The sequence below is a fragment of the Pseudomonas sp. Larv2_ips genome, assembly GCF_963879675.1.
Classification (GTDB): domain Bacteria; phylum Pseudomonadota; class Gammaproteobacteria; order Pseudomonadales; family Pseudomonadaceae; genus Aquipseudomonas.
The window spans coordinates 240,734-356,076 of sequence record NZ_CAWOAW010000027.1; the positions used below are offsets into that span (position 1 = coordinate 240,734).

A 115,343-nucleotide genomic window follows, 5' to 3' on the forward strand; every position below is an offset into this window, starting at 1 on the left:
GATTGGGTTGGCGGGAGGACTGAACCTCTATCAATACAGCCCAAATCCCGTCGGCTGGATCGATCCTTGGGGTTGGAGTTGCGTTCAGTTCAAACGCTGGAAACGCGGCCAAGCCATAGACAAACCGTTGCCTAACGGCAAAGCTCCGGCTTGGGATGTGGTAAGAAATCGGTATTGGAAAAACCGCTATGAAGCTTCAAAAACATCTGGCGAATTCAGTCCGTCTAACATGAGCCGTATGAAGCGTGGTTCGGCACCCCTGGACGCCAACGGCAACTCAATGGAATTGCATCACCACAACCCTCAAAGAAACGGTGGTAGGGATGTGAACAATCCTCGAAACCTGCGTGAGGTCACTCGCGAGCAGCACGCAGCACTGGATGAATTCAGACAGTTAGGAAGCAAGTAATGACCGCTATAGACATCATTAAAAAATTCGTCGAAGGCTCTATTTCACCCAAGGAATTCGAAGCAAAAGTCTACGCAGATGCAACTGTCGAAGCGTTGCTGAAAGATGAGAAAAACTTGCCAGCGTACGTCAGTGAACCTGATCTCTATACCTATGCAATCAGTCAGGACTTTCGAAATTTTGAGTGCATTTACAATGTTCAAACGCTTCTGTCAGGTGTTCTGAGCAAGCATGGCATTACTCACACGGTGGAAAAAAAGTACGAAAATCTATTTAACCTGACGCTAAAAGTTCAACCAAAGTGGCTGTCCCTATCATCCGACTATCTATCGAACCTAATCGAAGAGCAAAAAAATCTGAGTCCGAAAGATTTGCAGTCGTGGTTGAAGGAAAAAATAAAAACTGATTTTCGGTGTTTGAAAACACAGCCAAAATGGCTTCAAAGCCCCGAATGGCCAATAGAAAGCGGAAAGCCGATGGTTTTCGTGGGGCAGCTCGACATTAGCGAATTGAGCCACGACAGCGCACAGGCTTACCTTTTTTTTGATGAAGATAAAAAGACCTTCCATACCATCACCCAAGCTTGCTGATGAGCAGTTAAGTGGGAAACATTTAAATTTACAATCAAATAAATCCCTACCCTTTGGCAATTCCCAAGCCCTGCGCTTCGCCTACGAAGTCCACGGTCAGTTGCTCGCCGAGCGAGTGCCGGCGGCAAGCTGCAACATCACTACGACGAACTCGAAAACCTGATCCAGACCCAACTGCCGGACGGGCGCTGGCTCAAGCGCCTGTACTACGGCAGCGGCCACCTGCACCAGATCAACCTCGACGGCCAGGTGATCAGCGATTTCGAACGCGACCGCAGCGGCCGCCTGCGCTCACGCCAACGCCGCCTTAACAGCCAGCCATCGCTGATGCCTGCGGCGACGCAAAAGCAGTTCGAATACGACCCCGCCGACAACCTGCTCGATGGCCCGCAGGCCGGTGCCGGGTTGGTGGTGCATAACAAGCTGCTGACGTATCAGGACAAGCGTTACCGCTACGATGCGTTTGGGCGGACGATCGAGAAGCGCAGTGCGAAGCGGGGGTGTGCAGCGGTTTGCGTATGACGCGGAAAGTCGGTTGATTGAGGTGCGTAATGACGATGGCAGCGTGGTCAGGATGGCGTATGACCCGCTGGGGCGGCGGGTTGAGAAAACTGAGCACGGCAGTGATGGGTATCCGTTGGGAGAAACCCGGTTCATGTGGGATGGGCTACGTTTATTGCAGGAGCAAAAACACAGCCAGACCAGCCTGTACGTCTATGAAGATGAAGGCTACCAACCCCTGGCCAACGTCGACGGTGCCGGGCCGTTGCAGAAGATTCGTTACTACCACAACGACCTGAACGGGTTGCCGGAGCAACTGACCGAAGCTGACGGACACAGCGTCTGGCAAGCGACTTATCGGGTGTGGGGCAACACGCTGGAAGAGGCGCGCGAACCTTATTACATCGAGGAACAAAATCTACGGTTTCAGGGACAGTATCTGGACCGGGAGACGGGGCTGCATTTCAATACGTTCAGGTTTTATGATCCGGATGTGGGGCGGTTTACGACGCCGGATCCCATCGGGCTAGCCGGGGGTCATAACTTCTATCAATATGGGCCGAACCCGGTCTCATGGATCGACCCTTGGGGATGGGTCAGCTCAAATCCCGGGGTCTATGACGTATCGTACGAAGCCCACATCAACAAAGAAATCTGGCGCTCAAAGGACTCTGTACATTTCGCCGAATCCAACAGACAACTGCATTACGCGATGAAGAACGATCCCGCATTGCAAGCAAGTGTCGAAGCAAAACACCCAGGCATCTCAAAATGGGTTGCGCCGAAGAAAAATGGCAAGTTCAGAACAACAGCAATGAAGGGCTCGACCTGGCATCACCACCCTGTAGTAGGTGGCAATTTGCAGCTGGTCAGTCACGAAGACCACAAAAACCGTCACGGCGACTACCACCCGAAAGGCCGTAACGGAAAACGAGTAGGCGGCAGAAAAACCTGGGGTGGCGGGTCATCTTGTAGAAAATGAGGAGTTACTGATGAAAAAGATGCAAGGCGTCACCAACCTGTTCAGCACCGTCAACTCCCATACCGATAACGACTGGGTCTATACCAACCTGGATAAATGGGAAGAAGAACCAGAGAAAGCAATTTTCTACCTCATTTCCGAGGACGAAATTGACGATCTCGAGGAAGACGATAAAACAGTCGAGAATTCTGCCGGCGAGCTTATCCCCAAGTCCTTGGAAAAAGAAAACGTCGAAACCTGGCTGGATGTGCAAACGCTTCAAGCCATATTCGAAGTTATTCAAAAGAAGGTTAAGGCGCCAGATAGTGATATTTTGATCCGAGCAATCAATCACTATCGGGAATACGACGACTTCATGGAAGCCTGATTCCTATCCAAAAAATGGGCACCCGACCCAGTCGGCGTGCCCATTTTTGTTACCAACCCGCCTCCCTTCAGACGGTCCCGCGATTACGGGTTGACGCTGTCTTTGAGCGACTTGCCCGGCTTGAACGCAACGGTGTTGCTCGCCTTGATCTTCACCGGCTCACCGGTTTGCGGGTTTTTGCCGGTGCGGGCGCCGCGGTGGCGTTGCAGGAAGGTGCCGAATCCAACCAGTGTGACGCTGTCCTTGCGGTGCAGGGCGCCGGTGATTTCTTCGAGAACGGCGTTGAGTACGCGGTTGGCCTGTTCTTTGGTGAGATCCGCTTTTTCAGCGATGGCGGCTGCGAGTTCTGGTTTACGCATAAGTGAAGCCTCTTTGACGGTTTTTTGTTGTTATGTCCGTGCTGCTCTCTTGTGGAGCAGCGCCCAAGGCGCCGCAGGCTCTACTCTGCGGCAGACGGGAGTGAGGATGGCATGCCCTCGCACGCTCCGCCAGTCTCGTGGCGACCTTTATAGAGGTAAGAACGTGCTGATTCCGACAGAACGACCGGTATTTACGCCAGTAACGGCGGAAGTTCTTTGTTCAAGGCCAGTTTTTCCATCACGGCGCTGCCGGTCAGCGCGTAGCCGAGCAGGCGGCCGCTGGCGTCGCGGCACAAGGCCTTGATGTCGGCGCCCTGCCCTTCGACGCTCCACACGCCTTCGGTGCCGCGTGGCGGTGGCGAAACCACCAGTGGGCAGATCGGGGTTTTCACGGTGATCGGCATCGGCCCGTAGCTCACGGCCGTGGCGTTGCCGGCCAGGGTCTGGGCCAGGGCGCGGGCGCAGCTCATCAGCGGCATCACATAGAGCAGGTTCAGGCCATCGACCTCGGCGCAGTCGCCCAACGCGTAGATGTTGGCGTGGGAAGTCTTGAGGTGGCGGTCGACCATGATTCCACGGTTGATTTGCAGGCCGGCGGCGGCGGCCAGGTCCACCCGTGGGCGCAGGCCGATGGCCGAAACCACCAGGTCGCAGTGAATCACTTCACCGTCGGACAGGTGCGCTTCCAGGCCATCAGCCGTGCGCTGCAGGCGGTTGAGCACAGGGCCCAGGTGGAAACGCGCGCCAAGGCCTTCCAGCCCGGCCTGCACGGCAGCGGCTGCCGCCGGGTGCAGCAGGGTCGGCATGACCTGCTCGCACGGCGCCACCAGGTCGATTTCGTAGCCGCCAAGGATCAGGTCGTTGGCGAACTCACAGCCGATCAGCCCGGCGCCGAGCAGCAGCACCCGGCGTTTGCCGGCGGCGGCGGCACGAAAGCGTGCGTAATCTTCGAGGTCGTTGATGGGGAAAATCAGCTCAGCCGCGTCGCCTTCGACCGGGACACGCACGGTTTCTGCGCCCCAGGCCAGGATCAGGTCGCGGTAGATCACCGCTTCCTCGCCGATCCACAGGCGTTTGTGGCCCGGGTCGATGCCGCTAATGCGGGTGTGGGTGCGCACTTCGGCCTTGAGTTGCTCGGCCATGGCGCCCGGTTCGGCCATGCTCAGGCCGTCGGCTTCCTTGTTCTTGCCAAAGCCGGTGGAGAGCATGGGCTTGGAGTAGGAGCGCCCGTCATCTGCGGTGATCAGCAGCAACGGGGTCTCGCTGTCGAGCTTGCGAAACTCCCGGGCCACGTTGTAACCGGCCAATCCTGTGCCGATGATCACGACAGGTGCGTTCATTCCTTTCTCCTTGAAGTACATTTCAAAAATCGATGATTAACCGATTTCGATCATTTCGAAATCCATTTTGCCCACGCCGCAGTCCGGGCACAGCCAGTCTTCCGGAACGTCCTGCCACAGGGTGCCCGGCGCGATACCGTCATCCGGCCAGCCATCTTTTTCGTCATAGATCAGGCCGCAGACTACACATTGCCACTTCTTCATTACTTGCTTCCTCAGGGTCCAGGCATCTTGGCCGACGGTCGATAGACCAACGTTGCCGTGCGGCTCAGGGCGTTTTGTACTGATCGGAGCCGGCAGATGCAAGCATGTTCGGCGCAAACGGCCGGTTCAGCCCGGCAAAAGCTCAGGATGCCATGGTAAGCTCGCCGCCTCTTTTGCTGCCAATACTGACTCACCGTGCCGCACTCAATCGCCCGTCCCGATGCTTGCCAATGGCTGACCCAGAGCCTCCTGAGCCCACTGCCCGCGCCCTTGACCCTTGACTGGCTGTTCGACGAAGGCTCGCTGACGCGCCGGCTGACGGGGCTGTCCGACGATGGCTTCAGCGTGACGCCGCTGTTCGAAGGTTGGCAACCGCTGCGCGACGATGAATGCGCGGCGCTGAACCTGGCCCCGGCCACTGTCGGTTGGGTGCGCGAGGTGTATCTGCGCGGCCATGGTCAGCCGTGGGTGTTCGCGCGCAGCGTGGCGGCGCGCAGTGCCTTGCAAGGCGACGGGCTGCACATGGACGAACTGGGCAGCCGTTCGCTGGGCGAGTTGCTGTTTTGCGACCACGCCTTCACCCGCCAGGCCATCGAGGTCTGCCACTACCCACGGCAATGGCTGCCGACTGCGGATCAGGCCGACGGGTTGTGGGGACGCCGCTCGCGCTTTGATCGCGGGTCGCTGAGCGTGCTGGTGGCGGAAATTTTCCTGCCGGGCTTCTGGCAGGCGTTGCATGACCGTGCGGAGAACTGCTGATGTATCAACGTCTGCTCAAGTCCCTGAACCACCTGAACCCCAGGGCCTGGGATTTCATTCAGTTGACCCGCATGGACAAGCCCATCGGCATTTACCTGCTGTTGTGGCCGACGCTGTGGGCGCTGTGGATTGCCGGCAAGGGCTCGCCGTCCCTGCTCAATATCGTGATTTTCGTGCTCGGCGTGGTGCTGACCCGCGCCGGTGGCTGTGTGATCAATGACTGGGCCGATCGCAAGGTCGACGGCCACGTGAAACGCACCGAACAACGCCCACTGGTGAGCGGCAAGATCAGTTCCAAAGAAGCGCTGGTGTTTTTTGCGGTGCTGATGGGCATCAGCTTCCTGCTGGTGTTGCTGACCAACGCCACCACCATCCTGCTGTCACTCGGCGGCCTGGCGTTGGCGGCGAGCTACCCGTTCATGAAGCGCTACACCTATTACCCGCAAGTGGTACTGGGCGCGGCATTTTCGTGGGGCATGCCGATGGCGTTCACCGCTGAGACCGGTCACCTGCCTGCCACGGCGTGGCTGCTGTACATCGCCAACCTGTTGTGGACGGTGGGCTATGACACGTATTACGCGATGACCGACCGCGACGACGACTTGAAGATCGGCGTGAAATCCACTGCCATTCTGTTCGGCGATGCCGACCGCGTGATCATCCTCATGTTGCAAGGTTTGTCGCTGGTCTGCCTGGTGCTGGCGGGTATGCGGTTCGAGTTGGGCGGCTGGTTCCACCTGGGGTTGCTGGCGGCGGCAGGCTGCTTTGCCTGGGAGTTCTGGTACACCCGCGACAAGGACCGGCTGAAATGCTTCAAGGCGTTTTTGCACAACCACTGGGCCGGGTTGGCAATTTTTGTCGGGATCGTGGCGGATTACGCGTTTCGTTGACCCTGTGGCGAGCCGGCTTGTTGTGGCGAGCGGACTTGCCCCGCGTCGGGCCGCGTAGCGGCCCCTCGCAGGGCCACTGTGTTTTGTCACAGAGACCGAGGCGTCAGGTTTCAGGGCTGCTTCGCAGCCCAACGCGGGGCAAGCCCGCTCGCCACGACAAGCCCTCAGCCCACGACAAGCCCGTTGCTTTGACCGGCCTGCTCGCCACAACCAGCTCGCTGGCCGTCAGGTGGTCAGGGCTTGGCGACCTTCCAGGCACCGTCCATTTTGCCGTCACCGGTCATGTCACCGGCCTTCTTGTCCATCACGAAGGTGTAAAGCGGCTTGCCGCTGTAGGCCCATTGGCTTTTTTGATCATCACGGGTGATGACGGTCCACTTGCCCATCGGCTTGTCGGTGGAGTCGGCCATCAACGGCGGCCAGTTGGTGGCGCACTTGTCGTTGCACATGGACTTGTCACCCGAGTCCTTGGCAAAGGTGTAGAGCGTCATGCCCTTGTGGTCCACCAGCATGCCGTCTTTGGTCATCGCCGGCTCCGCCGCAAACGCCAGTGTCGGCAGCGTCAACGCGGCCGTTACCAGCAGGGCTTTCCAGGAAAAAGTACTGTGAGTCATCGGAACCTTCCTTTTGTGGTTGTCAGGATTCGGACCCAAAGGGTAGTCCAGAGTGCCGAGAATTGCCCAAGCGACTAAATTACTGTCACACGACTGCAATAATTCCGTTATCTAATGCGGCGCAAGACAGTTAAATGACAAGAGGATTTAGGCATGGTTGGCAGGAGCATTCTGATCGTTGACGACGAAGCGCCCATTCGCGAGATGATCGCCGTTGCGTTGGAAATGGCCGGCTATGACTGCCTGGAGGCGGAGAACTCCCAGCAGGCCCATGCCATTATCGTCGACCGCAAGCCGGACCTGATCCTGCTGGACTGGATGCTGCCCGGCACTTCCGGCATCGAGCTGGCACGCCGCCTCAAGCGTGACGAGCTGACCGGGGACATCCCGATCATCATGCTCACGGCCAAAGGCGAAGAGGACAACAAGATTCAGGGCCTGGAAGTTGGCGCCGATGACTACATCACCAAGCCATTTTCCCCACGCGAGCTGGTTGCCCGCCTGAAGGCCGTGCTGCGCCGTGCTGGCCCGACCGATGGCGAAGCGCCGATCGAAGTCGACGGCCTGATCCTGGACCCGATCAGCCACCGCGTGACCATCGATGGCAAGCCAGCCGAGATGGGCCCGACCGAATACCGTCTGCTGCAATTTTTCATGACCCACCAGGAACGCGCCTACACCCGTGGCCAACTGTTGGACCAGGTGTGGGGCGGCAATGTGTATGTGGAAGAGCGCACCGTCGACGTGCACATCCGCCGCCTGCGCAAAGCCTTGGGCGACGCCTACGAGAATCTGGTACAAACCGTGCGCGGCACCGGCTATCGGTTTTCAACCAAAGGTTGAAAGCAGCTAAAAGCAGTTAGCTACAAGCGGAGTTGAAGCCCATCCGCTCTGACTTGAAGCTTGCAGCCTGAAAATTTTCACTGTCCGAAGGACCGATTGTGAACCAGAACTGGCATGGCACCCTGATCCGCCACATGCTGTTATTGATCACCGGCTGCCTGGTGGTCGGCCTGGTCAGCGGCCAATACGGCTGGAGCCTGGCCGTCGGCATCGGTCTGTACCTGGGCTGGACCCTCAAACAGCTGCTGCGCCTGCATGAATGGCTGCGCCAGCACAAACCCGACGAAGCACCGCCTGACGGCTACGGCCTGTGGGGCGAGGTGTTCGACAGCATCTACCACTTGCAACGTCGTGACCAACGGGTTCGCGGGCGCCTGCAGGCGGTGATCGACCGGGTGCAGGAGTCCACCGCCGCGCTCAAGGACGCGGTGATCATGCTCGACAGCGACGGCAACCTGGAATGGTGGAACCGCGCCGCCGAAACCCTGCTGGGCCTCAAGACGCCCCAGGACAGCGGCCAGCCGGTGACCAACCTGGTGCGCCACCCGCGCTTCAAGGAATACTTCGAGCAGGACAATTACGAAGAAGCCCTGGAAATCCCCTCGCCCACCAATGACCGCGTGCGCATCCAGCTGTACCTGACGCGCTACGGCAACAACGAGCACCTGATGCTGGTGCGCGACGTGACTCGCATCCACCAGCTGGAACAGATGCGCAAAGACTTCGTCGCCAACGTCTCCCACGAACTGCGCACGCCGTTGACGGTGATCTGCGGCTACCTGGAGACGCTGCTGGACAACGTCGACGAGATCAACCCGCGCTGGAGCCGCGCCCTGCAGCAAATGCAGCAACAGGGCTCGCGCATGCAGACCCTGCTCAACGACCTGCTGTTGCTGGCCAAGCTTGAGGCCACCGATTACCCGTCGGACAACCATCCCGTCGCCGTGCAGAGCCTGTTGCAGACCATCAAGAATGACGCCCAGGCGCTATCCGGCGAGCGCGGGCAGCAGATCAGCCTGGACGCCGACCCGCTGGTGCTGCTCAAAGGCAGCGAGGGCGAGTTGCGCAGCGCGTTTTCCAACCTGGTGTTCAACGCCGTGAAGTACACCCAGGACAAGGGCAATATCCGCATTCGCTGGTGGGCCGATGAACACGGCGCACACCTGAGCGTGCAGGACTCCGGCATCGGCATCGACGCCAAACACTTGCCGCGCCTGACCGAGCGTTTCTACCGCGTCGACTCCAGCCGCAACTCCAACACCGGCGGCACCGGGCTGGGCCTGGCCATCGTCAAGCATGTGCTGTTGCGCCATCGCGCACGGCTGGAAATCAGCAGTGTGCTGGGGCATGGCAGCACGTTTACCTGCCACTTTCCGCCGACGCAGGTGACGCGTTCGCGGGTGATCGGCGCAGATGAATAATCCGAAAGCGACGCTGGGTTAAGTGTGGGAGCTGGCATGCCTGCGATGACGGTGGGTCAGCTAAAAATACGCCAACTGACAGTCTGCTATCGCAGGCAAGCCAGCTCCCACACTGGACTTGCATCGTTTCCAGGAACGCATTCCTTGCCCCGCCCGGCAGCGGGCACTAGGCAAGCGCCCCGTCAGCCGCTACATTGGCCGACTTGCGCCTGCCTTTCAGGCCCTTCTGTCACTCCTTATTGAACACACGGAACCTGCAAAACCCCATCATGGACCCTTCCCCTGGTATCACCCTCGCCACACTCTTCGCCGACTTCGGCATGATTCTTTTTGCACTGATCCTGGTACTGCTCAACGGTTTCTTCGTTGCGGCGGAATTCGCCATGGTCAAACTGCGCGCCACCCGGGTCGAGGCCATCGCCCACAAGAACGGCTGGCGCGGGCAGATCCTGCGCACCGTGCACAGCCAGCTCGACGCCTACCTGTCGGCCTGCCAGCTGGGTATCACCCTTGCCTCCCTGGGCCTGGGCTGGGTCGGTGAGCCAGCTTTTGCGCATATCCTCGAGCCGTTGCTGGGCGCGGTGGGCGTAGAGTCGCCGGAAGTGATCAAGGGCGTGTCGTTCTTTGCCGCCTTCTTTGTGATCTCCTACCTGCACATCGTGGTGGGTGAATTGGCGCCTAAATCCTGGGCCATCCGCAAACCCGAGTTGCTGTCGCTGTGGACCGCAGTGCCGTTGTACCTGTTCTATTGGGCGATGTACCCGGCGATTTACCTGCTCAACGCCAGCGCAAACGCCATCTTGCGTATTGCCGGCCAAGGCGAGCCTGGCCCGCACCATGAGCACCATTACAGCCGTGAAGAACTCAAGCTGATCCTGCACTCCAGCCGTGGCCAGGACCCGAGCGACCAAGGCATGCGTGTACTCGCCTCCGCCGTGGAAATGGGCGAACTGGAAGTGGTGGACTGGGCCAACTCTCGCGAAGACCTGGTCACCCTCGACTTCAACGCCCCGCTCAAGGAAATCCTCGCGCTGTTCCGCCGCCACAAGTTCAGCCGCTACCCGGTGTATGACGCGGTGCGCAACGAGTTTGTCGGCCTGCTGCACATCAAGGACTTGCTGCTGGAACTGGCGGCTCTGGACCACATCCCCGAGTCGTTCAACCTGGCCGAGCTGACCCGCCCGCTGGAGCGCGTATCGCGCCATATGCCGTTGTCGCAGTTGCTGGAGCAGTTCCGCAAAGGCGGCGCGCACTTTGCTCTGGTAGAGGAAGCCGACGGCAAGATCATCGGCTACCTGACCATGGAAGACGTGCTGGAAGTGCTGGTCGGCGATATCCAGGACGAACACCGCAAGGCCGAACGCGGCATTCTCGCCTACCAACCGGGCAAACTGCTGGTGCGTGGCGACACGCCGCTGTTCAAGGTGGAACGCCTGCTGGGCGTCGACCTGGACCACATCGAAGCCGAAACCCTCGCCGGGCTGATCTACGACACCCTCAAACGCGTGCCGGAAGAGGAAGAAGTGCTGGAGGTTGAAGGCTTGCGAATCATCATCAAGAAGATGAAAGGGCCGAAGATCGTGCTGGCCAAGGTGCTGTTGCTGGATTGATCTGCAAAGGTGATGGCCGTGCACCTTCGGCCAAACAATGAAAATCAACCTGTGGGAGCGGGCTTGCTCGCGAAAGCGCTGGTTCAGTCGATGCATTCAATGACTGAGAGTCCGCATTCGCGAGCAAGCCCGCTCCCACCTTTAGTGTGTGATGTTTATCGACAGCGTCTGCGCTGTCATCACGCACCCGGCACAAAGTGCTTCTGCGCCGTGCCGCGTGCGATCAGGCGGGAGATGTAGTCGAGTTTCTGCGCGTCCTGGTCGATAAACCGGAAGGTCAGCTGCAGCCAGTCGCTGTCGGGCTTGGGCTCGTAGGCGACGACGGCGTGCAGGTAGCCGTTGAGGCGGGCCACTTCGGCGTTGTCGCCTTGCTCAAGGTCGAGCACCGCGCTTTCCAGTACCTGCGGCAGGACTTCACCACGGCGCACCACCAGCAGCGCTTCCTTGATGCTCAGCGCTTTGATCACGCATTGCTGGGTGCCGCTGGACAGGCGCAGCTGGCCTTGGCCACGGCCGCCGGCCGGCGATGCCGCTGGCGTTTGCACCGGCGGGCTGTTGAGCAGGCCTTTGCTTGGCGCAGCCACCGGCGCCGGTTTCACGGCTTCAGGCTTGCCGCCGGTCAAGGCGCTCAGGGAGTCGTTGCCAAAAGCCGAATTCATTTTGGTCGGCGCACTGGCGATCAGCGCGTCGAGGCGACCGATCTTGTGCAGGGCCTGCTTGACCTTGTTCAGCAATTGCTCGTTGGTGAACGGCTTGCTGACGTAGCCGGAGACGCCGGCCTGAATGGCCTGCACCACGTTTTCCTTGTCGCCACGGCTGGTCACCATCACGAACGGCATGGCTTTGAGATGGGCCTGCTCGCGGCACCAGGTCAGCAACTCCAGGCCTGACATCTCGGGCATTTCCCAGTCGCACAGCACCAGGTCGAAGGTCTCGCGCATCAGGATGGATTGCGCCTTTTTGCCGTTCACCGCATCTTCGATCTTGATCCCCGGAAAGTAGTTGCGCAGGCACTTCTTCACCAGGTCGCGGATAAACGAGGCATCGTCCACCACCAATACACTGACTTTACTCATCGACCCTTCATCCTATAAAAACTTCGGCACGCAAAACGCCTGACTGATGGCATTTTGCCAAAACTCGCGGGTCACAGAAGGACTTTATTGTTCCTGCCGCGCAAAAAATTCAGATGCCGCAAACGAAAACGCCCGACCAAAGGCCGGGCGTTAATTTCTCGGGCAACCTTACTTATCGTCAGATTCGCCCGGAACATTAGGGATTTGATCGGCTGTGCCTTCAACTTCGGCTTTCATGCGCTTGAGGCCCATGTGCCGCACGTCGGTACCGCGTACCAGGTAAATCACCAGTTCCGAGATATTGCGCGCGTGGTCGCCGATACGCTCCAGCGAACGCAGCACCCAGATGATGTTCAAGACCCGCGAGATAGAGCGCGGGTCTTCCATCATGTAGGTGGCCAGCTCGCGCAGTGCGGTCTTGTATTCGCGGTCGATGGTCTTGTCGTACTGCGCTACCGACAATGCCAGCTCGGCGTCGAAGCGGGCAAAAGCGTCGAGGGCATCGCGCACCATGTTGCGCACCTGGTCGCCGATGTGGCGCACTTCCACGTAACCGCGCGGCGCTTCGCCTTCTTCGCACAACTGGATGGCGCGACGGGCGATCTTGGTGGCTTCGTCACCGATGCGCTCCAGGTCGATCACCGACTTGGAGATGCTGATGATCAAACGCAGGTCAGACGCCGCCGGCTGGCGCCGCGCCAGAATGCGCAGGCATTCTTCGTCGATGTTGCGTTCCATCTGGTTGATCTGGTCATCGATTTCACGCACTTGCTGGGCCAGGCCCGAGTCGGCCTCGATCAGCGCGGTGACGGCGTCGTTGACTTGCTTCTCCACCAGCCCGCCCATCGCCAGGAGGTGGCTGCGCACCTCCTCAAGCTCGGCGTTGAACTGCGCGGAGATGTGATGGGTAAGGCCTTCTTTGCTAATCATGGGTTTGCTCCGCAAAAGCTGTAAGCCGCAGGCTACAAGCTGCAAGCTGATGTGTGTCGTTGATCAAACTGCTTTTACTTGCCGCTTGAAACGTGCGGCGTGCAGCTGGGGCTAGCCATAGCGACCGGTGATGTAGTCTTCGGTCTGCTTCTTCGCCGGGTTGGTGAACAGGGTATCGGTGTCGCCAAATTCCACCAGCTTGCCCATGTACATGAACGCGGTGTAGTCGGAAACCCGCGCCGCCTGTTGCATGTTGTGGGTCACGATGACGATGGTGAACTTGGATTTCAGTTCGTAGATCAGCTCTTCGACTTTCAATGTGGAGATCGGGTCGAGTGCCGAGCAGGGTTCGTCGAGCAGCAGCACTTCCGGCTCCACGGCGATGGTGCGGGCGATTACCAGACGTTGCTGCTGGCCGCCGGACAAACCGAGGGCCGACTCGTGCAGGCGGTCCTTGACCTCATCCCACAGTGCCGCGCCTTTAAGCGCCCATTCAACGGCCTCGTCGAGGATGCGTTTTTTGTTGATGCCCTGAATGCGCAGGCCGTAGACCACGTTTTCGTAGATGGTCTTGGGAAACGGGTTGGGCTTCTGGAACACCATGCCCACCCGGCGGCGCAGCTCGGCCACGTCCTCGCCCTTGCGGTAGATGTTGGTGCCGTAGAGGTTGATCGCGCCTTCTACACGGCAACCGTCGACCAGGTCGTTCATGCGGTTGAAGGTGCGCAGCAACGTCGACTTGCCGCAGCCGGACGGGCCGATGAAGGCGGTCACGCGCTGCTTGGGGATGTTCATGCTGACGTCGAACAGCGCCTGCTTCTCACCGTAGTACAGGCTCAGGCCCGGCACTTCGATGGCCACGGTTTCCTGGGCCAGGCTCAGGCTCTGCTTGTCGCGACCCAGGGCCGACATGTTAATGCCGTGGGTGTGGGTTTCGTGTTGCATGGGATGCTCCCTGTGCTACCAATTCGTTTCGTTGAACCGATGGCCCCATGATTGGGCCTGGCGGTTTATCTCAAATCTGTGTCCGGCGCGGTTCAGTGTGGGAGCGGGCTTGCTCGCGAATGAGGTCTGTCAGCCAGCCCAAGTGTTTCTGATACACCGCATTCGCGAGCAAGCCCGCTCCCACATTTAGTACGCGTTCACTTCAATTAGCTGTCCAGCGCCTTGTATTTTTCGCGCAGGTGGTTACGGATCCACACCGCCGACAAGTTGAGCGTGGCGATCACCAGCACCAGCAGCAAGGCGGTGGCGTAGACCAACGGCCGCGCAGCTTCGACGTTGGGGCTCTGGAAGCCGACGTCATAGATATGGAAGCCCAGGTGCATGATCTTCTGGTCCAGGTGCAGGTACGGGTAGTTGCCGTCCACCGGCAGCGACGGCGCCAGTTTCACCACACCCACCAGCATCAGCGGCGCCACTTCACCGGCGGCGCGGGCCACGGCGAGAATCATGCCGGTCATCATCGCCGGGCTGGCCATCGGCAGCACGATCTTCCACAGCGTTTCTGCCTTGGTCGCGCCCAGTGCCAACGAACCCTCGCGCACGGTGCGGGGAATCCGCGCCAGGCCTTCTTCGGTGGCCACGATCACTACCGGCACCGCCAGCAGCGCCAGGGTCAGCGAGGCCCACAACAGGCCCGGCGTACCGAACGTGGGTGCCGGCAGGGCCTCGGCAAAGAACAGACGGTCAACCGAGCCACCCAGCACATACACGAAGAAGCCCAGGCCGAACACGCCGTAGACGATGGCCGGTACGCCCGCCAGGTTGTTCACCGCAATGCGGATAATCCGCGTCAGGGTGTTCTGCTTGGCATATTCACGCAGGTACACCGCCGCCAGCACGCCGAACGGCGTCACGATCATCGCCATGATCAGGGTCATCATCACGGTGCCGAAAATCGCCGGGAAGATCCCGCCTTCGGTGTTGGCTTCCCGTGGGTCATCGCTGAGGAATTCCCAGACCTTGCTGAAGTAGAAGCCGATTTTGGTCATCGTGCCCATGGCGTTCGGCTGGTAGGCGTGCACCACTTTACCGATGCCGATTTCCACTTCTTTGCCGTTAGCGTCGCGCGCCGTCAGGCTGTCGCGGTTGAACTGCGTGTGCAGGTCCGCCAGGCGCGCTTCGATGTCCTTGTAGCGGTTGTTCAGTTCTGCGCGGTCCGAGTCCATATCAGCTTGGGCGGTAGCGTCGAGCTTGCCTTCAAGCTCCAGCTTGCGACCGTGCAGGCGGATACGCTCCAGCCCGGCATTGATCGCGCCGATGTCGGTTTTTTCCAGACTCTTGAGTTGCGCCGCCAGCTTGTTCACGCGGTCAACGCGGGCCTGCAGCTCCGGCCACGCGGCCTCGCCTTCGGCGATGACCTTGCCGTCCTGTTTGACGTTGACCAGGGTGCCGTAGAAGTTGCCCCATTCACGGCGTTCGATGGCCATCAGGTTGGCCGGCTTGGTCTGGTCCTTGAGCCACTCGCCGACGATCCAGGTGAAGTCGTTGCCGTTCAGGTCGCGGTTGCCGACCTTGATCAGCTCGCGGGTCATGAATTCCGGGCCTTGGTCGGGCACCGGCAGACCAGCACTTTTCAGGCGCTCGCGTGGCACTTCTTCTTTCTGCACCACTTCGCCGATGACGATATGGTTTTCCTGGCCCGGCACGTTGTAGTTGGCCTGGATCAGGTCAGCCGGCCAGAAGTGGCCCAAGCCACGCACGGCAATCACGGCCAGCAAACCAATGGTCATGATGACCGCGATGGACACCGCGCCACCGCTGATCCAGACGCCGGGGGCGCCGCTCTTGAACCATCCATTCAGGGAGTTCTGTTTCACAGACTTCTACCTTTCTTAAAGCGACGAGTATTTCTTGCGCAGACGCTGACGAATCAGCTCGGCGAGGGTGTTCATGATGAAGGTGAACAACAGCAGCACCAGCGCCGAGAGGAACAGCACGCGGTAGTGGCTGCCGCCGACTTCCGACTCGGGCATTTCCACCGCGACGTTAGCCGCCAGGGTGCGCAGGCCTTCGAACAGGTTCATCTCCATCACCGGCGTGTTACCGGTGGCCATCAACACGATCATGGTTTCACCGACCGCACGGCCCATGCCGATCATCAGCGCCGAGAAGATACCCGGGCTGGCGGTCAGGATGACGACGCGGGTCATGGTCTGCCATGGCGTGGCGCCCAGGGCCAGGGAGCCCAGGGTCAGGCCGCGCGGCACGCTGAACACGGCGTCTTCGGCGATGGAGTAGATGTTCGGGATCACCGCGAAACCCATGGCCAGGCCGACCACCAGAGCGTTGCGCTGGTCGTAGGTGATGCCCAGGTCGTGAGAGATCCACATGCGCATGTCGCCGCCGAAGAACCAGGTTTCCAGGTACGGGCTCATGTACAGCGAGAGCCAGCCCACAAACAGGATCACCGGGATCAGGATCGCGCTTTCCCAGCCATCCGGAACGCGCAGGCGGATCGACTCAGGCAAGCGGCTGAACACGAAGCCGGCGACCAGGATGCCAATCGGCAACAACATCAGCAGGCTGAAAATCCCCGGCAGGTGCCCTTCGACATACGGCGCCAGGAACAGGCCGGCAAAGAAGCCGAGGATCACCGTCGGCATCGCTTCCATCAGTTCGATCACCGGCTTGACCTTGCGGCGCAGGCTCGGGGCCATGAAGTAGGCGGTGTAGATCGCCGCAGCAACGGCCAGCGGTGCAGCCAGCAGCATGGCGTAGAACGCGGCCTTCAAGGTACCGAAGGTCAGCGGCGCCAGGCTCATCTTGGGTTCGAAATCAGTGTTGGCGGCGGTCGATTGCCAGACGTATTTAGGCTCGTCGTAGTTTTCGTACCAGACCTTGCTCCACAACGCGCTCCAGGACACTTCCGGGTGCGGGTTGTCCAGCAGCAGCGGTTGCAGCTTGCCGCCCGCTTCGACGATGACGCGGTTGGCGCGTGGCGACAGGCCGAACACGCCTTGGCCATCGACCACCGGGTCGACCAGCAGCGTGCGGTGCGCGGTGCTGTGGAACACGCCGAACTTGCCGGACGCGTCGAGGGCGGTGAAGCCTTTGCGACGTTCTTCAGCGGTGATTTCCACGATGGGCGCGGTGCCCATCTGGAAGGTACGGATCTGCTTCAGGCGTTGCTCGCCGTCCGGGTCACGGGCCATGAACCACTGGGCCAGGCCGCCTTTGGAGTTACCCACGATCAGCGAGATACCGCCCACCAGCTGAGTGCTGGCGGTGATCTCGGCATTACCGTCTTCAAGCAGTTTGTAGCGACCGTTGAGGCTCTTGTCGCGCAGGCTGAAGACGTCGGCAAGGGCACGACCGTTGATCACGTACAGCCACTGCTGGCGTGGGTCGATGAAGATCGCCTTTACCGGCTCGGTCATTTGCGGCAGCTCGATACGCTTCTGCTCGCTGGTGACTTCGCCAGTCATCATGTTTTCTTCGCGGCTCAGGCTCAGCACGTTCAAGTAGGAACCTGCGGAACCGGCAACGACCAGCGAGGAATCGGTGGCATTAAGTGCGACGTGCTCCAGCGGGCGACCCTGCTCGTCGAGCACGATCGGCGTTTCGCCGTAAGGGTATTCAATCGCCGGGGTGATGGTTTTCTTGCCATCCGGGTAAGACACCTTATAGGTGTGGCGGAACACCAGGGACTGGCCATTCGACAAACCCAGGATCACCAGCGGGCTGCCCGGCTGGTCTTCACCAATGGACGCAACACTGGCACCGGCGGGCAGCGATAAATCAACACGCTTGAGCTCGGCGCCGGTGTCCACATCAAAGAACAGCGCCTGGCCCTTGTCGGAAACCCGCATGGCGACCTGGTTCTGCTCTTCGAGGGAGATCATCAACGGCTTGCCGGCGTCCTGCATCCAGGCGGGCGTCAGCGCATCTTCCTTGGTCAGCGAGGCGCCCTGGAACAGTGGCGCGACGACGTAGGCAAGAAAGAAGAAAATCAGGGTGATGGCGCCGAGGACGGCGAGGCCGCCGATCAACACGTACCAACGGGTCAGGCGATCTTTGAGCGCGCGAATGCGGCGCTTGCGTTGCAGCTCAGGCGTATTGAAATCAATGCGCTTGGGGGGAGAAGTCGTCGTCATGGTGGAATTGGCCAGATCATTCATGCGCACACCCTAGCGATCCTGTATGACAGAAAGATGACAATGCAGTGACGCAAGAAATCCGCCGCGGAGCAGAGCTGGCAGCGGACTAAAAAATTAGGGGTGTAGACGGTTAATGTGGGAGCGGGCTTGCCCGCGATGGCATCAATACGGTTTCAACGCTACACCGTGTCGCCAGCATCGCGGGCAAGCCCGCTCCACAAAAAAGCATGCATCTACACCAGGTATCGCAGGCTTAGTTGCCTTCTTTCAAACCCAGGTCAGCCAGGGCTTTGGCGGCCACTTTGGCTGGCAGCGGGATGTAGCCGTCTTTGACGACAACTTCCTGGCCCTGTTTGGACAGAACCAGCTTCACGAACTCAGCTTCCAGCGGCGCCAGAGGCTTGTTCGGGGCTTTGTTGACGTACACGTAGAGGAAGCGCGACAGCGGGTATTTGCCGTTCAGGGCGTTTTCTTCGCTGTCTTCGATGAAGTCAGTGCTGCCTTTCTTGGCCAGGGCCACGGTCTTCACGCTGGCGGTTTTGTAACCGATGCCCGAGTAACCGATGCCGTTCAGCGAGGAGCTGATCGACTGCACAACCGACGCCGAACCTGGTTGTTCGTTCACGTTTGGCTTGTAGTCGCCTTTGCACAGGGCTTCTTCTTTGAAGTAGCCGTAGGTGCCGGATACCGAGTTACGACCGAACAGTTGCACCGGCTTGTTGGCCAGGTCGCCGGTCACACCCAGGTCGCCCCAGGTTTTAACGTCAGCTTTGGCGCCGCACAGACGCGTCGAGGAGAAGATCGCGTCGACTTGTTCCATGGTCAGGTGCTGGATCGGGTTGTCCTTGTGCACGAACACGGCCAGGGCATCCACAGCCACCGGGATAGCGGTTGGCTTGTAGCCGTACTTCTGCTCGAAGGCCGCCAGTTCGGTGTCCTTCATCTTGCGGCTCATCGGGCCCAGGTTGGAGGTGCCTTCAGTCAGCGCAGGAGGAGCAGTGGCGGAGCCGGCAGCCTGAATCTGGATGTTGACGTTCGGGTATTCCTTTTTATAGGACTCAGCCCACAGGGTCATCAGGTTAGCCAGGGTGTCGGAACCAACGCTGGACAGGTTGCCCGATACACCGGTGGTCTTGGCGTAAGCCGGAATTGCCGGGTCAACACCAGCGGCTACCGCGTTAGCGGTCGCAACGCCAGCAGCGACAAAAGTCATTGCCGCCATCAAACGTTTCAGTTTCATGCCTTGCTCCTAGCAGATAGGGATAGTTGGATCGGGGCCAAGTATCGGTAGGCCGTGTGAACACTCTATGTCCGCAATGTGACAATTAGATGAAAGGCCAGCATTTGTGAAAAACCTGACAGGAAGGGGAGAGATCAGTAAATCCGGGACTTGCGAGGAGGTTGAAGCGCATGAAGCGGTGTTTCAGAAATACTCTGTAATCGTTGGCCAACCATAAACCCTGTGGCGAGCGAGTGCCCTCGCCACAGCGTCATCACAAGGTTTTAGCGCCCGCGCTTCCACAGATAGCCACCCACCAGCATCCCCATTACGCACAGCACGGCGACATAGTAGGCGGGGCCCATCGGGCTTTCCTTCATCAGCAGCGACACCGCCAGCGGCGTCAAACCACCAAACACGGCGTAGGCGACGTTGTAGGAGAACGACAACCCGCTGAAACGCACCACTGGCGGGAAGGCTTTCACCATCACGTAAGGCACCACGCCGATCACCCCGACAACCAGGCCGGTCAGGGTGTACAGCGGGAAGAGCCAGTTCGGGTGATCGATCAGGCTGTGGTACAGCGTCCACGATGTTGCCAACAACAACAGGCAACCGATGACCAGCACACGGCCAGCGCCAAAACGATCAGCCAGGGCGCCGGAAGCGATACAGCCCAGGCTCAGGGTCACGATGGCCAGGCTGTTGGCTTGCAGTGCGATGGTCGGGCTGAAGTGGTAGACGGTTTGCAGCACGGTCGGGGTCATCAGGATGACCACGACAACACCGGCCGACAGCAACCAAGTCAACAGCATCGACAGCACGATGGCGCCACGGTGGTCGCGCAACACCGCGCGCAATGGCAGCTCGGCGGCCAAGGTTTTGCGTTGCTGCATCTCGGCGAAGATCGGCGTCTCATGCAGCCAGCGGCGCAGGTACACCGAGAGCAGGCCAAACACGCCGCCCAGCAGGAACGGGATACGCCAGGCGTAGTCGGACACTTGTTCCGGGCTGTAGAGCGAGTTGATTGCGGTGGCCACCAGCGACCCCAACAGGATGCCGGCGGTGAGGCCGCTGGTCAGGGTGCCGCAGGCATAGCCGATGTGGCGCGGCGGTACGTGTTCAGAGACGAACACCCAGGCGCCCGGTACTTCGCCGCCGATGGCCGCGCCCTGGATGACGCGCATCAACAGCAGCAGAAGCGGCGCCCACAGGCCGATCTGCGCGTAGGTCGGCAGCAGGCCCATGATCAAGGTCGGCACGGCCATCATGAAGATGCTCAAGGTGAACATCTTCTTGCGGCCCAACAGGTCACCGAAGTGCGCCATGATGATGCCGCCCAACGGACGAGCCAGGTAGCCGGCGGCGAAGATGCCGAAGGTCTGCATCATGCGCAGCCATTCCGGCATATCAAGGGGGAAGAACAGTTTTCCGACCACGGTGGCGAAAAACACGAAAATGATGAAGTCGTAAAATTCCAGCGCCCCGCCCAAGGCAGACAGCGACAGGGTTTTGTAGTCGTTGCGGGTCAGCGGGCGCGACGGTTGCGCGCTGCTTGCGGGCACGGAGGACATGGCGAGGCTTCTCTTATAGTAATGACGGCAAGCCCGGGACTTGCGGCGGGTCTGGCAAGATAGCAAATCGTTTGAAAAAGCACAGCGTCCACCGAATAACACTTCGCAGGCGCGCGTTATTCCCCGTTTCTTCCCTTTATTAGCCATCAGAAGCACAGTTGCAGGAAAAAGCCGCGTTACAGCCGGGATTTGCCGACCAAATGAGCGCTGGGAGGTCGTCGCGGCGCCAGCGTCTCGATATACTCGGCCCGTGCAAGCGCCAAACCCGCTGTCTTGAGGGGCTGCTGTGCCAAAACGTCGTTGGGTGCCATCCAGCCGATTTGGCAGAGTTTCCCTTTAGTACGCCTTACGAGAAACGCATCGAGCGGTGTATGTTGGTGCTGAAACGTTTTTCCAGAGACGGCTATCCACTTGAAATACCCATGAAGCGTCACGGGTCAGAGGCACCCTCGGCATGATCGAACTCGAACAAGAAGATCCTATCCCGCAAGGCGATCTCGCCCTGCAAATCACCGCACTCCCGCGTGAAACCAACGGTTTTGGCGACATCTTCGGCGGCTGGCTGGTCGCGCAGATGGACCTGGCCGGCACCGCCATGGCCAGCAAAGTGGCCGGCGGACGTGTCGCCACAGTGGCGATCGATCGCATGGCGTTCCTGGTGCCGGTGGCGGTCGGCGCGCAATTGTCCTTCTATACCCAGGCTCTGGAAATCGGCCGCAGCTCGATCCAGATGATGGTCGAGGTGTGGAGCGACGACCCGCTGTCCAGCGAATGGCGCAAGGTGACCGAGGCGGTATTTGTGTTTGTCGCCATCGACGGCAGCGGCCGTACCCGCTCGGTGCCATCGCGCGCGCGTTAAACATCGCCGGGTTTTGACGGTCAATTGCCCCATTGCCTGCCATGAGAGAGCACTGCTATGCCTACGCCCCACGTTGAAACCGTGAAAATCGACGAGCTGGACTGCTGGCGCGTCCGCCACAACGGCGCCGAAGTGATGGTGGCCCAACAGGGCGCGCACATCTTCAGTTACCAGCGCCAGGGCGAGCAGCCAGTGATCTGGCCGAACCCTGAGGCGGTGTTTAAACAGGGCAAAGGCATTCGTACCGGCGTGCCGGTGTGCTGGCCGTGGTTTGGCGTATTCGACCGTAACCCGCAAAGCGTGAAGGCGATGCGCCAAAGTGACCAACCCGCGGGGGCCCATGGTTTTGTGCGCACAGCACTGTGGGAATTGGCCGCGACCGAACTCGAAGGCGATGCATTGCGCGTCGATCTGGTATTGCCGGTGCCCGCGGGCGGCTTCCCCGGCTGGCCGCATCAGGTCGACCTGAAGCTGAGCCTGCTGCTGGACGAGCAACTGCATATCCGCCTGACCAGCCACAACCGTGGCACCGACACCGTGACCCTCAGCCAGGCGCTGCACACCTATTTCGCCGTGAGCGACGTGCGCAATGTGCAGGTTGAAGGCCTGGACGGGCTGGGCTATATCGACACCGCCGACGGCTGGAGCCACAAACAGCAATCCGGCCTGCTGCACTTCACCGCCGAGACCGACCGCATCTACCTGGATACTCCGGCGCAGTTGAGCATTGTCGATAAAGACTGGCAGCGTCGTCTCCAGCTCACCAGCCAAGGCTCGAACTCGACCGTGATCTGGAACCCATGGACCGAACGCGCCAAGGCGTTCGACGACATGGCCGATGATGGCTGGCAGGGCATGCTGTGCATCGAGACGGCGAATGTGCTGGATGATGTGGTGGCATTGGCGCCCGGTGAAAGCCATACGCTTGGCGTAAGCATCACCCCTCTCGCCGTGTAAACCCAATCAAAAATGTGGGAGCGGGCTTGCTCGCGAATACGGTGTGTCAGCCACATATGCGCTGACTGACACCCTGCATTCGCGAGCAAGCCCGCTCCCACATTGGGTTCTGCGGCAAATTAAAGATCGGACTCTTTGACCGCCCGCACCTTGCCCGCGTCCAGCGCGTACGCCGCATCCGCCAAATCGTTATTGACCTTCTCCACCTTCAACGTGCCGGTAACCCACAGCGGCGTGTAGATGTCATCCAGCTTCAACCCCTTGGGATAGCGCACCAGCACCAACTGGTTGGGCGGCGGCGGCGGCACGTGGATGCAAGCGCCTGGGTACGGCACCAGGAAGAACAGCGTGCTGCGGCCCTTGGCGTCGGTTTCCAGCGGCACCGGGTAACCGCCGATGCGGATATTCTTGCCATTCATGGCGGTCACGGTCTTGGTCGAATACATCACCGCCGGCAAGCCCTTGCTTTGCTTGAGGCCACCTTTGTCGGTGAACGTGCCTTGGGCTTCGGGGGAGTTGTGGTCGATCTCGGGCATGGCTTCGAGGGCTTTCTGGTCCGACAGCGGCATCAGGTCAAGCCAGTCGGTTTCCGGCAGTTCGCCGGCGTGCGCCAGGCCAGAGCCCAGCAAGAGGAGAGTCAACAGAAGACGGCGCATGGTGAGGCTCGGCAAGTACAGGTGGCGAGCATTCTAGCCCTCTGCGCCTGCGCAGCGCAGAGGGCTTTGTCGCTTAATTACTTTTTACGCAGCAGGCCGTAGATCACCAGCAGCACGATGGCGCCGATCAGCGCACCGATAAAGCCTGCGCCTTGACCTGCCTGGTAGATGCCCAGGGCCTGACCACCGTAGGTGGCGACCAGAGAACCTGCGATACCCAGCAGGATGGTCATGATCCAGCCCATGCTGTCGTCGCCAGGCTTGAGGAAACGCGCCAGCAGGCCGACGATCAAGCCGATAAAGATGGTTCCGATGATACCCATGGCATTTCCCTCTGATTGAATGTGAGTCATGCCAAAGCCTAGTCAGGCTTTGCCATCCTGCAATCAGAGAGACGGCGGTGACCAATGGTTCCCGCCGATCCTCGGGTTATTGCTCGGCGATCAGCGCTTCGACCTTGAGGATCTGGGCTTGCAGCGTCGCACGGTCTTTGCAGCGCAGGTTGGCGTGGCCGACCTTGCGTCCGGCCTTGAAGGCCTTGCCGTAGTGATGCAGATGGCAATCATCGATCGCGATCACGCGCTCAACCGGCGGCACAACGCCGATGAAGTTGAGCATGGCGCTTTCGCCGACCTTGGCCGTGGAGCCCAACGGCAAGCCCGCCACCGCGCGCAGGTGGTTTTCGAACTGGCTGCACTCGGCGCCTTCGGTGGTCCAGTGCCCGGAGTTGTGCACACGCGGCGCGATTTCGTTGGCCTTGAGGCCACCGTCGACTTCAAAGAACTCGAACGCCATCACACCGACGTAATCCAGCTGCTTGAGCACACGGCTGGAATAGTCTTCGGCCAGGGCCTGCAGCGGGTGATCGGTGCTGGCCACGGACAGCTTGAGGATGCCGCTGTCGTGGGTGTTGTGCACCAACGGGTAGAAGCGGGTTTCGCCATCGCGGGCACGCACGGCGATCAGCGAGACTTCACCGGTGAAAGGCACGAAGCCTTCCAGCAGGCAGGCGACGCTGCCCAGCTCGGCAAAGGTGCCGACCACATCGGCGGCGGTGCGCAGCACTTTCTGGCCCTTGCCATCATAACCCAGTGTGCGGGTTTTCAGCACGGCCGGCAGGCCGATGGAGGCGACTGCAGCGTCCAGGTCGGCCTGGGACTGGATGTCGGCGAAGGCCGGCGTCGGAATGCCCAGGTCCTTGAACATGCTCTTTTCGAACCAGCGATCACGCGCGATGCGCAAGGCTTCGGCGCTCGGGTAAACCGGTACGAACTGCGACAGGAAGGCCACGGTTTCGGCTGGGACGCTTTCGAATTCGAAGGTCACCAGGTCGACTTCATCGGCCAATTGGCGCAGGTGATCCGCGTCGCTGTAGTCAGCCCGCAGGTGTTCACCGAGGGCCGCCGCGCAGGCGTCCGGCGCCGGGTCCAGGAAAGCGAAGTTCATCCCCAGCGGTGTTCCCGCCAGGGCCAGCATGCGACCCAATTGGCCGCCACCGATTACACCGATTTTCATCAATCAATAACCTCAGGCAATGCGTGGGTCTGGATTGTCCAGCACGCTGTCTGTCTGCTCAGCACGGAATTTTTTCAGCACCGCGTGGAACTGCGGGTGCTTGGCGCCCAGGATGCTGGCAGACAGCAAAGCGGCGTTGATCGCGCCGGCCTTGCCGATCGCCAGGGTGGCCACCGGGATACCGGCCGGCATCTGCACGATGGACAACAGCGAATCCACGCCCGAGAGCATCGACGACTGCACCGGCACGCCAAGCACTGGCAGGTGGGTCTTGGCCGCACACATGCCTGGCAGGTGCGCCGCACCGCCGGCACCGGCGATGATCACCTCGATGCCACGGGATTCTGCTTCATCGGCATACTGGAACAGCAAATCCGGCGTGCGGTGGGCAGAGACCACTTTCACTTCATACGGAATGCCGAGTTTTTCCAGCATATCGGCGGTGTGGCTAAGGGTGGACCAATCGGACTTGGAGCCCATGATCACGCCAACCAATGCACTCATCGTCGTGCCTCTTCTCTCTGGGCGCCCGCAGGCGCGTCAAAAAACAACAAGCCACGCGGGAAATCCGGCGTGGCTTGTTGTACGAAATTTGGCCGGTTGGACCGGCCGAAGGCCGCGCAGTATACCGTAATAATCCAGATAAACAGCCCCTGGAATGACCATCTGTCCAGTGGCGCAAACCAGCGGTTTTATTGACTTTCAGGTCAGCGAAAACACTGCCGATAAACCATGGAAACTGGATCAATGTGGGAGCTGGCTTGCCTGCGATAGCATCACCTGAATATGCCTGATGTACCGAGGCGTCTGCATCGCAGCGGTGCGGCGATCCGACAAGCCAGCTCCCACACTAACCGCGTTCAACTGGAGGGGACTGCGCCGCCCCGCCTTCCAACTTGCGCCACAACAACCGTACGTTGGCCTTGCGCACCAACGCGCAGCGATACAGGCGAATCTCCAACGGCACATGCCATTGCGGCCCGCCGCACACCACCAGTTCGCCCCGCGCCAATTCGGCACGCACACTCAGTTGCGGCACCCAGGCAATGCCCAGCCCCTCCAGCGCCATGCTTTTGAGGCTATCGGCCATGGCGGTTTCGTAGATGGTGGTAAAGCGCAGGGAGCGCTGGCGCAGCAGCAGGTTTACCGAGCGCCCCAGAAACGCTCCGGCGCTGTAAGCCAGTAACGGCACACTGCCCTCGCCTTCCAGGTCGAACAGCGGCTTGCCGTCGGCATCGGCGGCACACACCGGGAGCATTTCGGTGTTGCCCAGGTGCAGCGACGGGAAGATTTCCGGGTCCATCTGCATGGCCGCGTCCGGGTCGTAGAACGCCAGCATCAAATCGCAGCCGCCTTCGCGCAGTGCATGCACCGCGTCGCCCACGTTGGTGGCAACCAGCCGCGTGGCGATGTTCAGGCCTTCATTGCGCAGTTGCGCGATCCAGCGCGGGAAGAAGCCCAGCGCCAGGGAATGCGCTGCCGCCACTTGCATGACCTCGCCCTGCCCGCCTTCCAGGTGATGCAAATGGCGCAGCACTTCGCCGAGCTGCTCGACCACCGTGCGCGCGGTCACCAGAAACAACTGCCCCGCCGCCGTCAGTTCGACTGGCGTGCGCGAGCGGTTGACCAGGGTCAGGCCCAGCGCGGCTTCAAGGCTGCGAATACGCCGGCTGAATGCCGGCTGGGTGACAAAGCGCCGCTCCGCCGCCTGGGAAAAGCTGCGGGTCGCCGCCAAGGCGCTGAAGTCTTCCAGCCATTTGCTCTCAAGGTTCATCACTTCCTCCCACGGGTACGCACCATTTTGGCACACACGCCCGCCATGATAACCGGGTCACACCTACATTATGCCGTTTGTGCATAGGCCAGTGTTTAACAGCATTGGCCCAAAAACTCCCACAAGCCTAGCATTCGCAGCGTTCCGGCCAGTTCCGGGTCCATATCGAGATGATTTCCGTCATGTCCTCCGCTGCATCATTCCGCACAGAAAAAGACCTGCTTGGCGTACTCGAAGTACCGGCTCAAGCGTATTACGGCATCCAGACCCTGCGAGCGGTGAACAACTTCCGCCTCTCGGGCGTTCCGATTTCGCATTACCCGAAATTGGTGGTCGGCCTGGCAATGGTCAAGCAAGCGGCTGCTGACGCCAACCGCGAGTTGGGCCAGCTCAGCGAAGCCAAGCACGCTGCCATCAGCGAAGCCTGTGCCCGTCTGATCCGCGGCGATTTCCACGAAGAGTTCGTGGTGGACATGATTCAAGGCGGCGCCGGCACTTCAACCAACATGAATGCCAACGAAGTCATCGCCAACATCGCGTTGGAGGCCATGGGCCACAACAAGGGCGAATATCAGTACCTGCACCCTAACAACGATGTGAACATGGCGCAGTCGACCAACGACGCCTACCCGACCGCGATCCGTTTGGGTCTGCTGCTGGGCCATGACGCGCTGCTGGCCAGCCTCGACAGCCTGATCCAGGCGTTCGCCGCCAAAGGCGTCGAGTTCAGCCACGTGCTGAAAATGGGCCGCACTCAATTGCAAGACGCCGTGCCGATGACCCTCGGCCAGGAATTCCGTGCCTTCGCCACCACCCTCGGTGAAGACTTGGCCCGCCTGAAAACCCTGGCGCCAGAACTGCTCACCGAAGTGAACCTGGGCGGCACCGCCATCGGCACCGGCATCAACGCCGACCCGCGTTACCAGGCCCTGGCCGTACAACGCTTGGCGCTGATCAGCGGCCAGCCGCTGGTACCGGCCGCCGACTTGATCGAAGCCACCTCCGACATGGGCGCGTTCGTGCTGTTCTCCGGCATGCTCAAGCGTACCGCGGTGAAGCTGTCGAAGATCTGCAACGACCTGCGCCTGCTGTCCAGCGGCCCACGCACCGGCATCAACGAGATCAACTTGCCGGCACGCCAGCCAGGCAGCTCGATCATGCCCGGCAAGGTCAACCCGGTTATCCCGGAAGCCGTGAACCAAGTGGCGTTCCAGGTAATCGGCAACGATTTGGCCCTGACCATGGCAGCCGAAGGCGGCCAACTGCAGCTGAACGTGATGGAGCCGCTGATCGCCTTCAAGATCTTCGACTCGATCCGCCTGCTGCAACGCGCCATGGACATGCTGCGCGAGCACTGCATCGTCGGCATCACCGCCAACGAAGCCCGTTGCCGCGAGCTGGTGGAGCACTCCATCGGCCTGGTGACCGCGCTGAACCCGTACATCGGCTATGAAAACGCCACCCGCATTGCGCGTATCGCCCTTGAAAGCGGCCGCGGCGTGCTGGAACTGGTGCGCGAAGAAGGCTTGCTCGACGACGCCATGCTCGACGACATCCTGCGCCCCGAAAACATGATTGCCCCACGTCTGGTCCCACTGAAGGCCTGACGTTTGTTGCACCGCTCACCAGGTTGAGGGACTAGACACCTCTCACCTTTTGAGGGCCTGAAGGCTCGTTCTTCAGGCCCTTTTTTTTGCCTCAAGGTTGCGAAATGACGCCCATAAAAAATCCAATATCGCCCTGCAAACCCTCCTTGCCTGCAACAGCTTGGCTGAAACCTTTAATCGCCCCGTGCAGACGGATCACGCTCTCCTAGGTATAGTGCCGCCCCTCTTCGCGTCAGAGATCGTCGGTAACGAGGTCCTGGACAGCGCGAAACCGCATGAATAACAACACCCGCAAAAGGATTGGGGTCGAAGCGTCGTGCACTGCCTGGTGCCGAGCGATGCGTCGCACCGTCCTGCGTTTTTGCCATTAGAAAAATCAGCGAGGAACACTCCATGCTCGAAGTCATCAACGACTTCCTCTCAGGGAAAGTACTGATCGTGCTCATTGTCGGGCTCGGCGGCTATTTCACGATTCGCTCGCGTTTCGTTCAGTTGCGCCACTTTTTCCACATGTTCTCGGTGTTCAAAGACAGCCTGAAGAGCAGCTCCGGCCAGCTCAGCTCGTTCCAGGCGCTGATGCTCAGCCTGGCCGGCCGTGTGGGTGCCGGTAACATCGCAGGCGTCGGTATCGCCGTGACGCTGGGTGGCCCCGGTGCCGTGTTCTGGATGTGGGTCACCGCGCTGGTGGGCATGTCTTCGAGCTTTATCGAGTGCTCCCTCGGCCAGCTGTACAAACGCACCGACGCTGAAGGCACCTACCGTGGCGGCCCGGCGTACTACATTCAGCACGGCCTGCAGAAGCGCTGGCTGGGTATGGTCATGGCGTTCCTGTTGCTGGTGACCTTCGGTTTCGCCTTCAACGGCCTGCAAGCCCACGCTGTGACCCACTCGCTGAACAACGCGTTCGGCCTGGACACCACCTACACCGGCCTCGCGCTGGCGGTATTGCTGGGCCTGGTGTTCATCGGCGGGATCAAGCGTATCGCCTCGATCGCCGACCTGCTGGTGCCAGTCAAGACCCTGGTCTACATCGCCGTGACCCTATATGTGATCGTGCTGCAATTCGACCACGTGCCGGCCATGCTCGCGACCATCGTCAAGAGCGCCTTCGGCCTCGACCAGGCTTTCGGTGGCCTGGTGGGCAGCGCGATCATCATGGGTGTGAAGCGCGGCGTGTTCGCCAACGAAGCCGGTTTGGGCAGTGCGCCTAACGTGGCGGCAGTGGCCTCGGTAGAACACCCGATCGCCCAAGGTGTGGTGCAGGCGTTCAGCGTGTTCCTGGACACCTTCGTAATCTGCACCTGCACCGCGTTGCTGATCCTGCTCTCCGGTTTCTACACCCCAGGCTTTGAAGGCGACGGCATTGCCCTGACCCAGAACTCCCTGGCGGCGGTCGTCGGCGACTGGGGCCGGATGTTCATCTCGGTGGCCCTGGCGTTGTTCGTGTTCACCTCGATCATGTACAACTACTACCTCGGCGAGAGCAACCTGCGCTTCATCGTGGGCGACAACCGCAAGGTGCTGATGGGCTACCGCGCGCTGGTGCTGGTGTTGATTTTCTGGGGTTCCATCGAGAACCTGAGCACCGTGTTCGCCTTCGCCGACATCACCATGACCCTGCTGGCGTTCGTCAACCTGTTCGCCCTGGCGTTCCTGTTCAAGATCGCCATGCGCATCCTGAACGACTACGACGGCCAGCGCGCGGCGGGCATCAAGACCCCGGTGTTCGACTCCAGCCAGTTCCCTGACCTGGACCTGGACCGCAAGGCCTGGCCTGCGAACCCGGTGAAGCCTGAGCCTGGCGCTCAAGCCTCGGCTGAACTGAACGCTCAAGCGCAACGCTGAGCGTCACAAGCCTAGATAGATGACACGCCGCCCGGCCTTGGGCATGCTCTGGGCCCGGCGGCGTTTTTCGTTCAGGAGAAGTCTCGATGTCCACAGCTAACACCATCATGGTGCTCTACACCGGCGGCACCATCGGCATGCAAGCCAGCGCCAACGGCCTGGCCCCGGCATCCGGTTTCGAAGCGCGCATGCGCGAACAGCTTGCCACCTTGCCACTGCCTGCCTGGCGCTTCCGGGAAATGGCGCCCCTGATCGACAGCGCCAACATGACCCCGGCCTACTGGCAGCGCCTGCGCGTCGCGGTGATTGAAGCCGTGGACGAGGGCTGCGACGCAGTACTGATCCTGCACGGCACCGACACCCTGGCTTACAGCGCGGCGGCCATGAGCTTCCAGTTGCTCGGCCTGCCGGCGCCGGTTGTGTTCACCGGTTCGATGCTGCCCGCCGGCGTGCCCGACAGCGATGCCTGGGAGAACGTCAGTGGCGCCATGCGCGCGTTGGGCGAAGGCCTGTCGCCGGGCGTTCAGCTGTATTTCCATGGCGCGCTGATGGCGCCGACGCGTTGCGCAAAGGTCCGCAGCTTCGGTCGCCATCCCTTCGCCGCGCTGCAGCGTAACGGTGGCGTCGCCAGGGCCCAGGCCATTCCCGCCGCCCTGGATTATCGCCAACCCAAGGCCCTGGCCAACGTCGGTGTGTTGCCGCTGGTGCCGGGCATCGCCGCGGGCCAACTGGACGCGCTGATCGACAGCGGCATTCAGGCACTGGTGCTGGAATGCTTCGGCAGCGGCACCGGGCCGAGCGATAACCCGGCGTTCCTCGCCAGCCTTGAGCGGGCGCAGGCGCTGGACGTGGTCGTGGTGGCAATCACCCAATGCCATGAAGGCGGCGTGGAGCTGGATGTGTACGAAGCCGGCAGCCGTTTGCGCGGCGTGGGCGTCCTGTCTGGCGGTGGCATGACCCGCGAGGCGGTGTTCGGCAAATTGCAGGCCCTGCTTGGTGCCGGGCTTGCGACCAGCGAAATCCGCCGCCTGGTGGAACTGGACCTGTGCGGCGAACTGAGCTGACCGGCATGTAACTTGCTCCCCTTCCAGCCATCCCCTGGCTGGAAGTTCCCATGCTGCACTCCCACCTCACCACCCTCAATGCGGTTTCGTTGGTGCTCAACACCTTCAAGGCCGAAGGTTTGCCGTTTGAGGCGCTGCTGGCCGGCAGTGGTATCTGCGCGGCGGACCTGAGCCGCTCCGACACGCGCATCACCACCAATCAGGAGATGCGCGTGTGTGCCAATGCCGTGGCCTTGCGCCAGGATGTCGGCCTGGAGCTGGGTCGCCAAATGCATGTTTCGGCCTACGGCATGCTCGGTTACGCCCTGCTCACCAGTGCCACCTTCGGTGACGCTTTGCGCCTGGCCCTGCGTTATCCGGCGCTGTTGGGAACACTTTTCGAGCTGAGCCTTGAAGAGGACGGCGATCGCATCTGGTTCACCGCCAGCGACTACCGCGAAAACCCTGCGCTGGAAATGTTCAACGTCGAACTGTGCCTGGCCTCGCTCAAGGTGATCTGCGATGACCTGCTCGGCCAGCCCTTGCCGCTGCTCGCCGCGCGCTTTGAACATGACGCCCCGGACTACCGCCCGCGCTACACCGAGCGCTTCCCTTGCCCGTTGCAGTTTCAGGCCACCGCCAATGCCTTTGCCTTCGACAAGCACTGGCTCGACCGGCCGCTGCCGCTGGCCGATGCGATTACCCACCAGGCCATGGCCGAGCGCTGCCGCAAACAGAACCTGGAGTTCACCGGGCGCCAGGCCTGGCTGGGCAGGATTCGCCAGCTGCTCACCGCCCAACTCAACGCAGCACCTGGCCTGGAAGGCCTGGCCGAGCAGATGAACTGTTCGGCGCGCACCCTGCGTCGGCATCTGCACGACCTGGGCTGCAGCTATCAGGAACTGCTGGACGAGCTGCGCTTTGAGCGCGCCAAGCAGCTGTTGGCTGAAAACCAATGGCCGATCTATCGGATTGCCGAGGCGTTGGGCTTCAGCGAAACCGCGAGTTTCAGGCATGCGTTTGTTCGCTGGAGCGGCGTGGCGCCGAGCCAATTTCGACCATGACGCCCCATTGAGGGGCGAATTTCGGACAGACAATTTGGCCATATTCATCCCCTTTTGGCCGCTCCTGCCATTCTCATAAACCGCGTCCGCCGCAAGACTGCATCCACCGATACAGCCTGCGGAGAACAACAAATGCTGACGATCTACTCGGACGATCACCACCTGCACCACGGCCGTTGCGAACTGATGGACGGGCAACTGATGCCCTGCTTTGAGATGCCCTCGCGTGCCGACCACGTGCTGCAACGGGTCAAGGACCGTGAACTGGGGCCGGTCAACGCGCCACAGGACTTTGGGCTGGCACCGCTGCAACGCATTCACAGCCGTGACTACCTGGATTTTTTCAAAGGTGCCTGGGAGCGCTGGACCGAGTTTGGCCAGGACGGCGACCTGCTGCCCTACACCTGGCCCGCCCGCACCTTGCGCCGCGTGTTGCCCACCAGCCTGCACGGGCAGCTCGGTTACTACAGCTTCGACGGCGGCGCACCGATTACCGCCGGCACCTGGCAAGCGGCCTACAGCGCGGCGCAAGTCGCCCTCACCGCCCAGGCCGCCATCCAACAGGGCGCCCACAGCGCCTTCGCCCTGTGCCGCCCGCCGGGGCATCACGCCGCCAGCGATTTGATGGGCGGCTATTGCTACCTCAATAACGCCGCCATCGCGGCCCAGGCCTTTTTGGATCAGGGCCACAAAAAAGTCGCGATTCTCGATGTGGATTACCACCACGGCAACGGCACCCAGTCGATTTTCTATGAACGCAGCGATGTGCTGTTCACCTCGATCCACGGCCACCCGGAAGCGGAATTTCCGTTTTTCCTGGGTTATGCCGATGAGCTGGGCGACGACGCGGGTCAAGGTTTCAACTTCAACTATCCGCTGCCCGCCGGCTCCGGCTGGAACACCTGGAGCGCCGCGCTGGAGCAGGCCTGCCAGGAAATTACACGCTACGGCGCCGACATCATCGTCGTGTCCCTGGGTGTGGACACCTTCAAGGACGACCCGATCTCGCAGTTCAAGCTCGACAGCCCGGACTACCTGGCCATGGGCGCGCGTATCGCCCGGCTGGGCAAGCCCACGCTGTTTGTGATGGAAGGCGGCTATGCGGTGGAAGAAATCGGCATCAACGCCGTCAACGTTCTCGAAGGTTTTGAAGGGGCAGCCCAATGAACATGCTCAAGTCACTCGTGCTCTGCGCCGCCGTTATCAGCGGCGCGGCGCATGCCGAAGAGAAAACCCTGCGGGTCTACAACTGGTTCGACTACATCACGCCCAAAGCGCTGGATGACTTCAAGGCACAGCACTCCGACATCAAGCTGGTGTACGACATTTTCGACACCAACGAGGCGTTGGAAGCCAAGCTGCTTACCGGCAACTCCGGCTATGACGTGGTGGTGCCGTCCAACGTGTTCCTGGCCAAACAGATCGAAGCCGGCGTATTCCAGCCGCTGGACCGCAGCCAGCTGCCGAACTGGAACCACCTCGATCCCAAGCTGATGAAGCTGATCGAAGCCAATGACCCAGGCAATAAATTCGCCGTGCCCTACATGTACGGCACCATCCTCATCGGCTTCAACCCGGCCAAGGTCAAGGCCGCGCTGGGTGACAACGCGCCGGTGGACAGCTGGGACCTGATCTTCAAGGAAGAAAACATCAGCAAGCTCAAGCAGTGCGGCGTCGCGCTGCTGGACTCGCCTTCGGAGATTCTGCCGCTGGCCCTGCAACACCTGGGCCTTGACCCCAACAGCAGCAACCCCAAGGACTATGAAAAAGCCGAGGCGCTGCTGATGAAAATCCGCCCCTACATCACGTACTTTCACTCCTCCAAGTACATGGCCGATATCGCCAACGGTGACATCTGTGTGGCCGTTGGATATTCCGGCAGCTTTTCCCAGGCCGCCAACCGCGCCAAAGAGGCGAAGAACGGTGTGACCGTGGACATGCGCCTGCCCAAGGAAGGTGCGCCGATCTGGTTCGACATGCTCGCCATCCCCAAAGGCGCCAAGAACCCGCAGGACGCCTACACCTTTATCAACTACCTGCTGCAACCGCAGGTGATCGCGCCGATCAGCGATTTTGTCGGCTACCCCAACCCCAACAAAGACGCGACCGAGCAGGTGGACCCGTCGATTCGCAACAACCCCAACCTGTACCCGACCGAAGCGGCCATGGCCACGCTCTACACCTTGAAACCGCTGGGGCGCGACGCCGAGCGCGCTCGCACGCGGGCCTGGACCAAGATCAAGTCGGGCACCTGACACCCCACCGCCAACGGACAGTCAGTGACCACAGGACTGACTGTCCGCCACCCAGCTGCTCGCAAGAGAACCTGCCGCCTGCGCAGCACCGCACGCCTGCCCGCCTGGTTGCCGGGCACATCGACCACAGGCCACGCCCACACCCCGCCGCCGCTAATTAAGTAATGCCCGAACCCTCCTCATCGCGCCTAACGTGAGCGCGATCGTCGCCGCGAGATCAGCCAGGAGCCGCTACAGCCAGGGATCTGCGCGCTGAGGCCCAGGGGCGACCTCGCGTATTTCTCAAGGCCAAGGAGTGCCCATGAAAGACCTCGTTCCAACCGAAAACAGCGGATTAGTAGCGCAGCTGGCTACCGGCCCGTCCCTGCGTGAAGTGGCTTGCACCACCTTGCGTGCGGCGCTGCGCGAGCTGTATCCGGAATTGGATATCAACCCGGACCTGGCCATCGTCAACGCCCCGCAATGGCTCGAACTGGGCGGCGACATCATCCCCGCCAAGCCGGCGACGGACACCCTCACCGGCGCCCTGACACGCAGTGCAATTTCCCGCGTGGCCGTGACTTACCTTGATAGCGAACACTACCTGGCGTACCCCTCAGGCAATGGTCCTGACGTGCACCTGCCCGTCAGGATCGACGCAATAGGCCGACTGATCAATGAGCTCGCGCCGCTGCTGTTCGTGGCCTTCCAGGAGCAACAGATAGATTTCTGGAACCAGAGTGCAGGCACCAGCGGCCCACGCTGGCGGATATTTGCCCAGTCGCTGCGTGAGGTGTGGAACGTGCAAGAGGTTCATGGCTGGGACGCCGACGACTGCGCCGTGGCGCGGGCGGTGTTTCACTATCCCGAGTTCATCGAGCGCCAGCCCCACGACCCGTATGCGACACGCGCCTACCTGGTGGACATCGATGCGCAGGACAGCAGCGGCACCCAGCACATCAGCGTCATGGCGATGGCCGTGCTGATCGCGCGTCACGGTGAACAGACCCTCATCCTCAGCTACTCGATCGATACCGGCTATGCAAAATTTGCCAGCCTGGAGGCCTTCGGCCAGACACTGTTGCCCTATATAGCCGACTTGCCCGGCAAAACCCTGAACTGGCGCTTGCTGGAGCCGGACGGCAACTTTTTCGAACACCAGGCCTTCAGCCTGATCGGCTTGCAAATCGAAGCCATGGGCGATCTCGACCTTGCCGATGGGGCCCCCAAATCGCTGCTGCCCACCCGCACGGTCGGCGTGCAAGGGGTCGAGCTGGCGCTTCTCGATCAGTCGCGTATTGGCAGCGCGCGACGGGCGTTGCCGACGTGGCTGCTGCAGGCCTCGGAAACCGACCAGTCAGCCTACGGGCGCTACATGATGGACCTGGCCGCGCTGAGCCTTCAAAGCAAAGGCAAGACCTTCATGGACGAGTTGCCGACCCTCACCGACTTCACCCGCACGGCCTTGCGCACGGCGCTGATCAAGGATCATCCACAGGCCTCCCGGCTGGACCTCGACCGCGTGACGATAACCATCACCAGCCAAGTCGTGTGGGGGACCGTCGCGCTGCCTGGCCAGACGCAAACCCTGACCTTGAGCCTGGTCGAGCTGGCCTTGCAAAACCTCGTCGCCCTGCCGCTGGGCAACAAGACGGTGAATTACCAGGACGCCAGCCCGACACCCGCGTGGATGACCGCAGACTACCTGGAGCAACTGATCACCCAGGCAGACATTGGCAAGCACTACCCCGAGCGGGTCAGCACGCTGCTGCTGGACAATCCCGAGCAAGCGTTGCGGCGCCAAGAGTTGTACGCCGGACAATTGCGCCTGCAACTGCCCTTGCTGGCGTTGCAGTACAAGATTCGCGGCCTGTTCAACGTTGACGAACAGGGTTATCGCTACGCGCACGCGGTCATGGCCAGCAACGCGCAACACCGCCGCGTGGACGGCATCACCGTGGTGATCCGGCCGCTGGCACTGCGCCCCAAGTGGCGCGCGAGCGGGACCACCGACAGCGTCGATAATATGTTTCTCATTGGGCCACAGGACCCTGCGAATGGTCCTTGTCTGTTGTATCGACCACTGGCCAACGAACCCTTGATGCAGTTTCCCTCACAGGCCAACCTGCTTTACGCCATCAAGCAGGACACACCATTACGCCAGTCGGTACTGGCCTGGTTGCCCGACGCTGTGCGCCCGGATTATGCCCAGTTTGTCTTCCCCGGCAGCCTGCCTTCGCCCTGGGTCCTGCCGACGCTGCTCAGCGAGCCGGTGAGTTCGATGGTAATGAGCGGCCCGATTGAATTCGGCACCCAGGCGCTGGGCGCGGACAGCCTGGCGGTGCTGTACACCGCCAACGCCCGCGCCCTGGTGACACTGGCCGACCGTCAATCGGTGTCCAATGCCGAGGCTCGCTGGGAAAGCTTCAAGCATGCCGGCTGGATCGTTCTGAATGCGGCCCTGCCGTTCATGGGCCGCACAGCGGGCGCCGCAGCCTGGATCTGGCAGCTCATGGATGACCTGCAGCAGGTTATCGAGGCCCGAGAAAGCGGCGATCAAACGGCGGGCGTGAGTGCTGCCGTGGACCTTTTTCTGACCCTGGGCATGGCCCTGGCGCTGCACATCAGTCTGCAGCACGCGCCGGCGCGTGCGCCTGAAAAAAGCCCGCCGCCGGCACCGCCGTTACCGGCCAAACCGTCGATCATCCAGCACCCCACGCTCGACACCGCCCATCTGCCGACTGAGCATGAAATCAACCTTCACACCCGCGGCGCCCTCACGCGTAGCCGCAACAGCCTGGACGCGACACTGGACAGTTTCAGCCTGGCCAAACCCGAAGGGCTGGGCGAAATAATCACCCAGCCCGGCCCCCATCTGCACCTCTACCCCAAGGGCCAGGCGTGGTACGTCCCGGTGGCGCAGCGCTGGTTCGAAGTGGCGCTGGATGAAAACGACACCGTGATGATCATCGACCCCAAGGCCCCAAACCGCGAAGGCCCGGCCTTGATCGGCAACCGCCTCGGCCAGTGGTTTGTCGACACCCGGTTGCGCCTGCGCGGCGGCGGAATGCGCAGCCGGCGACAGAAAGGCCAGCGCCTGAGGCCGCCGAAAATTCGCGAACTGCGTGAGCAACTGGCGGCGTTCGACACGCAGGTCGATCGACGACGCCAGGACATGATGGGGTTGCAGCAGGCCATCGATCACGCGCCACCGGCCGATCGCGCAAACGCCCGCACCACCTACCTGACGCACGTCAGCAGGCGCCTGGAAGAATTGGACGTACCGATCGCCCAGCTCAAATCGCTGAACATCCTCGATACCGTGCCGACGTATCAGGAAGCCATGCTGGGCTATCTGCAAGACCAGATGGTCCTGGCGCGAAGTGCCACCGCCGAACAGATGATCCGCTTTCGAGACGGGCTGCACACCGTTTCTGAATACCTGGACAAAGAGGACTTGCCCGACACCCCGATGGCCCTGGAAGACTGCCGTGCCGTCGACGCGTCGACCCAGGCCATGGTCGAGCGCATCGGTTACCTGCAATCACGTTTCAAGGAGGCCCGCACCCTGGGGGTCAAAGGCGCAGAACTGGTGCTGCGCCACGAACAGGTGCTGCCCAAGATAACCCTGGATGATCTCAAGGCCTTCCGCATCACCCTGTCGCGCTTCCTTTGCGTGAATGAAGCCGCCTCGGCCAGCAAAGACACCGCCCGCTCGGCGATCGCGCAGATGGTCGACCGGGCCGACCTGGCGGTGCAGAGCCTGTGCGAGGCTTTGCAGCCAGACAATCTGGCCACGCTGGATGAACAGATCGAAGTCCTCGACAGCCTGGTAGACCAGTTCACTGGCCTGGATCAAAGCCTGGCGGATTTGCCGGCCGATTTTCCACTGGACGTACACCGCCCCGCCCTGCAGACCTTGCAGCAGCTCACCGATGAATTCGCCCAACGGGCGATCAAGCAAATGACCACGCTGCTGCGCGAGCGCAAGGCCCTGGAGTCGGCGATTGCCGGCCCTTCGACGCCTGTGCCCAGACCGCAGAAAAAGGTGATCAAGACCCGCTTCCAGGGCATCGTGGTCGGCGAAGAACGCCCGCTACAAGCGGGAGAACCGACCCCGTTGGTGGAGGTCAAGCAAGCACTGACCGGCAAGGTGATTGCCCTGTTTCATAAAAAGGACGGGGTATGGGTTGAGCGTGAGCGTGCGGTGGCGCGGCCCACTGCGCGGGCACAGTCGCGAAACGTGGCCGCCAGCATCGCCAGTGCCCAGGCGCTGCTCGACGATGTCGAACAGTTCATCACGCGCACCCAGCGCCTGGCCGGCGAGGCAAGACGCCTGCCCGTGGAAATCGAAGAGCGTTTTCACCGCCGCGCCGCGCAGCTGGCGCAGTCCGGCGAGGATATTGAGGAGGCATTGACCGCCAGCAACGTGACCGAAAGCGGCTCACCGTCGGCCGCCTTGATCAACCGCAGCCTTGATGCCGCGATCAAACGCCTCTACACCGAGGGCCTGCGCACCCGGCTCGACATGCTCAAGCAGCGCCCACCGACCGCGGCCCATGTCGAACTGCTGTACCGCGAACACGAGATCATCATCAAACCGCTGCCAGGCCCACGCAGCAAGCTTTCCGGGCGCCACAAGGGCTATTTGAAGGAGTACGAAATCCTCGACGCCAAGCACTCGAATGCGCTGTGGTACGCCCACTTTCACTACAAGGACCTGGCAAGCCCCGAGGAGGCTTACACCGCCGCGCACCTCAAGACCCAATCGCAGCGGCGCCTGGGCGGCAAGTATGAAGCGCTGGCCAAGGCCGATGACCGCGACAACATCGCGGTGTACCGCAGTGAGATCGGGCCGTTGCTGGCGCGGTCACTGTTCTTCAAGACGGCCGCCTTGCCGGTGCCCCGGCGCTGAAGGTGGCGGCTGACAACCCCAGGCGCGGTACAACCGTCCAAGCGCCTGCGCGATGCTCGCCGGCGGCACGGCGGCAAACCCCAAGACCAGCCCGGCGCGCTGGTCGGGAGGTGTGCTGGAGTTCGGCAGCCAATAGGCGCTCAAGCCATTGACCTCGACCCCCACGGCGTGGGCCTGTGCCACCAGTTGCTGTTCGCGGGCGAGGCTGTCCACTCGCACCGTGAGGTGCAAGCCTGCCGCGACAGTGGGCAGGCTGCTCACGCCCTGCAGCTGACCGGGCCAGCCGCTCAACAGCGCGTCACGGCGGCTCAGCGCGGCGCGTCGCATACGCCGGATATGCCGCTGAAAGTGCCCCGCCGCCATAAACTCCGCCATCACCGCCTGGGTACTGACCTCCGAGTGGCGCATGTCGACCGCACGGCGCCGCGCAAACGCATCCACCAGGGCCGGCGGCAACACCAGGTAACCCAGACGCAACGCGGGAAACGCCACTTTGCCGAATGTGCCCACATACAGCACCCGCCCCTTGCGATCCAGCGCGGCCAAGGGCGACAAGGGTGCGCCGCTGTAACGGTACTCGCCGTCGTAGTCATCCTCGATGATCCAACCGCCCGTGCGCTCGGCCCAGGCCAGCAGTTCAAGGCGGCGGGCCAGGCTCATGACCACGCCCAACGGGTACTGGTGGGAGGGGGTGACATACGCCACGCGACAATCGCTCAGGGTATTGAGCACCTGGCAGTCAATGCCCTCGCCGTCCACGGGTACGCCGTGCAGGTGCCCACCGGCCAGGGCAAACGCGTGACCGGCGGCGCGGTAGCCCGGATTTTCTACCGCCACGCCATCGCCCGGCTCTACCAGCAACTGTGCACAAAGGCTGATCGCCTGCTGCGCGCCGCAGGTGATCACAATTTGCTCAGCCGCACATTGCATGCCCCTTGAACTGCGCAAATAAGCGGCAATCAGACCGCGCAGGCGCGCGTCACCCGCCGGGTCGCCGTAGCACAGCTGCTCCAGGTCGGGTTTGCGCCAAAAAGCCCCATTCAGCTTGGCCCAGACCTCAAACGGGAACAGGTCAAAGGCAGGCACACCCACGCGAAATGCCCGTGGCGGCCCCGACGGAGGCTGAGACAGATGGTTGGCTTTTACCCGCGCCAGGCTGGTGCTGTGGATAACTTCATGGTCCAGATCTTCCGGCAAATCCGACCATTTTGTGGATAAGGCTGGGGATAAGCCTGTTGAAAACCCTGTGGATACTTTTGTGGATAATTTTTTCGCTGTCGGCAACTGGGCAACGTAGGTGCCGTCGCCAACACGGCTCTCGATAAACCCCTCTGCATACAGCTGGTCATAGGCGCGCACCACACTGTTGCGGGAAATCGACAACGCCGCCGCCAGGTCACGTGTGGGAGGCAACCGCGTTCCGCTGACCAGTCGCCCGTCCAACACGCGCTGGCGCAGGGCGTCATACAGCTGGCGCGTCAAACCCAGGCGGCGATCCAGCTCGATCCCAGCGGGGTTGAAAGACAGCGGCGGTGTGATGGGCGACATATTGGACCTATGAAATTGGTGCCAGTTGGCTCTTACAACAGACCAATAGCCTGCCTAGGATGCAGGCATTCGCCAAGGAATATTTCCATGTACACACCCCGCGCCTTTGCCCTCGACGATTTGCCCGAACTGCAGCAACTGATCCAGCACACTCGCCTGGCGCAGCTGGTGACCTTTGGCGAGCAGGGCCTGCAGGCCAGTCACCTGCCGCTGCTGCTCAACCCCGATCAAGGCCCGAACGGTACGCTTTACGGGCACATGGCCAAGGCCAACCCCCAGTGGCGCGACCTGCAAAATGGCAGTGAAGCCCTGGTGATCTTTGCCGGCGCCGACGCCTACATCAGCCCGGCGTTTTACCCGGCCAAGGCCGAGCACGGCAAAGTGGTGCCCACCTGGAATTACATCGCCGTGCATGCGTACGGCAAGGCCGAGGTATTTACCGATGCCGAGCGCTTGCTGGCGGTGGTCACGGCGCTGACCGATCGCCACGAAGGCAACCGCGCCCAGCCCTGGAGCGTCAGCGATGCCCCCGCCGACTACATTGACGGCATGCTCAAGGCCATCGTCGGCTTCGCCCTGCCCATCGAGCGCCTGATCGGCAAACGCAAACTCAGCCAGAACCGCAGCCAGGCCGATATCAACGGCGTGCGCGAGGGCTTGGCCGCCAGCATTGATGTGCGCGATCAGACGCTCGCGCGCTTTATCCCTCAAGGAGGCACAGAATGAGCCAGATCGATATCCGCCCCGTCACCGCAGCCGACCATGCCGCCTGGCTGCCACTGTGGCAGGCGTACTTGAAGTTTTACGAAACCCAATTGCCCGACGCCGTCAGCCAAAGCACCTGGCAGCGCCTGATCGATGCCAGTGAGCCGACCCATTCCGCCCTGGCCTGGCAGGACGGCAAGGCGGTGGGCATGGTCAACTTCATCTACCACCGCTCCAACTGGAGCATCGAAAATTCCTGCTACCTGCAGGACCTGCTGGTGGAGCCGGCCCAACGTGGCAGCGGCGTGGGTCGCAAGCTGATCGAGTTTGTCTACGCCACCGCCAAGGCCGACGGTTGCTGCAAGGTCCATTGGTTGACCCACGAGAGCAATGCCACCGCGATTCAACTCTACGAACGTATTGCCGAACGTCCTGGCTTTATCCAATTTCGCAAAGGTCTTTAAGGAAATCCGCATGCCTATCTCACCCGCCGACTGGAAAGGCGTTCCCGCGCCCACCGTTCAAGTGCTCGAAGGGCGTTTCATCCGCCTGGAAAAACTCGACCCCGCGCGTCATGGCGATGGCCTGTTCCAGGCCCTTGAAGGCCCTGGCGCCGATCCTAAGCTCTGGGACTATTTGCCTTATGGCCCCTTCCCCGAGCGCGCCGCGTTTGATGCCTGGCTCAACAACCATGCCCAGCACAGCGACCCGTACTTCTTCAGCGTGATCGACCGCCAGAGCGGCGAGGTACAGGGCATCCTCAGCCTGATGTCCATCGTCCCGGCCCAGGGCCGCATCGAGATCGGCCACGTGACCTTCGGCGCGCCGATGCAACGCTCGCCCAAAAGCACCGAAGCGGTGTACCTGCTGGCCAATCACGCTTTTGAGCAGGGCTACCGTCGCCTGGAATGGAAGTGCAACAACGCCAATGCCCGTTCCAAATACGCGGCGCAGCGCTTGGGCTTCAGCTTTGAAGGCGTGTTCCGCCAGCACATGGTGGTCAAGGGGCAGAACCGCGATACGGCGTGGTATTCGATCCTGGATTCGGAATGGCCAACCCTTGGAGCAGGGTTTGAAGCGTGGCTGTCCGAGGCAAACCAGCAGGGTTCTGGCCAACTGAAAACACTGGCCGAGTGCCGGGCCTGATTCTGAGCCACAACACACAACCAATGTGGGCGCGGGCGTGCTCGCGAAGACGGTAGACCAGTCAACACCTGCAATACCTGACACACCGCTTTCGCCAGCAAGCCCGCGCCACAGGTGATCTGCAGCGGGCCCACTGCTGTCATCTCCCCGACACATTCCTGCAATCACCCTTCGCTATACAGGTCGACTCGTTTCCATAACAAGGTCGTCCGCCATGCCCCCGTCGCCCCACCGCCTCGCACTCGCCATCACGTTATTGGCCAGCAGCCTCGCTGAAGCGGCGCCTGCGCCGACCAAAACCGTGCTGATCGACACGCCCACCACCGCGGGGCAAACCCTGACCGGCAACGATTCGTTGACCACCACGGCGCCGGGCAGCATCACCACCTCCGGCGTGGCCGTCACGCTCAAGGATGGCACCAGCGGGGCGGGCGTGGTGATCACCAACGCGGGCAAGCTGGCCTCAACCGGAGGGCGCGCAATCGACAGTTCGGGCACGCTCACCGGGGCGCGTAACTACAGCGTCTACAACCTCGCGGGCGGTGTGATCCAGGGCGCCAATGACGCGCTGCGCATCAACAGCAACTTTGCCGGCGGCCGTTTGTTGATCGACAACAGCGGCACCCTTCGCTCGGCCACCGGCCAAGCGCTGGACCTGGATGCGATCCGCAGCGCCAACGTGACGACCACGATCATCAACCGCGCCGGTGGGTTGATTCGTGGCGATGCCAGTGACGGCATGAAGACCGGCGCCAACGCGAACATTACCAACTATGGCGAGATCTCCACCGGCGACACGTTCTCGCGCGATGACAAATTCGACGGCGTCGATATCGATTCCGCCACCGGTGTGACGGTGACCAACTACGGCCTGATTTCTGGCGGTCGCCATGGCATCACCACCGACCTGGGTGCTTCGCTGACCAACTACGGCACGGTGATTGGCCGCAACGGCTCGGGCTTTGGCTCCGACGGCGATGGCACGGTGATCAACCACGGCACCATCACCGGCGCCTTCTCCGGGTTGCAGCCGGACGGCGACGGCGATGGCGTGGACATCGACAAAATCGCGCATATCGAAAACTACGGCATCATCCAGGGCATCGGTGCCGGCGGTGTCGACAAAAATGGTTTTGCCAACGGCAGCGAAGGCATCGCCCTGGGCGGCGGCTATGTGTACAACGCCAAGGGTGCGCTGGTCAGCGGCGCCAACAACGCGATCCTGGTGGACGACGGTAGCGACGGCCCGGGCGTTGCCGCGACCACCCTGGAAAACCACGGCGTCATTCAGGGACTGAATGGCTTTGGCGTGAAGTTTGTCGGCAACTTTGCCGACACCGTGATCAACGGCGGCACCATCAGCGGCAGCAATGGCCTGGCTGTGGATCTGGGCGGCGGTGATGACACGCTGGTGTTGCTCAGTGGCAGCCGCTTTCTCGGCCTGGTGGATGGCGGCGCCGGTTATGACCGGCTGAGCCTGGATGATGCTGCAGGCGGCAGTTTCGGCAACAGCCGCAATTTTGAATGGCTGGCCGTGAAGCAAGGCACCTGGACCCTCACCGGCAGCGGCGATTTCAGCGACGGCGGCGAGATTTTCAGCGGTGCCAAACTGATCAACCAGGGCGGCATCGCCGGTAACGTGACAGTCGATGCCGGCGGCATCTACGCCGGAGGCGGCTCGGTGGGCAGCCTGGTGGTCAACGGCACGCTGCAAACCAATACGGCGCTGGGCACCGCCACCATCGCCCGCGACCTGACCATGGGCAGCGGCTCGACCCTGGCCTATGGCGTGAATGCCGATGGCAGCAGCGCGCCGATCAAGGTCGGCGGCACGGCCAACCTCAATGGCGCGACCCTGGCAATCAACCCTGCCAGCGGCACGTATCCATGGCAGAGCCATTACACCGTGCTGCAAGCCGGCAGTATCAAGGGGCAATTCGGTACCGTCACCAGCGACTATGCATTCCTCACGCCGAGCCTGGATTACAGCCCAACCCAAGTCGGCCTGACGTACGCCCGTAACGACATTGCTTTCAATCAGTTCGCCACTACCGGCAACGGCGCCAGTGCGGCCAACAGCCTGGCAGGCCTGGGCACCCACAATCCGCTGTATAACGCCCTGCTCTCCACCACCACCGCCACCGCAGGCGCAGCCATCGAGCAATTGGCCGGCAGCAGCACTGCCAACCTCACTGGCGCCACCCTCGGCGCCAGCGCCCAGGTAGGCAACAGCATGCTTGCGGCAATGCATCAATTGGGCGGCGGCGCGGGCTTGATGGTCGGGCTTGATCAGCGCGACACCCCAGTGCTCGCCGCCAGCGGCGTACCCAACGATGCGCGCAACCTCAATGACCCGAACGCGCGTGGCCGCCTGTGGCTGCAGGGCATCGGCAGCTACGGCAAGCTTGATGGCGAGCACGGCAGCAACGGCCTGACCCAACGCACCAAAGGCACAGTGCTGGGGGCCGATTGGGCCCTCGACAGCGACTGGCGCGTGGGTTTGCTGGGCGGTTATTCGAAGACCGACCTGGACACCACCGGCGTGGACGGCAGCGTCGACAGCTGGCACGCCGGCGTCTACGCCATGCGCCAGAGTGGGCCTCTGGCCTTGCGCCTGGGCGCGGCTTACAGCGGGCACCAGGGCGACAGCAAACGCACGGTGGCCTTCAACGGTTTCAACGACCGCCCCAAAGGCGACTATGACGCCAACAGCCAGCAGGCCTTTGCCGAACTCGGTTACGCCATGGGCAGCGGCCACCTGAGTGCCGAGCCATTCGCCAACCTCGGCTACCAGCGCTACCAGCGTGACAGCTACACCGAAAAAGGCGGCGCCGCCGCACTGCATGTCGACGGTCAGACCCAGGACAATTTCAGCAGCACATTCGGTTTGCGCCTGGCGCACCTGAGCCAACTGGACAACGGCATCAGCCTCACGCCCCGTGTCAGCGCCGGCTGGAAGCACACTTACGGCGATGTCGACAGCAGCACGCGCCAGGCTTTCCTGGCCGGCGGCACAGCGTTCAATGTCGAAGGCAGCGCCCTGGACCGCAACAGCCTGCTACTCGAGGCCGGGCTGGACGTAGGCTTGTCGGCGCACCATAGCCTGGGCCTGGGCTACACCGGCGAGATCGGCAGCAACAGCTGCAATCACGCGTTGGTCGGCCAATGGCAGATGAGTTTTTAATCGCTCAGCACTAAAGACAACTCCCGCGAATCAGGGGTCGGTAGCCTGACAGTTATCGCCCCGTCATCTCGCTAAATTTCCGGCCTCTTATTCCATGAGGCTGGATTTACATGTCACTTGCACAAAAACAGTTCGCTATAGCCCTTACCCTCATGCTGGTGGTCACAGCTGCTCCGTTTGCACAGGCGCAGAGGAACATGGAGCACGACAGCGACTGGCTTAACGAGATCCCTCTGGGCGATCAGCCCGCCGTGGACGACCGCGCGCCTCCCGCGCCTGCCGATGAGTTTTACCTCGTCGAGCATGCCACCACCCATAACGGCAAACAGGCGGCAATCATGCTTGATTACGCTATTGATCAACTGTTGGAGTCCGGCGCGTTGAGCAAGCGCGAACAGGACGCACTCGAGCACCTGGGCAGTTACCTGGGCAGCCTGGCGCCAGGCAACGTCGGCGCGGTGCTTGAGCAATTGGCGGGCAGCCAGCATGCCAATCTGGGCACCGCCACCCAAGACAGCCTGAAACAGCTGAACGCCAACCTGCTGTCGGCGATCCGCGAACTGAGCGGCCAGACACGCGAAGACGCTCGGGTGTGGTTCAACGGCCTGGGCAACAGCGGCAAGCTCGACGACCACCGCGGCAGCGCCGGTTTGCAACAGCGCACACAAGGCCTGATGGTCGGCGCCGACTGGTCGGTGGACACCGCCTGGCGCTTGGGCGTAATGGGGGCCAAGTCAGGCAGCAACCTGAACGCCAAACGTTTCAAGGCCGAACTGGAAAGCTGGCACCTGGGCGCCTACGCCTTGCGCCAGGACGGCCCGCTGGCACTGCGCCTGGGGGCGATTTACAGCCACCACGATGGGCGAAATAAACGCAGCGTCGACGTCGACTTCCTCAACTTGCGCGACCAACTCAGGGGCAAGTACAGCGCTCAAAGCCAGAACGCATTCGCCGAGTTGGGCTATCAACTGGGCGGTGCCGCAATCAGCATCGAGCCCTTTGCCGGCCTCGGTTGGCAGCGCTATCACCGCGACAGCTTCACCGAAAAAGGTGGCGTGACAGCCCTTAACGTCGGCGAACAAACCCAGCAGAACCTGAACAGCACCTTCGGCCTGCGCCTGTCGAGCCTGTATGCCCTGGGCAATCAGATGATCCTCAACCCCCACTTGAGTACACACTGGCAGCACCTCTATGGCGACGTCAGCAGTACGCTTCGCCAATCTTCGGCATGGGATAAACGCGATGATTTCGACAGCGGCTTCACCCTCAAAGGCACCGCCCTGGACCGCAACAGCCTGGGCCTGCGCGCCGGTCTCGACCTTGCACTGTCGCCCCAACACACGCTGGGCCTGACCTACACCGCTGACGTTGGCAGCAACAGTCGCCATCAGGGGTTGATGGGCCAATGGGCCATGGGCTTTTGACCCACGCTTTATTTCAGGCGAAAAAAAAGGGGGGCACCTGCCCCCCCGAGGATTAAGCGGTTGTCTTGAAGGCTGTGACTCAGCCTTCGATTTCAATCAGGATTTCGCCAGGGTTGACCCGGTCGCCCTTGGCCACATGAACGGCGGAAACTTTGCCGGCAATCGCGGCCTGCACTTCGGTTTCCATCTTCATGGCTTCGGTAATCAGCACGGCCTGGCCGGCTTTGACCACGTCGCCTTCCTTGACCAGTACGTCGACGATATTGCCCGGCATCGCCGTGCTGACATGGCCCGGCTCGGTCGCGTGCTTGCGCTTGCTGCCGCCGCTGCTGACGAACTCGTTGAGCGGTTCGAACACCACTTCTTCAGGCATGCCGTCGATGGACAGGTAGAAGTGGCGCTTGCCTTCGGCCTTGACGCCGACACCGGTGATGTCGACGCGGTAGCTTTCGCCGTGCACATCGATCACGAACTCGGTCGGCACGCCTTCGCCACCGGCACGCGCTACGCCGCCGGCCTCAGGAATCGGCAACAACACTTCCGGGCTCAAGGTGCCGGCGTCACGCTCCTCGAGGAACTTGCGCCCGATGTCCGGGAACATCGCGTAGGTCAGCACGTCTTCTTCGGACTTGGCCAACGCGCCGATTTCGCCGCGCAGCTTGGTCATTTCCGGCTTGAGCAGGTCGGCCGGGCGGTGGTCGATCACTTCTTCGCTGCCGATGGCCTGGCGGCGCAGTTTTTCATTCACCGTGCCCGGCGCTTTGCCGTAGCCGCCTTGCAGGTAGAGCTTCACTTCATTGGTGATGGTCTTGTAACGCTCGCCGGCCAGCACGTTGAAGAACGCCTGGGTGCCGACGATCTGCGAGGTCGGAGTCACCAGCGGCGGGAAACCGAGGTCTTCACGCACACGCGGGATTTCGGCCAGCACTTCGCTCATGCGGTTGAGCGCGCCCTGCTCTTTCAACTGGTTGGCCAGGTTGGAAATCATCCCGCCCGGCACCTGGTTGACTTGTACGCGGGTGTCGACGGCGGTGAATTCGCTTTCGAACTGGTGGTATTTCTTACGCACGGCGTAGAAATACAGGCCGATTTCCTGCAGCAGTTCCAGGTCGAGGCCGGTGTCGAATTCACTGCCTTTGAGGGCGGCAACCATCGACTCGGTGCCTGGGTGGCTGGTGCCCCAGGCGAAGCTGGAAATGGCGGTGTCGATGTGATCGGCACCGTTTTCGATGGCCTTGAGTTGGCACATCGCGGCCAAACCCGCCGTGTCGTGAGAGTGGATAAAGATCGGCAGGCTCTGCTCGGCCTTGAGTGCCTTGACCAGCTCGCCCGTGGCGTACGGCGTCAGCAGGCCGGCCATGTCTTTGATGGCGACCGAGTCGCAGCCCATGGCTTCCATTTGCTTGGCCTGGGCCACAAACGCGTCGATGGTGTGCACCGGGCTGGTGGTGTAGGCGATGGTGCCCTGGGCATGCTTGCCGGCGGCTTTCACCGCTTCGATGGCCACACGCAGGTTACGCACGTCGTTCATGGCGTCGAAGATGCGGAACACGTCGATGCCATTCACGGCAGCCTTGGCGACGAAGGCTCTGACCACGTCGTCGCTGTAGTGGCGGTAGCCCAACAGGTTCTGGCCGCGCAGCAGCATTTGCAGGCGCGTGTTGGGCAACGCAGCGCGCAGTTTGCGCAGGCGCTCCCACGGGTCTTCTTTGAGGAAACGTACACAGGCGTCGAAGGTCGCGCCGCCCCAGACTTCCAGCGACCAGTAGCCGACTTTGTCGAGCTTGTCGCAGATCGGCAGCATGTCGTCGGTGCGCATGCGGGTCGCCAGCAACGATTGGTGGGCGTCGCGCAGGATGGTGTCGGTGACAAAGATTTTCTTGGACATTGTTGTATTCCTCACAGGCCTGCGTGGGCGGCAATGGCGGCGGCGATGGCCAGGGCCAGCTCTTCGGGTTTGCGCTTGATCGAGTAGTTGGTCAGCTCAGTGTGGCTTTCCACGAAACTGGTGTTGAACTGGCCGCTGCGGAATTCCGGGTTGCGCAGGATTTCCTGGTAGTAGGCGGCGGTGGTCTTCACGCCTTGCAGGCGCATGTCGTCCAGGGCACGCAGGCCACGGTCCATGGCTTCTTCCCAGGTCAACGCCCACACCACCAGCTTCAGGCACATGGAGTCGTAAAACGGAGGGATGGTGTAGCCGGTGTAGATCGCCGTGTCGGTACGCACGCCGGGACCGCCGGGCGCGTAGTAACGGGTGATCTTGCCGAAGCTGGGCAGGAAGTTGTTCTTCGGGTCTTCGGCGTTGATACGAAACTGCAACGCGAAACCACGGTGCTGGATGTCTTCCTGTTTCACCGACAGCGGCAGGCCCGAGGCGATGCGGATCTGCTCACGCACGATGTCGATGCCGGTGATTTCTTCGGTGATGGTGTGTTCCACCTGCACCCGGGTGTTCATCTCCATGAAGTACACCTCGCCCTCGGCGAGCAGAAACTCCACGGTGCCGGCGTTCTCGTAACCCACGGCCTTGGCGGCACGCACCGACAGGTCGCCGATGTAGGCGCGCTGTTCCGGGGTGAGCTGCGGGCTTGGAGCAATTTCGATGAGCTTCTGGTTGCGGCGCTGAATCGAGCAATCACGCTCGAACAGGTGCACCACGTTGCCAAAGCTGTCACCGAGGATTTGCGCTTCGATGTGCTTGGGATTGACGATGCATTTTTCCAGGAACACTTCCGCCGAACCGAAGGCCTTGGTGGCTTCGGAAATTACGCGAGGGAAGGCTTGTTCGAGTTCTTCGCGGCTGTTGCAGCGGCGGATACCACGACCGCCACCACCGGAGGTGGCTTTTAGCATCACCGGGTAACCAATGCGGTCGCCTTCGGTGAGGGCTTCGGCGATGTCGGCGACGTTGCCTTCGGTGCCGGGCGTCACCGGCACACCGGCCTTGATCATGCTGCGGCGCGCTTCGGTCTTGTCGCCCATGCGGCGAATCACTTCGGCCGACGGGCCGATGAATTTGATCCCGCGTTCGGCGCAGATGTCTGCCAGCTCGGCGTTTTCCGACAGGAAACCGTAGCCGGGGTGCAGCGCATCACAGCCGGTTTCCACGGCCAGGTTCACCAGCTTGCGCGGGTTCAGGTAGCCAGCCAGAGGCTCGGCACCAATGCTGTGGGCTTCGTCGGCACGTTTGACGTGCAACGCGTGGCGGTCGGCGTCCGAGTAAACCGCGACCGAGCGAATGCCCATCTCGGCGCAGGCACGCACGATTCGTACGGCAATCTCACCACGGTTGGCGATCAGGATCTTTTTTATCACTTGGAAATTCCCTTGAGCCGTTTGCTGCGTCTTCGACCGGTTGGATCCGAGTCGGCGCGTGACCAAATGTTTCATGACAGTCGCGAGACACACACTAGGCGCAACGGAGGATTAACAAAAATCAATAATTATTGGGTTGTGTATAAGTAAACACTTATAGTTGGCCGGACGGCCTGGGGCGAGAGGATTGAAATAATGCGTAAGTCATTGATGCGTATGACATTACGTCAGTTGAAGATTTTCAACGAAGTCTGTGATTTGCGCTCCTACAGCCGTGCCGCCGAGGAAATGTCCCTCACACAACCAGCCGTAAGCCTACAAATTCGTCAGCTGGAAGAGCTGATCGGCCAGCCGCTGTTTGATTACGTCGGCAAAAAGCTCTACATGACCGAGGCCGCCGAAGCCTTGCAACGCGCCAGCCGGGATATTTTCGGGCGCCTGGAAAACCTCGATATGCAGCTGTCGGACATGCAGGGCTCGCTGCAGGGCCAGTTGAAGCTGGCGATCGAATCGAGTGCCAAGTACTTCGTGCCACACCTGTTTGCCGCCTTCAAGCGCCAGCACCCGGAGGTGCAATTGCACCTGACAGTCGTCAATCGTGCCCAGGTGATTCGAAGGCTTTCAGACAACCGTGATGACCTGGTGATCATGTCCATGGTGCCCCAAGACATGGGCCTGGAATTCCTGCCGTTTTTGAACAACCCGATTGTCGCCGTGGCGCCGCCCGACCATCCCTTGAGCCTTCAAGGCGCGCTGCGTTTGCAGGACCTGGAACCGTACACGCTGCTGGTGCGCGAGCCGGGCTCCGGCACGCGACTGGCCTGCGAAGAGTACTTCAAGGAGAAACGCGTGCACTTCACCCAGACGGTGGAAGTGGCTTCGGCCGAGGCGCAGCGTGAGTGCGTGAACGCAGGGTTGGGCGTGGCGTTGCTGACGCGCCACGCGGTCAACCTGGAGCTGGCCACCGGCGGGCTCAAGGAGCTGCCGGTGGAAGAACTGCCGCTGTACCGCAGTTGGTGCCTGGTGCAGGCCAAGGCCAAGCGCCTGTCACCGGTGGCCCATGCGTTCCTGGGCTTTATCCGCAGCGAACGGGTGCAGATCAGCGCGTTGGCTGAGCGCTTCGCTGGGCAGCCGCGGGTGCCTGCCAGTGGAGTTCCGGGTAGTCCGTGATGCTCTGGAGCAATTGGCGCTCTTCGCAACGGTCTTCGATTGCGCGACGAAACGCCATGCGGCGCTGGTCTTCTTGCTGACGACGGGTTTTGACGGTGCTGCTGTCTTCGTATTGCCGGGCCATGTTGAGTCTCCCAATGCGAGTACGGGGAGTTCAGGATGGGCGCGGCGGATGACGGTTTGGCGGCGTGGGGGTTACAGGACGATGAATATTCCGAAATTGAAGGAGATTGCCTGTAGGAGCTGGCTCCCTGCGATGCAAGCACCGCAGGTTTTCAGTTAAACCGAGGTGACGCTATCGCCGGCAAGCCAGCTCTCACATTTGACGGGGTGCGACCTTGAATCAGTCGTCGAGGGCTTTGACCGATTTTGGCGAGAGACGCAGGCTGCGCAAGCTGCGCTTCACGCTCTTGAGGTGGTTGACCAGGCTCGGGCCGCGCGCCATGGCCACGCCCATCGCCAGCACGTCGATCACCACCAGGTGGGCGATGCGCGAGGTCAGCGGGGTGTAGATTTCGGTGTCTTCATGCACGTCGATCGCCAGGTTTACCGTCGACAGTTCCGCCAATGGCGTCTGGCTTGGGCACAGCGTGATCAGCGTCGCGCCGCTTTCACGCACCAGGTTGGCGGTGATCAGCAGGTCTTTGGAGCGACCGGACTGGGAGATGCAGATCGCCACATCCGTGGGCTTCAGCGTGACCGCCGACATCGCCTGCATGTGCGGATCGCTGTAAGCCGCTGCCGTGAGCAGCAGGCGGAAGAATTTGTGCTGGGCGTCGGCAGCAACGGCGCCCGACGCACCGAAGCCGTAAAATTCGACGCGCTGGGCCTGGGACATTGCGGTCACGGCCTTCTGCAACTCCACTGGGTCGAGTTTTTCTCGCACTTCCATCAGGGTATGCAAGGTGGTGTCGAAGATTTTCAGGCTGTAGTCGGCGACGGAATCGTCTTCGTGAATCGCAAACTGCCCAAAGCTCGCACCCGCCGCCAGGCTCTGGGCCAGCTTGAGTTTCAAGTCCTGAAACCCGGAGCAACCAATGGCACGGCAAAAACGCACGATGGTCGGCTCACTGATGCCCACGCTGTGGGCCAGGTCGGCCATGGAACTGTGCATCACGGCCGCAGGGTCAAGCAGCACGTGATCGGCAACCTTGAGTTCCGATTTGCGTAACAGGTGGCGCGACTGGGCGATATGTTGCAACAGGTTCAAAGGGCAGGACTCTTGTTATTGGCAGGCGCCAGGGATGTAGCAAGCTTGTAGTTATACTACAAGAATTGCCGTTTTGCCCGTCCGATGCATCACTAAATCGCCCTGATGCCCTTTGAATCAGCGGGCAGCCGCCGTGTAGCCACACAGGCGGCCTGGCCGTCTTTAAGGAAAGTCTGCATTTTTCCGTAACAAATCTGCCAGCGCCTCGGCCTCCACCGGCCGACTGATCAGATAGCCCTGCACTTCGTCACAGCGCTCCCCTCGCAGGAAATCCAGCTGCTGCTGATCTTCCACACCTTCGGCCACCACCTTGAGCGCCAGCCCATGGGCCATGGCAATGATTGCACGCGTAATCGCGGCGTCCTCGCGGCCCTGGCCCAGGCCGCGGATGAACGTCTGATCGATCTTCACGTAATCCACGGGGATGCGCTTGAGGTAGCTGAGGGACGAGTAGCCGGTGCCAAAGTCGTCAATGGCCAGCTTCACGCCCAGGTCGCGCAGTTGCTGGAAGGTGGCAATGATGTGCTCGACGCTGTCGAGCAGTTGGCTCTCGGTCAGTTCCAATTCGAGGTATTGCGGGTCAAGGCCGGTTTCTTCGAGCACTTGGCGCACCAGGCTGACCAACTTGCCCTGGCGCAACTGGTGCACGGAAAGGTTCACCGACACCCGAATCGGCGCCAACCCCTGGCGCTGCCATTCGCACGCTTGCCAACAGGCCTGGCGCAAGACGAATTCGCCCAGCGGCACGATCAGGCCTGTTTCTTCGGCCAGGCCAATAAAGTCCCCCGGCGGCACCATGCCCCACTGCGGATGCTCCCAGCGAATCAGCGCCTCGGCGGCATTCAGCTTGCCGGTGGCCAGGCACAGTTTGGGCTGATAGAACACCGTGAGCTGGCGCTCGTCGATGGCCTTGCGCAAGTGGTTCTCCAGCTGCAACCGCTCAAGCGTGCTGGCTTGCAGGCTGTCGGTGTAAAACTGGAAGTTGTTACCGCCCAAGTGCTTGGCATGTTGCATGGCCATGTTCGACTGACTGACCAACGCGGAAATTTCCCGCGCATTATCCGGCAACAGGCTGACACCCATTGAGGCACTGACCACCAACTCATGCCCGTCTACCGTCACCGGCACCCGCAGCTTCGCCAGGAGCCGCGTGGCCACTCGCGCCAGGCTCGACAGGTTGCCGTAGGCGTCGAACAGCACGGCGAACTCATCGCCGGACAGACGCGCAATGGTGTCAGCCTCGGGCAACGCGTTGATCAAACGACGGGCCATTTTCTGTAACAGCTGGTCGGCGACTTCATGGCCCAGGCTGTCGTTCAGCAGCTTGAAGCGGTCGAGGTTGATATGCAGCAACGCCAGGCTACGCCCGCCCTGACGCACGCGCGCATGGGCTTCGCGCAGTCGCTCGCGGAACAGTGAACGGTTGGCCAGGCCCGTCAACTCGTCATAGTGCGTGAGGTAGCGCATTCGCTCTTCGGACTCACGCCGCGCCGACAGATCGGCGAAGAAGCCCACAATGTGGCTGACGTTTCCGCGAACATCGCGCACCACGTTCAGCTGCAGCCATTGCGGGTACAGTTCGCCATTCTTGCGCGTTTCAACCAGTTCGCCCTGCCAGGTACCGTGGCTGAGCAGGGCCTGGCGAATCACCGGAAAGTGGCGACGCGCGTCACGGCTGCTGGGCAGTTCCACGACGTTGCGGCCGAGCATGTCGTCGATTTCAAAGCCGGTGACACGGCTGAAAGCCTGATTGACGGCGATCAGCGCATAGTTCGGGTCAAGAATCACGATGCCTTCGCTGGCCGCCTCGAACACGGTCGAGGCCAGCCGCTGCTGTTCTTCCAGGGCCTTGCCTGCGCTGATGTCGCGGCGGGTGCCGAGCATGCGCGTTACCCGCCCACTGGGGGAGCGCTCCACGGCGCGGCCGCGGTCTTCGATCCAGACCCAGTGACCGTCGCCGTGGCGCACGCGGTATTCAACCTGGTAATCCTCGGTGCGGCCTTTGAGATGCTCCACCAGTGCGCGCTTGAGCAGCGGCAAGTCGTCGGGGTGCAGGCGCGGCTTGAGGTGGCTGAGCATTGCCGTGACGTACTCGGGCTCCAGGCCGAACAACTCCTTGAGCTGAGTGTGATGGACTTCATCGGTCTGCAGGTTCCAGTCCCACAGCCCCAGTTCGCTGGCCTGCAGCGCCATGGCCAGGCGCGCTTCACTTTTGTTCAGGGCCAGGCTGGCGGCGTCCAGTTCCTGGTTGCGTTGCGCCACGCGGTCTTGCAGACCGATCTGGGCCTCGCGCAGGTCCTGTTCGACCTGGCGGCGCTGCTCGACTTCGCGCACCAGTTCCTGATTCAACTGCTCGCTGCGCTGCTGCGCCTGCTGTAAATGCTCGATCAGCGCCTGGTTCTGAAAGCGTCGCAGCAGGCCACGCTGGATCAGGCGGTTGACCTGCCACGCCACCAGGCTCAGAGAGCCCAGCAGGATCAGGCCAAGCACGCCCCAACCTTGCTGTTGCGCCGTGCCGTTCCAAAACAGATAAAGGATGGCCGGCACCAGACACGGCACGGCAAAGGACAGGAACGCAGGCAGGCTCACGGCATAGGCCACGCTGGCCGACAGCGTTGCCGCGCCGATCAGGCCGAACACCCAGGCCTGCTGCATAAAGCTGTCCGCCGGCACCAGCGCAATGGCGGCGGTGGCTAACGTCAGGCCACTGACCGCCGAGCCGAGCATGAACATGCGCCGCCAGATCGGCTGGGCCTGGCGGCTGGGCATGGCCGAATCGAACGCCGCCACTTGAATGACGCGCAAGGCCACCAGGGCGAGCAGCCAGACCAGCCACACGCTGTCCAGCAGATATTGCTTGGGGTTCCACAGCAACCAGGCGCAGACCAGGCCGTTCACCAACATCAATAAAGTCGGCAGCAATGAACCTTGGTAGAGCAGGCGAGTGCGTTCGACCGCCATCTCGGTTGCGTAATATTTACGGATGACGTGCACAGGCGCCGCCGAGGGGCCGAACAGGTCGGGACTGAGAGTCATAGGCAGTGTTCTTATAATGGTGAGCCCGAAACGTGCACGGAGCATACACAAGCAAGCGCTTGGGCCAAACTGCTCCACGTCATAAAAACCGCACGATAAACCGCCGCAAAACTCGGGGCCAGACGGCTTGAGCGAGATGCTGCGCGGGCTGTGGCCTATGACCGACCGGTCATCAGCCCCGCCAGAATGTTTGTGCGGCTCGAAACACTCCTGAGGTTTTCGAGTGACCACCCGGCATTGGGATTTGCCCCACTCCCCCGGGCACCCTAGAATGCGCCGATGCGCGATGATCTCTCCCTTTTGCTGAACTCCCTCAACGATGCCCAACGCCAGGCCGTAGCAGCCCCCGTTGGCCGTCAGTTGGTCCTGGCCGGTGCTGGCTCCGGTAAAACCCGAGTGCTGGTGCACCGTATCGCCTGGTTGATCCAGGTTGAAAACGCGTCCCCGCATTCCATCCTGTCGGTGACCTTCACCAACAAGGCTGCTGCCGAGATGCGCCACCGCATCGAGCAGTTGATGGGCATCAGCCCGGCCGGCATGTGGGTAGGCACCTTCCACGGCCTGGCCCACCGCTTGTTGCGGGCGCATTGGCAGGAAGCGGGACTGAGCCAGACTTTCCAGATCCTCGACAGTGATGACCAGCAGCGCCTGGTCAAGCGCGTGATCCGTGAGCTGGGCCTGGACGAACAGCGCTGGCCCGCGCGCCAGGCGCAATGGTTTATCAACGGCCAGAAAGACGAAGGCCTGCGCCCGCAACATATTCAGGCCAGCGGCGATTTGTTCCTGGCCACCATGCGCAGCATTTATGAAGCCTACGAGGCCGCCTGCGTGCGTGCCGGCGTGATCGACTTCTCCGAGCTGCTGCTGCGCGCCCTCGACCTGTGGCGCGACAACCCAGGCTTGCTGGCGCATTACCAGAAACGCTTCCGGCATATCCTGGTGGACGAGTTCCAGGACACCAACGCCGTGCAGTACGCCTGGTTGCGCTTGCTGGCCAAAGGCGGCGACAGCCTGATGGTGGTGGGCGATGACGACCAGTCGATCTACGGCTGGCGTGGCGCGAAAATCGAGAACATCTACCAGTACTCCGACGACTTCCCGGACGCGATCACTATCCGTCTGGAGCAGAATTACCGCTCCACCGCCGGCATCCTCAAGGCTGCCAACGCACTGATCGCCAATAACACCGGGCGCATGGGCAAAGAGCTGTGGACCGACGGCGGCGAAGGCGAAGCAATCAACCTGTACGCCGCGTTCAATGAGCACGATGAAGCGCGTTACGTAGTGGAAACCATCGAAAGCGCGTTGAAAACCGGGCTGGCGCGTAACGATATCGCCATCTTGTACCGCTCCAACGCCCAATCGCGGGTATTGGAAGAAGCCCTGCTGCGCGAACGTATTCCGTACCGCATCTATGGCGGCCAGCGCTTCTTCGAGCGTGCGGAAATCAAGAACGCCATGGCGTACCTGCGCTTGCTCGAGGGCCGTGGTAACGATGCGGCGCTGGAGCGGGTGATCAATGTTCCGGCGCGTGGCATCGGCGAGAAAACCGTCGAGGCCATCCGCGACCACGCGCGCCACGCCGATGTGTCGATGTGGGAAGCCATGCGCTTGCTGATCGCCAATAAGGGCCTGACCGGCCGCGCTGCCGGTGCCTTGGGAGTGTTCGTCGAGCTGATCGAGAACCTTGCCGCCAAATGCGCGGAAATGCCGCTGCATTTGATGACCCAGACCGTGATTGAGCAATCGGGCCTGATCGCCTATCACGAAGCGGAAAAAGGCGAGAAGGGCCAGGCGCGGGTAGAAAACCTTGAAGAACTGGTCAGCGCCGCCCGCGCGTTCGAAAACACTGATGAAGATGAAGAGCTGACGCCGCTTGCCGCCTTCCTCGGGCATGCGTCGCTGGAAGCCGGTGATACCCAGGCCGATGAGCATGAAGACAGCATCCAGCTGATGACCTTGCACAGCGCCAAGGGCCTGGAATTCCCGTATGTGTTCCTGGTGGGCATGGAAGAAGGCTTGTTCCCGCACAAGATGAGCCTGGAAGAGCCCGGCCGCCTTGAGGAAGAACGCCGCCTGGCTTACGTGGGCATCACCCGTGCCATGCAGAACCTGGTGATGACCTACGCCGAAACACGACGCCTGTACGGCAGCGAGACCTACAACAAGGTGTCGCGTTTCGTACGTGAAGTGCCGAAGGGACTGATCCAGGAAGTGCGCCTGTCCAACAGCGTTAGCCGCCCGTTCGGCGGCGGCCAGCAGCAGAGCTCCAGCACCCTGTTTGCCGGTTCCGAGATTCCGGAAACCCAGTTCAGCCTTGGCCAGCAGGTCAGGCATTCGGTGTTCGGCGAAGGCGTGATCCTCAACTTCGAAGGCGCTGGCGCCCAGGCACGGGTGCAGGTGAATTTCGCCGAAGGCAGCAAGTGGCTGATGATGGGCTACGCCAAGCTCGAAGCGATCTGAAACACTGCATGCTCCCTGTTAGGCGCCCGGCTGGCCGGGCGCCTGCAATGTGAAGAATCATGCCCCTCCCTTGTTTTTCGCCTGCTCGGGCCAATATCTGTAACTAGTCCTACAGACCCTTCGGAATTGGTCTTACGTAAAAGCCCGAAACATTATGCCGCTAGCCACTGTCACGACACCTGTGCAACATGGCGCGCGTGCAATCCACAAATGGGAATTCCCTTTATGAAACGTTTTCTTAGCATCGCCATGGCGTTGTGCATCGGCCTGACGATGAGCCTCGACGCCAACGCCAAGCGCTTCGGTGGCGGCAAAAGCATGGGCTCGGCACCGACTCACCAGACTAGCCAAATGGCTCCTTCCGCCGGTGCCGGCGGTGCTGCAGCAACGGCCGGTGCTGCTGGCGCGGCTGCCAAGGCCGGCGGTGCTTCGCGCTGGTTAGGCCCTCTGGCCGGTATCGCCGCCGGTGGCCTGCTCGCATCCATGTTCATGGGCGGCGGCTTCCAGGGCATGCAGATCTTCGACATCCTGATCATGGCGGTTATCGCCTTCTTGATCTTCCGCTTCATCGCCGCCCGTCGCCGCAAGCAGCAGGAGCACATGGCTCCAGCCGGCGCGCCGATGCAGCGTGAAGTCTTCGAGCAAAAACCAACCACAGGTTCGATCTTTGGTGGTTCGCCAGCGCCTGCCACCGCTCGTCCGGTGATTAATGCACCGGCCTGGTTCAACGAAGAGCGTTTCGTCGAAGCGGCCCGCAGCCACTTCCAGTCCCTGCAACAGCACTGGGACGCCAACGAAATGGACAAGATCTCCGAGTTCGTGACCCCACAACTGCTGGAGTTCCTCAAGCGCGAACGTGCCGACCTGGGCGACGGTTTCCAGTCGACCTACATCGACGACCTGCGCGTACAACTGGAAGGTGTGGATGATCGCGCCGACAAGACCATCGCCACCCTGACCTTCAGCGGCGTGTCGAAGACCTCGCGTTTCGACCAGGGCGAAGTGTTCAGCGAAAGCTGGAACATGGAGCGCGCCCAGGGCGACAACCAGCCTTGGCTGGTCGCCGGTATCCGCCAGAACGGCTGATAACCGCACGCTTGAGCACTTGGTAATAAAAACCCCGGACATGTTCCGGGGTTTTCTATTTCGCGGTTGCACTTATAGCGAGCTACTGTATAAAACGCCCTATTAACCGCGCCAACTAGCAAGAGGATCCCGGCCGTGGAAGAAATCATCGAACAATTGCGTGAAGCCAACGAACCGGTCCCGGTTCCTCTGGAACTGCCTGACGAAGACCAAATTGTAGAAATCGAAGAACAACTGTTCATCGACATCCCGTTTGTCTTCCGCGAATTCCTGCTCACCGTCAGCGACGTGGTGTATGGCAGCCTGGAGCCGGTGACGGTTACCGACCCACAGTCCCACACCTACCTGCCGGACGTGGCCGCCAACGCCTGGGATGCCGGTGTTGACCGCAGCATGATCCCGATCTGCCAGGACGGCGACGACTACTACTGCGTCGAAGAAGACGGCACCGTGGTGCTGTGGTCCGGCGAAGAAGAACTGGTTACCGAAGAAACTTGGGAATCGGTGTGGCACTGGGCGCGGGACGTCTGGCTGGAAAGCTGATTCCGCAAAGCTTTTGTGGCGAGGGCGCTTGCCCCCGCTGGGCTGCGCAGTAGCCCCAACCAGGGTGATGCGCTTTCCAGATGGCGAGGTGACTGTTTTCAGGGCGGCTGCGCAGCCTCGCGCGAGCAGGCTCGCTCGCCACAAGAATGCGCCGCTCGGCTTAGTGCTCCGGCGTGTCCTTGTGGTTATCCAGGGTCTCCAGCAAGGCAACCTGCATCCGCGTATGCACGCGGATGAACCACCGCCACAGCACCGCCGCCACCGCTGCTGCCACCACGGCGATCAGCACCAGCAACTTGTTGGTTGGCAAGATACTGGCCGACAAGGCTGCCAGCAGCAGGAAAATCACCAGCAGCGACAGGATGGGGATCAATTCAGCGATCACTCGTCGTACGCGCTGGGTATGCCTTCCGGCCATTTCCGGCTTGACGCTCATCTCTGCCAGCAACATCGACAGCGCCTTGAGCTTGCGATACGCCGCAATCAAAAACGGCAGCGACAACAACAACGCCCCGCCCCAGATCAACGCCTTTTGCCAGCTTGGATCAATGATCCAGCCTTCCAGATACCCACCGATGCGCGCCGCAAAAAAGCCGCCGGCGAAGAAGATCCCCACCACCAACGCCAGGTTTACCCCCACTTGCAGGATGATCTTGCGAATCATCGACGCCAGCATTGCGCCCTCGCCCTGAGGCTGGATGCTGCGCAACCATTCGCCATACATACCGAACACCCGGCTCATGCGCTTGGGCATCACCGCCGCAATCTTCAACGATAACGGGTCGGCGCCGCGAATCAGGTACGGCGTGAGCAGCGTGGTAATCGCCGACACCGCCACGGCCACCGGGTAGAGGAAGTCGCTGGTCACCTGTAAGGTCATCCCCAACGCGGCTATGATGAAGGAAAACTCCCCAATCTGTGACAGCCCCATGCCCACCCGCAGTGAGGTGCGGCCGTCATTGCCGGCGATAAACGCCCCCAGGCCGCAGGACAACATTTTGCCCAGCACCACCGCCACGGTGATTACCGCGATGGGCCAAGCGTATTGCAGCAGGATTTGTGGGTCGATCATCAAGCCAATCGCGACAAAGAAGATCGCGCTGAACATGTCGCGAACCGGCTCGATCAGGCGTTCGATCTTAATCAACTGACGGGACTCGGCCATGATCGCGCCGATCAGGAACGCGCCCAGCACCATGCTGTATTCGAGCTTCACCACCAGCAGGCAGAAGCCGAAACACAGGCCGAGCACAGTGATCAGCAGCATCTCGTTACTGTCGAACTTGGCCACATAGGCCAGCAGGCGCGGCACCAGCAGTATGCCGATGACCAGCGCGACGATCATGAACAGCGAGAGTTTGCCGACGGTGGAAAACACTTCGCCGGAGCTGACCGTGCCGCTGACCGCGATGCTCGACAGCAAGGCAATGATGCCGATACCAAGGATGTCTTCCACGATCAGCACGCCGAAAATCAGCTGGGCAAAGCGCTGGTTTTTCATCTTCAGGTCGTTGAGTGCCTTGACGATGATGGTGGTCGAGGAGATCGCCAGGATGGCGCCGAGGAACAGCGAGTCCATGGTGTTCCAATCGAACCAGCGGCCGATTTCGTAGCCAATCCAGATCATCAGGATGATTTCGAGGAATGCGGCGATAAACGCCGTGGCGCCGACCTTGAACAGCTTGCGCAGGCTGAACTCCAGGCCCAGGCAGAACATCAGGAAGATCACCCCCAGCTCGGCGAGGGTCTTGATGGTGTCTTCGTCGTGGATCAGGCCAAATGGTGGCGTGTGGGGGCCGATAATGAACCCGGCGACGATATACCCCAGCACCACCGGTTGCTTGAGGCGGTGAAACAGGATGGTGACAACCCCTGCCACCAGCATGATCACAGCCAGATCCTGGATAAAACTGATGGCGTGCATGGCGAGGGGCTCCTTGAGGGTACTGGCGCTTTTCCCACTTCCACCGGCACCTATGAACGGTCGCAATATGCGGAAGGAAAAGTCGGCCTTAATCGTAAGAAATGCCCTGAGACGGGCTTTTGAAGGTTAACACCGCGACTTCCGGCAGAAAGCCGGTGCAATATATGGAAACAGATCGGTGCAGGCGTGACGGCAAGCCGCCCACCGGCGTCCCGTTAGGGATGGCGCTGCAAAGATTTCAGCACCCGCAGAGGTGCCACCCCAACCGATGCCTACAACCCGTGAGTGTGCTATGGAACCCGGAAACGCCCAGCTGTCGATGACGGTACTGATGACCCCTGACATGGCCAACTTCTCAGGCAATGTTCACGGCGGCACCCTGCTCAAGTACCTCGACGAAGTGGCCTACGCCTGTGCGAGCCGTTATGCCGGTCGCTATGTGGTGACCTTGTCGGTGGACCAGGTGATTTTTCGCGAACCGATCCATGTCGGCGAGCTGGTGACCTTTCTCGCCTCGGTCAACTACACCGGCAACACGTCGATGGAAGTGGGCATCAAGGTGGTGACCGAGAACATCCGCGAGCGCTCGGTGCGCCATACCAACAGCTGCTTCTTCACCATGGTGGCCGTGGACGACCAGCGCAAACCCGCCGCCGTGCCGCCACTGCAGCCGCACAACAGCGAAGACAAGCGCCGGTTCGTGCAGGCGCAGCAGCGCCGGCAGATTCGCCAGGAGCTGGAAAAGCGCTATCAGGAAATCAAGGCAGACGGGCCGTAAGACCCCAGCTGTAAACCCGGTCAACATGTGGGAGCGGGCTTGCCCGCGATAGCGATCTGTCAGTAGTGCATGTACTGGCTGACCCACCGCTATCGCGGGCAAGCCCGCTGCCACATGGGGTTTTGTTGGGTTACAGACCGATCGGTGTGGCTTCGAAGCGCACGCGAGGATGGGCGATGCGGTCTTGGGCGCGGACCAGTTCCAGCTCGTAGCTGGCGCAGGCTTGGGTTTCCAGCAGCACTTCATGCACCGCAGCGGCCGTGAATTCGAAGGCTGCCAACAGGCTGTCACCCAGCAGCACCCGCGCCAGGAACAGCCCCGACGTCAGGTCGCCCACGCCCACCGGCTGACGCGGGAACGCCAGCAGTGGCCGACGCAAGTGCCAGCTGCCATCGGCAGTCACCAACAGCATCTCAAAACCATCCGGCAGCTTGCCCGGATAATCCAGGTGCTTGACCAGCACGGCCTTGGGTCCGCGCGCCAGCAGCGCCTTGGCCATGCCCAGGCAATCGAACAGCGATTGCGGCTTGCGCCCGGCAAAGCTGTCCAGCTCCAGTTGGTTGGGGCAAAGGAAATCCGCCATCGCTGCCGCTTCGTCCAACAGGAAATCGCTGACTTCCTGAGGCACGATGCAACCCTTTTCCGGGTGGCCCATCACCGGGTCGCACAAGTACAAGGCCTTGGGGTTGATGGCCTTGATGCGCGCCACGCCCGTCAAAATCGCACGGCCCTGGGCCGCACTGCCGAGGTAGCCAGACAGCACGGCATCGCAGTTACCCAACTCGCCGATTGCGGCAATCCCTTCCACCAGCGCCGGAATTTGCTGCGGCGCCAACACTTCGCCCGCCCACTGTCCATACTGAGTGTGATTGGAGAACTGCACCGTGTTGAGCGGCCAGACATTCACCCCGACCCGCTGCATGGGGAACACGGCGGCGCTGTTTCCGGCGTGGCCAAAAACCACATGAGACTGGATCGCAAGCAGATGAGGTGTGCGTTTCATGCGGGAGATTTCCGTAAAGCCATTGAAATTCTGGCCGCGCAGTATGCGACTAAACACGGCCTGTACGACAGACCAGAGACACAGTTAAGCTGCTCTCACTTTGTTGGAGTTCATCGCATGCTGACCCTGGGAAACATCTTTGTGTTGATGCTGCTGGCGACCGGCGCCGCCTGGGTCTGGCACAACCACGGCCTGCGCGAGCGGGCGCTGGAGCGGGTCAAGCAGCATTGCGCCAAGCTCGATATCGAGCTGCTCGATGGCGCGGTGGCGTTGAAACGCATCGGTTTTGTGAAGGATGCCAAGGGCCGGCGGCGTCTGGCGCGCATCTATAACTTTGAGTTCACCGTAACCGGCGAAGCCCGCCATCCCGGGACGATCACTCAGTTTGGCGCTCACAGCGCGCAGATCGAACTGGCGCCCTACCCGTTCGAGATCAAAACGCCGCTGCCCAGCGCTGAAGTGATCGAGCTGAGCCAATGGCGCCAGGACCACGCCAGCAAGAACCGTCACTGACGGCAGGCGGCTAAAGCGTCCTGCAATGCAGCCACGTCCTGTGGCTGGCCGAAGATCAATTCAATACGTGAGTCACGGCGCCATTCGCTCGGTTGCCAGAGAAGTGCGCCGTTATCCACCGCGTTGGCGCTGAGCCATCCTTCAGGGCTGTGGATAACCAGTTTGGCGCGCCGCCACACCAGATTTGTCAGCCAGCCGTGCAGGCGCACGGTGTCGAAGCGCTGGCCAGGATGCCAGCGCCAGCCGATGCTCCAGCCGTCTTCTTGAGCCTGGCTGAGGCAGATTGGCAGCGTCGGATCGGTCCAGATCGCCGGTATCTGCGCCAAGCCTTGGGGCACTTCGACGTTATCCACAGCAGTGCGGCCTTTCGCATCCAAGCCGGGCAACAGGTCGAGCGGCACGTGCGCCTGGCGCGTCCAGTAAAGCGGGCAGTCGGGTAATTGCTGTTCAATGGCCTGGCGCTGCGCGGCATCCAGCGCCTCATCCTTGTTCAACACCAACAGCCCGGCACTGGCCAGCGTCTCGCGTTGCGCATCAGGCAAGGGTTTACCCGCCGCCAGCGCCTGGGCATCCAGCACCAGCACGCACGGCTGAACGGCGAGCACCTGTTGCCACGGCGCCTGGCGCAGTTGTTTGAGTAGCTGCGCCGGATGGCCCAGCCCGGAGGGCTCGATAAACAGCCGATCAGGCTTGGCCTTACGCAGCAGGCGGCCCAGGCCTACCTGGAACGGTGCACCATTCACACAACACAGGCAGCCGCCTGCCACCTCGCCCAAAGCAATGCCGTCGTCATCCTGAGTGAGCAAGGCAGCGTCCAGACCGATCTGCCCGAACTCGTTGATCAACACGGCCCAGCGCTCGTTGGCCGGGCGTTGGGCGAGCAGGTGTTTGATCAGGCTGGTCTTGCCGGCGCCCAACGGCCCGGCAATCACGTGGGTGGGAATATCCTGCAGCATCAGTGGCATCATTCAGACCGTGTAGAGAGCTTGATCCTACCCGGTTATGCGAGCCAATCCAGCGTCAGGATCAACCGCCGCTCATCAGCCTTGAGTGCAGGCGAGCGATGAATCAAGCCGTGAGCTTCGTTGCCATGCCATTGAGTGCCCTTGAGCATGGCGACTTCGCCACAGAGGATCTGCTCGATGCGCTCGGTGGGTTCCGCGTCCGACTGGGCCAGTTTGCGGCGGTCCATAACGCCTTCGCGCAACCATTGGCTACCAATGCCGGCGTAGGTGGTGATCAGTCGCACCGGCACATGGTCAACGTGAAAACGCGGGCACATGGCCTTGTCCAGCAGCCGCAAGCGCACGCCAATGCGCTTGGCGCCCAGCAAACAGGCAACCGCGCTGACCAACCAAGACACATCAGCAATAAAGCCCTCGTAGCCTTCAAGATCTCGGCAACCGGACGCCAAACCCTGCAAGTTCGGCACCGCGTCTTCGGCATTGAGCTCGATGACAAAGGAGTCGGCCAGCGGCTCGTTCAGCGCAACCAGCAAGGCTCCAAACTCAGCGATGTGCAGAGGCAACTGGCGTTGCCAAACCGCCAGGTTCACCCCGTCTTCCAGGATGTCAGCCAGCGCCAGCGGCGTTTCACCGCACGTTTGGCGGATCACAGGGCGCAATGGAATAACCGGGGCCAGCATCAGGCTACCTGCTCGAACCAAGGGCCAAAAGGATCAGCCAGCAGGCGCCAACCTTCGACGCCAGCGGCCATTTCTTCATCGGTGAGCAGGCAGGCGTCCAGTTCGGCGCGCATCTGGTTGAAGTCGATATTTTGCCCGATGAACACTAATTCCTGACGGCAATCACCGGTACTCAGCTGCCAGTTGGCCATGATCGCCGCTACGCTTTCTTCATCCTGCGGCCATTGGCTTTTCGGCACAAAACGCCACCAGCGCCCGGCAAAACCATGGCGCATCAGCCCGCCAGCCTGGGACCAACTGCCTGCATTCTGATGCTTGCTGGCCAGCCAGAAAAAGCCTTTGGAGCGCAGCAGTTTGCCGTTCACCCACGGGCGGTCGATAAAGTCGAAAAAACGCTGAGGATGAAACGGCCGGCGCGCGCGATAAGCCGTGGAGGCGATGCCGTACTCTTCGGTTTCCGGCACATGTTCACCGCGCAGTTCCTGTAACCAACCTGGCGCTTGGGCGGCGCGCTCGAAGTCGAAGCGACCGGTGTTGAGGATTTTGTTCAGCGGCACTTCGCCCATGACCATCGGGATAATTTCGGCCTGAGCGTTGAGGCGTTCGAGAATCGCCATCAGTTCCTCGCGCTCACGGCTGCTGATCAGGTCGATCTTGCTGATCAGGATTACGTCAGCGAATTCGATCTGCTCGATCAGCAGGTCGGTGATTGAGCGTTCGTCCTCCTCTCCCAGGGTTTCACCACGTGAGGCCAGGCTTTCGGCGGCCTGGTAGTCGAGCAGGAAATTCATGCCGTCGACCACGGTGACCATAGTGTCCAGACGCGCAATATCGGCCAGGCTTTGCTCGTTTTCGTCGCGAAAGGTGAAGGTTTCGGCCACGGGTAACGGTTCGGAAATGCCGGTGGATTCGATCAACAGGTAATCGAACCGACCTTCCTTGGCGAGTTTTCCGACTTCTTCCAGCAAGTCTTCACGCAAGGTGCAGCAGATGCAGCCGTTGCTCATCTCCACCAGTTTTTCTTCGGAGCGGTTGAGGGTGACGTCGCGCTGCACCTCGCTGCCGTCGATGTTGATTTCGCTCATATCGTTGACGATCACCGCCACCCGCAGGTTGTCGCGGTTGCGCAGGACGTAGTTGAGCAGCGTGCTTTTACCGGCGCCGAGAAAGCCGGATAACACGGTAACGGGGAGACGATTGGGCATCAGGTGTTCCTCATCAGGGTTGGCCGGTCAAATCGCCCGTTGATGGCGTTCGCGCAGCTCTTCACGTTCTTTGGCTTCGATACTCAGGGTCGCTGTGGGGCGCAGCAGCAGGCGTTTCAGGCCAATGGGGTCGCCGGTTTCACGGCACCAGCCGTATTCGCCACGGGCCAGCAGTTCAAGAGCGTCGTCGATCTTGTCCAGCAGCTTTTTTTCGCGTTCCAGCAGGCGCAGTTGCCATTGGCGCTGTTCTTCGGCGCTGCCCACATCGGCGGGGTCGCTGTTGGTTTCCTGCTCACGCAGCACCAGGAACTCAGCGTCGATGCGTGCTTGCAGTTCAGAACGCTGGCCCAGCAGCAGCTCGCGGAAGAAACCTTGCTGGGCTTCATTCATGTAATCGTTGGGCGATAGGGCAAGAAGGTCTTGTTCAGTCATGGAGAGCGGTTCACGGGTCAGGCTGTGTTTTTATGTTATAGTATAACAATACAATTAAGCCAATCCCCCTTGCTCGTCACGACGAAGGGCGCAATGCTTGAGCCCGTTCCGGTCCCCGAGAAACTTTATGAGATACCTGGTGTGCGCCCTGTTGTTGGCAGTGGCAGGACAGGCCTGCGCACAAACGCCGAGTCTGTCGGCTACCTGCGTGCGCAGCGCCAACCTGCTGGCTTGCGTGGATCCGCTGGGGAATGCCTACAGCGTGGCGACTGCCGGTGGCACCACGTATTTGCGCGGTTTCGAGGTGATCGGCAAACGCTACTGGGCACAGACCAACAGCCGCTATGGGCAGTTGACGTTCTTTACCGGCTTGGCGTCCGACGGTGAGGCGTGGGTCGGCTACACGCGCCGCGTGGGCTGGACCACCATCAACCGGTTTTCCAGCTCAGGCGGCACCAGCGCGAAGTTCACGTGCAGCCGCATTACCGGCTGTTAGACCTGTACGCTCTTCTGCTCCTGAACCCACGCCATGTAGCTGTTCATCGGTGGGTTCTTCTCGAAGTACTTTTTCAGGCCTTCGAAAAGCCCATCCGCCACCGCCTGTTGATGGCGCGCGGTGACCAGCCGCTGGGCGTCCTGGGTGTTGGAAATGAACCCGGTCTCGACCAGGATCGACGGCACATCCGGTGACTTGAGCACCGCAAACCCTGCCTGCTCCACGCGCTTCTGGTGCAGCGTGGTGATGTTTTGCAGGCTGCCCAACACCGAGCTGCCCAGCTGCAGGCTGGAGGCGATGGTGGCGTTCATCGACATGTCGAGAATCACCCCGGCCAGCATCGGGTCCTTGTCCTTGAGATTGAGCAAGGTGGTGGCGCCCAGCAGGTCTGCGCCATTTTCACGCTGCGCCATGAAGCGCGCCGTGGCGGAGGTGGCGCCGCCTTCAGACAATGCATACACCGATGCCCCGGAGGCCGTGAGCCGTGGCGCGGCGTCGGCGTGCACCGAGATGAACATATCCGCCTTGTGCTGACGGGCGATGTCCACGCGCTTGCGCAGCGGTACGAAAAAGTCGTCGTTGCGCACCAGTTTCACGTCAAAGCCCTTCTCACGCTTCAAGCGTTTGGCCAGCAATTGGGCGATGGACAGCACCACGTCCTTTTCGCGCTGGCCCTTGGAACCGATGGCGCCTGGGTCTTTGCCGCCGTGGCCGGGATCGACTACTACGATGATGTCGCGCTTGGGATGCGCCTTGTCCACCGGCGCCACCAGAGGCTGCGGCTGCGCGGCGATTTGGCGCGGCGCGTGGGTGGCGCCGGTCAGGTCGAGTACCAGGCGATGACCTTGGCCATCCTGCGGCGGCAACAAGAAGCTGTTGAGCTGCATCGGTGCGGCCAGGTCCAGCACGATGCGCGTATCGGCTTTACCAAAATGCCCGGAGCGGATCGAAGTGATTCCGCTGTTCTTCAAAGCCAACTGCGAGAAATCACCGCTGAGCCCGGCGCCGCTCAGGTCGATGATCACGCGTTCCGGTGAGGTCAGGGAAAAGGTCTTGTATTGCACCGGGCCGCTGAGGTCGAACACCAGCCGCAGTTTGTCGTCGGAGCGCCACAGGCGCGCATTACGAATCTGCGTGGCAAAAGCCCCCAATGGAAAGGTGAACAGCGGGCTGACCAGCAGCAGGTTGAGGAGCTGACGTCTGTGCATGACATATACCGCGAATAGAGGAGCGTCCCTGCTCGACATGACTGAAGAAAGGCTGGAGCAGAAAAATCATCGTCGACTCAATAGTTATAATATAACATGTCTTTTTATTTCCAACGATGGACCTGCTCATGAATGCGCTGACTCTGCCGGATATCGCCGCGCAGGCTTCACGCCAAGCCTTGCCGCTCGATTGGGTAGGCATGTGCGGCATCGCCTTGCCCATTCTTATCGACGGCCAACGCCTGACTGCCTCCGCCGATGCCGGCGTGAGCCTGGACGACGGCGAGGCCCGCGGCATTCATATGTCGCGCCTGTACCTGGCCCTGGAAATGCTCGACCAGCAGCTTCTTACGCCTGCACTTCTGCGTAATGTACTGCAGCGCTTTCTACAGAGTCATGAAGGATTATCTAAGAACGCCTACCTACGAATTCACACGGATTTACTGCTTAAACGCCCGGCGTTGGTCAGCCCATTGGCTGGCTGGAAAGGCTACCCGGTGTGCATTGAGGCACGTCTGGAAAATCAGATGTTCCACGTGGAACTAAAAATTGACGTTACTTATTCCTCGACCTGCCCCTGCTCCGCTGCGCTCGCCAGGCAATTGATTCAGCAGCAATTTCTTCAAGATTTCGCCGGCACGCCGCTGCAACACGAAGACGTACTCACCTGGCTCGGCAGCGCCAACGGCATCGTCGCCACGCCCCACAGCCAACGCAGCAGCGCCCGGCTCTCTATTGAGTTGGACGCCAATCAGTCCACCTTGCCGCTCACCCACCTGATCGATGACGTCGAAGCCGCGCTCGGCACCGCCGTGCAAACCGCGGTGAAGCGTGCGGACGAACAAGCCTTCGCCTTGGCCAACGGGCAGAACCTGATGTTCTGTGAAGACGCCGCACGCCGCCTCAACCTCGCCTTGAAACGCTCGGATGCCGTCAAAGCCTTCCACCTGAAAGTGATCCACGCCGAAAGCCTGCACGCGCACGATGCCGTGGCTGAAAGCCGCTGGACGAGAGACTCTGCATGATCACCTGTAACGCTTTGCGCTGGGGTGCACCTGGGCAACCGCTCACCCCAGCGCTGGATTTGACCCTGGAAAAAGGCAGCCTCACCGGCATCATCGGCGCCAACGGCACCGGCAAAAGCAGCCTGCTCAAAGTGATCGCCGGCTTGCAAAAACCGCTGGCGGGCAAGGTCAGTGTGGAGGTTCCTCGCCGTGGTGGCCTGTCGTTCCTGCCGCAGCAGCAGCACTTGGATCGCCAGTTCCCCATCAGCTTGCAAGAGCTGGTCGCCGCCGGCTTCTGGGGCACCCAGCTCACGCCACCCCAACGCAACGAACGTCTGCAGGCAGTCCTGGAGGACTGGTGCCTCAGTGGGCTGGAACATCGCCCGCTGATGGCCTTGTCCGGCGGCGAACTGCAACGCGCCCTGCTCGCCCGCATGAGCCTCGCCGAAGCGCCGGTGTTGTTGCTCGACGAACCCCATGCCGCCCTCGATGAAGACGGACAGGCGCTGTGCTGGAAACACATTCACGCCTGGCACGACCAAGGCCGCACGATCATCGTCGTCTGTCACGACCTGGCCTCCGTGCGCCACCACACCCAGCACGTGGTGCAGATCAAAAGCACCGGCTGCGTGTTCGGCCCCAGCAAAGAGCTGATCCGCCCGCAACCTCACATGCAGGTGGCCTGATGCATTTTGCCGCCCACCTGTGGATGCCTTTCTTCGACTTCGTGTTCATGCGCCGCGCACTCATCGGCGGGCTGGTGCTCGCCTGCAGCACGGCGCCGCTGGGTGTGTTTCTGATCCTGCGGCGCATGAGCCTGATCGGCGACGCCGTGGCTCACGGCATCCTGCCCGGCGCCGCGCTTGGCTTCTGGTTTGCCGGGCTGAGCCTGCCCGCGCTGACCATCGGCGGTCTTGGCGCCGGCCTGAGCATGGCCGGTTTATCCGCGTGGATCACCCGCCGCACGGGCCTGCGTGAAGACGCCAGCCTCGCCGCCATCTACCCGATCTCCCTCGCCGCCGGCGTGCTGATCCTCGGCATCGCAGGCAAACGCCTGGACCTGCTGCACCTGCTGTTCGGGTCCGCATTGGCCGTGGATGAAACCACCCTCACCGGGATGCTCTGGGTCTCCGGTTTCAGCCTGATCGCCATGGCGCTGATCTACAAACCGTTGCTGCTCGACACCCTGGACCCACTGTTCCTGCAAACCGTCAGCCGCCTCGGCCCGCTCGCTCATGGGCTATTTCTGACCTTGGTGGTGCTGAACCTGGTGATCGGGTTCCAGGCCATCGGCGCGTTGATGGTGGTGGGGTTGATGATGTTGCCGGCGATTGCTTCACGCTTCTGGAGCCGGCGCCTGCCGGTGTTGATTGCAGTATCGGCGGTGCTGGGATGCCTGTCGGTGTGGTTCGGTTTGTTGCTGTCGTTCTACTACTCACTGCCCAGCGGCCCGGCCATCGTGCTGGTGGCAGGCGGCGGGTATTTGCTGTCCGTGGTCTTCGGTCCGGTGCACGGCTTGCTGCGCCGCCCGCCCTTGCTTACATCCCAATGAGGTGTTTCCCGATGCGCGCTTTACTCGTGATGTTCAGCCTTCTGCTGCCCTTGTCGATGGCTCAGGCCGCCGACAAACTTCAAGTGGTTACCAGCTTCAGTATTCTGGATGACATCACCCACCAGATCGGTGGCGATCACATCCAGATCAGCAACATGGTCGGCCCGGACGCCGACGCCCATACCTACGAACCCACGCCGGACGACGCCAAGGCGCTGCTCAAGGCCCGGGTCATCATCAAGAATGGCCTTGGCTTTGAACCCTGGCTGGACCGCCTGGTGACCAGCACCGAAACAAAAGCCACCGTCGTGACCGCCAGCAAAGGCGTGATCTCTCACACCATGGAAGAAGACGGTGAAACCATCCCCGACCCGCACGCCTGGCATAACCTGGCCAACGCCGAAATCTATGTGAACAACATCACCAAGGCGTTGATTGCCGCCGACCCGGCCAACAAAGCCGATTACCAGCGCAACAGCCAAACCTACCTGAAAGAAATCTACCGCTTGCTGGCCGAGGCCAAGACCAAGTTCGGCGCGCTGCCACCGGGCAACCGCCGCATCGTCACCTCGCATGACGCCTTCGGTTACCTGGGCCAGGCTTACGGCATTCAGTTCCTCGCGCCCCAGGGTCTGTCGACTGAACGCGAACCGTCTGCCGCCGAGGTCGCTGCGCTGATCACCCAGATCCGCAAAGACAAGGTCAAAGCCGTGTTCATGGAAAACATCAAAGACTCACGCCTGCTCAAGCAGATTGCTGACGAAAGCGGCGCGCAGATCGGCGGCACGTTGTACTCCGACGCCCTCGCCGCCCAAGGCCCGGCCAGCACCTTCACCGGGCTGTTCGAATACAACCTCAACACCCTGTGCGCAGCCCTGAGCAAGCCATGACCCTGAGCATGCTCGACCTGGAAGAGGCTGCCATGGGCAGCCGCTTTCCACTCGACACCGTGCTCGACGCCGTGGCGTGGAACAGCGATGGCCTGATTGCCGCCGTCGCCCAGCAACACGGCAGCGGCGAGGTGTTGATGCTGGCCTGGATGAACCGCCAGGCCCTCACCGAAACCCTGGCCACCGGGCAAGTCTGCTATTGGTCGCGCTCGCGTGGGCAGCTGTGGCGCAAAGGTGAAAGCTCCGGCCACTGGCAACAACTGGTCGAGGCCCGGCTGGATTGCGACGGCGACGCAGTGCTGCTGATCGTCGACCAACAAGGCCCGGCCTGCCACACCGGCCGGCCCACCTGCTTCTACAACGCCATCGACGGCGCCTACGTTCATGTCATTACGGAGCCCTCCGCATGATCCGCAAGAACCCTTCCGGCGATCTGCCGGTGATTGCCGAATCGGCCTACGTGGATAAAACCGCGATCATCTGCGGCAAGGTCATCATCGGCGAGAACGTCTTCGTCGGCCCTTACGCCGTGATCCGCGCTGACGAAGTCGACGCCACCGGCGACATGGACCCGATCACCATCGGCGCCAATTCGAACATTCAGGATGGCGTGGTTATTCATTCCAAATCCGGCGCGGCGGTGACCATTGGAGAATTTACCTCCATCGCGCATCGCTCCATCGTCCATGGCCCCTGCACCGTCGGCGACCGCGTGTTTATCGGCTTCAACAGCGTGCTGTTCAACTGCGCCGTCGGCGATGGCTGCGTGGTGCGCCACAACTCGGTGGTCGACGGCCGCGACTTGCCCGCCGCGTTCTATGTGCCCTCCACCACCCGCATCGGCCCGAACACCGACCTGTCGCAATTCCCGCCGGTGAGTGTCAGCGCCTCGGAGTTTTCTGAAGACGTAGCGCGCACCAACGTCGACCTGGTGCGTGGTTACAAAGCCCTGCAAAACGAGTTCTGAACCATGAGCCGCCTGCTGATTCGCAATGCCCGTCTGGTGAATGAGGGCCGGGAGTTCGATGCCGACGTACTGGTCGCCAATGGCCGCATCGAGAAGATTGCCGCCAGCCTCGAAGGCTATAACGAGCCGGTGGAAATTGACGCCCAGGGTCAATGGCTGCTGCCAGGCATGATCGACGACCAGGTGCACTTTCGCGATCCTGGCGCGCCCGACAAAGGCAGTTTCTACAGCGAATCCCGTGCGGCGGTGGCCGGTGGAATCACCAGCTTCATGGACATGCCTAACACCCACCCTGCCACCCTGAACCTGGAAGCCCTGGCGGACAAGAAGCGCCGCGCCGCGTTGCACTCGGTGGCCAACTACGGTTTTCACTTTGGTGTGAGCAACGACAACCTCGACACCGTCGCCGCCCTCGATCCGCGTGAAGTGGCCGGGGTCAAAGTGTTCATGGGCGCCTCCACCGGCAATATGCTGGTGGACGACCCGCGGATTCTCGAGCGGCTGTTCGCCGAAGTACCGACCATCCTCCTCGCCCACTGCGAGCACACGCCGAGCATCCTCGCGAATGAACAGCGCCTGCGTGAGCGCTTCGGCGAGCACATTCCCGCCGTCGCCCACCCCCTAATCCGGGATGCCGAAGCCTGTTTTCGCTCCTCTTCTTTTGCGGTGGAACTGGCCCGGCGACACGGCACGCGCTTGCACGTGCTGCACCTGACCAGCGCTCGCGAGTTGGCCCTGTTCGAAGACAAGCCGTTGGCCGAGAAGCGCATCACCGCCGAGGTCTGCCTGCACCATCTGCTGTTCGATGACCGCGACTATCACCGCCTCGGCCACCAGATCAAATGCAACCCGGCGATCAAGACCCGTGCCGACCGCGACGCGCTGCGCCTGGCCTTGCTGAGTCATCGTCTGGATGTGATCGGCAGTGATCATGCGCCGCATACCCGGGCGCAAAAACAGTTGGGCTATCGCCAAGCGCCGTCAGGCCTGCCACTGGTGCAGCACGCGCTGCCGGCGTTGTTGGAGCTGGTGATTGACGGGCATTTGCCACTGACCACACTGGTGGCAAAGACCAGTCACCGTGTGGCCGACCTGTTCGCTATCCCGGACCGAGGCTATCTACGCGAGGGCTATTGGGCCGATCTGGTGCTGATCAAACCTGAGCCCGAAGGCAAACCCGTCAGCAGCCAGCCGATTCTCGCGCGCTGCGGCTGGACGCCCTTCGCCGAGCGCAGCTTTCGCCACAGCGTCAGCACCACCCTGGTGTCCGGCCACCTGGCGTGGCACAACGGCCAGGTGGTCGACAGTTGCCAGGGGCTGCCCCTGCACTTTCTGCGTTAAGCGCGGGGTTTGACCGTACCGCAATCGTTGCCCAGCCATTGGGCATGAGTGTCCAGGCTGCCCTTCTGCTGAACGCCGGTGGCATTGAACGTACCGTTGACGGTGGTGGTGAATTCCTGCTGGCTCTGGAAGGTTGCAACGCCAGTGCCTTGGGCTTTCGGGCAGCTGAAACGAAATTTCCACTGGTTGCCGGTTTTGTCGGTCACTTGCTGTTTGCAGCCCGATTGCGGGTCGGTCAGGGGAATGGAATCAGACGCGACCTGGGCAGGCGTCAGGCAAACCTGCACGCCCTTGCCGGCCATGGTGATGCCCTGTTTTTCGAGCATGGCGCGCTGTTCGGGGGTCATTTGTTGCTTGAGCTGACCGAGGATCAGTGACAGGTCGGGCAAATCCTGGTTATCGACTTTCATATTGCTGGTGGTCAATTCCCACAAGCCCGGCGCCAGCATCTGCGCCTGAGCCGCCACGGGCAGCGTCAATCCAACAACCATGGCCAAACCAAGCAGACGAGCATTCATCGGGTAACTCCTGGGTAATTGTGGGCGTTAGACGCTGCAAAGGCGCCAGTGTTGCACGGCAAATAAAATAGCGACATTCGTCGTCGAACATGGTCTGTTAGGCACTTGATTGCCTGGAGTGATGTCGTTCATGGATTTTTTTGGCCCGCACCTGCTCGCCTACTTCATTGCCACGCTGCATTTTCTCGGGACGCTCGCCGCGATCCACGCGGTGCTGACTGTCAGGACCGCCCAAGGCTCGATCGCCTGGGCCTTGTCGCTGATGTTCATGCCTTACCTGACGCTGATTCCCTACCTCATCTTCGGCCGCAGCACCTTTGACGCGTACATCCAGGCGCGTCGCCAGGCCAACCAGGAAATGCACACCGCCATCACCGCGCTGAACTGGCGCCCGTGGGTCGAAGAAGCCTTGGCGGCGCGCAACTCCAGCGCCTATGCGTCTTTGCGCGCCATGCCCAAATTGGGCCGCATGCCGTGCCTGGCCAACAATGACGTGCGCTTGCTGATTAATGGCGATGCCACGTTCAGCGCGATTTTCGCGGCGATTCGCCAGGCTAAGACGGCGGTGCTGTTCCAGTTTTTTATCATTCATGACGACGATCTTGGCAGGCAGTTGCACGCCCTGCTGAAGGAAAAAGCTGCCGAAGGCGTGGATATTCACGTGCTCTACGACCGCATCGGTAGCCATGCCCTGCCCCACAGTTATGTGCAGTCGCTGCGCGACGCCGGGGTCAAAGTCAAAGCGTTCGCCACCCGCAGCGGCTGGCTCAATCGGTTCCAGGTCAACTTCCGCAACCATCGCAAAATCGTGGTGGTCGACGGCCTCACCGGGTTTGTCGGCGGGCATAACGTCGGCGACGAATACTTGGGCAAAAAGCCGCCACTGGCGCCGTGGCGCGACACCCATGTGCAGGTCACCGGCCCGGTGGTGGCGTGCCTGCAGGAGTCGTTCGCCGAAGACTGGTTCTGGGCCGCGCGCGAGCTGCCGCCGCTGATCCTGCCTGATACATACCCTGAAGATGGCGTGCTCTGCCAACTGCTCGCCAGCGGCCCGGCCGATCCGTATGAAACCTGCTCGCTGTTTTTCGTCGAAGCTATCCATGCGGCGACCGAGCGCGTGTGGATCACCAGCCCGTATTTCGTGCCCGATGAAGCGGTGTTCGCCGCCCTGCGCCTGGCGGTTTTGCGCGGGGTCGATGTGCGCCTGCTGCTGCCGTCGCGGCCTGATCACCGTATCGTCTACGCCGCCTCCAGCCTCTACGCCATCGAAGCCGTACGCGCTGGCGTGCGCGTGTTCCGCTACAAGCCGGGCTTCCTGCACCAGAAGGTGGTGCTGGTGGACAGCGAAATCAGTGCAATCGGCAGTGCGAACATGGACAACCGTTCGTTCCGGCTGAATTTCGAAGTGATGTTGCTGACGGTCGATGAAGCGTTTGCCAGCCAAGTGGAGCAGATGCTGCTGGACGACTTCGCACAGGCGCATGAAGTCAGCCAGGAAGAAAGCCGCGAGACCCGTCGCCTGCAACAGCTGGGCATGCGGGTGGCGCGTTTGATCTCACCGATTCTCTAACAAACAACACAGAAACAAATGTGGGAGCGGGCTTGCTCGCGAATGCGGTGGTTCAGCCAATTTATTTGGTCCTGATACACCGCATTCGCGAGCAAGCCCGCTCCCACATTTACATCTTCAGCGTTTCATAACCGTGTTTCAGCGGTAGATATCTTCCCGCGTCCACGGCAGTTCATGGCTGCCATCAGCGTGAGGCTTCACTGCCAATATCTGGTGCAGGTTGATCCAGCCCCGCGCAAACGCATACGCGCAACCGGCCAGGTACAGCCGCCAGATCCGCAACGCTTGCTCCGGCACCATCTTGGCTGCCGCCTCCAAGTTGTCTTCCAGGCGTTCACTCCAATGGTCCAGCGTGCGCGCGTAATGCAGGCGCAGGCTTTCGACGTCGACCACTTCCAGCCCGACTTCGCTGATTTCCGCCGTCATCATCGCCAGGTGCGGCAACTCGCCGTTGGGGAACACATAACGCTCGATAAAATCGCCGGCGCCTCGGCCCACGGGGCGACCGTCGGTGTGCTTGGCGGTGATGCCGTGGTTCATCACCAGGCCGCCTTCGCGCACGGCGCCAAACAGCACCTTGCAGTACTCCGCCAGGTTGGCGTGGCCAACGTGCTCAAACATGCCCACGCTCACCACTTTGTCGAAACGACCGTCCTGCGGCAGGTCGCGGTAGTCGAGCAGTTGCAGGTCTACCTGATCTTCCAGCCCCTCGGCCTTGACCCGTTCACGGGCCAGCGCCAGCTGCTCTTTGCTCAGCGTGATCCCAAACACTTTGACGCCGAACTCTCGCGCCGCAAAACGCGCCAACCCACCCCACCCACAGCCGACGTCGAGCAAATACTCGCCTGGCTGCAGCCGCAACTTGCGGCACAGGTGGCGAAATTTGTCTTGTTGGGCCTGATCGATGGATTCGCTGCCGGTTTCGAAATAACCGCAGGAGTACGCCATGTCCTGGTCCAGCCACAGCTGGTAGAACTCGTTGGACAGGTCGTAATGGTAGGAAATGGCCGCAGCATCAGTGGCCTTGTCGTGGATCGAGCGCACCGGACGACTCCCCTCGTCGTCATCAATCAGGGCGTGACTCAGCTCGTCACATACCCGGATCACCTCGCTGATGGAGCCTTCCAGCTCCAGTCTGCCCTCGACGAAGGCTTCGCCCAATGAGTCCAGCGTTGGATGGGTCAGGCTGGAAACGACTGTGGGGTCCTTCACCACGATCGTCACACTGGGCTCGGGGCCCAAGTTAAATTCGTGGCCGTCCCAGAGTCGAAGACGCAGCGGTAGCTTGAGATTCTGTAAGGCCGGTGGAAGTTGCGCGAGCATGAGTAGTCCCCCCTTGTTTCAGACGTCTGGAGTGAGGGTAGACCATCCGAAGACAAAGTAGGAGGCTATCGAATTGATAGCACTAAACTATGAGGCTCGATGCTCGAGCAAACCGTCCTGGATCCACTGTTTCAGCCACGTCACCGCTTGCAGTGGCGCACCCTCTCCATAAGTGACTGCCAACCCTGTGCACAGTTCTGAAAAATTCCAGCCGGTGGTCACCATTCCCACCAGCGCGCGGGCTTCAGCCGGCTCAAGGCTGCGGTAATGGCACACATTCTGGTGACGCCACACCAGGCACATCTGCGCCCCTTCCAGCGCCTGGCTGTCAGGGAAATCCGACTCATCCTTGCTGGCGCGCCAAATCGCCACGCTATTGAAATGGCACAGCACCTGTTGCACCGTAGGCGCCAGGCTTACCTGCAAACCCGGCCAGTTTTCAGGGGGCAGCTGCGCCATGTCATTCAGGCCCAGCGGCTCACCCAGCGGCGCATCGAATGCCAAGGTAAACGCCCACTCCAACCGCGCCAACTCGGCCAGCGGCGCACTGTGCTCCTCTACCAGATGCTCGACGAGAAACGCCGGGAACCGCTCGCCCAGCCAACGCAGGCTGTAATGGGCCGACGGATTGCGGCGCACATAGGCGTCTGTCAGCACTGCAAACTCATCGTCCCCCAGCCAATACCGGATGGCGCCGAAGTCATGCCGCAGCACCTCCTGAAGCCGAGACACATAGGCGTTGTGGTAAATCGCCAGGCCCGTGTCCACATCCAGAGTCGGCCCACCCAGCAAGGTCGCGGCAAACCCACTGTTGGCCACCGAGCTTTCGGATAACAGATGCTGCTCAAACGCCAACTGCCAGTCGATCAGGCGCATAACGCCCTCCTGGCCAGCGCGCTGGCGCCCAGTTCACGGGCCTTGCTCAACTCGGCGAGCAACTCTTCGAACGGCGGGAAATGGTCATCGCGCTCCAGCAATGTCGACACCGGCCCCAACAGCTCCAGCGTCTGTTGATACAGCGCCCACACCGGATCGCACACCGGGTGATCATGGGTATCGACCACGTAGTCGCCGTAATCCATATGCCCGGCCAAGTGCAGTTGGCGGATGCTTTCAGGCGGCAGGCTGCGGATAAACGTCCAGGCGTCGAAGCCGTGGTTACGCGAGCTGACATACACATTGTTCACGTCCAACAACAGCTGGCAGCCGGTAAGGTGGGCCAGGGCCTTGAGGAATTCCCACTCGGTGAACTCGTCGGCCTTGGAACGCACATAGCTGGAAACGTTTTCCAGCACCAGCGGACGCTGCAATGCGTCTTGCACTTGGCGCACGCGACCGGCCACGTGGTAAAGGCTTTCTTCGGTGTAGGGCAACGGCAGCAGGTCATGCAACTGATGCGCGTTGCCGCGACTCCAGCACAGGTGATCGGAAACCCACGCCGGCTGAATGCGCTCGGCGAGCTGTTTGATGTGTTTCAGGTAATCGGTATCGAGGGCATGCGGCCCGCCGATGGACAGGGACACACCGTGCATCACCAGGGGATAACGCTCGGCTATCGCATCCAGGTAGTACAAGGCTTTACCGCCCTGGACCAGATAATTCTCGGAGATCACTTCAAACCAATCCACGGCCGGCGATTGTTCAAGGATCTGCTGGTAATACTCACTGCGTAAACCCAGGCCGTAACCCAGACTTGGAAGGGACGCGGACATGATTCGCTCCAAGGCAAAGTGTCCGCAGCGGTGGGGGGCGTCCGCTGCGGGTGCACTCGGTGCCGGTTACTCGCCGACGGTGCCGCCAGCCTTCATGCAGGCATCAGCGGAGGGCTTGGCAAGGAAACCCTGGCCTTTGCAAGAACCCTGACCTTTGCAAGCATGGTCCTTGGTTTTGCAGTCGTTCTGGCCTTTGCAGGCGTTGATACCGTAGCAGTGCACAGCCGTGTCAGCGGCTTGAGCCTGAGTCACAACACCAGCAAACAGGGTAGCGGCGGCCATCGCAAGGGCGGCACCAGCAGCAGCGGATTTGAAGTTCATTTTTAGAGTCCTCATGATCGGTAGGGGCGCCGGTCTGAACGGAGTGTTCAGTCTCGACATACCACTAGAGTGAGGACCCTTATCGGCGTTACAGCTGTATGCAGATATTTCTGAAATTATTCTTCAAGCTTCAAAAGTGGCTCCTGAAACCGCAGCAAACGCCCGGCGTTGCCCAGTACCAGCAAGGTGCTGAGGTTATGCAAAACCGCCGCAATCATGGCGCCGGCCGCGCCCAGCCAGCCAAACGCGGCAAACACCACGATAGCCAGCGTCCAGCCCAACCCGATGATCACGTTAACCTGCAACGTGTGGCGGCACTGGCGACTCAAGCGCACGCACGTGCCCAGGCGCCGCAGGTCGCTGCCGATCAACACCACATCCGCCGACGCCAGCGCGATGTCCGCACCGCCCGCGCCCATTGCCACACCCACCACGCCCGCCTTGAGCGCCAGCGAGTCATTGATGCCATCACCGACGACCATTGGCCGGAAGCCACTGCCGATTTCCCCAAGCACGCGGTTGAGCTTGTCTTCCGGCAGTGCCTGGGCTTCGACGTCGCTGATACCGACATCCAGCGCCAGGCTGTCGGCCACGCTTTGACGGTCACCCGTCAGCAGCAGCTGGCGGCCCAGGCCCAAGTCGCGTAGCTCCTGCAGGGCCTGGCGCGCTTCCGGCTTGACGCTGTCGGCGAGCAACAGCCAGGCGAGGAACTGGCCGTTCAGCGCCAACCCGGCGATCGGGCCATCGTGGTTCGGCACCTGAGTGGTCACAATGCCCAGCTGATCGAACAACTCCGGGCGCCCCAAGGCTGCTTCGCCCTGCTCGGTCTGCGCCACCACGCCCAGGCCCTGGCGTTCGCGAATATCCGTCAGCCCCAGCATTTGTTCCTGCGTTGCCAGCCCTGCCAACGCACGGCTGACCGGGTGGCTGCTGGCCGAACCCAGGCTGGCGGCAAGATTCAACAACACCTGCCGATCCGGCGCCGTGGTGTCGATGGACTGCAAACGCAGAGTGCCAAACGTCAGCGTGCCGGTCTTATCCACCACCAGCGAGGTCAGGTCCGCCAACTCCTCAAGAAATGCCGAGCTGCGAATCAAAATCCCGTGCCGCGCCGCCACTGCAATCCCGGCAATCGCCGTGGCCGGTGCCGACAGCACCAAGGCGCACGGGCACGCCGCTACCAGCACGGCCAACATTGCCTGGGCGTCATTGGTCACAAACCAGGTCACCGCCGCCAGCAGCAACACCAGCACCATATAGCTGCCGGCGTAACGCTCCAGCAGTCGCGTGATCGGCGGCTTGGAGCGTTCGGCGTTCTGCATCAGCGCAATGACTTTGCCCAGGGTCGATTCGTTACCGGTGCGCGTCACTTCCAGGCGCAGCAAGCCGTCGAGGTTGATCGCGCCACCAAACACCTGCACGCCCACGCTGGCTTCCAGCGGCACCGACTCACCGGTGATCGGCGCCGTGTCCAGGCTCGCCTGGCCCGACAGCACCACACCGTCGGCCGGCACGCGATCACCGGCACGCACTTCGACGATATCGCCGGTGTTCAGCGTGCCGTTATCCACTTCCACAATGCTGCCGTCGGCCTGCACCAACCGCGCATGGCTGCGGGTCAGTTTGCCCAGGGCATGAATCGCTTCCTGGGAGCCAATCACACTGCGCTCTTCCAGCACGTGGCCGAAAATCATGATGATCGGCAGCAATGCAGCCGTCAGCAAGTCGCCCGTGGCCCACGCGCCCATCATCGCCAGGGCGATCAATTGGTCGGTGATGCCATGCAAGCTCGGGTAACGCAGGCTGTACCAGGCCGAACGCATCACCGGCACGGCCACCAGCAAAGAGGCGACGCCGAGCAACAGTTGGCTGACACCGTTCTGGTCCGGCGCCAGCCAGCGCCACACCAACCCCAATACCAGCAAGCCCAGGGCTAACATGGCCAGGGTCAATTGCCGGGCAGCACTGCGCTGCTCGGCGGACGTCAACATAGGCGCGCTCATTGTTCGGCTCCCTGGATGATCAAGCGGGAGTCGTCTTTGGGATCGACCGTGGTCACAGAACCGGCCTGGCCGAGAATCTTCGGCAAGCGTTCGCGGTACAGACGCAGCATGAGGCCCGGGTCTTTGACCTGGGCCAGGCTGGCGACGGTGGCCGTTTGCGCTTGGGCATTGGCCAGGCGTTCGCTGGCTTGGGCGTGGGCCACTTGTACGACACGGTCGGCCTCCTGATTGGCGGCTTGGGTGAGTTTTTCCGCGTCGGTGCGCGCATTGGCCACGGCTTTATCGGCTTGTTGGCTGGCCGTCAGCACTGCGTTGAAGGCATTCACCGCCGGGCCCGGCAGGCTTGATTGCACGTCGACACGCGTCACTTCGATGCCCAACCCCAAACCGGTGGAGGCCAAGTCCGCCAAGCGTTTATTGATGCCTTGCACCAGATCGCCGCGCAGCCGCTCACGGCGCTCGGCGGCGCCGTTATCGCTGCCGATCAATTCCGGGCGCGCTACCAGAATGGTGTCCAGGTCGCGCGCCGCCGCCAGCGCCACGGCGCTGCGCGTCACCAGGCGATCCAGTGCCGGCAGCACATGCTCGCCCTGCAGCACAAACGCGTAGGGTTCGGTGACCTTGTAAAACACCCGCACATCCAGCTGCACCACACCGGCGTCGCCGGTCAGCAAGTAACCGGAGCCTGCCAGCGCGTCGCTCAACGGCGCGGCAAACGTGGCCACACGGTCCGCCTGGGTCGCCGCGTCGGAGCGCAGCAGGTTTTCCACCCGACGCTCAATCACACGGTCGGCTGCTGGCAACAGCACTACTTGCTCAAACGGCTGCGGCCACGCCAATAACAGACCGGCATTTTGAATACGGTCCAGCGCGCCAAAGTGCAACACCACGGCGCGGTTCTGCGGGTCGATCTGGCGCACATTGGAAAACGCCCAGGCCAAGGCCGCCAACACCGTCACCGCGTACAGCGCCAGGAAGGTCAGGCGCCCGGCCTGGATCCATGGGCTGTCCGGGTTGTCACGCTCACTCATGGCTGAACATCCTTCGGCCCGTCCACCAGTGCGCGGAACGGCGCGGCGTCAGTGCGCAGGATGATTTTGGTGCCCGGCGTCACAACGGTGCCCAAGGTGTCCAGCGAGCGCAGCAGGTTGTACAGCTGCGGATTACCGGCGTAGGCACGGCCATAGATCTGCGCCGCCTCGACCCGCGACTGCGCCTCGATATCGGCGGCTTTCACCGTGGCATCGGCCTGCACGATGCGCGCATCGCGTTCGGCGGCGGAGCGAATCTGCGCCGCTTCACGTTTGCCCACGGCGGTGCGTTCGGTGGCGATGGTCTCGCGCTCGGCGCGCATGCGGTCAACGGTGGCGGTGAGGGTGACCGACGGCAAGGTCAGACGCTCGACACCGACTTGCGCCACGCGCACGCCGTAAGTGGTGAGCAATTGTTGATCAATCTGCTGGCGCAACTGTGCCTCAAAATCGGCGATGCGCACTTGGCTGGCTTCGGTGTTGACCAGGCTGGACAGGTCAAAGCTGGCCGCAGTGGTCTCCAGCGCCGAGCCGACGAAGGTGCGAATCTGCCGCGCCGCTTCATCCGGCTGGTTCTGCACCGCGCGCATAAAGCGCTGCACATTGTCGGCATCGCCCTGCACCTGCCACGCCACATAGGCCTGCACGATAATCCGCAAGCCATCGCGGGTGCCCACGTCCTGCAAACCGCTGGAAGTGGTGCGCAAGCGCAGGTCTACCGGGATCGCCGCTTCGAACGGCGCCGGCCAGCGCCAGCCCAGGCCAGGCTCCAGCAGCACCCGCGACGGGTTACCGAACCGCGTAATCACCGTGGCTTCGCCGGAACGCACCTGCACCAGGCTGGCGGCCGCCACCGCAAACAGCACCAGCAACACCGCCCAGGCCATGCGCCGCCAAGGAAACGGGCCAGCGGCTTGCTCATCACCGTGATGGTGATGGTGGTGGCCGTGATGATGATGACCATGATCGTGAGAATGAGCGCTCAACAGACAGACTCCTTATTGAACGGCTTTACGCGGCGCCATAGGGTCGGCCGGCAAAGTAAAAGAACGCAGATCAATCGTCGGTGCGCCATCGGCGCCCAGGCGGTGATCCAGAATAAGCAGCTTGGCGTGGGCCAAGCCTTGGCTGAGTTGGCCCAGGTACTGTTCCAGCACGAATGCCTGGCCGGCGGTGGCATAAGCCTTTTGTTCGGCGCTGAACCGCAGGTCGGCCGCTTGCGCGCCAGCATTCACTTCGCGCGCGGTGGCCAAGGCCTGATCTCGCGCGGTGCTGGCTTGCAGCAAGGCCTGGTTGGTCTGTTCGCTGGCGGCGCCGCGTTCGCGGGAGATCAGCGCCTGGGCGCCGATCTGCGCAGCCTGCACGGCGTGGTAGGCGTTGGCAGCGCCGGCAGGCGGGTGAATCGCTTCGACCACCGTGGCCAGAATCTCCACGCCGCTGTTGAGCTTCTGCAAGTCTGCCTGCACCGAGCGGCCGATTTCGTCGGCCAGTTGGGTGCGTTGCTCACCGAGCAATTCGTCGAGCGTGCGCGAGGCAAAGTCGTGCACCAGAATGCGGCTGGCGGTGCTGCGAATCAGCGTCGGCACATCGGCGCTGTTATAGGTGGCGGCCAGCGCCGCCTGATCGGTCAGGCCAATGCGGTAGACGAACCGCACGTCCATATTGACGATCTGGAAGCTCTGTTTGTCGCCGCTGCTGCTGGCGATCACTTGGGATTTGTCATTCACATGGCTGGCGTCCCACAAGCGGTTGGCGATCGACGGCGCCGGGCCTTCGGCGGCGGCCAGCTCCGGTGTGGCAGCCTCGCTGACGCTGGTAGCGAGTTCATGCACCACGCCATTTTCGACAGTGATGACGCGGCCCAACGGCCACGGCAATCCGGCATGCAGGCCAGGGCCGAACACCGCCATCGGTTTGCCGAAGCGCTCATAAATCCCACGGCCTTGCAGGGGCACTTCGTGCACGCCGGTCAGCGCCCAGCCTACGGCCAATACCACCAGCAGCACCGGCAGGAATGCCCGGCGCATGTAGGTAAACGCCCAGATCTGGCGCAAATCGATACCGAAGCGGTTGTGCAACTCGTGCTGCAGTGCCTGCAAGGGTTGTGGCGGCCAACGCAGCAAACCGGCAATAAAGCTTTGCGCCATCAACCGTGGTTCAAGGCGCGGCTGACGTGGGCTGAACAGCGACAGTACGGCCCTGAGCAAAAACTCCACGGCGACCAGCCCCGGCAACAGGCCGATCAACACGGCCAGGCGCAAGGGCCATACAGATTGCGCGCCGGCAAACAGCAGGCAGATCGCGCTGACCACCAGGCACGCAATCGCCACCCGGCTTAACTGCGCCAGCTGTGAGGCTTCCGGCCATTGCGCAGCCGTTTCCTGCGCCAGACGACGCTCGAACACCAGCAAACCAAAGGCCAACGCCAGCCCCAGCGCGGCGCCAATGCTTGCCGATTGCCCCACGGCTGCAGCGGGCAGTGCCAGGTTCCAGAATTCGACAATGCTCAGCAATGCCAGCAACGACCAGCCACTCAACCACAGCACCGGCGCGCCCATCTGCGCCAGCAGGCTGCTGCCCAAACGTCCGACAAACCGCGCGTAACCGCCCCTGTCTTCAAGCTGCGGCTCGATCAATTCCACCGTTGGCGCTTCCAGCGCCTGCGCCCGCCAATCGGCGACCCACCACGCCGATTGCAGCCCGGCCACCAACACCAACAAGGCCGACGCGCAGTTGATCAGCACCACCGGCCAGATCGACAGCGGCGCAAACAGGGCGACAAACAATGCCAGCACCCAAGCGCAAACGGCCAGGGCCGTCAGGCTGATGCCGGCCTGGCGCAATCGACGGGCATGAAACAGCCCCTGCTGAAAACGCGGCAAGCCTTCAACCAAAGCGCCGTCAGCTTCTAGATCCACTTGCATCCACTCACGCCCGTTTGTACACAATTCGTTACGATATAACACGCAGCGTGAAATTTTTGTTCGAAAACAACACAAAACCCCTGTGGGAGCGGGCTTGCTCGCGAATGCGGTGGTTCAGCCAGCTCATTTGTCACTGACCCACCGCATTCACGAGCAAGCTCGCTCCCACATTTACTCTCCAGCGCCTGCAAGAGCGTGACTAACCCCCCATAAACACGAGCCATCACTGGTGCAGCCGCCGATTAATCGGCACACTCCAAAACAGTTTTTCGCGGGTAAACGGACAAGGAAGCGTCACCTCCCATGATTTCGATCTATCAGCTCAAGCCGCGTTTTCAAACCTTACTGCGCCCACTCGTGCAGCGCCTCTACGACAACGGCACCACGGCCAACCAGATCACCGTGCTGGCCGGCGCGGTGTCCTTGCTGGTCGGCCTGCTCATTGCAGGCTTTGCCCAACACCTCTGGCTGTTTGCCCTGATCCCGTTGTGGATGATCCTGCGCATGGCTCTCAATGCCATCGACGGCATGCTCGCTCGGGAATTCGGCCAGCAGTCACGCCTGGGCGCGTACCTCAATGAACTGTGCGACGTGATCGCCGACAGCGCGCTGATCCTGCCCTTTGCGCTGATCCCCGGCGTGAGCCTGGCGCCAGTGCTGCTGGTCACGTTGCTGGCGGTGTTCAGCGAATATGCCGGTGTGCTCGGGCCCATGGTCGGTGCGTCGCGGCGCTACGACGGCCCAATGGGCAAGAGTGATCGCGCGTTTGTACTGGGTGTGCTGGCCACCGGCGTGGCGCTCGGTTGGCTGGGCGCGGGTTGGGTCAACGCGGTGATGTGGCTGGTGGCGGCGCTGCTCGCCTACACCTTGGTCAACCGCGTGCGCCAGGGTCTCAAAGAAACGACGTCCCCTTCTGCATAAGGAATTTGCGATGCGCGAACAGCAAGAGCACAGCTTCAGCACCCACGATGGCGTCGAGCTTTTCTACCGGCACTGGCCGGCCACCGCGCCGCTTGGCGATGAGCCGCGCAAGGCGATCCTGCTGTTCCATCGCGGCCACGAGCATTCGGGGCGCATTGCCCACCTGGTCGATGAACTGGACCTGCCGCACTTCGACTTCTTTGCCTGGGACGCCCGTGGCCACGGCCAGTCGCCCGGCGCGCGCGGCGACAGCCCAAGCTTCGCCACCAGTGCCCGCGACGTGCAAACCTTTCGTGACCACATCGGTACCACTTACGGCATCGAAGAAGACAATTGCGCGGTGATCGCTCAAAGCGTGGGCGCGGTGATCGCAGCCACCTGGGTGCACGATTACGCGCCGAAAATCCGCGCACTGGTGCTCGCCTCCCCGGCGTTCAAGGTCAAGCTCTACGTGCCGTTCGCGCGGCCAGGCCTGGCGCTGATGCGCACATTTCGCGGCAACTTTTTCGTTAACAGCTACGTCAAGGCCAAGTTCCTCAGCCATGACCCGGAGCGTGTCGCGTCCTACGACAGCGACCCGCTGATCACCAAGGCGATATCGGTGAATGTGCTGCTCGGCCTGTACGAAGCTGCCGACCGCGTGGTGGCCGATGCCCAGGCGATCCAGGTGCCGACTCAGCTGCTGATCTCCGGCTCCGACTTTGTGGTGCACCGCAAACCCCAGCAGCAATTTTTCGACCGCCTGGGCAGCCTGAAAAAAGAACTGCACATCCTGCCCGGCTTCTTCCACGACACCCTCGGTGAACGCGACCGTGCCGTCGCCGTGAGCAGCGCCAGGCGCTTTATCCTGCAAAACTTTGCGCACCCGCTGGACCGCGCCTCGTTGCTCGACGCCGACAAGCTGGGCGCGACCTGCGCCGAGTCCGAATCCCTGGCCGCGCCGCTGCCGCGCAACTCTTTGCGCGACCTGTACTGGCGCATGACCCGCGCCAGCATGGGCCTGGGCAAGAACCTCTCGGACGGGGTGAAACTGGGCTTTGATACCGGCTTCGATTCCGGCAGCACACTGGATTACGTGTACCGCAACAAGCCCACCGGCAAAGGCGGGCTGGGGCGGATGATCGACACCAACTACCTCAACTCCATCGGCTGGCGTGGCATCCGCCAGCGCAAGCTGAATGTCGAAGAGCTGTTGCGCCTGGCCATGGCCAAGTTGCGCAGCGATGATCGCCAAGTGCGCATTGTCGACATCGCCGCGGGCCACGGCCGCTACATTCTCGAAGCCTTGCAGGGCGTATCGCCGCTGCCGGAGTCGATCCTGCTGCGCGACTACAGCGACATCAACGTGCGCGACGGTGGCGCGCTGATTCGCGAAAAAGGCCTGGGGGATATCGCGCAGTTCGTCAAAGGCGATGCGTTTGATCGCGCGGACCTGGCGGCGCTCGACCCCAAGCCGACCTTGGCGGTGGTGTCCGGGCTGTATGAATTGTTTGCCGATAACGCCATGGTCGGCGGTTCGCTGGCCGGCCTTGCTGAAGCCGTGGAGCCCGGCGGTTATCTGGTGTACACCGGCCAGCCATGGCACCCGCAGCTGGAACTGATCGCCCGCGCGCTGACCAGCCATCGCCAGGGCCAGGCCTGGGTGATGCGCCGTCGCAGCCAGGCGGAAATGGACCAACTCGTCGAGGCCGCAGGCTTTCGCAAGATCACTCAGCGTGTGGACGAATGGGGCATTTTCACTGTGTCTCTGGCACAGAAGATCTGAGCATGCGCGAACCCGGTTTATTAAAACCTGCGGTCCTGTGGTTGCTGCTGTTGGCGCCGCTGTTTTTCAGCACCTACGGCTTCGCCACCTGGGTCACCAGCCAGCGCAGCGATGTCGGCACGCTGGTGTTCGGCTGGGAAACCCATATGCCGTTCTGGGCCTGGACCATCGTGCCCTACTGGTCCATCGACCTGCTCTACGGCTTTTCGCTGCTGCTGCCCACTAGCCGCCATGAACTGAAACAACACGCGTTGCGCCTGCTCACCGCCCAGGTGATTGCCGTGAGCTGCTTCCTGATCTGGCCACTGCGGTTCACCTTTGAACGGCCGGCGCTGGATGGCGTATTTGGCTGGCTGTTTGCCGTGCTGGCAGGCTTCGACAAGCCGTTCAATCAGGCACCGTCGCTGCACATCGCGCTGCTGGTGATTCTGTGGATCATGTACCAGCGCCACAGCCAGGGCTTTTGGCGCTGGGTGGTGCACGGGTGGTTCGCGTTGATCGGTATTTCGGTGCTGACCACTTATCAACATCACTTTATCGACTTACCCACAGGCGCCCTCGCCGGCTGGTTATGCGTGTGGCTATGGCCGCTGGAGCACCCGAGCCCGCTGTTGAATGCGCGGCTTACGCGGGATCGAAAACGCTGGCGGCTAGGGGCGCGCTATGGCCTGGGCGCCCTGGCATTGGTGGTTCTTGCGTTAACGCTCGGTGGCTGGTGGCTGTGGCTGCTATGGCCGGCGGTTTCCCTGGGGTTGATCAAGGCCAATTACTTCGTACTCGGCGCACCGGGCTTTCAAAAACGACTCGACGGCACCCTGACGCCCGCCGCGCGCTGGCTATATGCGCCCTACCTGGCAGCCGCGTGGCTCAACTCACGCCTGTGGACACGCAAGCATCCACAGCCTGACCTGATTGTGGATAACGTCTGGCTCGGTCGAATACCCGCCACACGCGAGCAAGGTTCATTCAAGGCAATCGTCGATCTATGCGCCGAACTGCCGATTAGTCCACAGGGCCGCGCTTATGCATGCGTCCCCGTGCTGGACCTGATTGCGCCGACACCCGCCGAATGCCTGCAAGCCGCTCAAGCCATTGAGCGCCTGCGCGCAAGCGGGCCATTACTGGTGTGTTGCGCCCTCGGTTACTCACGCAGCGCCACCGCCGTTGCAGCCTGGCTGCTGCACAGTGGACGCGCCACAACCGTAAACGAGGCACTGGCTATTATTCGTACAGCGCGGGCCCAAGTGGTCCTGCACCCCGCTCACCGCGAAGCTTTGGAGGGTTTAGCCCATGCCCGCTGATATGGAACTCCAGGTGGTCGCCAGCCTGCTGCGTCGTGGTCGCTCGCTGGATCAGTTATCCACAGGCCTGACGCTGCTTGGCGTGCTTTTCGGACTGGCCCAACTGCTGATGGCGAGTGTCGCGCCAATCTGCCTGCTGCTCAGCCTGTGGATGATTGTCCTCGGGCTGCTGCAAAAGTACTGGGCACTGCGCGTAGCCTTCGATGCCGACCTGTTCGCCCTGCTCGCTCGCGACACCGAGCGCACCCCCGACCTCGACCAGGCCCTGCAAACCCTTGGCCTGCAATCGGCCAAGCGGGTCGGCCGGCCCTGGACCGAACGTCGTCGCGGCGCCCTCAAACTGCTGCGCAAGCAGGCCTGGCTGCTGGGCGCACAAATGCTGCTGACCCTGGCCGTGATCCTCGCCAGCCCGTGGCTACCTTTCGCCGGATAAGGAATCCCCATGTTCGAACCTGTGGTTGCCACCCTGATTACCTCAATGGCCCGCACCGTAACCGGCGCCCGCAGCCTGTGGCTGGGTTGCGCGCCGGTGCCGGTGCAGCGCATTTATTTCGCCAACCACAGCAGCCACGGCGACTTCGTGCTGGTGTGGGCGTCCTTGCCGCAAAACCTGCGCAAGTTCACGCGTCCGGTGGCCGGCAGCGACTACTGGAACAAAAGCGCCCTGCGCCGTTACATCATCAACCGCGTATTCAATGGCGTGCTGATCGATCGTGAGCGCAAAGACCCTGTGGATAACCCTCTGCAACCCATGCTCGCCGCTTTGGAAGGTGGCGACTCGCTGATCATCTTCCCCGAAGGCACACGCAATCTCGAAGACGGCTTGCTGCCCTTCAAGAGCGGCCTGTACCACCTGGCAAAAAGTTACCCACAGGCCGAATTGATCCCGGTGTGGATCGCCAACCTCAACCGGGTCATGCCCAAGGGACGCGTGCTGCCGCTGCCATTGCTGTGCACCACCAGCTTCGGTGCGCCACTGCAACTGGAAGATAACGAAGACAAAACCGCCTTCCTCGCCCGCACCCGCGACGCCCTGCTTGCCCTTGCCCCGGAGCATGTCTGACATGGATAGCCAAACCCTGATGTTGTTCGGTGGGATCGGCGCCATCCTGGTGCTCGCCTCGCTGATCGGCCTGATCCTCAAGTTGCGCACCCGCGGTACGCCAAATGCGGTCGTCGACAATCTCAACGCCCGTATCAACGCCTGGTGGGTGATGGTCGTGGTGATCGGCATCGCCTTCTGGCTGGGCACCGGTGCGGTGATCCTGCTGTTCTACGCGGTGTCGTTCTACGCCCTGCGCGAATTCCTCACCCTTACCCCGACCCGCCGCAGTGACTACCCGGCGCTGGTGGCCGCGTTCTACCTGGCCTTGCCGCTGCAATACCTGCTGATCTACTCCGATTGGTACGGGCTGTTCTCGATCTTCATCCCGGTGTACGTGTTCCTGCTGCTGCCGATCCTCGCTTCACTGGGTGGCGACAGCACGCACTTCCTGGAGCGCGCGTCAAAGGTGCAATGGGGCCTGATGATTGCCGTGTTCTGCGTGTCCTTCGTCCCGGCCTTGCTGACCCTCGACATTCCTGGCTACGAAGGTCGCAACCTGTTGCTGATCGCCTACCTGGTGATCGTGGTGCAGCTGTCGGACGTGCTGCAATACGTGTGTGGCAAGCTGTTCGGCAAACACAAGATCGCGCCCAACCTGTCGCCGTCCAAAACCGTCGAAGGTTTCGTCGGCGGGATTCTGCTGTCATCCCTGATCGGCGCTGCGCTGTGGTGGACCACGCCCTTTAATCCATGGCAGTCGTTTTTGATCGCACTGCTGATCAACCTGCTCGGCTTTGCCGGCGGCATTGTGATGTCGGCGATCAAGCGCGACCGAGGCGTGAAAGATTGGGGCCATATGATCGAAGGGCACGGCGGGATGCTGGACCGGCTGGATTCAGTATGTTTTGCGGCGCCGATTTTCTTTCACCTTGTTCGCTACTGGTGGACCTGAGAAATACCACCTCAAGCTCAACGCGGATCAACTGTGGGAGCTGGCTTGCCTGCGATGGCGGTGGGCCAGCAACCCATTTGTTGACTGAAACACCGCCATCGCAGGCAATCCAGCTCCCACAGTGGTTTGGGTAGTGTTTTCAAGTGTTCAGCCTGGCAGGTGCCCCAATGGCAAGGCGCCTGGGGTTTTCACGGTCTGGATCGCAAAGTTGCTGCGGATGTCCCGCACTCCCGGCAGCTTCAACAGGCTGCCGGTGACGAACCGCTCGTACCCACGCAAATCCGGCACCACCACCTGCAACAGGAAATCCGACTCACCCGATACCAGAAATGCCGAGATCACCTCGGGCAGTGCGGTCACCGCCTCGCGAAAGGCATTGGCCTCGGTGTCGTTGTGCCGCTCCACCTTCACGCCGACGAACACCATCATGCCCAGGCCCACTTCATCGCGGTCCAGGGTGGCTTGATAGCCGCGAATCACCCCGGCCTCTTCCAGCAGCCTCACACGGCGCAAACAGGGTGAGGCAGACAGGCCGATCTCATCCGCCAGCTGCACGTTACTCAGGCGCCCATCACGTTGCAGGGCTTCAAGAATCTTGCGGTCAAAGGCATCAAGTTTCAGATTTGGCATAAATGAATGGCCGTTAGCTCAATCAATGGCAGATAGTGCCAAGAATAGACGCTTTATAAGCTGACTACGCAAGCACCTGCCCTGCCCTTCACTCCTAGAATTAGCCGACACATCAAGGGGGTGGAACATGACAGAGCTGTGGTTATTTCTGATGGCACTTTCGGTGGCGTTTCTGCTGCCGGGGCCAGACATGATCCTGTTGCTGCAAACCGGCGCGCGCCAGGGCAAAGCGCTGGCGCTGACCACGGCAATCGGCCTGGGCCTCGCCCGGGCATGCCATGTGGTGTTGGCGGGCATGGGGCTGGCGACGTTGTTCAAAGTGGCGCCCTGGACCTTCGACGTGGTGCGCCTGGGCGGTGCGGCCTACCTGTTGTGGCTGGGCGTGCAATGCCTGCGTGCGAACGGGCTGCCATCGCTCTACGCCTCTCACGGCGCACCACCCGCCCATGCCTGGCGCGTGGCCTTTCAACGCGGACTGCTGACGAACCTGCTCAACCCAAAGGCCCTGCTGTTCTGCTCGGTGCTGCTGCCGCAATTCGTCAACCCGCAGGCCGGCCCGGTGGCGGCGCAGTTTGCATGGCTGGGGGTGATGCTGGTGACCGTGGGCTTCGCGTTTGACTGTTGCTACGCCCTGGCCGGCGCGCGCATCGGCCGCTGGCTGGCCAGCAATCGCTCGGCGCAGCGCCTGCAGCAGTGGTTATTCGGCAGCCTTTTGATCGGTTTTGCGGTGCGTCTCACTTTTGTGCAACACGCCTGAGCGTTTGCGGCATATTCACGTCATCTTTTGTATCAAAGACGCGTGTAAGATACGCCGCACTTAGCCAGGGATGCTCACCATGTTCGATTCGTTGAAAGCGATCAGTCGCCGTTTTCTCGGCCTGTTAACCACGGTGGTGAGTGCCCTGTTCGGCCAATGGCAGCCGCCTTTCTGGCTGCGCGCCATAGGTCGAGGCTTTGCGAACCTGGGCCGCAACGCTCGCGCCTATCCGCGCCAGGCCGGCGCCGGCGTGCTGGGCCTGGTGTTACTGGCTGGCGCAGGATTCTACGGCTGGCACTGGTATTCAAACCTGCCGCAGCCGCACACCGTTGGTTATTCGTTGCACAAGCCGAACCTGACGGATTACACCCAGCAACCGCCGGTGGTGGATAACGTGCAGGTGCGTTTCGCCGAATCCGTGGCCCCCCTGGCGGCGATTGGCAAACCGGTGACGGAGGGCATCACCCTCAAACCCAACGTGGCAGGCGCCTGGCGCTGGTCCGATGACCGCACTTTACTGTTCGTGCCGGAAAAAGACTGGCCTGTAGACGCCCACTACACGCTGGACCTGGCGAAGAAAAACCTCCTGGCCGACGGCGTGTTGCTCAGCCAGTACAGCAGCCAGTTTTCCACCCAGCCGTTCCGCGCCACCCTGGCGCAAAACGAGCTGTATCAAGACCCGTCCAACCCGACGCTGAAACAGCTGGTCGCGACCTTCCACTTTTCCCACCCGGTGGATGAAGACAACCTGCGCAAGCGCGTGTCTGTGACCCTCGGCAAAGGCCTGGCCTACCGCGACGCGCAGTTGCCCAACCGCCCGGAAATCACCTTCGACGACAACAAGCTCAACGCCTACGTACGCTCTGCCGCCCTCGCCACGCCACTGGAAAGCACGCCGGTCAGCGCCAGGCTCGACGAAGGCATCAAAGCCCGTGACGGTGGCAACGCCAGCACCGCGCCGCTGGTGTCGGAAGTCACCGTGCCCGGCCGTTATCGCCTGACCTTCACCGCCGCCGACGTCAGTTTTGTCGACAATGAACGCGGCGAACCGGAACCGGTGCTGATGTTCAGCAGCTCCAGCGCCGTGGCCGATGACACCATTGCCGGTAAGGTCCAGGCGTGGCTGCTGCCGGAAAAAGCCCAGGACGACACTCGTCCCTATACCAGCAACGACATTGATGACGCCCTGCTGGCCCGCAGCACCAAGGTCGCCCTGACCCATGTGCCCAGCGTCGAGCCGCTGAACACCTTGCACGCGTTCAAATTCAAGGCCCCGGCCGGTCGCGCGCTGTATGTGCGTGTGCCCGCCAACCTGGAAGCCATCGGCGGCTATCTGGCGAAAAACCCTACGGCCTCGTTGATCAGCATGCCGGCGTATCCGCGCACGCTGCAGTTCCTGTCCAACGGCGCGCTGCTGAGCCTCAACGGCGAAAAACGCCTGGGCTTCATGGCCCGTGGCGTGCCCGGCGCCCATGTGGAAATCGCCCGGCTGCTGCCCAACCAGTTGCAACACCTGGTGGACCAGAGCAGCGGCAGCTTTGCCCGGCCCAATTTCGGCAACGAATACTTTGATCGGATGGTCGAGCGCCAGTCGCTGGATATTGCGCTGTCGTCCAATGACCCGGCGAAAACCGTCTACGACAACGTCGATCTGAGCCACTACCTCACCGCCAACGGCGGGCGTCGTGGCATTTTCGTGCTCAAGCTCAGCCCTCAGGATGACCCCGCAGAACGCACGTTCGAGTACGACCGCAGCAGTACCAGCGACCTGCGCTTTATCGTGGTGACTGACCTGGGCATCATCGCCAAGCGCTCCAGCGATGGCAGCCATGATGTGTACGTGCAGTCGATCGGCAACGGTTCGCCGGTGGCCGACGCACAGGTCGACATCATTGGTCGCAACGGCCTGCCGGTCAGCAGTGGTCGCACCGACACCGAAGGCCATGCGCATTTCGCCAAGCTGGATGAATTGCGCCGTGAGAAAACGCCGCTGATGTATGTAGTCACTCGCGGCAATGATCAGTCCTTCCTGCCGATTGCCCGTCAGTCGCAGCAGCTGGATTTGTCGCGTTTTGATGTAGGCGGTTTGGAAGAAGACGGCGCGATTGATCGCCTCAGCGCCTACCTGTTTACCGACCGCGGCCTGTATCGCCCTGGCGAGACCGCGCACTTGGGCATGATCGTGCGCAGCGGCAACTGGAAAGGCGCCCTGCAAGGCCTGCCGGTGGAGCTGCAAATCACCGACCCGCGTGGCCTGGAGGTGATTCGCCAACCCCTGAAGCTGTCCACCAGCGGTTTTGAAACCTTTGATTTCCCCAGCAGCGACGTCGCCCCCGCAGGCGATTACACCGCGACCTTGCAATTGATTGGCGAGAAAAACACCCGCACCGACCTGGGCAGTGTCAGTTTCAAGGTCCGCGATTTCGAGCCGGACCGCATGAAGGTCAGCCTGAGCCTGCATGACACGCCCGTATTGGGCTGGATTCCACCGGACCAGGTGGTTGCCAAAGTCACTGCAATGCACTTGTTCGGCGCTCCGGCAGCCGGCCGCCGGGTGACGGCGAAGATGTCCTTGAGCCCGACGCTTGCGGCCTTCGACCGTTATCCCGATTACCGCTTCCGCCTCAACAACTCACTGGAAGACGCCAGCACCGAAGACCTCGCTGAAACCACCGTCGACGACAACGGCCAGGCCGTGCTCGACCTTAACCTGCAACGCTTCGCCAACAGCACCTATCGCCTGCAGGTCATGACACAGGTGTTCGAGGCTGAAGGTGGGCGTAACGTGGCGGCGCAAAGTGCACTGCTGGTGTCGTCCGCGCCTTATCTGGTTGGTGTGAAAAGTCAGGATTCGCTGTCGTACGTCGCCAAGGACGCCCCGCGTCAGGTGCAGTGGCTGGCCGTCGCGCCAGACCTCACGCCATTGGCGGTGGACGGCCTGACCAGTGAAGTGATCGAGCACCGTTATGTGTCGGTGTTGGTGAAACAGTCCAACGGCACCTACAAATACGAGTCGCGCATCAAGAACATCAGCCAGCCCGCCTCGCCATTGACGATGACCAAGGACGGCGCCAAGCAGACCCTGAACACCGGTACGCCGGGCGATTTCACCCTGCAACTCAAGGATGCCAACGGCAACCTGCTCAACCAGATCGACTACAGCGTGGCCGGGCGTGGCAACACGTCGCGCTCCCTGGAGCGTAACGCCGAGTTGCAGCTGCGCCTGGATAAACGCAGCTACGCCACCGGCGATGAGATTGCGATCAGCATCCGTGCGCCGTACACCGGCGCCGGTTTGATCACCATCGAACGCGACAAGGTTTACACCCAGCAATGGTTCAAGGCCGACAGCACCAACAGCGTGCAACATATCCGCGTGCCTGCGGGCCTTGAGGGCAATGCCTACGTCAACGTGCAGTTCGTGCGCGACATCGGCTCGTCCGAGGTTTATATGAGCCCGCTGTCCTACGGCGTGGTGCCGTTCAGCATCAACCTGGATGCGCGCCGCATGGCGCTGAAGGTCGAAGGCCCGGCGAAGATCGAGCCGGGGCAAACCCTGGACATCAAGGTCACCGCCGACCGGCCAGGCCGCGCGGTGGTCTACGCAGTGGACGAAGGCATCCTGCAAGTGGCGCGCTACCAGACGCCGGACCCGTTGGGTTTCTTCTTCCAGAAGCGCGCACTGGAGGTCGGCACCAGTCAGATTCTTGACCTGATCCTGCCGGAATTCAGCCGCTTGCTCAGTGGGGCAGCGCCCGGCGGCGATACGGAAGGCGCTCTGGCCAACCACCTCAACCCGTTCAAACGTAAACATCAGCCGCCTGTGGCGTGGTGGTCCGGGTTGGTGGATTTGCCGGCCGGTGAAACCGTGCTGCATTACCAGGTGCCGGACAGCTTCAACGGCAAGCTGCACCTGTTTACGGTGGCGGTGGACGCCGACAGCGTGGGCGTCAGCGAGGCCAGCACCGAGGTGCGTGGGCCGATCGTGATCACACCCAACGTGCCGGCCTTTGTCGCGCCGGGGGATGTGTTCAATGTGAGCGCCGGAGTATTCAGCAACCTCGATGCCGCGGCGGACGTGAAGTTTGAGCTGCAAACCAGCGACGGCCTCAACGTGCAGGGCGACAAAGGCAGCACCTTGTCACTGCAACCGCGCAAGGAAGGCACCGCCGAATTCAAGATCAAGGTCGGCGAAACCCTCGGCTCGGCGGACCTGCGCTTTATCGCCGTGCTGCCGGACGGCAAGCGCATTCAGGTGGCAGAAACCACCTCGATCCGCCCATTGAGTGAGCACCGTGTGGCCTTGAGCCTGGGCCGTTTCGACAGCGCCAGCAAAGAGCTCAAGCCCACCCGCGAGCTGTTCAGCCAACTGCGCGACGTGCAACTGGGCGTGGCGGCCTCGCCGCTGGTGTGGGCCAACGGCCTCAAGCATTACCTGGATGACTACGGTTATGCCTGCACCGAGCAATTGGTGTCCAAGGCCATGCCGGCGTTGATCTGGGGCGGCACCGCACCCGAAGCCGAGCAAGCCTTCAGCAGCGCGGTGCGCATGTTGCGCCAACGCCAGAACCAGGCCGGCGGCTTCGGTTTGTGGGCCGCCAACCCGGACGTGGCGCCGTACGCCAGCTTGTATGCCACCGACTTCCTGATCGAAGCCAAGGAACGCGGGCTGCCGGTGCCGGAAGATTTGCTGGTGCGCTCCAACGCCTACCTGACAGAACTGGCCAACGGCCCGAGCGAAGGGCTGTCGGAATTGCGCAACCGTGCGTACGCCAGTTACCTGCTGAGCCGTCAGGGCATTCTCGTGAGCGGCGCCTTGAGCGATATCCGCGAGCGCTACGAAAGTTACTTCAAAGACACCTGGCAGAACGACCTGGGCGCCGCTTACCTGGCCGCCAGCTACAAGTTGCTCAAGCAGGACCGCCAGGCCGATACGCTGTTCCGCAAAATCCCATGGCGCTCCCTTGTGGATAAGTGGGACAGCGACGGCCTGTATTACGACCCGCTGGTGCACGACGCCGAACACTTGCACCTGCTGGCGCGTCACTTTCCTGAGTTACTGGACGATGTGCCGACCGCCTTGCTGGATAAGCTCGGCAAGCGTCTTAACGAGCAACGCTACAACTCGCTGTCGGCCGCCCTGCTGCTGCGTGCCCTGGACAACTATGGCCAGCGCGCGCAAAGCGACATGACGCTCAAAGCCACCGCCTGGCTGAGCGACAAGCAGCAGCAATTGCTGGAGATGGCCGGGCAGCCGCCACGCGCCGCCGTGCCGGGCGCGACGCAAAAACTGGTGATGGAAAAAACCGACGGCCCGGCCGCGTTCTACATGCTCAGCGAAGCCGGTTTCGACAAGGGCGCCAAGCTCAAGCCGATCAACAATGGCCTGGAAATCATCCACGAATACCTCGACCTCAAAGGCGAGCCCGTGAGCAAAGTGGCGGTGGGCGATGAGTTCCTGGTGCGTCTGCGCCTGCGTGCGACCGACCGCGACCAAGTGCAGCAAGTGGCCGTGGTCGACCTGCTGCCCGGCGGCGTCGAGCCTGTGTATAACTTGCCGCCGGAGCCGGAAACCGCCAGCGCCGATGAAAGCGAAGGCGATGATTCGGAGTACGTGGAAACCGCCGACAGTGAAGAAGCGGATGCCTGGCAGGCGCCTATCGGCGAAACCGAGCTGAGCAACTGGCAGCCGGACTACGTGGACGTGCGTGATGATCGGGTGGTGTTGTACGGCACCGCGCTGCGCGATGTGGGCACTTTCGTCTACCGCGTGCGCGCCACCAACGCCGGCACCTTCAACACGCCACCGGCCTACGCCGAAGGGATGTACGAAACCACCCTGCAAGGGCGCGGCAAAGTAGGCCAGCTTGAAATTACCAAGCCTTAAACGCCTGACGCCGCTGCTGGCAGCGGCGGTGGTGCTGGTGGGGTTGCGGTTGTGGCCACACGCCCCGCTGGAACAGGCCGTCACCTCGTCGCGGGTGGTGTTGGCCGACGACGGCGCGCTGCTGCGCATGACGTTGGCAGATGACGGCCAATACCGGTTGTGGCTGCCGCTCGCGCGCATGTCGCCGTCACTGGTCGAGGCGTTGCTGCTCAAGGAAGACCGCAATTTCTATTGGCACCCGGGGATCAATCCCCCGGCGTTGCTGCGCGCGGCCATGGCCACCTACAGCGGCGGCCAGCGCCAGGGCGGTTCGACCTTGAGCATGCAACTGGCGCGGCGGCTGTGGGATTTGAACACCCGCCAAGTGCCGGGCAAGTTGCAGCAGATGGCCTTGGCGTTGTGGCTGGAGGCGCGCTACAGCAAGCACGACATCCTTGAGGCCTACCTGAACCTGGCGCCCATGGGCGGCAATATCGAAGGCGCCGAGGCGGCCAGCCGCATTTACTTTGGCAAGTCGGCGGCGCAGTTGTCGTTGTCCGAGGCGCTGGCGCTGGCGGTGATTCCCCAGCAGCCGGGGCGGCGCGCGCGTTTCGGGCCCTCGCTGCAAAACGCGCGACTGCGCTTGATGGCCGACTGGCGCGAGACTTATCCACAAGACCCGCGAAACGACAGTTTGCTCGACTTGCCGCTGGAGGCGCGCAACCGCCAACAGATCCCCTTCCTGGCGCCGCACCTGAGTGAACAACTGCTGGCGTCCCAGCCCGGCAACGAGCTGAACAGCACGCTTAATCTGCCCTTGCAGCAATTGCTCGAACGCCTGATCAGCGGCTTTATCGCCGAGCGGCGCAGCACGGGTGTGGAAAACGCCACAGCGATTCTGATCGACAGCCGTGACCAGAGCGTAAAAGCGCTGGTGGGCTCGGCGGATTACTTATCCACAAGCATTCACGGACAGGTCAACGGCGTGTTGGCGCGGCGCTCGCCGGGGTCGACCCTCAAGCCGTTTCTGTATGGGCTGGCGCTGGATCAGGGTGTGATCCACCCAATGAGCATCCTCAAGGATTTGCCGAGTAACTTCGGCTACTTTCAGCCGGAAAATTTCGACGGCAGTTTTATCGGGCCGCTGACAGCGCGGGATGCTTTGATCCGTAGTCGCAATATCCCCGCGGTGTGGCTGGCCAGCCAAGTGAAGTCGCCGTCGTTGTACGGTTTGCTGCAACGCGCCGGCATCCAGGGCCTGCGCGGCGAGAGCCATTACGGCCTGGCGTTGGCCCTCGGCGGTGGCGAGATGACCCCCGAAGAACTGGCGCGGCTGTATGTGATGCTGGCCGGTGACGGGCATCTGCGGCCGTTACGGTATTTGCAGGAACAGCCGCAATCCACTGGAGCGCAACTGCTCACGCCGCAGGCCGCGTTTATGGTGCGCGATATGTTGCGCCGCAACCCACGGCCGGATGGCTTGCCCGGCCGCCATTGGCGCACCGCTTGGAAAACCGGCACCTCGTGGGGTTTTCACGATGCGTGGAGTGCCGGCCTGGTCGGGCCGTACGTGCTGGTGGTGTGGGTGGGTAACTTCGATGGTCGACCGAACCCTGCGTTTATCGGCGCCAAGACCGCTGCACCGTTGTTCTTTCGCATCGCTGACGCCCTGCCCCTGGCGCTGCCCAATGTGGTGATCAAGCCCGACAAGCCACCCGCCGGGCTGGTGCGCATTGAGGTCTGCGCCGCTTCCGGTGAGTTGCCCAACCGCTGGTGCCCGCAAACCCGCAAGACCTGGTACATCCCCGGCGTGTCGCCGATTCGCGTGTCGAACCTGCACCGCCCGGTGCTGATCGACACCCGCACTGGCAAGGCTGCGTGCCCGCCATTTGATGCGCAATACACCCGTGAAGAAGTCTTCGAGTTCTGGCCCAGTGACGTGCAACGCCTGTATCGCGCCGCCGGCCTGCCTCGGCGCACGCCGCCCAGCGTGATGAAAAACTGCCAGCCCAACCGCATCAGCGACCAGAGCGAAGCACCGCAGATTCGCTCGCCATTGACCCAGGTCAGCTATCAATTGCGCCTGTCGCAGCCCCAGGAAAGCATTCCACTGAATGCCAACGCGGCCAGCGACGCGGCGATGCTGTATTGGTTCGCCGACCAGACCTTGATCGGCCAAGGCCCGCCGCAAACCACGTTGAACTGGCGGCCGGGCAAGTCGGGCGAATACCGGTTGCGGGTCAGTGATGATCAAGGCCGCAGTGCGAGCCGGGGGTTGAAGGTGGAGTTTGTGCCGTGATCACAGGGGTACTTGGCTGGATAAGCGCAGCCCCCCTGTGGGAGCAGGCTTGCCCGCGAAGACGTTGGCCCAGCAAACAGTGATGTTGACTGACCCACCGCTTTCGCGGGCAAGTCCGCTCCCACATTTGATCTGCTGCGCGACGCCCTGATCAGGCGTCTTCGTCGCCGAGACCGGCTTTGCCGGCATCCTTGGAAAAATGCTTGAACGCCGCACCCAGCTTGCGTTGCTCGAAGATCGAAAACACCAACGTGCCGAGCAGGATCAGCATCCACACCAGAAACAGCTTCAAGGTATCCACCTGAGCCACGAACAGCAGCAGCGTCACCACGCCGCCGATGACCATGCCCAAGCCCATCCACGCGCCCAGCACCCGACCCACCGCCAGGCGCATGCCTTTGGGAAGGACCAGCCGGGTCGCCATCATCACCACAATGATCGTCAGGAAAAAACCAAACGCCGCCATGAACGGAATCGGGAAACCGCCTTCGCGGTACAGCCAGGCCAGCAGCCGATACACGGGGCCCAGTGGCTCCATTTGCTGATACGTGTCGGGACCGGGTAAATGCAGTTGGGCGAAATGCGCGGGCGTCATGGCCATGATGCCCACGCCGATCATCCCGACCACGGCCGCATAGAAACCACCGGCACGCCACAGCGGCGCCAGCACGCGAGTGTTTTCCACATCCTGGGTCAGCGCCAGGCCGAACACCGCATTGCGCTGTTTACCCTGGGCAATCGCAGGTTTACCGTCGCGCTCACAGGCATCGCCAATCAGCATCACGTCCAGGTCCTGGACCAGCAGGATTTCGCCTTGGCGCCGGGAACTGCCGACGAGTTCGTAATCGTCAGGCGCCTTGTTGCCGAACAAATCAATGCCTTCGGCGATCACGCGGACCTCACCCGTTGCATCCTGCAGGCGGAAGTCATTGCAGCGCGCCTCGCTGGATACCCGGCTCCAGCTCCAGTGCCCGTCGTCGTCCTTCTTGCCGTCCTCGACAACCCAGACATAGCCCACGCACGGCTTGCCATTCACCGGCGACAGCTGGGTCTTGTCGGCAATCACTTTGCCGCGTACTTCCACCAGGCCCATCGCCAGCGAACGAATCTGGCTGGTGGCCAGGCGCTGTTCGGTTTTAGAGAAGCTGGGCCCGAAGCTGAGCAGCAGGCCCACCAGAATGCCTACGGGGAAAAACAGCGCAATAAAAATGTGCGGTGCATAAGCAATCAAGCTGATGAAGCCCGCGAGCAACACCAGTGCCAACGCGGTTTTCCACTTGGGTTTCTTCGCGACGACGCCTGCCTGGGTGGTTTTCATGCCCCCGGCACCTCAAGCTTCACGCCTTCGTAGCGGGTTTCTTCGGCGCTGATGGCCAGCAACGGAATACGCTGATAGCTGAGCATTCGCGCAAAGAACAGGTCGGGGAACACCGCGATGGCGATGTTGTAGAGGTTGACCGACTCATTGAAGAACTCACGGCGGTCGGCAATGCGCTCTTCCACGGCCGAAATGGCTTGCTGCAACTCGACCATGTTCGGCCCGGAGATCAACGCCGGATAACTCTCCGCCACCGCAATCACCGACTTGACTGCGGCATTGAGCTGATTGGACGCATCGACCTTGTCGTTGAGGCTGCTGGCATTCAAGTATTGGTTACGCGCATCGCTCAGCCGCGTAAACAGCGCGTTCTCGTGGTTCATGGCGGTCTGCACCACGCGCATCAGGTCGGGGATCTGGTCGGCCCGTTGCTTGAGCAGCACGTCGATGTTGGCAAACGCCTTATCCACATCGTTACGCCGCATGACCAGGCCGTTGTAGACCCCGACCATCCAGCCGATCAGGCCCACGACAATGATCAGCACGACGATGCCGGCGATTAGCAGTTCGATATTCATGGTGAAAGCGTCCCTGTCTGAGTTATCCACAGGAAGGCATTCTAGGGGTAAAGCCTGACGGCGCGCCCGGCAGTAGCCCACAGATTCGACAGGAGGTCGTTAATTCGTCGCGGTGATTCGCACGACCTCATTGCGGTTTACTTTGCCTAAAGCGTTGCGCGGGATGGCCTCGGTCAACACGATCTGCCGTGGCAACTTGAACGGCGCCAGGCGCACACGCAACCAGGCGAGGAGCTCCTGTGCCGAGGTGCCAGGTGCATCGGCTGTCAGCTTGACCAACGCCACCACCCGCTGCCCCGCTTCGTAATCCGGTGCGCCCGCGACGGCCGCATCGGCGACGGCCGGGTGCAGGATCAGCTGGTTTTCCACTTCCACGGGGGAAATCTTGTCGGTGAAGCTGACAATCTGATCCTTGCAACGCCCGACAAAGCGGTACTCGCCATTGGGCAGCTGCACCATCAGATCGCCCGAGGCAAACCAACCTCCACGGCTGTGGCTGATGATGTCGCCGGGACCGGTCCAGTAGCCGAGGCTCAGGTTGGCGCCGCACATCTGCAGTTCGCCTACCTCGCCGTGGGCAACTTCGACGCCGTCGGCATCCACCAGGCGCGCGCGCCCTGGGATGGCGGTGAGGGTATCCCAGGCCGAACCAAAGGCCATGCTGCCCAGGCATTCCGTCAGGCCGTAAGTATTGTTCAGACGCCACCCAAAGGTGTTTTGGAAGGTTTCGGCAACCACCGGGCGGCACGCGTCTCCACCTATCCCGCAAACCCGCATCGAGCTGAGGTCGCGCGGACGCTTACGCTGGGCGTCCACCAGCGGCTGGCAGATAAACGGCGCGACGAACAGCATCGTGCCCCTCTCTTGCTCGATGGCATCGAGGAGTTTGTCGGCATCGAAACGGCTGAACATGACTTCCTGACAGCCACGAATGATCGTCGCCATCAGCACGAACGAACCGGAGACGTGGGCGACCGGCGTGCTGCCGAGGGTGCAGGAGTGCGAATCAAGTTCCCACGCACTCAGTGCACCGGCAACGTGGGAAATCACCCGCTGGTTGTAGGCCACCAGCTTGGGCATGCCCGTGGTGCCGGACGTTGCCAGCAGCAGGCAGGTCGAATCGATATCCACCGGCACCTGAGCTGTGTGGCGGCTGCCCTCGCCCAACAGCGCGTGCCAGCCCGCGCTGGTAACCGTGCGCGTACGTTCAAGCACGTCAGCAGCCATCTGCGCCACCACGGGCTGCAGATCTGCCTCATGAACAAACAACGTTGGGCGTAGCCACCGCAAAAACTCATCCAGCTCACGGGCCGTGAATTCAGTCTTCAGCGGCACCAGGATTGCCCCGCTCATCATCGCGGCGAACAGGAACACCGCGTACAGCGGCGACGTGCGCACCAGCATGACAATCCGATCACCTGGCTCGATCCCCGCTCGCTTGAGCCCGTTGCTCAGGCGCACCACTTCGCTGGCCAGGCGGTGATAGGACCAGACGTCGCCGTCGGCAATCAGGGCAATGGCGTTGGGCCGTTCGCTGGCGTGCTGGAACAGCGCCTGCAGCGGGGTTTGCGAGGGGCAAGGGGCATCAATGGATTGAAAACTGCTCGGCATGATCGTCTTCCAGGGGGCTAGGACTGCTCGCGCGGTGGTGCGCGCTCCCCAAGGGAACACCTGGAAGTGCCGGTTTATTTCGTGAAGCTTCGATGACGTAAAAACAGCGCGCATAAAAAACCCCGATTACCGGGGTGCTGGTGCCGCCATCTCGATGTAACTGGATGTCCCGCCACCCGTCGCGCCCGACAGCCACCCCCACTCGAACGCCAGCGTGGTAAGCCCGGCGTGATTCACGCCGACCGTGCCGCGTGACCAGCCGGCAAGCAGCTCGCCGTCCATCGTCAGGCACTGAAACAGAAGCTCGAGGGTGTTGGAGCCCGTCACGCGCCCGACCTGCTGGCCCGTACGAATGCGGCCACCCTGGTAAGTGCCCGTAATGGCGTCACCCTCGACCCGGTAATGAAACACCGTGCCCGAGCCGGAAAGCCCTTGGGTGTTGGCCGCTACCGCAAAGCGGCGATCGTTCAAACGTTCGCGCAGTTGGGAAAAGTCAGATCGCATCCAGGTCGCGTCCTTGCGTGGAAGTTGGAGACCCGGTGTGGGCCTCCAGCGTGTGCCGTGTTACTCCACCGTCACCGACTTCGCCAGGTTACGCGGCTGATCCACGTCGGTGCCCTTGAGCACGGCAACGTAGTAGGACAGCAACTGCAGCGGGATGGTGTAGAGGATCGGCGACAGGGTGTCGTGGATGTGCGGCATGTTGATGACGTGGGTGCCTTCGGCGTTGGTCATGCCGGCTTTTTCGTCGGCGAACACGATCAGTTGGCCGCCACGGGCACGCACTTCCTGCAGGTTGGATTTGAGCTTTTCCAGCAGTTCGTTGTTGGGCGCGACGGTGACCACTGGCATGTCGTCATCCACCAGGGCCAGTGGGCCGTGCTTCAGCTCGCCGGCTGGGTAGGCTTCGGCGTGGATGTAGGAGATTTCCTTGAGCTTGAGCGAGCCCTCCATCGCCACCGGGTATTGCGCGCCACGGCCGAGGAACAGGGTGTGATTTTTGTCGGCGAACAGTTCGGCGACTTTTTCCACGGTGCTGTCCATGGCCAGGGCTTCGCCCAGGCGGGCCGGCAGACGGCGCAGTTCTTCGACCAGCGTGGCTTCGACACCTTCGGCGAGGGTGCCGCGAACCTGGCCCAGGGACAGCGTCAGCAGCAACAAGCCAACCAGCTGGGTGGTGAAGGCTTTGGTGGAAGCCACGCCGATTTCGCGACCGGCCTGGGTCAGCAGGGTCAGGTCGGACTCGCGCACCAGGGAGCTGATGCTGACGTTGCAGATCGCCAGGCTGGCGAGGAAGCCCAGCTCTTTAGCGTTGCGCAGTGCCGCCAGGGTGTCGGCGGTTTCGCCGGACTGGGAGATGGTCACGAACAGGGTGTCGGGTTGCACCACCACCTTGCGGTAGCGGAACTCGCTGGCGACTTCGACCTGGCACGGGATGCCGGCCAGTTCTTCGAGCCAGTAACGCGCAACCATACCGGCGTGGTAGCTGGTGCCGCAGGCGACGATTTGCACGTTGCGTACTTTGGCGAACAGCTCGGCGGCTTGTGGGCCGAAGGCGTTGACCAGCACTTGGTTCTGGCTCAGGCGGCCTTCCAGGGTGCGTTGCACCACGGACGGTTGCTCGTGGATTTCCTTGAGCATGAAGTGGCGGAATTCGCCTTTGTCAGCGGCTTCGGCACCGTCACGGTATTGCACGGCTTCGCGCTCGACGGAGTTGCCGTTAACGTCCCAGATCGCCACGCTTTCGCGGCGGATATCGGCGATATCGCCTTCTTCCAGGTACATGAAACGGTCAGTCACTTGGCGCAGCGCCAGTTGGTCGGAGGCGAGGAAGTTTTCGCCCAGGCCCAGGCCGATCACCAACGGGCTGCCACTGCGCGCGGCAACCACGCGGTCTGGCTGGCTGGCGCTGACCACGGCCAGGCCGTAGGCGCCGTGCAGCTCTTTAACGGTGGCCTTAAGGGCGACGGTCAGGTCGCCGAGGTCCTTGAGCTTGTGGTTCAGCAGGTGAGCGATGACTTCGGTGTCGGTGTCCGAGGTGAACACATAGCCCAGGCCTTTGAGCTGCTCGCGCAGCACTTCGTGGTTCTCGATAATGCCGTTGTGCACCACCGCCAGGTCACCGGAGAAATGCGGGTGGGCATTGCGTTCGCACGGCGCACCGTGGGTAGCCCAACGGGTGTGGGCAATGCCCAGACGGCCGACCAGCGGCTCACCAAGCAGGGCTTGCTCCAGTTCGCTGACCTTGCCCGGGCGACGCATACGCTCAAGCTTGCCGGCGTTGGTGAAGACCGCCACACCGGCGCTGTCGTAACCGCGGTATTCCAGGCGCTTGAGGCCTTCAAGCAGGATGGCGGTGACGTTGCGTTCAGCGACTGCGCCTACAATTCCACACATGGTTTTTCTCCTAGATGATTGCCGCGCATATCAGCGTAATGCCGCGGGCTTGGATCTGGTCGCGGGCCTCAAGCGGCAGGCGATCATCGGTAATAAGGGTATGGACGCTGCTCCAGGGCAGTTCCAGGTTGGGAATCTTGCGGCCAATCTTGTCGGACTCGACCATCACCACCACTTCACGGGCGACCTCGGCCATCACGCGGCTCAGGCCCAGCAGTTCGTTGAAGGTGGTGGTACCGCGCTGCAGATCGATGCCGTCGGCGCCGATGAACAGTTGATCAAAATCGTAGGAGCGCAGCACTTGCTCGGCCACTTGGCCCTGGAACGAGTCCGAATGCGGGTCCCAGGTGCCGCCGGTCATGAGCAACACCGGTTCGTGTTCAAGCTCGCTCAAGGCGCTGGCCACGTGCAGGGAGTTGGTCATCACCACCAGGCCGGGCTGATGGCCCAGCTCAGGGATCATGGCGGCAGTGGTGCTGCCGCTGTCGATGATGATGCGCGCGTGTTCACGCAAGCGCATCACGGCCGCACGCGCGATGGCGCGCTTGTAAGCCGAGATGGGCTGGGCCGCGTCCCCTACCAGTTCCTGAGGCATGGTGATGGCGCCACCGTAGCGGCGCAGCAACAGGCCATTGCTTTCCAGCGCGGCCAGGTCCTTGCGGATGGTGACTTCCGACGTTTCGAAACGCTTGGCCAATTCGTCCACGCTGACTTCGCCCTGTTCATTGAGCAAGGTCAGGATGTTGTGGCGTCGTTGGGGTGTATTTCGTTTCGACATGGTGATGATAAGTTTCGTTTCGAAAGATAACGAAGGCAATCAAAACCTATTGGCGAAAGATCGTCAAGCGGCGGGTGCACTTTTTTGAAAACAACATAGACCCAATGTGGGAGCGGGCTTGCTCGCGAAGGGGGTGCATCAGATACACATTCAGTGACTGACACTCCGCCTTCGCGAGCAAGCCCGCTCCCACATTGGAAGGGTGTTGCTGATGGAGCTGTGGATAACTCAGGTCTTCTTGATCTTGACCGGGCGTTTCCAACCGTCGATGTTGCGCTGGCGGGCGCGGGCCACAGCCAGTTGAGACTTATCCACATCCTGATTAATGGTGGAACCCGCTGCGGTATTGGAGCCATCGCCGATAGTGACGGGAGCAATCAGCGAGTTATTCGAGCCGATGAATACATCCTCACCAATCGTCGTCTGATACTTGTTCGCGCCGTCGTAGTTGCAAGTGATCGCCCCCGCACCGATGTTGCTGCGAGCACCAATCACCGCATCGCCCAAATAAGCCAGGTGGCCGGCCTTCGCGTCGTCGCCCATGCGCGCGTTTTTCAGTTCGACAAAGTTACCCACATGCGCCCTGGCCCCCAGCACGCTGCCCGGACGCAAACGCGCGAATGGGCCAGCATCGCTGCCCTCGCCCATCACCGCACCGTCAATATGGCTGTTGGCTTTGATCACCACGCCTTTGCGCAGGGTGCTGTCCTTGATCACGCAGTTCGGGCCGATCACCACGTCGTCTTCAATGATCACGCGGCCTTCAAGGATCACGTTGATATCGATCAGCACGTCGCGGCCGACGGTGACTTCACCGCGCACATCGAAGCGTGCGGGGTCGCGCAAGGTCACGCCTTGGGCCATCAGACGGCGGCCTTCACGCAACTGGTAATGACGTTCCAGCTCAGCAAGCTGCTTGCGGTCGTTGGCGCCCTGCACTTCCATAGGGTCGTGGGGCTGCTCGGTGGCGACCAGCAGGCCATCACTCACGGCCATTTCGATCACGTCGGTGAGGTAGTACTCGCCCTGGGCGTTGTTGTTGGACAGGCGGCTCATCCAGTCGGCCAGTTTGTTGGCCGGCACCGCGAGAATCCCGGTGTTGCCTTCAGTGATAGCGCGCTGGGCTTCGCTGGCGTCCTTGTGCTCAACAATGGCCGCCACCTTGCCATCGGCATTGCGCACGATGCGGCCATAGCCGGTTGGGTCATCCAGCTCTACGGTGAGCAGGCCCATCTGGCCAGGCACTACGTGCTTGAGCAGGCGTTGCAGGGTTTCCACTTCGATCAACGGCACGTCGCCGTAGAGGATCAGCACCGTGTCGGCGCTGATGAACGGCACGGCCTGCGCGGTGGCGTGGCCGGTGCCCAGTTGTTTGTCCTGCAGCACGAAATTCAGGTCATCCGCCGCCAGGCGTTCACGTACCACGTCGGCGCCGTGGCCGATCACTAGGTGAATCCGCTGGGGGTCCAGTTGCCGGGCGCTGTGGATAACATGACCGAGCATGGAATTACCCGCGACCGGGTGCAGCACCTTGGGCAGGGCCGAACGCATGCGAGTGCCCTGGCCTGCGGCGAGGATGACGATTTCAAGAGACATGAATGGCTACCAATCCTGGGCGGTCCGGCTTCAGACCAGAGAAGTGTTTTGCTAAAAAAGAAAAAGGGTAGCCGAGGCTACCCTTTTTAATCAATCGCACATGAAGCATGACGGCTGGGCCGCTTACTTCTTGCGGATCTGCTGGAGCGTGCGCAGCTGAGCTGCAGCCTCGGCCAGACGTACAGCAGCAGCGCTGTAGTCGAAGTCCGCGCCCTTTTCGTTCAGGGCCTTCTCGGCAGCCTTGACGGCTTCCTGAGCGGAGGCTTCATCCAGGTCGCCAGCACGTTGCACGGTGTCGGCAAGTACCTTGACCATGTTCGGCTGAACCTCGAGGAAACCACCAGAGATGTAGAACACCTCTTTTTCCCCGCCTTGCTTGGTCAGAGTGATCGGACCTGGCTTCAAGCTGGTGATCAACGGCGCGTGGCCCATGGCAATACCCAGGTCACCGAGTTCGCCGTGTGCAATCACCATTTCTACCAGACCGGAGAAGATTTCCCCTTCCGCGCTGACGATATCGCAATGGACTGTCATAGCCATCTGATTGCCTCAACCTGATGAGCGCCCGTTGCCGGGCGCCGGGATTACAGTTTCTTGGCTTTCTCGATCGCTTCTTCGATGCCGCCGACCATGTAGAACGCTTGTTCTGGCAGGTGGTCGTAGTCACCGTTGAGGATGCCTTTGAAGCCAGCAATGGTGTCTTTCAGGGAAACGTATTTACCCGAAGCACCGGTGAAGACTTCAGCCACGAAGAACGGCTGCGACAAGAAGCGTTGGATCTTACGAGCACGGTTTACCAACTGCTTGTCGGCTTCCGACAGCTCGTCCATACCCAGGATCGCAATGATGTCCTTCAGTTCTTTGTAACGCTGCAGCACGTACTGAACGCCGCGAGCGGTGTCGTAGTGCTCCTGGCCGATCACGTTCGGGTCCAGCTGGCGCGAAGTCGAGTCGAGTGGATCGACCGCTGGGTAGATACCCAGGGAAGCGATGTCACGGGACAGAACGACGGTGGCGTCCAAGTGGGCGAAGGTGGTCGCAGGCGATGGGTCAGTCAAGTCATCCGCAGGTACGTATACCGCTTGGATCGAGGTGATCGAACCTTCTTTGGTCGAAGTGATACGTTCTTGCAGAACGCCCATCTCTTCAGCCAGGGTCGGCTGGTAACCTACTGCCGAAGGCATACGGCCCAGCAGTGCGGATACTTCAGTACCGGCCAAGGTGTAACGGTAGATGTTGTCGACGAACAGCAGAACGTCGTTACCTTCGTCACGGAACTTCTCGGCCATGGTCAGGCCAGTCAGTGCTACGCGCAGACGGTTTCCCGGCGGCTCGTTCATCTGACCGTAAACCAGTGCCACTTTGTCCAGAACGTTGGAGTCCTTCATCTCGTGGTAGAAGTCGTTACCCTCACGAGTACGCTCACCCACACCGGCGAACACGGAATAACCGCTGTGCTCGATGGCGATGTTACGGATCAGTTCCATCATGTTTACGGTTTTGCCTACACCGGCACCACCGAACAGACCGACTTTACCGCCTTTGGCGAACGGGCAAACCAGGTCGATAACCTTGATGCCGGTTTCCAGCAGATCGTTGCCGCCAGCTTGCTCGGCGAACGAAGGAGCTGGACGGTGAATGCCCCAGCGCTCTTCGGTGTCGATCGGACCAGCTTCGTCAATCGGGTTGCCCAGTACGTCCATGATCCGGCCCAGGGTCGCTTTACCGACCGGTACGGAGATGGCTGCGCCAGTGTCGACAACGTCCAGACCGCGCTTCAAGCCTTCGGTGGAACCCATCGCAATGGTACGAACTACGCCGTCGCCCAGCTGCTGCTGAACTTCCAGAGTAGTTTCCGCGCCTTGTACTTTCAGCGCGTTGTAGATGCTCGGTACGCTGTCGCGTGGAAATTCCACGTCGATAACGGCGCCGATGATTTGAACGATACGTCCGCTACTCATAGCTGGATCCTCTGAATATTTGAACCGTTAAACCGCGGCAGCGCCGCCGACGATTTCCGAGATCTCTTGGGTGATCGCAGCCTGACGCGCCTTGTTGTAGATCAGCTGCAAATCGCTGATCAGATCACCGGCGTTATCGGTAGCGTTTTTCATCGCGATCATCCGCGCCGCTTGTTCAGCTGCGTTGTTCTCGACCACCGCCTGGTACACCTGCGACTCCACGTAGCGCACCATCAAGCCGTCAAGCAGCTCTTTGGCGTCTGGTTCGTAGAGGTAGTCCCAGTGGTGCTTGAGTTCCTGATCCGGAGTCGCCACCAGTGGAATCAATTGCTCCACGGTTGGCTGCTGGGTCATGGTGTTGATGAACTTGTTGGATACCACGGACAGGCGGTCAATCCGGCCTTCCAGGTACGCATCCAGCATCACCTTCACACTGCCGATCAAATCATTGATCGACGGCTCTTCACCCAGGTGGCTGATAGCTGCAACGACGTTACCGCCGAAGTTACGGAAAAAGGCCGCACCCTTGCTACCAACAACACACAGATCGATCTCGACGCCGTTTTCGCGGTTTACCGCCATGTCCTTGACCAGGGCCTTGAACAGGTTGGTATTCAGACCACCGCACAAACCACGGTCACTGCTCACTACCACATAACCCACACGCTTAACGGCGCGGTCGATCATGAACGGGTGGCGGTATTCCGGGTTGGCGTTGGCCAAATGCCCAATTACCTGGCGGATACGCTCCGCATAAGGACGGCTAGCAGCCATGCGCATTTGTGCCTTGCGCATTTTGCTGACCGCCACTTTTTCCATGGCGCTGGTAATCTTTTGCGTGCTTTTGATGCTCGCAATCTTACTGCGAATCTCTTTTGCGCCTGCCATGTAACACCTATCAGGTTAGCAAGCGGGAGCCTTGCGGCTCCCGCTGCGGCTTACCAGGTTTGGGTGGCCTTGAACTTCTCGATACCGGCTTTCATGCCAGCGTCGATTTCGTCATTGAAGTCACCCTTCACGTTGATCTTGGCCAACAAGTCGGCGTGATCGCGGTTGAAGTAAGCAATCAGCGCTTGTTCAAAGCTGCCGACCTTGGTGATTTCGACGTCAGTCAGGAACCCACGCTCAGCGGCATACAGCGACAACGCCATGTCAGCGATCGACATTGGGGCGTATTGCTTCTGCTTCATCAGCTCGGTAACGCGCTGACCATGCTCAAGTTGCTTACGGGTGGCTTCGTCCAGGTCAGAAGCGAACTGGGCGAATGCCGCCAGTTCACGGTACTGAGCCAGAGCGGTACGGATACCACCGGAGAGCTTCTTGATGATCTTGGTCTGAGCGGCACCACCCACACGGGATACCGAAACACCGGCGTTCACAGCAGGACGGATCCCGGAGTTGAACATGGCCGATTCCAGGAAGATCTGACCGTCAGTGATGGAAATCACGTTGGTCGGAACGAACGCGGAAACGTCGCCAGCCTGGGTTTCGATGATCGGCAGTGCGGTCAGGGAACCGGTTTTGCCGGTCACTGCGCCGTTGGTGAACTTCTCTACGTACTCTTCGGATACGCGGGATGCGCGCTCCAGCAGACGGGAGTGGAGATAGAACACGTCGCCTGGGTAAGCTTCACGGCCTGGTGGACGGCGCAGCAGCAGGGAAATCTGGCGGTAAGCCACTGCTTGCTTGGACAGATCGTCATAAACGATCAGCGCGTCTTCACCGCGGTCGCGGAAGAATTCACCCATGGTGCAACCGGAGTACGGTGCCAGGAATTGCAGCGCAGGAGATTCCGAAGCACTGGCAGCCACGATGATCGTGTTGGCCAGGGCGCCGTTTTCTTCCAGCTTGCGAACCACGTTGGCGATGGTCGATTGCTTCTGACCAATGGCTACGTAGACGCAGAAAATGCCGCTGTCTTTCTGGTTGATGATCGCGTCGATCGCCAGAGCGGTTTTACCGATCTGACGGTCACCGATGATCAGCTCACGCTGGCCACGGCCGACCGGAATCATGGCATCGACAGCCTTGTAGCCAGTCTGTACAGGCTGGTCTACCGACTTACGCCAGATCACGCCTGGAGCAACTTTCTCGACCGCGTCGGTCTCGGTGTTGCCCAGTGGACCTTTACCGTCAACAGGGTTACCCAGTGCGTCGACTACGCGACCCAGCAGTTCCTTACCAACCGGAACTTCCAGGATGCGGCCTGTGCACTTGGCGCTCATGCCTTCAGCCAGACTGGTGTACGCGCCCAATACAACGGCACCTACGGAGTCTTGCTCCAGGTTGAGGGCCATACCGTAGACGCCGCCCGGAAACTCGATCATCTCGCCGTACATTACGTCGGCCAGACCGTGAATCCGCACGATGCCGTCAGATACGCTGACGACAGTGCCTTCGTTACGGGCTTGGGAGGTCACATCGAGCTTGTCGATGCGGCCCTTGATAATTTCACTTATTTCGGAAGGATTGAGTTGCTGCATTGCTCTGCTGCCCCTTCAAACTCAAGATTTCAATGCTTCGGCAAGTTTCGCGATTTTGCCGCGAATCGAGCCATCGATAACCAGGTCGCCGGCACGGATAACAACACCCCCAATCAGGGATGCGTCCTCCGAAGCTTGCAGGCGCACTTCCCGATTGAGTCGTGCACTGAGAACCTTGGCGAGTTTGTCTTGCTGTTCTTGGTTCAATGCAAAAGCACTGGTCACTTCAACGTCTACCGACTTCTCTGCGTCGGCCTTGTACAGGTCGAACAGAGCGGCGATCTCCGGCAATAGCGAGAGACGGTCGTTTTCGGCAACGACGTGGATGAAGTTCTGCACTTTCACATCAAACTTGTCGCCGCACACTTCAATAAAAGTGGCGGCCTTGTCTGCGCTCGTCAGGCGCGGGGCCTTGAGCACGCGCTGCATGGTGTCGTCTTGCGACACTGCTGCAGCCAGGCCGAGCATGGCTGACCAAGAGGCCAGCTGCTGGTGGGCCTGGGCGTGCTCGAAGGCTGCCTTAGCGTAAGGTCGGGCCAACGTGGTCAGTTCTGCCATGATCGCCCTCGCTTAAATTTCAGCAGCCAGTTTGTTAACCAGCTCCGCGTGCGCGTTTTGATCGATTGTGGCACCGAG

The 115,343-nt window shown here is 61.4% G+C and carries 98 protein-coding genes and 1 pseudogene (1 of these 99 cut by a window edge); 47 read left to right on the forward strand and 52 right to left on the reverse strand.

Annotation, left to right across the window (positions count from 1 at the left end; all coding sequences use genetic code 11):
• From AACV02_RS30980 to AACV02_RS18065, 4 genes and pseudogenes are all read left to right on the forward strand, one after another.
• Positions 1-409 (forward strand): HNH/ENDO VII family nuclease (locus AACV02_RS30980; RefSeq protein ID WP_305955856.1); only part of this gene is annotated, 409 nt, incomplete at its 5' end.
• Complete coding sequence (locus AACV02_RS18055) at positions 409-999, forward strand: hypothetical protein (RefSeq protein ID WP_119741094.1); 591 nt, start codon at positions 409-411, stop codon at positions 997-999. The genes AACV02_RS30980 and AACV02_RS18055, both read left to right, overlap by 1 nt.
• Positions 1,000-1,054: 55 nt before the next feature.
• Positions 1,055-2,482, forward strand: a pseudogene (locus AACV02_RS18060) (RHS repeat domain-containing protein); the annotation flags it as partial.
• 10 nt (positions 2,483-2,492) lie between these two features.
• Positions 2,493-2,849 carry a DUF7716 domain-containing protein gene (locus AACV02_RS18065; protein ID WP_119741101.1) on the forward strand — a complete coding sequence of 119 codons (357 nt, stop codon included), beginning with the start codon at positions 2,493-2,495 and terminating at the stop codon, positions 2,847-2,849.
• A gap of 83 nt (positions 2,850-2,932) precedes the next feature.
• Here AACV02_RS18065 and AACV02_RS18070 read toward each other — a convergent pair whose 3' ends face one another.
• The 3 genes from AACV02_RS18070 to AACV02_RS18080 all read right to left on the reverse strand — a co-directional run bounded on the left by AACV02_RS18070 (position 2,933) and on the right by AACV02_RS18080 (position 4,752).
• Positions 2,933-3,208 (reverse strand): HU family DNA-binding protein, encoded by a 276-nt coding sequence (locus AACV02_RS18070; protein WP_003213368.1) that lies wholly within the window; start codon positions 3,206-3,208, stop codon positions 2,933-2,935.
• Between the two features lie 191 nt (positions 3,209-3,399).
• Positions 3,400-4,548 (reverse strand): NAD(P)/FAD-dependent oxidoreductase, encoded by a 1,149-nt coding sequence (locus tag AACV02_RS18075; RefSeq protein WP_106575895.1) that lies wholly within the window; start codon positions 4,546-4,548, stop codon positions 3,400-3,402.
• A 36-nt stretch (positions 4,549-4,584) separates the two neighbouring features.
• Positions 4,585-4,752 (reverse strand): rubredoxin, encoded by a 168-nt coding sequence (locus tag AACV02_RS18080; protein ID WP_003213373.1) that lies wholly within the window; start codon positions 4,750-4,752, stop codon positions 4,585-4,587.
• A 195-nt stretch (positions 4,753-4,947) separates the two neighbouring features.
• On the opposite strand from AACV02_RS18080, the gene AACV02_RS18085 reads away from it, so the two are divergent.
• Both AACV02_RS18085 and ubiA read left to right on the forward strand, forming a co-directional pair.
• Positions 4,948-5,511 (forward strand): chorismate--pyruvate lyase family protein, encoded by a 564-nt coding sequence (locus tag AACV02_RS18085; protein ID WP_119741104.1) that lies wholly within the window; start codon positions 4,948-4,950, stop codon positions 5,509-5,511.
• Positions 5,511-6,401: a 4-hydroxybenzoate octaprenyltransferase gene (gene ubiA / locus AACV02_RS18090; RefSeq protein WP_119741106.1), complete on the forward strand. Its 891-nt coding sequence runs from the start codon at positions 5,511-5,513 to the stop codon at positions 6,399-6,401. Before AACV02_RS18085 ends, ubiA begins: the two co-directional genes overlap by 1 nt.
• A gap of 233 nt (positions 6,402-6,634) precedes the next feature.
• Here the strand turns inward: ubiA and AACV02_RS18095 are convergent, their stop codons facing one another.
• Entirely contained in the window at positions 6,635-7,015 is a 381-nt protein-coding gene (locus AACV02_RS18095) for a COG4315 family predicted lipoprotein (protein WP_119741108.1), read from the reverse strand.
• Positions 7,016-7,168: 153 nt separating this feature from the next.
• Here AACV02_RS18095 and phoB point away from each other — a divergent pair, with 153 nt between their 5' ends.
• The 3 genes from phoB (at position 7,169) to AACV02_RS18110 (ending at position 10,889) form a co-directional block, all read left to right on the forward strand.
• The gene (gene phoB, locus AACV02_RS18100) at positions 7,169-7,858 is read left to right on the forward strand and encodes a phosphate regulon transcriptional regulator PhoB (RefSeq protein ID WP_003195617.1); all 690 of its coding nucleotides are present in this window, start codon (positions 7,169-7,171) and stop codon (positions 7,856-7,858) included.
• Positions 7,859-7,992: 134 nt separating this feature from the next.
• A complete protein-coding gene (gene phoR, locus AACV02_RS18105; protein WP_256680561.1) occupies positions 7,993-9,279 on the forward strand; it encodes a phosphate regulon sensor histidine kinase PhoR in 1,287 nt (428 codons plus the stop codon).
• Between the two features lie 269 nt (positions 9,280-9,548).
• Positions 9,549-10,889, forward strand: a complete 1,341-nt coding sequence (locus tag AACV02_RS18110; RefSeq protein WP_010207573.1) for a hemolysin family protein — start codon at positions 9,549-9,551, stop codon at positions 10,887-10,889.
• Between the two features lie 179 nt (positions 10,890-11,068).
• Here the strand turns inward: AACV02_RS18110 and AACV02_RS18115 are convergent, their stop codons facing one another.
• From AACV02_RS18115 to AACV02_RS18145, 7 genes are all read right to left on the reverse strand, one after another.
• Entirely contained in the window at positions 11,069-11,965 is an 897-nt protein-coding gene (locus tag AACV02_RS18115) for a response regulator (RefSeq protein ID WP_106575900.1), read from the reverse strand.
• 168 nt (positions 11,966-12,133) lie between these two features.
• A complete protein-coding gene (gene phoU / locus AACV02_RS18120; RefSeq protein WP_053258703.1) occupies positions 12,134-12,895 on the reverse strand; it encodes a phosphate signaling complex protein PhoU in 762 nt (253 codons plus the stop codon).
• A gap of 111 nt (positions 12,896-13,006) precedes the next feature.
• Positions 13,007-13,840, reverse strand: coding sequence for a phosphate ABC transporter ATP-binding protein PstB (gene pstB / locus AACV02_RS18125; protein ID WP_056860879.1), 834 nt, complete (start codon positions 13,838-13,840; stop codon positions 13,007-13,009).
• 206 nt (positions 13,841-14,046) lie between these two features.
• Positions 14,047-15,717 carry a phosphate ABC transporter permease PstA gene (gene pstA / locus AACV02_RS18130; protein ID WP_106575901.1) on the reverse strand — a complete coding sequence of 557 codons (1,671 nt, stop codon included), beginning with the start codon at positions 15,715-15,717 and terminating at the stop codon, positions 14,047-14,049.
• A gap of 15 nt (positions 15,718-15,732) precedes the next feature.
• On the reverse strand, positions 15,733-17,766 hold the full coding sequence (locus AACV02_RS18135) for an ABC transporter permease subunit (RefSeq protein WP_177413713.1): 2,034 nt from the start codon (positions 17,764-17,766) through the stop codon (positions 15,733-15,735).
• Between the two features lie 484 nt (positions 17,767-18,250).
• Positions 18,251-19,237, reverse strand: coding sequence for a phosphate ABC transporter substrate-binding protein PstS (locus tag AACV02_RS18140; protein WP_106575903.1), 987 nt, complete (start codon positions 19,235-19,237; stop codon positions 18,251-18,253).
• A gap of 263 nt (positions 19,238-19,500) precedes the next feature.
• Complete coding sequence (locus tag AACV02_RS18145) at positions 19,501-20,790, reverse strand: MFS transporter (RefSeq protein WP_119741115.1); 1,290 nt, start codon at positions 20,788-20,790, stop codon at positions 19,501-19,503.
• A 454-nt stretch (positions 20,791-21,244) separates the two neighbouring features.
• On the opposite strand from AACV02_RS18145, the gene AACV02_RS18150 reads away from it, so the two are divergent.
• Both AACV02_RS18150 and AACV02_RS18155 read left to right on the forward strand, forming a co-directional pair.
• Positions 21,245-21,649, forward strand: coding sequence for an acyl-CoA thioesterase (locus AACV02_RS18150; protein WP_003176975.1), 405 nt, complete (start codon positions 21,245-21,247; stop codon positions 21,647-21,649).
• 57 nt (positions 21,650-21,706) lie between these two features.
• Positions 21,707-22,606, forward strand: coding sequence for a D-hexose-6-phosphate mutarotase (locus tag AACV02_RS18155; protein WP_119741117.1), 900 nt, complete (start codon positions 21,707-21,709; stop codon positions 22,604-22,606).
• Between the two features lie 119 nt (positions 22,607-22,725).
• Here the strand turns inward: AACV02_RS18155 and AACV02_RS18160 are convergent, their stop codons facing one another.
• From AACV02_RS18160 to AACV02_RS18180, 5 genes are all read right to left on the reverse strand, one after another.
• Positions 22,726-23,262 carry a DUF3299 domain-containing protein gene (locus AACV02_RS18160; RefSeq protein ID WP_119741120.1) on the reverse strand — a complete coding sequence of 179 codons (537 nt, stop codon included), beginning with the start codon at positions 23,260-23,262 and terminating at the stop codon, positions 22,726-22,728.
• A 77-nt stretch (positions 23,263-23,339) separates the two neighbouring features.
• Entirely contained in the window at positions 23,340-23,585 is a 246-nt protein-coding gene (locus AACV02_RS18165) for a GlsB/YeaQ/YmgE family stress response membrane protein (protein ID WP_010168336.1), read from the reverse strand.
• A gap of 106 nt (positions 23,586-23,691) precedes the next feature.
• Complete coding sequence (locus AACV02_RS18170) at positions 23,692-24,777, reverse strand: 5-(carboxyamino)imidazole ribonucleotide synthase (RefSeq protein WP_106575907.1); 1,086 nt, start codon at positions 24,775-24,777, stop codon at positions 23,692-23,694.
• 12 nt (positions 24,778-24,789) lie between these two features.
• Positions 24,790-25,281, reverse strand: a complete 492-nt coding sequence (gene purE, locus AACV02_RS18175; protein ID WP_003195648.1) for a 5-(carboxyamino)imidazole ribonucleotide mutase — start codon at positions 25,279-25,281, stop codon at positions 24,790-24,792.
• 346 nt (positions 25,282-25,627) lie between these two features.
• A complete protein-coding gene (locus AACV02_RS18180; RefSeq protein WP_106575908.1) occupies positions 25,628-26,551 on the reverse strand; it encodes a LysR substrate-binding domain-containing protein in 924 nt (307 codons plus the stop codon).
• Between the two features lie 182 nt (positions 26,552-26,733).
• On the opposite strand from AACV02_RS18180, the gene aspA reads away from it, so the two are divergent.
• The 7 genes from aspA (at position 26,734) to AACV02_RS18215 (ending at position 39,259) form a co-directional block, all read left to right on the forward strand.
• Positions 26,734-28,158: an aspartate ammonia-lyase gene (gene aspA, locus AACV02_RS18185; protein ID WP_053258714.1), complete on the forward strand. Its 1,425-nt coding sequence runs from the start codon at positions 26,734-26,736 to the stop codon at positions 28,156-28,158.
• 393 nt (positions 28,159-28,551) lie between these two features.
• Positions 28,552-30,003: an alanine/glycine:cation symporter family protein gene (locus tag AACV02_RS18190; RefSeq protein WP_106575909.1), complete on the forward strand. Its 1,452-nt coding sequence runs from the start codon at positions 28,552-28,554 to the stop codon at positions 30,001-30,003.
• 86 nt (positions 30,004-30,089) lie between these two features.
• On the forward strand, positions 30,090-31,067 hold the full coding sequence (locus AACV02_RS18195) for an asparaginase (protein ID WP_119741122.1): 978 nt from the start codon (positions 30,090-30,092) through the stop codon (positions 31,065-31,067).
• Between the two features lie 50 nt (positions 31,068-31,117).
• The gene (locus tag AACV02_RS18200) at positions 31,118-32,110 is read left to right on the forward strand and encodes an AraC family transcriptional regulator (RefSeq protein WP_119741125.1); all 993 of its coding nucleotides are present in this window, start codon (positions 31,118-31,120) and stop codon (positions 32,108-32,110) included.
• Between the two features lie 132 nt (positions 32,111-32,242).
• On the forward strand, positions 32,243-33,277 hold the full coding sequence (locus AACV02_RS18205) for a histone deacetylase family protein (protein ID WP_119741127.1): 1,035 nt from the start codon (positions 32,243-32,245) through the stop codon (positions 33,275-33,277).
• Complete coding sequence (locus AACV02_RS18210; protein WP_119741130.1) at positions 33,274-34,365, forward strand: polyamine ABC transporter substrate-binding protein; 1,092 nt, start codon at positions 33,274-33,276, stop codon at positions 34,363-34,365. The genes AACV02_RS18205 and AACV02_RS18210 overlap by 4 nt, the downstream gene beginning before the upstream one ends.
• A gap of 301 nt (positions 34,366-34,666) precedes the next feature.
• Positions 34,667-39,259 (forward strand): dermonecrotic toxin domain-containing protein, encoded by a 4,593-nt coding sequence (locus tag AACV02_RS18215; RefSeq protein WP_119741133.1) that lies wholly within the window; start codon positions 34,667-34,669, stop codon positions 39,257-39,259.
• On the opposite strand, the gene pdxR is transcribed toward AACV02_RS18215, so the two are convergent.
• On the reverse strand, positions 39,215-40,807 hold the full coding sequence (pdxR, locus tag AACV02_RS18220; protein ID WP_119741137.1) for a MocR-like pyridoxine biosynthesis transcription factor PdxR: 1,593 nt from the start codon (positions 40,805-40,807) through the stop codon (positions 39,215-39,217). The genes AACV02_RS18215 and pdxR overlap by 45 nt on opposite strands.
• 87 nt (positions 40,808-40,894) lie before the next feature.
• On the opposite strand from pdxR, the gene AACV02_RS18225 reads away from it, so the two are divergent.
• The 5 genes from AACV02_RS18225 to AACV02_RS18245 all read left to right on the forward strand — a co-directional run bounded on the left by AACV02_RS18225 (position 40,895) and on the right by AACV02_RS18245 (position 47,266).
• On the forward strand, positions 40,895-41,533 hold the full coding sequence (locus AACV02_RS18225; protein ID WP_106575916.1) for an FMN-binding negative transcriptional regulator: 639 nt from the start codon (positions 40,895-40,897) through the stop codon (positions 41,531-41,533).
• A complete protein-coding gene (locus AACV02_RS18230) occupies positions 41,530-41,976 on the forward strand; it encodes a GNAT family N-acetyltransferase (RefSeq protein WP_119741140.1) in 447 nt (148 codons plus the stop codon). Before AACV02_RS18225 ends, AACV02_RS18230 begins: the two co-directional genes overlap by 4 nt.
• A gap of 10 nt (positions 41,977-41,986) precedes the next feature.
• Positions 41,987-42,658 (forward strand): GNAT family N-acetyltransferase, encoded by a 672-nt coding sequence (locus AACV02_RS18235; RefSeq protein WP_119741142.1) that lies wholly within the window; start codon positions 41,987-41,989, stop codon positions 42,656-42,658.
• 214 nt (positions 42,659-42,872) lie between these two features.
• The gene (locus tag AACV02_RS18240) at positions 42,873-45,842 is read left to right on the forward strand and encodes an autotransporter outer membrane beta-barrel domain-containing protein (protein WP_119741145.1); all 2,970 of its coding nucleotides are present in this window, start codon (positions 42,873-42,875) and stop codon (positions 45,840-45,842) included.
• 197 nt (positions 45,843-46,039) lie between these two features.
• Entirely contained in the window at positions 46,040-47,266 is a 1,227-nt protein-coding gene (locus AACV02_RS18245) for an autotransporter outer membrane beta-barrel domain-containing protein (protein ID WP_372239731.1), read from the forward strand.
• A gap of 79 nt (positions 47,267-47,345) precedes the next feature.
• Here the strand turns inward: AACV02_RS18245 and oadA are convergent, their stop codons facing one another.
• Both oadA and AACV02_RS18255 read right to left on the reverse strand, forming a co-directional pair.
• Positions 47,346-49,154 carry a sodium-extruding oxaloacetate decarboxylase subunit alpha gene (gene oadA / locus AACV02_RS18250; protein WP_119741151.1) on the reverse strand — a complete coding sequence of 603 codons (1,809 nt, stop codon included), beginning with the start codon at positions 49,152-49,154 and terminating at the stop codon, positions 47,346-47,348.
• An 11-nt stretch (positions 49,155-49,165) separates the two neighbouring features.
• A complete protein-coding gene (locus AACV02_RS18255; RefSeq protein ID WP_119741154.1) occupies positions 49,166-50,581 on the reverse strand; it encodes an acetyl-CoA carboxylase biotin carboxylase subunit in 1,416 nt (471 codons plus the stop codon).
• 195 nt (positions 50,582-50,776) lie between these two features.
• Here AACV02_RS18255 and AACV02_RS18260 point away from each other — a divergent pair, with 195 nt between their 5' ends.
• Entirely contained in the window at positions 50,777-51,751 is a 975-nt protein-coding gene (locus AACV02_RS18260; RefSeq protein WP_119741156.1) for a LysR family transcriptional regulator, read from the forward strand.
• Here the strand turns inward: AACV02_RS18260 and AACV02_RS18265 are convergent.
• The 3 genes from AACV02_RS18265 to AACV02_RS18275 all read right to left on the reverse strand — a co-directional run bounded on the left by AACV02_RS18265 (position 51,681) and on the right by AACV02_RS18275 (position 55,997).
• On the reverse strand, positions 51,681-51,875 hold the full coding sequence (locus AACV02_RS18265; RefSeq protein WP_106575923.1) for a PA3496 family putative envelope integrity protein: 195 nt from the start codon (positions 51,873-51,875) through the stop codon (positions 51,681-51,683). The genes AACV02_RS18260 and AACV02_RS18265 overlap by 71 nt on opposite strands.
• A 219-nt stretch (positions 51,876-52,094) precedes the next feature.
• Positions 52,095-52,961 (reverse strand): transcriptional regulator HexR, encoded by an 867-nt coding sequence (gene hexR, locus AACV02_RS18270; RefSeq protein WP_010168370.1) that lies wholly within the window; start codon positions 52,959-52,961, stop codon positions 52,095-52,097.
• 162 nt (positions 52,962-53,123) lie between these two features.
• Entirely contained in the window at positions 53,124-55,997 is a 2,874-nt protein-coding gene (locus AACV02_RS18275; RefSeq protein ID WP_119741159.1) for a GGDEF domain-containing phosphodiesterase, read from the reverse strand.
• Between the two features lie 279 nt (positions 55,998-56,276).
• On the opposite strand from AACV02_RS18275, the gene uvrD reads away from it, so the two are divergent.
• From uvrD to AACV02_RS18290, 3 genes are all read left to right on the forward strand, one after another.
• Complete coding sequence (gene uvrD / locus AACV02_RS18280) at positions 56,277-58,460, forward strand: DNA helicase II (protein WP_106575925.1); 2,184 nt, start codon at positions 56,277-56,279, stop codon at positions 58,458-58,460.
• 225 nt (positions 58,461-58,685) lie between these two features.
• Positions 58,686-59,546, forward strand: coding sequence for a Tim44 domain-containing protein (locus AACV02_RS18285; RefSeq protein ID WP_119741162.1), 861 nt, complete (start codon positions 58,686-58,688; stop codon positions 59,544-59,546).
• A gap of 135 nt (positions 59,547-59,681) precedes the next feature.
• Positions 59,682-60,089, forward strand: coding sequence for an SMI1/KNR4 family protein (locus AACV02_RS18290; protein WP_017135771.1), 408 nt, complete (start codon positions 59,682-59,684; stop codon positions 60,087-60,089).
• Positions 60,090-60,249: 160 nt separating this feature from the next.
• Here the strand turns inward: AACV02_RS18290 and AACV02_RS18295 are convergent, their stop codons facing one another.
• Positions 60,250-62,013: a cation:proton antiporter gene (locus AACV02_RS18295; RefSeq protein WP_119741164.1), complete on the reverse strand. Its 1,764-nt coding sequence runs from the start codon at positions 62,011-62,013 to the stop codon at positions 60,250-60,252.
• 292 nt (positions 62,014-62,305) lie between these two features.
• Between AACV02_RS18295 and AACV02_RS18300 the strand changes: the two genes are divergently transcribed.
• Positions 62,306-62,791 carry an acyl-CoA thioesterase gene (locus AACV02_RS18300; RefSeq protein ID WP_076013223.1) on the forward strand — a complete coding sequence of 162 codons (486 nt, stop codon included), beginning with the start codon at positions 62,306-62,308 and terminating at the stop codon, positions 62,789-62,791.
• Positions 62,792-62,921: 130 nt separating this feature from the next.
• Here the strand turns inward: AACV02_RS18300 and pdxY are convergent, their stop codons facing one another.
• A complete protein-coding gene (pdxY, locus tag AACV02_RS18305) occupies positions 62,922-63,794 on the reverse strand; it encodes a pyridoxal kinase PdxY (RefSeq protein ID WP_106575928.1) in 873 nt (290 codons plus the stop codon).
• Between the two features lie 117 nt (positions 63,795-63,911).
• On the opposite strand from pdxY, the gene AACV02_RS18310 reads away from it, so the two are divergent.
• The gene (locus tag AACV02_RS18310; protein WP_106575929.1) at positions 63,912-64,307 is read left to right on the forward strand and encodes a DUF3301 domain-containing protein; all 396 of its coding nucleotides are present in this window, start codon (positions 63,912-63,914) and stop codon (positions 64,305-64,307) included.
• On the opposite strand, the gene AACV02_RS18315 is transcribed toward AACV02_RS18310, so the two are convergent.
• From AACV02_RS18315 to dksA, 4 genes are read right to left on the reverse strand one after another with little or no spacing between them, the layout of a single operon-like run.
• Complete coding sequence (locus AACV02_RS18315) at positions 64,301-65,263, reverse strand: CobW family GTP-binding protein (protein ID WP_119741166.1); 963 nt, start codon at positions 65,261-65,263, stop codon at positions 64,301-64,303. The genes AACV02_RS18310 and AACV02_RS18315 overlap by 7 nt on opposite strands.
• A gap of 44 nt (positions 65,264-65,307) precedes the next feature.
• Positions 65,308-65,952: a DUF1826 domain-containing protein gene (locus tag AACV02_RS18320; RefSeq protein ID WP_119741169.1), complete on the reverse strand. Its 645-nt coding sequence runs from the start codon at positions 65,950-65,952 to the stop codon at positions 65,308-65,310.
• Positions 65,952-67,157, reverse strand: coding sequence for a zinc metallochaperone GTPase ZigA (gene zigA / locus AACV02_RS18325; protein WP_119741171.1), 1,206 nt, complete (start codon positions 67,155-67,157; stop codon positions 65,952-65,954). The genes AACV02_RS18320 and zigA overlap by 1 nt, the downstream gene beginning before the upstream one ends.
• Before the next feature lie 27 nt (positions 67,158-67,184).
• Positions 67,185-67,589, reverse strand: coding sequence for an RNA polymerase-binding protein DksA (gene dksA, locus AACV02_RS18330; RefSeq protein WP_119741174.1), 405 nt, complete (start codon positions 67,587-67,589; stop codon positions 67,185-67,187).
• Between the two features lie 127 nt (positions 67,590-67,716).
• Here dksA and AACV02_RS18335 point away from each other — a divergent pair, with 127 nt between their 5' ends.
• The gene (locus tag AACV02_RS18335; protein WP_119741176.1) at positions 67,717-68,085 is read left to right on the forward strand and encodes a glutamine synthetase; all 369 of its coding nucleotides are present in this window, start codon (positions 67,717-67,719) and stop codon (positions 68,083-68,085) included.
• On the opposite strand, the gene AACV02_RS18340 is transcribed toward AACV02_RS18335, so the two are convergent.
• Positions 68,082-69,293 (reverse strand): N-acetylmuramoyl-L-alanine amidase, encoded by a 1,212-nt coding sequence (locus AACV02_RS18340; protein ID WP_119741179.1) that lies wholly within the window; start codon positions 69,291-69,293, stop codon positions 68,082-68,084. The genes AACV02_RS18335 and AACV02_RS18340 overlap by 4 nt on opposite strands.
• 128 nt (positions 69,294-69,421) lie before the next feature.
• Between AACV02_RS18340 and folE2 the strand changes: the two genes are divergently transcribed.
• Genes folE2 through AACV02_RS18375 form a run of 7 tightly spaced genes read left to right on the forward strand, consistent with a single transcriptional unit; the run spans position 69,422 to position 75,047 of the window.
• Complete coding sequence (gene folE2 / locus AACV02_RS18345) at positions 69,422-70,318, forward strand: GTP cyclohydrolase FolE2 (protein ID WP_119741181.1); 897 nt, start codon at positions 69,422-69,424, stop codon at positions 70,316-70,318.
• A complete protein-coding gene (locus tag AACV02_RS18350) occupies positions 70,315-70,983 on the forward strand; it encodes a metal ABC transporter ATP-binding protein (protein WP_106575937.1) in 669 nt (222 codons plus the stop codon). Before folE2 ends, AACV02_RS18350 begins: the two co-directional genes overlap by 4 nt.
• Positions 70,983-71,849 carry a metal ABC transporter permease gene (locus AACV02_RS18355; RefSeq protein ID WP_106575938.1) on the forward strand — a complete coding sequence of 289 codons (867 nt, stop codon included), beginning with the start codon at positions 70,983-70,985 and terminating at the stop codon, positions 71,847-71,849. The genes AACV02_RS18350 and AACV02_RS18355 overlap by 1 nt, the downstream gene beginning before the upstream one ends.
• 11 nt (positions 71,850-71,860) lie before the next feature.
• Positions 71,861-72,739, forward strand: coding sequence for a metal ABC transporter substrate-binding protein (locus AACV02_RS18360; RefSeq protein WP_119741184.1), 879 nt, complete (start codon positions 71,861-71,863; stop codon positions 72,737-72,739).
• Positions 72,736-73,149, forward strand: a complete 414-nt coding sequence (hisI, locus tag AACV02_RS18365) for a phosphoribosyl-AMP cyclohydrolase (protein WP_119741187.1) — start codon at positions 72,736-72,738, stop codon at positions 73,147-73,149. The genes AACV02_RS18360 and hisI overlap by 4 nt, the downstream gene beginning before the upstream one ends.
• Entirely contained in the window at positions 73,146-73,706 is a 561-nt protein-coding gene (locus tag AACV02_RS18370) for a gamma carbonic anhydrase family protein (RefSeq protein WP_017135756.1), read from the forward strand. The genes hisI and AACV02_RS18370 overlap by 4 nt, the downstream gene beginning before the upstream one ends.
• A 3-nt stretch (positions 73,707-73,709) precedes the next feature.
• Positions 73,710-75,047: a dihydroorotase gene (locus tag AACV02_RS18375; protein WP_119741189.1), complete on the forward strand. Its 1,338-nt coding sequence runs from the start codon at positions 73,710-73,712 to the stop codon at positions 75,045-75,047.
• Here AACV02_RS18375 and AACV02_RS18380 read toward each other — a convergent pair.
• Positions 75,044-75,565 carry a DUF3617 domain-containing protein gene (locus AACV02_RS18380; protein ID WP_119741192.1) on the reverse strand — a complete coding sequence of 174 codons (522 nt, stop codon included), beginning with the start codon at positions 75,563-75,565 and terminating at the stop codon, positions 75,044-75,046. The two genes, AACV02_RS18375 and AACV02_RS18380, sit on opposite strands and share 4 nt — an antisense overlap.
• 130 nt (positions 75,566-75,695) lie before the next feature.
• Between AACV02_RS18380 and cls the strand changes: the two genes are divergently transcribed.
• The gene (cls, locus tag AACV02_RS18385) at positions 75,696-77,135 is read left to right on the forward strand and encodes a cardiolipin synthase (protein WP_119742776.1); all 1,440 of its coding nucleotides are present in this window, start codon (positions 75,696-75,698) and stop codon (positions 77,133-77,135) included.
• Between the two features lie 138 nt (positions 77,136-77,273).
• Here the strand turns inward: cls and cfaB are convergent, their stop codons facing one another.
• From cfaB to hflK (AACV02_RS18425), 8 genes are all read right to left on the reverse strand, one after another.
• Positions 77,274-78,458 (reverse strand): C17 cyclopropane fatty acid synthase CfaB, encoded by a 1,185-nt coding sequence (cfaB, locus tag AACV02_RS18390; protein ID WP_106575943.1) that lies wholly within the window; start codon positions 78,456-78,458, stop codon positions 77,274-77,276.
• Positions 78,459-78,545: 87 nt separating this feature from the next.
• A complete protein-coding gene (locus AACV02_RS18395; protein WP_119741195.1) occupies positions 78,546-79,334 on the reverse strand; it encodes an HvfC/BufC N-terminal domain-containing protein in 789 nt (262 codons plus the stop codon).
• A complete protein-coding gene (bufB, locus tag AACV02_RS18400) occupies positions 79,325-80,170 on the reverse strand; it encodes an MNIO family bufferin maturase (RefSeq protein WP_106575945.1) in 846 nt (281 codons plus the stop codon). The genes AACV02_RS18395 and bufB overlap by 10 nt, the downstream gene beginning before the upstream one ends.
• A 66-nt stretch (positions 80,171-80,236) precedes the next feature.
• Positions 80,237-80,491 carry a BufA2 family periplasmic bufferin-type metallophore gene (bufA2, locus tag AACV02_RS18405; RefSeq protein ID WP_106575946.1) on the reverse strand — a complete coding sequence of 85 codons (255 nt, stop codon included), beginning with the start codon at positions 80,489-80,491 and terminating at the stop codon, positions 80,237-80,239.
• 116 nt (positions 80,492-80,607) lie between these two features.
• Entirely contained in the window at positions 80,608-82,494 is a 1,887-nt protein-coding gene (locus tag AACV02_RS18410) for a cation-translocating P-type ATPase (protein WP_119741198.1), read from the reverse strand.
• The gene (hflK, locus tag AACV02_RS18415; RefSeq protein ID WP_119741200.1) at positions 82,491-83,525 is read right to left on the reverse strand and encodes a protease modulator HflK; all 1,035 of its coding nucleotides are present in this window, start codon (positions 83,523-83,525) and stop codon (positions 82,491-82,493) included. Before hflK (AACV02_RS18415) ends, AACV02_RS18410 begins: the two co-directional genes overlap by 4 nt.
• A complete protein-coding gene (gene hflC / locus AACV02_RS18420) occupies positions 83,522-84,511 on the reverse strand; it encodes a protease modulator HflC (protein ID WP_119741203.1) in 990 nt (329 codons plus the stop codon). The genes hflK (AACV02_RS18415) and hflC overlap by 4 nt, the downstream gene beginning before the upstream one ends.
• A 12-nt stretch (positions 84,512-84,523) precedes the next feature.
• The gene (gene hflK, locus AACV02_RS18425) at positions 84,524-86,449 is read right to left on the reverse strand and encodes a protease modulator HflK (RefSeq protein ID WP_119741205.1); all 1,926 of its coding nucleotides are present in this window, start codon (positions 86,447-86,449) and stop codon (positions 84,524-84,526) included.
• A 303-nt stretch (positions 86,450-86,752) separates the two neighbouring features.
• Here hflK (AACV02_RS18425) and AACV02_RS18430 point away from each other — a divergent pair, with 303 nt between their 5' ends.
• The 6 genes from AACV02_RS18430 to AACV02_RS18455 are packed head-to-tail and all read left to right on the forward strand — an operon-like array spanning position 86,753 to position 92,433.
• Positions 86,753-87,370 (forward strand): CDP-alcohol phosphatidyltransferase family protein, encoded by a 618-nt coding sequence (locus tag AACV02_RS18430; protein ID WP_119741209.1) that lies wholly within the window; start codon positions 86,753-86,755, stop codon positions 87,368-87,370.
• Positions 87,371-87,380: 10 nt separating this feature from the next.
• Positions 87,381-89,135, forward strand: coding sequence for a bifunctional alpha/beta hydrolase/class I SAM-dependent methyltransferase (locus tag AACV02_RS18435; RefSeq protein WP_119741213.1), 1,755 nt, complete (start codon positions 87,381-87,383; stop codon positions 89,133-89,135).
• Between the two features lie 2 nt (positions 89,136-89,137).
• Complete coding sequence (locus tag AACV02_RS18440; RefSeq protein ID WP_119741215.1) at positions 89,138-90,436, forward strand: phosphatase PAP2/dual specificity phosphatase family protein; 1,299 nt, start codon at positions 89,138-89,140, stop codon at positions 90,434-90,436.
• The gene (locus tag AACV02_RS18445) at positions 90,426-90,869 is read left to right on the forward strand and encodes a hypothetical protein (RefSeq protein WP_119741217.1); all 444 of its coding nucleotides are present in this window, start codon (positions 90,426-90,428) and stop codon (positions 90,867-90,869) included. The genes AACV02_RS18440 and AACV02_RS18445 overlap by 11 nt, the downstream gene beginning before the upstream one ends.
• A gap of 9 nt (positions 90,870-90,878) precedes the next feature.
• The gene (locus AACV02_RS18450) at positions 90,879-91,499 is read left to right on the forward strand and encodes a lysophospholipid acyltransferase family protein (protein WP_119741220.1); all 621 of its coding nucleotides are present in this window, start codon (positions 90,879-90,881) and stop codon (positions 91,497-91,499) included.
• 1 nt (position 91,500) lies between these two features.
• The gene (locus AACV02_RS18455; protein WP_106575956.1) at positions 91,501-92,433 is read left to right on the forward strand and encodes a phosphatidate cytidylyltransferase; all 933 of its coding nucleotides are present in this window, start codon (positions 91,501-91,503) and stop codon (positions 92,431-92,433) included.
• 147 nt (positions 92,434-92,580) lie between these two features.
• Here AACV02_RS18455 and AACV02_RS18460 read toward each other — a convergent pair whose 3' ends face one another.
• Positions 92,581-93,054 (reverse strand): Lrp/AsnC family transcriptional regulator, encoded by a 474-nt coding sequence (locus AACV02_RS18460; protein ID WP_025854407.1) that lies wholly within the window; start codon positions 93,052-93,054, stop codon positions 92,581-92,583.
• A gap of 136 nt (positions 93,055-93,190) precedes the next feature.
• Between AACV02_RS18460 and AACV02_RS18465 the strand changes: the two genes are divergently transcribed.
• The 3 genes from AACV02_RS18465 (at position 93,191) to pbpC (ending at position 101,985) form a co-directional block, all read left to right on the forward strand.
• A complete protein-coding gene (locus AACV02_RS18465) occupies positions 93,191-93,820 on the forward strand; it encodes a LysE family translocator (protein ID WP_119741223.1) in 630 nt (209 codons plus the stop codon).
• 79 nt (positions 93,821-93,899) lie between these two features.
• Positions 93,900-99,707, forward strand: coding sequence for an MG2 domain-containing protein (locus AACV02_RS18470; RefSeq protein WP_119741226.1), 5,808 nt, complete (start codon positions 93,900-93,902; stop codon positions 99,705-99,707).
• A complete protein-coding gene (gene pbpC / locus AACV02_RS18475) occupies positions 99,688-101,985 on the forward strand; it encodes a penicillin-binding protein 1C (protein WP_119741228.1) in 2,298 nt (765 codons plus the stop codon). Before AACV02_RS18470 ends, pbpC begins: the two co-directional genes overlap by 20 nt.
• 151 nt (positions 101,986-102,136) lie before the next feature.
• Here pbpC and AACV02_RS18480 read toward each other — a convergent pair whose 3' ends face one another.
• The 13 genes from AACV02_RS18480 to AACV02_RS18540 form a co-directional block, all read right to left on the reverse strand.
• Positions 102,137-103,303, reverse strand: a complete 1,167-nt coding sequence (locus AACV02_RS18480; protein ID WP_119741232.1) for a hypothetical protein — start codon at positions 103,301-103,303, stop codon at positions 102,137-102,139.
• Complete coding sequence (locus tag AACV02_RS18485) at positions 103,300-103,881, reverse strand: LemA family protein (RefSeq protein WP_119741235.1); 582 nt, start codon at positions 103,879-103,881, stop codon at positions 103,300-103,302. Before AACV02_RS18485 ends, AACV02_RS18480 begins: the two co-directional genes overlap by 4 nt.
• Positions 103,882-103,980: 99 nt before the next feature.
• Complete coding sequence (locus AACV02_RS18490) at positions 103,981-105,492, reverse strand: class I adenylate-forming enzyme family protein (protein WP_119741238.1); 1,512 nt, start codon at positions 105,490-105,492, stop codon at positions 103,981-103,983.
• A 126-nt stretch (positions 105,493-105,618) separates the two neighbouring features.
• Positions 105,619-105,996 (reverse strand): hypothetical protein, encoded by a 378-nt coding sequence (locus AACV02_RS18495; protein WP_119741240.1) that lies wholly within the window; start codon positions 105,994-105,996, stop codon positions 105,619-105,621.
• Between the two features lie 60 nt (positions 105,997-106,056).
• Positions 106,057-107,889: a glutamine--fructose-6-phosphate transaminase (isomerizing) gene (gene glmS, locus AACV02_RS18500; RefSeq protein ID WP_106575963.1), complete on the reverse strand. Its 1,833-nt coding sequence runs from the start codon at positions 107,887-107,889 to the stop codon at positions 106,057-106,059.
• Between the two features lie 10 nt (positions 107,890-107,899).
• Complete coding sequence (locus tag AACV02_RS18505) at positions 107,900-108,667, reverse strand: DeoR/GlpR family DNA-binding transcription regulator (protein WP_106575964.1); 768 nt, start codon at positions 108,665-108,667, stop codon at positions 107,900-107,902.
• 228 nt (positions 108,668-108,895) lie between these two features.
• Positions 108,896-110,263 carry a bifunctional UDP-N-acetylglucosamine diphosphorylase/glucosamine-1-phosphate N-acetyltransferase GlmU gene (gene glmU, locus AACV02_RS18510; protein ID WP_119741242.1) on the reverse strand — a complete coding sequence of 456 codons (1,368 nt, stop codon included), beginning with the start codon at positions 110,261-110,263 and terminating at the stop codon, positions 108,896-108,898.
• Positions 110,264-110,386: 123 nt separating this feature from the next.
• Positions 110,387-110,803, reverse strand: a complete 417-nt coding sequence (locus AACV02_RS18515) for a F0F1 ATP synthase subunit epsilon (protein ID WP_003177061.1) — start codon at positions 110,801-110,803, stop codon at positions 110,387-110,389.
• A gap of 44 nt (positions 110,804-110,847) precedes the next feature.
• Entirely contained in the window at positions 110,848-112,224 is a 1,377-nt protein-coding gene (atpD, locus tag AACV02_RS18520; RefSeq protein WP_017135118.1) for a F0F1 ATP synthase subunit beta, read from the reverse strand.
• Positions 112,225-112,251: 27 nt separating this feature from the next.
• Positions 112,252-113,112: a F0F1 ATP synthase subunit gamma gene (gene atpG, locus AACV02_RS18525; RefSeq protein WP_003233565.1), complete on the reverse strand. Its 861-nt coding sequence runs from the start codon at positions 113,110-113,112 to the stop codon at positions 112,252-112,254.
• Between the two features lie 50 nt (positions 113,113-113,162).
• The gene (atpA, locus tag AACV02_RS18530) at positions 113,163-114,707 is read right to left on the reverse strand and encodes a F0F1 ATP synthase subunit alpha (RefSeq protein ID WP_017135120.1); all 1,545 of its coding nucleotides are present in this window, start codon (positions 114,705-114,707) and stop codon (positions 113,163-113,165) included.
• Positions 114,708-114,728: 21 nt separating this feature from the next.
• Complete coding sequence (locus AACV02_RS18535) at positions 114,729-115,265, reverse strand: F0F1 ATP synthase subunit delta (protein WP_119741244.1); 537 nt, start codon at positions 115,263-115,265, stop codon at positions 114,729-114,731.
• Between the two features lie 12 nt (positions 115,266-115,277).
• Positions 115,278-115,343 carry the end of a F0F1 ATP synthase subunit B gene (locus tag AACV02_RS18540; RefSeq protein WP_016970692.1) on the reverse strand. It continues 405 nt past the right edge of the window, so 66 of the gene's 471 nt are visible here — the last part of the coding sequence; the start codon falls outside the window, past its right edge; the stop codon is at positions 115,278-115,280.

Coding starts and splice junctions, on each gene's coding strand:
- dksA (WP_119741174.1), bottom strand. CDS start 67,589: ATGACTGAACAAGACCTTCTTGCCCTATCGCCCAACGATTACATGAAT.
- AACV02_RS18230 (WP_119741140.1), top strand. CDS start 41,530: ATGAGCCAGATCGATATCCGCCCCGTCACCGCAGCCGACCATGCCGCC.
- AACV02_RS18210 (WP_119741130.1), top strand. CDS start 33,274: ATGAACATGCTCAAGTCACTCGTGCTCTGCGCCGCCGTTATCAGCGGC.
- pdxY (WP_106575928.1), bottom strand. CDS start 63,794: ATGAAACGCACACCTCATCTGCTTGCGATCCAGTCTCATGTGGTTTTT.
- folE2 (WP_119741181.1), top strand. CDS start 69,422: ATGAATGCGCTGACTCTGCCGGATATCGCCGCGCAGGCTTCACGCCAA.
- aspA (WP_053258714.1), top strand. CDS start 26,734: ATGTCCTCCGCTGCATCATTCCGCACAGAAAAAGACCTGCTTGGCGTA.
- AACV02_RS18450 (WP_119741220.1), top strand. CDS start 90,879: ATGTTCGAACCTGTGGTTGCCACCCTGATTACCTCAATGGCCCGCACC.
- AACV02_RS18435 (WP_119741213.1), top strand. CDS start 87,381: ATGCGCGAACAGCAAGAGCACAGCTTCAGCACCCACGATGGCGTCGAG.
- AACV02_RS18285 (WP_119741162.1), top strand. CDS start 58,686: ATGAAACGTTTTCTTAGCATCGCCATGGCGTTGTGCATCGGCCTGACG.
- AACV02_RS18480 (WP_119741232.1), bottom strand. CDS start 103,303: ATGAAAACCACCCAGGCAGGCGTCGTCGCGAAGAAACCCAAGTGGAAA.
- AACV02_RS18340 (WP_119741179.1), bottom strand. CDS start 69,293: ATGCACAGACGTCAGCTCCTCAACCTGCTGCTGGTCAGCCCGCTGTTC.
- AACV02_RS18300 (WP_076013223.1), top strand. CDS start 62,306: ATGGAACCCGGAAACGCCCAGCTGTCGATGACGGTACTGATGACCCCT.
- AACV02_RS18265 (WP_106575923.1), bottom strand. CDS start 51,875: ATGGCCCGGCAATACGAAGACAGCAGCACCGTCAAAACCCGTCGTCAG.
- AACV02_RS18055 (WP_119741094.1), top strand. CDS start 409: ATGACCGCTATAGACATCATTAAAAAATTCGTCGAAGGCTCTATTTCA.
- glmU (WP_119741242.1), bottom strand. CDS start 110,263: ATGTCTCTTGAAATCGTCATCCTCGCCGCAGGCCAGGGCACTCGCATG.
- AACV02_RS18490 (WP_119741238.1), bottom strand. CDS start 105,492: ATGCCGAGCAGTTTTCAATCCATTGATGCCCCTTGCCCCTCGCAAACC.
- AACV02_RS18235 (WP_119741142.1), top strand. CDS start 41,987: ATGCCTATCTCACCCGCCGACTGGAAAGGCGTTCCCGCGCCCACCGTT.
- AACV02_RS18065 (WP_119741101.1), top strand. CDS start 2,493: ATGAAAAAGATGCAAGGCGTCACCAACCTGTTCAGCACCGTCAACTCC.
- AACV02_RS18380 (WP_119741192.1), bottom strand. CDS start 75,565: ATGAATGCTCGTCTGCTTGGTTTGGCCATGGTTGTTGGATTGACGCTG.
- AACV02_RS18465 (WP_119741223.1), top strand. CDS start 93,191: ATGACAGAGCTGTGGTTATTTCTGATGGCACTTTCGGTGGCGTTTCTG.
- AACV02_RS18470 (WP_119741226.1), top strand. CDS start 93,900: ATGTTCGATTCGTTGAAAGCGATCAGTCGCCGTTTTCTCGGCCTGTTA.
- AACV02_RS18315 (WP_119741166.1), bottom strand. CDS start 65,263: ATGCTGCAGGATATTCCCACCCACGTGATTGCCGGGCCGTTGGGCGCC.
- atpG (WP_003233565.1), bottom strand. CDS start 113,112: ATGGCAGGCGCAAAAGAGATTCGCAGTAAGATTGCGAGCATCAAAAGC.
- AACV02_RS18355 (WP_106575938.1), top strand. CDS start 70,983: ATGCATTTTGCCGCCCACCTGTGGATGCCTTTCTTCGACTTCGTGTTC.
- AACV02_RS18350 (WP_106575937.1), top strand. CDS start 70,315: ATGATCACCTGTAACGCTTTGCGCTGGGGTGCACCTGGGCAACCGCTC.
- hflK (WP_119741200.1), bottom strand. CDS start 83,525: ATGAGTGAGCGTGACAACCCGGACAGCCCATGGATCCAGGCCGGGCGC.
- AACV02_RS18430 (WP_119741209.1), top strand. CDS start 86,753: ATGATTTCGATCTATCAGCTCAAGCCGCGTTTTCAAACCTTACTGCGC.
- AACV02_RS18245 (WP_372239731.1), top strand. CDS start 46,040: ATGGAGCACGACAGCGACTGGCTTAACGAGATCCCTCTGGGCGATCAG.
- AACV02_RS18515 (WP_003177061.1), bottom strand. CDS start 110,803: ATGGCTATGACAGTCCATTGCGATATCGTCAGCGCGGAAGGGGAAATC.
- hflK (WP_119741205.1), bottom strand. CDS start 86,449: ATGCAAGTGGATCTAGAAGCTGACGGCGCTTTGGTTGAAGGCTTGCCG.
- phoU (WP_053258703.1), bottom strand. CDS start 12,895: ATGATTAGCAAAGAAGGCCTTACCCATCACATCTCCGCGCAGTTCAAC.
- phoR (WP_256680561.1), top strand. CDS start 7,993: ATGCTGTTATTGATCACCGGCTGCCTGGTGGTCGGCCTGGTCAGCGGC.
- AACV02_RS18160 (WP_119741120.1), bottom strand. CDS start 23,262: ATGCGCCGTCTTCTGTTGACTCTCCTCTTGCTGGGCTCTGGCCTGGCG.
- bufB (WP_106575945.1), bottom strand. CDS start 80,170: ATGTCCGCGTCCCTTCCAAGTCTGGGTTACGGCCTGGGTTTACGCAGT.
- AACV02_RS18080 (WP_003213373.1), bottom strand. CDS start 4,752: ATGAAGAAGTGGCAATGTGTAGTCTGCGGCCTGATCTATGACGAAAAA.
- pstB (WP_056860879.1), bottom strand. CDS start 13,840: ATGCAACACGAAACCCACACCCACGGCATTAACATGTCGGCCCTGGGT.
- atpD (WP_017135118.1), bottom strand. CDS start 112,224: ATGAGTAGCGGACGTATCGTTCAAATCATCGGCGCCGTTATCGACGTG.
- AACV02_RS18195 (WP_119741122.1), top strand. CDS start 30,090: ATGTCCACAGCTAACACCATCATGGTGCTCTACACCGGCGGCACCATC.
- AACV02_RS18140 (WP_106575903.1), bottom strand. CDS start 19,237: ATGAAACTGAAACGTTTGATGGCGGCAATGACTTTTGTCGCTGCTGGC.
- AACV02_RS18360 (WP_119741184.1), top strand. CDS start 71,861: ATGCGCGCTTTACTCGTGATGTTCAGCCTTCTGCTGCCCTTGTCGATG.
- zigA (WP_119741171.1), bottom strand. CDS start 67,157: ATGCCCAATCGTCTCCCCGTTACCGTGTTATCCGGCTTTCTCGGCGCC.
- phoB (WP_003195617.1), top strand. CDS start 7,169: ATGGTTGGCAGGAGCATTCTGATCGTTGACGACGAAGCGCCCATTCGC.
- AACV02_RS18170 (WP_106575907.1), bottom strand. CDS start 24,777: ATGAAAATCGGTGTAATCGGTGGCGGCCAATTGGGTCGCATGCTGGCC.
- AACV02_RS18295 (WP_119741164.1), bottom strand. CDS start 62,013: ATGCACGCCATCAGTTTTATCCAGGATCTGGCTGTGATCATGCTGGTG.
- AACV02_RS18455 (WP_106575956.1), top strand. CDS start 91,501: ATGGATAGCCAAACCCTGATGTTGTTCGGTGGGATCGGCGCCATCCTG.
- AACV02_RS18260 (WP_119741156.1), top strand. CDS start 50,777: ATGCGTAAGTCATTGATGCGTATGACATTACGTCAGTTGAAGATTTTC.
- AACV02_RS18485 (WP_119741235.1), bottom strand. CDS start 103,881: ATGAATATCGAACTGCTAATCGCCGGCATCGTCGTGCTGATCATTGTC.
- atpA (WP_017135120.1), bottom strand. CDS start 114,707: ATGCAGCAACTCAATCCTTCCGAAATAAGTGAAATTATCAAGGGCCGC.
- cfaB (WP_106575943.1), bottom strand. CDS start 78,458: ATGCTCGCGCAACTTCCACCGGCCTTACAGAATCTCAAGCTACCGCTG.
- AACV02_RS18535 (WP_119741244.1), bottom strand. CDS start 115,265: ATGGCAGAACTGACCACGTTGGCCCGACCTTACGCTAAGGCAGCCTTC.
- AACV02_RS18495 (WP_119741240.1), bottom strand. CDS start 105,996: ATGCGATCTGACTTTTCCCAACTGCGCGAACGTTTGAACGATCGCCGC.
- AACV02_RS18440 (WP_119741215.1), top strand. CDS start 89,138: ATGCGCGAACCCGGTTTATTAAAACCTGCGGTCCTGTGGTTGCTGCTG.
- AACV02_RS18505 (WP_106575964.1), bottom strand. CDS start 108,667: ATGTCGAAACGAAATACACCCCAACGACGCCACAACATCCTGACCTTG.
- AACV02_RS18110 (WP_010207573.1), top strand. CDS start 9,549: ATGGACCCTTCCCCTGGTATCACCCTCGCCACACTCTTCGCCGACTTC.
- AACV02_RS18095 (WP_119741108.1), bottom strand. CDS start 7,015: ATGACTCACAGTACTTTTTCCTGGAAAGCCCTGCTGGTAACGGCCGCG.
- AACV02_RS18190 (WP_106575909.1), top strand. CDS start 28,552: ATGCTCGAAGTCATCAACGACTTCCTCTCAGGGAAAGTACTGATCGTG.
- AACV02_RS18200 (WP_119741125.1), top strand. CDS start 31,118: ATGCTGCACTCCCACCTCACCACCCTCAATGCGGTTTCGTTGGTGCTC.
- hisI (WP_119741187.1), top strand. CDS start 72,736: ATGACCCTGAGCATGCTCGACCTGGAAGAGGCTGCCATGGGCAGCCGC.
- AACV02_RS18275 (WP_119741159.1), bottom strand. CDS start 55,997: ATGACTCTCAGTCCCGACCTGTTCGGCCCCTCGGCGGCGCCTGTGCAC.
- AACV02_RS18375 (WP_119741189.1), top strand. CDS start 73,710: ATGAGCCGCCTGCTGATTCGCAATGCCCGTCTGGTGAATGAGGGCCGG.
- AACV02_RS18070 (WP_003213368.1), bottom strand. CDS start 3,208: ATGCGTAAACCAGAACTCGCAGCCGCCATCGCTGAAAAAGCGGATCTC.
- AACV02_RS18205 (WP_119741127.1), top strand. CDS start 32,243: ATGCTGACGATCTACTCGGACGATCACCACCTGCACCACGGCCGTTGC.
- cls (WP_119742776.1), top strand. CDS start 75,696: ATGGATTTTTTTGGCCCGCACCTGCTCGCCTACTTCATTGCCACGCTG.
- AACV02_RS18410 (WP_119741198.1), bottom strand. CDS start 82,494: ATGAGCGCGCCTATGTTGACGTCCGCCGAGCAGCGCAGTGCTGCCCGG.
- purE (WP_003195648.1), bottom strand. CDS start 25,281: ATGAGTGCATTGGTTGGCGTGATCATGGGCTCCAAGTCCGATTGGTCC.
- AACV02_RS18155 (WP_119741117.1), top strand. CDS start 21,707: ATGCCTACGCCCCACGTTGAAACCGTGAAAATCGACGAGCTGGACTGC.
- oadA (WP_119741151.1), bottom strand. CDS start 49,154: ATGTCCAAGAAAATCTTTGTCACCGACACCATCCTGCGCGACGCCCAC.
- AACV02_RS18145 (WP_119741115.1), bottom strand. CDS start 20,790: ATGTCCTCCGTGCCCGCAAGCAGCGCGCAACCGTCGCGCCCGCTGACC.
- ubiA (WP_119741106.1), top strand. CDS start 5,511: ATGTATCAACGTCTGCTCAAGTCCCTGAACCACCTGAACCCCAGGGCC.
- AACV02_RS18395 (WP_119741195.1), bottom strand. CDS start 79,334: ATGCGCCTGATCGACTGGCAGTTGGCGTTTGAGCAGCATCTGTTATCC.
- uvrD (WP_106575925.1), top strand. CDS start 56,277: ATGCGCGATGATCTCTCCCTTTTGCTGAACTCCCTCAACGATGCCCAA.
- AACV02_RS18165 (WP_010168336.1), bottom strand. CDS start 23,585: ATGGGTATCATCGGAACCATCTTTATCGGCTTGATCGTCGGCCTGCTG.
- AACV02_RS18180 (WP_106575908.1), bottom strand. CDS start 26,551: ATGAACCTTGAGAGCAAATGGCTGGAAGACTTCAGCGCCTTGGCGGCG.
- AACV02_RS18320 (WP_119741169.1), bottom strand. CDS start 65,952: ATGCTGGCCCCGGTTATTCCATTGCGCCCTGTGATCCGCCAAACGTGC.
- AACV02_RS18150 (WP_003176975.1), top strand. CDS start 21,245: ATGATCGAACTCGAACAAGAAGATCCTATCCCGCAAGGCGATCTCGCC.
- AACV02_RS18215 (WP_119741133.1), top strand. CDS start 34,667: ATGAAAGACCTCGTTCCAACCGAAAACAGCGGATTAGTAGCGCAGCTG.
- glmS (WP_106575963.1), bottom strand. CDS start 107,889: ATGTGTGGAATTGTAGGCGCAGTCGCTGAACGCAACGTCACCGCCATC.
- AACV02_RS18370 (WP_017135756.1), top strand. CDS start 73,146: ATGATCCGCAAGAACCCTTCCGGCGATCTGCCGGTGATTGCCGAATCG.
- AACV02_RS18135 (WP_177413713.1), bottom strand. CDS start 17,766: ATGCAGGACGCCGGCAAGCCGTTGATGATCTCCCTCGAAGAGCAGAAC.
- pdxR (WP_119741137.1), bottom strand. CDS start 40,807: ATGTCGCCCATCACACCGCCGCTGTCTTTCAACCCCGCTGGGATCGAG.
- bufA2 (WP_106575946.1), bottom strand. CDS start 80,491: ATGAACTTCAAATCCGCTGCTGCTGGTGCCGCCCTTGCGATGGCCGCC.
- AACV02_RS18225 (WP_106575916.1), top strand. CDS start 40,895: ATGTACACACCCCGCGCCTTTGCCCTCGACGATTTGCCCGAACTGCAG.
- AACV02_RS18240 (WP_119741145.1), top strand. CDS start 42,873: ATGCCCCCGTCGCCCCACCGCCTCGCACTCGCCATCACGTTATTGGCC.
- AACV02_RS18115 (WP_106575900.1), bottom strand. CDS start 11,965: ATGAGTAAAGTCAGTGTATTGGTGGTGGACGATGCCTCGTTTATCCGC.
- AACV02_RS18075 (WP_106575895.1), bottom strand. CDS start 4,548: ATGAACGCACCTGTCGTGATCATCGGCACAGGATTGGCCGGTTACAAC.
- AACV02_RS18335 (WP_119741176.1), top strand. CDS start 67,717: ATGAGATACCTGGTGTGCGCCCTGTTGTTGGCAGTGGCAGGACAGGCC.
- AACV02_RS18310 (WP_106575929.1), top strand. CDS start 63,912: ATGCTGACCCTGGGAAACATCTTTGTGTTGATGCTGCTGGCGACCGGC.
- AACV02_RS18445 (WP_119741217.1), top strand. CDS start 90,426: ATGCCCGCTGATATGGAACTCCAGGTGGTCGCCAGCCTGCTGCGTCGT.